112 protein-coding genes and 1 riboswitch (2 of these 113 only partly in view) are annotated in these 111,697 nt (G+C 69.1%); of the genes, 73 read left to right on the top strand and 39 right to left on the bottom strand.

Annotated elements, in window-relative coordinates; all coding sequences use genetic code 11:
- Positions 1-77, top strand: partial view of a bifunctional nitrate reductase/sulfite reductase flavoprotein subunit alpha gene (locus U5771_RS11690; protein WP_322024109.1) — the 3' end only. Its footprint begins 4,111 nt before the window's first position; only the last 77 of its 4,188 coding nucleotides appear in the window; its start codon lies beyond the left edge, outside the window; the stop codon is at positions 75-77.
- Between the two features lie 175 nt (positions 78-252).
- On the opposite strand, the gene U5771_RS11685 is transcribed toward U5771_RS11690, so the two are convergent.
- The gene (locus U5771_RS11685) at positions 253-1,029 is read right to left on the bottom strand and encodes an SDR family oxidoreductase (RefSeq protein ID WP_322024108.1); all 777 of its coding nucleotides are present in this window, start codon (positions 1,027-1,029) and stop codon (positions 253-255) included.
- 4 nt (positions 1,030-1,033) lie between these two features.
- A complete protein-coding gene (locus U5771_RS11680; RefSeq protein ID WP_322024107.1) occupies positions 1,034-1,474 on the bottom strand; it encodes a heme-binding protein in 441 nt (146 codons plus the stop codon).
- Between the two features lie 97 nt (positions 1,475-1,571).
- Here U5771_RS11680 and U5771_RS11675 point away from each other — a divergent pair, with 97 nt between their 5' ends.
- The 3 genes from U5771_RS11675 (at position 1,572) to U5771_RS11665 (ending at position 6,854) form a co-directional block, all read left to right on the top strand.
- Positions 1,572-2,525: a LysR family transcriptional regulator gene (locus tag U5771_RS11675; RefSeq protein ID WP_322024127.1), complete on the top strand. Its 954-nt coding sequence runs from the start codon at positions 1,572-1,574 to the stop codon at positions 2,523-2,525.
- 457 nt (positions 2,526-2,982) lie between these two features.
- A complete protein-coding gene (mprF, locus tag U5771_RS11670) occupies positions 2,983-5,577 on the top strand; it encodes a bifunctional lysylphosphatidylglycerol flippase/synthetase MprF (RefSeq protein ID WP_322024106.1) in 2,595 nt (864 codons plus the stop codon).
- Entirely contained in the window at positions 5,574-6,854 is a 1,281-nt protein-coding gene (locus U5771_RS11665) for a virulence factor family protein (RefSeq protein WP_322024105.1), read from the top strand. Before mprF ends, U5771_RS11665 begins: the two co-directional genes overlap by 4 nt.
- 73 nt (positions 6,855-6,927) lie before the next feature.
- Here U5771_RS11665 and U5771_RS11660 read toward each other — a convergent pair whose 3' ends face one another.
- The 4 genes from U5771_RS11660 to U5771_RS11645 form a co-directional block, all read right to left on the bottom strand.
- Complete coding sequence (locus U5771_RS11660; protein ID WP_322024104.1) at positions 6,928-7,392, bottom strand: DUF934 domain-containing protein; 465 nt, start codon at positions 7,390-7,392, stop codon at positions 6,928-6,930.
- On the bottom strand, positions 7,389-9,173 hold the full coding sequence (locus tag U5771_RS11655; RefSeq protein WP_322024103.1) for a nitrite/sulfite reductase: 1,785 nt from the start codon (positions 9,171-9,173) through the stop codon (positions 7,389-7,391). Before U5771_RS11655 ends, U5771_RS11660 begins: the two co-directional genes overlap by 4 nt.
- A gap of 198 nt (positions 9,174-9,371) precedes the next feature.
- Complete coding sequence (locus U5771_RS11650) at positions 9,372-9,773, bottom strand: hypothetical protein (protein WP_322024102.1); 402 nt, start codon at positions 9,771-9,773, stop codon at positions 9,372-9,374.
- 101 nt (positions 9,774-9,874) lie between these two features.
- On the bottom strand, positions 9,875-11,308 hold the full coding sequence (locus U5771_RS11645; RefSeq protein WP_322024101.1) for a PLP-dependent aminotransferase family protein: 1,434 nt from the start codon (positions 11,306-11,308) through the stop codon (positions 9,875-9,877).
- A 543-nt stretch (positions 11,309-11,851) separates the two neighbouring features.
- On the opposite strand from U5771_RS11645, the gene U5771_RS11640 reads away from it, so the two are divergent.
- Complete coding sequence (locus tag U5771_RS11640) at positions 11,852-12,976, top strand: extracellular solute-binding protein (RefSeq protein WP_322024100.1); 1,125 nt, start codon at positions 11,852-11,854, stop codon at positions 12,974-12,976.
- Positions 12,973-14,748, top strand: a complete 1,776-nt coding sequence (locus tag U5771_RS11635; protein ID WP_322024099.1) for a diguanylate cyclase domain-containing protein — start codon at positions 12,973-12,975, stop codon at positions 14,746-14,748. The genes U5771_RS11640 and U5771_RS11635 overlap by 4 nt, the downstream gene beginning before the upstream one ends.
- Before the next feature lie 100 nt (positions 14,749-14,848).
- Here the strand turns inward: U5771_RS11635 and U5771_RS11630 are convergent, their stop codons facing one another.
- The 3 genes from U5771_RS11630 to U5771_RS11620 form a co-directional block, all read right to left on the bottom strand.
- Positions 14,849-15,148, bottom strand: a complete 300-nt coding sequence (locus U5771_RS11630; RefSeq protein ID WP_322024098.1) for a DUF4148 domain-containing protein — start codon at positions 15,146-15,148, stop codon at positions 14,849-14,851.
- A 284-nt stretch (positions 15,149-15,432) separates the two neighbouring features.
- Positions 15,433-15,693: a hypothetical protein gene (locus U5771_RS11625; protein ID WP_006760082.1), complete on the bottom strand. Its 261-nt coding sequence runs from the start codon at positions 15,691-15,693 to the stop codon at positions 15,433-15,435.
- 497 nt (positions 15,694-16,190) lie between these two features.
- Positions 16,191-17,039 (bottom strand): sulfite exporter TauE/SafE family protein, encoded by an 849-nt coding sequence (locus tag U5771_RS11620; protein ID WP_322024097.1) that lies wholly within the window; start codon positions 17,037-17,039, stop codon positions 16,191-16,193.
- Positions 17,040-17,358: 319 nt separating this feature from the next.
- Here U5771_RS11620 and U5771_RS11615 point away from each other — a divergent pair, with 319 nt between their 5' ends.
- Complete coding sequence (locus U5771_RS11615; protein ID WP_322024096.1) at positions 17,359-18,255, top strand: LysR family transcriptional regulator; 897 nt, start codon at positions 17,359-17,361, stop codon at positions 18,253-18,255.
- Positions 18,256-18,402: 147 nt separating this feature from the next.
- Positions 18,403-19,035 carry a LysE family translocator gene (locus U5771_RS11610; RefSeq protein WP_322024095.1) on the top strand — a complete coding sequence of 211 codons (633 nt, stop codon included), beginning with the start codon at positions 18,403-18,405 and terminating at the stop codon, positions 19,033-19,035.
- 194 nt (positions 19,036-19,229) lie between these two features.
- On the opposite strand, the gene U5771_RS11605 is transcribed toward U5771_RS11610, so the two are convergent.
- Positions 19,230-20,915: a metallophosphoesterase family protein gene (locus U5771_RS11605; protein ID WP_322024094.1), complete on the bottom strand. Its 1,686-nt coding sequence runs from the start codon at positions 20,913-20,915 to the stop codon at positions 19,230-19,232.
- A gap of 307 nt (positions 20,916-21,222) precedes the next feature.
- On the opposite strand from U5771_RS11605, the gene U5771_RS11600 reads away from it, so the two are divergent.
- The 5 genes from U5771_RS11600 to U5771_RS11580 all read left to right on the top strand — a co-directional run bounded on the left by U5771_RS11600 (position 21,223) and on the right by U5771_RS11580 (position 24,548).
- Positions 21,223-21,522 (top strand): YXWGXW repeat-containing protein, encoded by a 300-nt coding sequence (locus U5771_RS11600; protein ID WP_322024093.1) that lies wholly within the window; start codon positions 21,223-21,225, stop codon positions 21,520-21,522.
- Between the two features lie 217 nt (positions 21,523-21,739).
- Positions 21,740-22,504 carry an RNA polymerase sigma factor gene (locus U5771_RS11595; protein WP_322024092.1) on the top strand — a complete coding sequence of 255 codons (765 nt, stop codon included), beginning with the start codon at positions 21,740-21,742 and terminating at the stop codon, positions 22,502-22,504.
- Complete coding sequence (locus tag U5771_RS11590) at positions 22,501-22,920, top strand: hypothetical protein (protein ID WP_322024091.1); 420 nt, start codon at positions 22,501-22,503, stop codon at positions 22,918-22,920. The genes U5771_RS11595 and U5771_RS11590 overlap by 4 nt, the downstream gene beginning before the upstream one ends.
- Entirely contained in the window at positions 22,917-23,420 is a 504-nt protein-coding gene (locus U5771_RS11585; RefSeq protein WP_322024090.1) for a periplasmic heavy metal sensor, read from the top strand. Before U5771_RS11590 ends, U5771_RS11585 begins: the two co-directional genes overlap by 4 nt.
- Before the next feature lie 282 nt (positions 23,421-23,702).
- On the top strand, positions 23,703-24,548 hold the full coding sequence (locus tag U5771_RS11580; RefSeq protein WP_322024089.1) for a GNAT family N-acetyltransferase: 846 nt from the start codon (positions 23,703-23,705) through the stop codon (positions 24,546-24,548).
- 235 nt (positions 24,549-24,783) lie between these two features.
- Here U5771_RS11580 and U5771_RS11575 read toward each other — a convergent pair whose 3' ends face one another.
- The gene (locus U5771_RS11575) at positions 24,784-25,563 is read right to left on the bottom strand and encodes a glutathione S-transferase family protein (RefSeq protein WP_322024088.1); all 780 of its coding nucleotides are present in this window, start codon (positions 25,561-25,563) and stop codon (positions 24,784-24,786) included.
- A 283-nt stretch (positions 25,564-25,846) separates the two neighbouring features.
- Here U5771_RS11575 and U5771_RS11570 point away from each other — a divergent pair, with 283 nt between their 5' ends.
- From U5771_RS11570 to U5771_RS11560, 3 genes are all read left to right on the top strand, one after another.
- Positions 25,847-27,241, top strand: a complete 1,395-nt coding sequence (locus tag U5771_RS11570; protein WP_322024087.1) for a DUF1800 domain-containing protein — start codon at positions 25,847-25,849, stop codon at positions 27,239-27,241.
- A gap of 2 nt (positions 27,242-27,243) precedes the next feature.
- Positions 27,244-28,407 (top strand): DUF1501 domain-containing protein, encoded by a 1,164-nt coding sequence (locus tag U5771_RS11565; protein ID WP_322024086.1) that lies wholly within the window; start codon positions 27,244-27,246, stop codon positions 28,405-28,407.
- A gap of 94 nt (positions 28,408-28,501) precedes the next feature.
- On the top strand, positions 28,502-28,720 hold the full coding sequence (locus U5771_RS11560; RefSeq protein ID WP_322024126.1) for a hypothetical protein: 219 nt from the start codon (positions 28,502-28,504) through the stop codon (positions 28,718-28,720).
- 21 nt (positions 28,721-28,741) lie between these two features.
- On the opposite strand, the gene U5771_RS11555 is transcribed toward U5771_RS11560, so the two are convergent.
- Complete coding sequence (locus U5771_RS11555; RefSeq protein WP_322024085.1) at positions 28,742-30,187, bottom strand: SDR family oxidoreductase; 1,446 nt, start codon at positions 30,185-30,187, stop codon at positions 28,742-28,744.
- 210 nt (positions 30,188-30,397) lie between these two features.
- Positions 30,398-31,573 carry a helix-turn-helix transcriptional regulator gene (locus U5771_RS11550; protein ID WP_322024084.1) on the bottom strand — a complete coding sequence of 392 codons (1,176 nt, stop codon included), beginning with the start codon at positions 31,571-31,573 and terminating at the stop codon, positions 30,398-30,400.
- A 251-nt stretch (positions 31,574-31,824) separates the two neighbouring features.
- On the opposite strand from U5771_RS11550, the gene U5771_RS11545 reads away from it, so the two are divergent.
- Complete coding sequence (locus U5771_RS11545; protein WP_322024083.1) at positions 31,825-32,205, top strand: DUF4377 domain-containing protein; 381 nt, start codon at positions 31,825-31,827, stop codon at positions 32,203-32,205.
- A 25-nt stretch (positions 32,206-32,230) separates the two neighbouring features.
- On the opposite strand, the gene U5771_RS11540 is transcribed toward U5771_RS11545, so the two are convergent.
- Entirely contained in the window at positions 32,231-33,619 is a 1,389-nt protein-coding gene (locus U5771_RS11540) for a DHA2 family efflux MFS transporter permease subunit (protein WP_322024082.1), read from the bottom strand.
- Positions 33,620-33,801: 182 nt separating this feature from the next.
- Here U5771_RS11540 and U5771_RS11535 point away from each other — a divergent pair, with 182 nt between their 5' ends.
- Positions 33,802-34,662, top strand: coding sequence for a LysR family transcriptional regulator (locus tag U5771_RS11535; RefSeq protein WP_322024081.1), 861 nt, complete (start codon positions 33,802-33,804; stop codon positions 34,660-34,662).
- A 136-nt stretch (positions 34,663-34,798) separates the two neighbouring features.
- On the opposite strand, the gene U5771_RS11530 is transcribed toward U5771_RS11535, so the two are convergent.
- Complete coding sequence (locus tag U5771_RS11530) at positions 34,799-35,149, bottom strand: VOC family protein (protein ID WP_059522625.1); 351 nt, start codon at positions 35,147-35,149, stop codon at positions 34,799-34,801.
- A 258-nt stretch (positions 35,150-35,407) separates the two neighbouring features.
- Between U5771_RS11530 and U5771_RS11525 the strand changes: the two genes are divergently transcribed.
- The 32 genes from U5771_RS11525 (at position 35,408) to infA (ending at position 67,701) form a co-directional block, all read left to right on the top strand.
- Positions 35,408-36,547, top strand: a complete 1,140-nt coding sequence (locus U5771_RS11525) for an LLM class flavin-dependent oxidoreductase (protein WP_322024080.1) — start codon at positions 35,408-35,410, stop codon at positions 36,545-36,547.
- A 180-nt stretch (positions 36,548-36,727) separates the two neighbouring features.
- Positions 36,728-37,921 (top strand): acyl-CoA dehydrogenase family protein, encoded by a 1,194-nt coding sequence (locus U5771_RS11520; protein ID WP_322024079.1) that lies wholly within the window; start codon positions 36,728-36,730, stop codon positions 37,919-37,921.
- Positions 37,922-37,931: 10 nt separating this feature from the next.
- A complete protein-coding gene (locus tag U5771_RS11515) occupies positions 37,932-39,692 on the top strand; it encodes an FAD-dependent oxidoreductase (RefSeq protein ID WP_322024078.1) in 1,761 nt (586 codons plus the stop codon).
- Entirely contained in the window at positions 39,689-40,207 is a 519-nt protein-coding gene (locus tag U5771_RS11510; RefSeq protein ID WP_322024077.1) for a flavin reductase family protein, read from the top strand. The genes U5771_RS11515 and U5771_RS11510 overlap by 4 nt, the downstream gene beginning before the upstream one ends.
- 39 nt (positions 40,208-40,246) lie before the next feature.
- On the top strand, positions 40,247-40,438 hold the full coding sequence (locus tag U5771_RS11505) for a hypothetical protein (RefSeq protein WP_322024076.1): 192 nt from the start codon (positions 40,247-40,249) through the stop codon (positions 40,436-40,438).
- Between the two features lie 10 nt (positions 40,439-40,448).
- The gene (locus U5771_RS11500; protein ID WP_322024075.1) at positions 40,449-41,537 is read left to right on the top strand and encodes a ferredoxin--NADP reductase; all 1,089 of its coding nucleotides are present in this window, start codon (positions 40,449-40,451) and stop codon (positions 41,535-41,537) included.
- A 46-nt stretch (positions 41,538-41,583) separates the two neighbouring features.
- Positions 41,584-43,170, top strand: coding sequence for a FadD3 family acyl-CoA ligase (locus U5771_RS11495; RefSeq protein ID WP_322024074.1), 1,587 nt, complete (start codon positions 41,584-41,586; stop codon positions 43,168-43,170).
- Between the two features lie 63 nt (positions 43,171-43,233).
- Positions 43,234-44,007, top strand: coding sequence for an SDR family NAD(P)-dependent oxidoreductase (locus tag U5771_RS11490; RefSeq protein ID WP_322024073.1), 774 nt, complete (start codon positions 43,234-43,236; stop codon positions 44,005-44,007).
- A gap of 789 nt (positions 44,008-44,796) precedes the next feature.
- A complete protein-coding gene (locus U5771_RS11485; RefSeq protein WP_322024072.1) occupies positions 44,797-45,474 on the top strand; it encodes a hypothetical protein in 678 nt (225 codons plus the stop codon).
- Positions 45,475-45,481: 7 nt separating this feature from the next.
- Positions 45,482-45,934: a hypothetical protein gene (locus U5771_RS11480; protein ID WP_322024071.1), complete on the top strand. Its 453-nt coding sequence runs from the start codon at positions 45,482-45,484 to the stop codon at positions 45,932-45,934.
- A 63-nt stretch (positions 45,935-45,997) separates the two neighbouring features.
- On the top strand, positions 45,998-46,234 hold the full coding sequence (locus U5771_RS11475) for a FitA-like ribbon-helix-helix domain-containing protein (RefSeq protein WP_014899176.1): 237 nt from the start codon (positions 45,998-46,000) through the stop codon (positions 46,232-46,234).
- Entirely contained in the window at positions 46,221-46,637 is a 417-nt protein-coding gene (locus U5771_RS11470; RefSeq protein ID WP_322024070.1) for a type II toxin-antitoxin system VapC family toxin, read from the top strand. Before U5771_RS11475 ends, U5771_RS11470 begins: the two co-directional genes overlap by 14 nt.
- A 210-nt stretch (positions 46,638-46,847) precedes the next feature.
- Positions 46,848-47,744 carry a VOC family protein gene (locus U5771_RS11465; RefSeq protein WP_322024069.1) on the top strand — a complete coding sequence of 299 codons (897 nt, stop codon included), beginning with the start codon at positions 46,848-46,850 and terminating at the stop codon, positions 47,742-47,744.
- Positions 47,745-47,753: 9 nt separating this feature from the next.
- The gene (locus U5771_RS11460) at positions 47,754-48,647 is read left to right on the top strand and encodes a CoA transferase subunit A (protein WP_322024068.1); all 894 of its coding nucleotides are present in this window, start codon (positions 47,754-47,756) and stop codon (positions 48,645-48,647) included.
- Between the two features lie 10 nt (positions 48,648-48,657).
- Positions 48,658-49,455 (top strand): ketoacid CoA transferase, encoded by a 798-nt coding sequence (locus tag U5771_RS11455; protein ID WP_322024067.1) that lies wholly within the window; start codon positions 48,658-48,660, stop codon positions 49,453-49,455.
- Between the two features lie 8 nt (positions 49,456-49,463).
- Positions 49,464-50,390 carry an enoyl-CoA hydratase gene (locus tag U5771_RS11450; RefSeq protein WP_322024066.1) on the top strand — a complete coding sequence of 309 codons (927 nt, stop codon included), beginning with the start codon at positions 49,464-49,466 and terminating at the stop codon, positions 50,388-50,390.
- Complete coding sequence (locus U5771_RS11445) at positions 50,387-51,514, top strand: nitronate monooxygenase (RefSeq protein ID WP_322024065.1); 1,128 nt, start codon at positions 50,387-50,389, stop codon at positions 51,512-51,514. Before U5771_RS11450 ends, U5771_RS11445 begins: the two co-directional genes overlap by 4 nt.
- 19 nt (positions 51,515-51,533) lie before the next feature.
- Entirely contained in the window at positions 51,534-52,349 is an 816-nt protein-coding gene (locus U5771_RS11440; protein WP_322024064.1) for an enoyl-CoA hydratase family protein, read from the top strand.
- A complete protein-coding gene (locus U5771_RS11435; protein WP_322024063.1) occupies positions 52,346-53,515 on the top strand; it encodes an acyl-CoA dehydrogenase family protein in 1,170 nt (389 codons plus the stop codon). The genes U5771_RS11440 and U5771_RS11435 overlap by 4 nt, the downstream gene beginning before the upstream one ends.
- A gap of 33 nt (positions 53,516-53,548) precedes the next feature.
- Positions 53,549-54,619, top strand: a complete 1,071-nt coding sequence (locus U5771_RS11430; RefSeq protein WP_322024062.1) for an acyl-CoA dehydrogenase family protein — start codon at positions 53,549-53,551, stop codon at positions 54,617-54,619.
- A complete protein-coding gene (locus tag U5771_RS11425) occupies positions 54,616-55,767 on the top strand; it encodes an acetyl-CoA C-acetyltransferase (RefSeq protein ID WP_322024061.1) in 1,152 nt (383 codons plus the stop codon). The genes U5771_RS11430 and U5771_RS11425 overlap by 4 nt, the downstream gene beginning before the upstream one ends.
- Before the next feature lie 41 nt (positions 55,768-55,808).
- Positions 55,809-56,696, top strand: a complete 888-nt coding sequence (locus U5771_RS11420) for an SDR family oxidoreductase (protein ID WP_322024060.1) — start codon at positions 55,809-55,811, stop codon at positions 56,694-56,696.
- 3 nt (positions 56,697-56,699) lie between these two features.
- A complete protein-coding gene (locus U5771_RS11415; RefSeq protein ID WP_322024059.1) occupies positions 56,700-57,938 on the top strand; it encodes an acyl-CoA dehydrogenase family protein in 1,239 nt (412 codons plus the stop codon).
- Positions 57,935-59,134, top strand: coding sequence for an acyl-CoA dehydrogenase family protein (locus U5771_RS11410; RefSeq protein WP_322024058.1), 1,200 nt, complete (start codon positions 57,935-57,937; stop codon positions 59,132-59,134). The genes U5771_RS11415 and U5771_RS11410 overlap by 4 nt, the downstream gene beginning before the upstream one ends.
- Entirely contained in the window at positions 59,131-59,931 is an 801-nt protein-coding gene (locus tag U5771_RS11405) for an SDR family oxidoreductase (protein WP_322024057.1), read from the top strand. Before U5771_RS11410 ends, U5771_RS11405 begins: the two co-directional genes overlap by 4 nt.
- Complete coding sequence (locus U5771_RS11400; RefSeq protein WP_322024125.1) at positions 59,931-60,416, top strand: MaoC family dehydratase; 486 nt, start codon at positions 59,931-59,933, stop codon at positions 60,414-60,416. The genes U5771_RS11405 and U5771_RS11400 overlap by 1 nt, the downstream gene beginning before the upstream one ends.
- Positions 60,417-60,428: 12 nt before the next feature.
- A complete protein-coding gene (locus U5771_RS11395; protein WP_322024056.1) occupies positions 60,429-61,634 on the top strand; it encodes an acetyl-CoA C-acyltransferase in 1,206 nt (401 codons plus the stop codon).
- A gap of 168 nt (positions 61,635-61,802) precedes the next feature.
- Positions 61,803-62,762, top strand: a complete 960-nt coding sequence (locus tag U5771_RS11390; protein WP_322024055.1) for a WD40/YVTN/BNR-like repeat-containing protein — start codon at positions 61,803-61,805, stop codon at positions 62,760-62,762.
- 99 nt (positions 62,763-62,861) lie between these two features.
- Positions 62,862-65,321, top strand: a complete 2,460-nt coding sequence (locus U5771_RS11385; protein WP_322024054.1) for an efflux RND transporter permease subunit — start codon at positions 62,862-62,864, stop codon at positions 65,319-65,321.
- Positions 65,322-65,398: 77 nt separating this feature from the next.
- Positions 65,399-66,478 carry a Rieske 2Fe-2S domain-containing protein gene (locus U5771_RS11380; RefSeq protein ID WP_322024053.1) on the top strand — a complete coding sequence of 360 codons (1,080 nt, stop codon included), beginning with the start codon at positions 65,399-65,401 and terminating at the stop codon, positions 66,476-66,478.
- Positions 66,479-66,769: 291 nt separating this feature from the next.
- Entirely contained in the window at positions 66,770-66,973 is a 204-nt protein-coding gene (locus U5771_RS11375; RefSeq protein ID WP_006751843.1) for a cold-shock protein, read from the top strand.
- 464 nt (positions 66,974-67,437) lie between these two features.
- Complete coding sequence (gene infA, locus U5771_RS11370) at positions 67,438-67,701, top strand: translation initiation factor IF-1 (protein ID WP_006483034.1); 264 nt, start codon at positions 67,438-67,440, stop codon at positions 67,699-67,701.
- A 54-nt stretch (positions 67,702-67,755) separates the two neighbouring features.
- Here infA and U5771_RS11365 read toward each other — a convergent pair whose 3' ends face one another.
- The 7 genes from U5771_RS11365 to U5771_RS11335 all read right to left on the bottom strand — a co-directional run bounded on the left by U5771_RS11365 (position 67,756) and on the right by U5771_RS11335 (position 75,612).
- A complete protein-coding gene (locus tag U5771_RS11365) occupies positions 67,756-68,679 on the bottom strand; it encodes an alpha/beta hydrolase (RefSeq protein WP_322024052.1) in 924 nt (307 codons plus the stop codon).
- Positions 68,680-68,852: 173 nt separating this feature from the next.
- Positions 68,853-69,884: a 4-hydroxy-2-oxovalerate aldolase gene (gene dmpG, locus U5771_RS11360; RefSeq protein ID WP_322024051.1), complete on the bottom strand. Its 1,032-nt coding sequence runs from the start codon at positions 69,882-69,884 to the stop codon at positions 68,853-68,855.
- Positions 69,885-69,900: 16 nt separating this feature from the next.
- On the bottom strand, positions 69,901-70,800 hold the full coding sequence (locus U5771_RS11355) for an acetaldehyde dehydrogenase (acetylating) (protein WP_322024050.1): 900 nt from the start codon (positions 70,798-70,800) through the stop codon (positions 69,901-69,903).
- Positions 70,801-70,813: 13 nt separating this feature from the next.
- Positions 70,814-71,596 carry a 2-oxopent-4-enoate hydratase gene (gene dmpE, locus U5771_RS11350; RefSeq protein WP_322024049.1) on the bottom strand — a complete coding sequence of 261 codons (783 nt, stop codon included), beginning with the start codon at positions 71,594-71,596 and terminating at the stop codon, positions 70,814-70,816.
- A gap of 98 nt (positions 71,597-71,694) precedes the next feature.
- Entirely contained in the window at positions 71,695-73,077 is a 1,383-nt protein-coding gene (locus U5771_RS11345; protein ID WP_322024048.1) for a DUF1329 domain-containing protein, read from the bottom strand.
- A gap of 40 nt (positions 73,078-73,117) precedes the next feature.
- Positions 73,118-74,683: a DUF1302 domain-containing protein gene (locus tag U5771_RS11340; RefSeq protein ID WP_322024047.1), complete on the bottom strand. Its 1,566-nt coding sequence runs from the start codon at positions 74,681-74,683 to the stop codon at positions 73,118-73,120.
- A 149-nt stretch (positions 74,684-74,832) separates the two neighbouring features.
- The gene (locus tag U5771_RS11335) at positions 74,833-75,612 is read right to left on the bottom strand and encodes an SDR family oxidoreductase (RefSeq protein WP_322024046.1); all 780 of its coding nucleotides are present in this window, start codon (positions 75,610-75,612) and stop codon (positions 74,833-74,835) included.
- Between the two features lie 138 nt (positions 75,613-75,750).
- Between U5771_RS11335 and U5771_RS11330 the strand changes: the two genes are divergently transcribed.
- From U5771_RS11330 to U5771_RS11305, 6 genes are all read left to right on the top strand, one after another.
- Entirely contained in the window at positions 75,751-76,596 is an 846-nt protein-coding gene (locus U5771_RS11330; RefSeq protein ID WP_322024045.1) for an alpha/beta fold hydrolase, read from the top strand.
- A 62-nt stretch (positions 76,597-76,658) separates the two neighbouring features.
- Positions 76,659-77,447: an SDR family NAD(P)-dependent oxidoreductase gene (locus U5771_RS11325; protein ID WP_322024044.1), complete on the top strand. Its 789-nt coding sequence runs from the start codon at positions 76,659-76,661 to the stop codon at positions 77,445-77,447.
- 38 nt (positions 77,448-77,485) lie between these two features.
- A complete protein-coding gene (locus U5771_RS11320) occupies positions 77,486-78,235 on the top strand; it encodes an electron transfer flavoprotein subunit beta/FixA family protein (protein WP_322024043.1) in 750 nt (249 codons plus the stop codon).
- Between the two features lie 16 nt (positions 78,236-78,251).
- Positions 78,252-79,202, top strand: a complete 951-nt coding sequence (locus tag U5771_RS11315; protein ID WP_322024042.1) for an electron transfer flavoprotein subunit alpha/FixB family protein — start codon at positions 78,252-78,254, stop codon at positions 79,200-79,202.
- Positions 79,203-79,205: 3 nt separating this feature from the next.
- Positions 79,206-79,733, top strand: coding sequence for a transferase hexapeptide repeat family protein (locus U5771_RS11310; RefSeq protein ID WP_322024041.1), 528 nt, complete (start codon positions 79,206-79,208; stop codon positions 79,731-79,733).
- A 95-nt stretch (positions 79,734-79,828) separates the two neighbouring features.
- A complete protein-coding gene (locus tag U5771_RS11305) occupies positions 79,829-80,077 on the top strand; it encodes a hypothetical protein (RefSeq protein ID WP_322024040.1) in 249 nt (82 codons plus the stop codon).
- A 388-nt stretch (positions 80,078-80,465) separates the two neighbouring features.
- On the opposite strand, the gene U5771_RS11300 is transcribed toward U5771_RS11305, so the two are convergent.
- A complete protein-coding gene (locus tag U5771_RS11300) occupies positions 80,466-81,629 on the bottom strand; it encodes an MFS transporter (RefSeq protein ID WP_322024039.1) in 1,164 nt (387 codons plus the stop codon).
- Positions 81,630-81,909: 280 nt separating this feature from the next.
- On the opposite strand from U5771_RS11300, the gene U5771_RS11295 reads away from it, so the two are divergent.
- From U5771_RS11295 to U5771_RS11285, 3 genes are read left to right on the top strand one after another with little or no spacing between them, the layout of a single operon-like run.
- Positions 81,910-82,554 carry a DUF1326 domain-containing protein gene (locus tag U5771_RS11295; RefSeq protein ID WP_322024124.1) on the top strand — a complete coding sequence of 215 codons (645 nt, stop codon included), beginning with the start codon at positions 81,910-81,912 and terminating at the stop codon, positions 82,552-82,554.
- Positions 82,551-83,342 (top strand): DUF2182 domain-containing protein, encoded by a 792-nt coding sequence (locus U5771_RS11290; RefSeq protein ID WP_322024038.1) that lies wholly within the window; start codon positions 82,551-82,553, stop codon positions 83,340-83,342. Before U5771_RS11295 ends, U5771_RS11290 begins: the two co-directional genes overlap by 4 nt.
- A 39-nt stretch (positions 83,343-83,381) precedes the next feature.
- Positions 83,382-83,735 (top strand): copper-binding protein, encoded by a 354-nt coding sequence (locus U5771_RS11285; RefSeq protein ID WP_322024037.1) that lies wholly within the window; start codon positions 83,382-83,384, stop codon positions 83,733-83,735.
- Positions 83,736-83,770: 35 nt separating this feature from the next.
- On the opposite strand, the gene U5771_RS11280 is transcribed toward U5771_RS11285, so the two are convergent.
- Positions 83,771-84,181: a VOC family protein gene (locus U5771_RS11280; protein WP_322024036.1), complete on the bottom strand. Its 411-nt coding sequence runs from the start codon at positions 84,179-84,181 to the stop codon at positions 83,771-83,773.
- Positions 84,182-84,244: 63 nt separating this feature from the next.
- On the bottom strand, positions 84,245-84,706 hold the full coding sequence (locus U5771_RS11275) for an Lrp/AsnC family transcriptional regulator (protein ID WP_322024035.1): 462 nt from the start codon (positions 84,704-84,706) through the stop codon (positions 84,245-84,247).
- Positions 84,707-84,820: 114 nt separating this feature from the next.
- Between U5771_RS11275 and U5771_RS11270 the strand changes: the two genes are divergently transcribed.
- The gene (locus U5771_RS11270; protein ID WP_322024034.1) at positions 84,821-85,459 is read left to right on the top strand and encodes a LysE/ArgO family amino acid transporter; all 639 of its coding nucleotides are present in this window, start codon (positions 84,821-84,823) and stop codon (positions 85,457-85,459) included.
- 118 nt (positions 85,460-85,577) lie between these two features.
- Here U5771_RS11270 and U5771_RS11265 read toward each other — a convergent pair whose 3' ends face one another.
- Both U5771_RS11265 and U5771_RS11260 read right to left on the bottom strand, forming a co-directional pair.
- Positions 85,578-87,506 carry a TonB-dependent receptor domain-containing protein gene (locus U5771_RS11265; RefSeq protein ID WP_322024033.1) on the bottom strand — a complete coding sequence of 643 codons (1,929 nt, stop codon included), beginning with the start codon at positions 87,504-87,506 and terminating at the stop codon, positions 85,578-85,580.
- A gap of 312 nt (positions 87,507-87,818) precedes the next feature.
- Positions 87,819-88,012, bottom strand: a riboswitch (cobalamin riboswitch).
- Positions 88,013-88,120: 108 nt separating this feature from the next.
- Positions 88,121-89,164, bottom strand: a complete 1,044-nt coding sequence (locus U5771_RS11260) for a helix-turn-helix domain-containing protein (protein WP_322024032.1) — start codon at positions 89,162-89,164, stop codon at positions 88,121-88,123.
- Positions 89,165-89,333: 169 nt separating this feature from the next.
- On the opposite strand from U5771_RS11260, the gene U5771_RS11255 reads away from it, so the two are divergent.
- The 5 genes from U5771_RS11255 to U5771_RS11235 are packed head-to-tail and all read left to right on the top strand — an operon-like array spanning position 89,334 to position 93,094.
- Positions 89,334-89,678: a hypothetical protein gene (locus U5771_RS11255; RefSeq protein WP_322024031.1), complete on the top strand. Its 345-nt coding sequence runs from the start codon at positions 89,334-89,336 to the stop codon at positions 89,676-89,678.
- The gene (locus U5771_RS11250) at positions 89,668-90,300 is read left to right on the top strand and encodes a Dabb family protein (protein WP_322024030.1); all 633 of its coding nucleotides are present in this window, start codon (positions 89,668-89,670) and stop codon (positions 90,298-90,300) included. The genes U5771_RS11255 and U5771_RS11250 overlap by 11 nt, the downstream gene beginning before the upstream one ends.
- Before the next feature lie 56 nt (positions 90,301-90,356).
- Entirely contained in the window at positions 90,357-91,349 is a 993-nt protein-coding gene (locus U5771_RS11245) for an NADP-dependent oxidoreductase (RefSeq protein ID WP_322024029.1), read from the top strand.
- A gap of 43 nt (positions 91,350-91,392) precedes the next feature.
- Positions 91,393-92,268 carry an SDR family NAD(P)-dependent oxidoreductase gene (locus U5771_RS11240; RefSeq protein WP_322024028.1) on the top strand — a complete coding sequence of 292 codons (876 nt, stop codon included), beginning with the start codon at positions 91,393-91,395 and terminating at the stop codon, positions 92,266-92,268.
- Between the two features lies 1 nt (position 92,269).
- Positions 92,270-93,094 (top strand): SDR family NAD(P)-dependent oxidoreductase, encoded by an 825-nt coding sequence (locus U5771_RS11235; protein WP_322024027.1) that lies wholly within the window; start codon positions 92,270-92,272, stop codon positions 93,092-93,094.
- 54 nt (positions 93,095-93,148) lie between these two features.
- Here U5771_RS11235 and U5771_RS11230 read toward each other — a convergent pair whose 3' ends face one another.
- The 4 genes from U5771_RS11230 to U5771_RS11215 all read right to left on the bottom strand — a co-directional run bounded on the left by U5771_RS11230 (position 93,149) and on the right by U5771_RS11215 (position 95,716).
- Positions 93,149-93,397, bottom strand: a complete 249-nt coding sequence (locus tag U5771_RS11230; RefSeq protein ID WP_322024026.1) for a hypothetical protein — start codon at positions 93,395-93,397, stop codon at positions 93,149-93,151.
- Positions 93,398-93,527: 130 nt separating this feature from the next.
- Positions 93,528-94,502 (bottom strand): threo-3-hydroxy-L-aspartate ammonia-lyase, encoded by a 975-nt coding sequence (locus U5771_RS11225; protein WP_322024025.1) that lies wholly within the window; start codon positions 94,500-94,502, stop codon positions 93,528-93,530.
- A 57-nt stretch (positions 94,503-94,559) separates the two neighbouring features.
- Positions 94,560-95,198, bottom strand: coding sequence for a transcriptional regulator (locus tag U5771_RS11220; RefSeq protein ID WP_322024024.1), 639 nt, complete (start codon positions 95,196-95,198; stop codon positions 94,560-94,562).
- Positions 95,195-95,716 carry a YbaK/prolyl-tRNA synthetase associated domain-containing protein gene (locus U5771_RS11215; protein WP_322024023.1) on the bottom strand — a complete coding sequence of 174 codons (522 nt, stop codon included), beginning with the start codon at positions 95,714-95,716 and terminating at the stop codon, positions 95,195-95,197. Before U5771_RS11215 ends, U5771_RS11220 begins: the two co-directional genes overlap by 4 nt.
- A 410-nt stretch (positions 95,717-96,126) precedes the next feature.
- Between U5771_RS11215 and U5771_RS11210 the strand changes: the two genes are divergently transcribed.
- A complete protein-coding gene (locus U5771_RS11210) occupies positions 96,127-97,710 on the top strand; it encodes an isocitrate lyase (RefSeq protein WP_322024022.1) in 1,584 nt (527 codons plus the stop codon).
- 75 nt (positions 97,711-97,785) lie between these two features.
- On the opposite strand, the gene U5771_RS11205 is transcribed toward U5771_RS11210, so the two are convergent.
- Positions 97,786-98,502 carry an EthD domain-containing protein gene (locus U5771_RS11205; protein ID WP_322024021.1) on the bottom strand — a complete coding sequence of 239 codons (717 nt, stop codon included), beginning with the start codon at positions 98,500-98,502 and terminating at the stop codon, positions 97,786-97,788.
- Positions 98,503-98,552: 50 nt separating this feature from the next.
- Positions 98,553-99,074, bottom strand: coding sequence for a nuclear transport factor 2 family protein (locus U5771_RS11200; protein WP_322024020.1), 522 nt, complete (start codon positions 99,072-99,074; stop codon positions 98,553-98,555).
- A 209-nt stretch (positions 99,075-99,283) separates the two neighbouring features.
- Here U5771_RS11200 and U5771_RS11195 point away from each other — a divergent pair, with 209 nt between their 5' ends.
- The 5 genes from U5771_RS11195 (at position 99,284) to U5771_RS11175 (ending at position 104,731) form a co-directional block, all read left to right on the top strand.
- The gene (locus tag U5771_RS11195; protein WP_322024019.1) at positions 99,284-99,784 is read left to right on the top strand and encodes a nuclear transport factor 2 family protein; all 501 of its coding nucleotides are present in this window, start codon (positions 99,284-99,286) and stop codon (positions 99,782-99,784) included.
- Between the two features lie 51 nt (positions 99,785-99,835).
- Positions 99,836-100,702 (top strand): SDR family NAD(P)-dependent oxidoreductase, encoded by an 867-nt coding sequence (locus U5771_RS11190; protein ID WP_322024018.1) that lies wholly within the window; start codon positions 99,836-99,838, stop codon positions 100,700-100,702.
- A 9-nt stretch (positions 100,703-100,711) separates the two neighbouring features.
- Positions 100,712-101,467, top strand: coding sequence for an SDR family NAD(P)-dependent oxidoreductase (locus U5771_RS11185; protein ID WP_322024017.1), 756 nt, complete (start codon positions 100,712-100,714; stop codon positions 101,465-101,467).
- A 97-nt stretch (positions 101,468-101,564) separates the two neighbouring features.
- Complete coding sequence (locus U5771_RS11180; protein WP_322024016.1) at positions 101,565-102,341, top strand: glucose 1-dehydrogenase; 777 nt, start codon at positions 101,565-101,567, stop codon at positions 102,339-102,341.
- A 524-nt stretch (positions 102,342-102,865) separates the two neighbouring features.
- On the top strand, positions 102,866-104,731 hold the full coding sequence (locus tag U5771_RS11175; RefSeq protein ID WP_322024015.1) for a phosphoenolpyruvate carboxykinase (GTP): 1,866 nt from the start codon (positions 102,866-102,868) through the stop codon (positions 104,729-104,731).
- Between the two features lie 117 nt (positions 104,732-104,848).
- Here U5771_RS11175 and U5771_RS11170 read toward each other — a convergent pair whose 3' ends face one another.
- The 5 genes from U5771_RS11170 to U5771_RS11150 form a co-directional block, all read right to left on the bottom strand.
- On the bottom strand, positions 104,849-105,754 hold the full coding sequence (locus U5771_RS11170; protein ID WP_322024014.1) for an NAD-dependent epimerase/dehydratase family protein: 906 nt from the start codon (positions 105,752-105,754) through the stop codon (positions 104,849-104,851).
- A 109-nt stretch (positions 105,755-105,863) separates the two neighbouring features.
- Entirely contained in the window at positions 105,864-106,700 is an 837-nt protein-coding gene (locus U5771_RS11165; protein WP_415859401.1) for an SDR family NAD(P)-dependent oxidoreductase, read from the bottom strand.
- A gap of 36 nt (positions 106,701-106,736) precedes the next feature.
- Entirely contained in the window at positions 106,737-107,495 is a 759-nt protein-coding gene (locus U5771_RS11160; protein ID WP_322024013.1) for an SDR family oxidoreductase, read from the bottom strand.
- A 40-nt stretch (positions 107,496-107,535) separates the two neighbouring features.
- Positions 107,536-108,393, bottom strand: coding sequence for an SDR family NAD(P)-dependent oxidoreductase (locus tag U5771_RS11155; RefSeq protein ID WP_322024012.1), 858 nt, complete (start codon positions 108,391-108,393; stop codon positions 107,536-107,538).
- Between the two features lie 3 nt (positions 108,394-108,396).
- Positions 108,397-108,813, bottom strand: coding sequence for a nuclear transport factor 2 family protein (locus U5771_RS11150; protein ID WP_322024011.1), 417 nt, complete (start codon positions 108,811-108,813; stop codon positions 108,397-108,399).
- 471 nt (positions 108,814-109,284) lie between these two features.
- On the opposite strand from U5771_RS11150, the gene U5771_RS11145 reads away from it, so the two are divergent.
- Positions 109,285-109,494: a hypothetical protein gene (locus U5771_RS11145; protein WP_047903855.1), complete on the top strand. Its 210-nt coding sequence runs from the start codon at positions 109,285-109,287 to the stop codon at positions 109,492-109,494.
- A gap of 331 nt (positions 109,495-109,825) precedes the next feature.
- Positions 109,826-111,322 carry an FAD-dependent oxidoreductase gene (locus tag U5771_RS11140; RefSeq protein WP_322024010.1) on the top strand — a complete coding sequence of 499 codons (1,497 nt, stop codon included), beginning with the start codon at positions 109,826-109,828 and terminating at the stop codon, positions 111,320-111,322.
- Positions 111,323-111,427: 105 nt separating this feature from the next.
- On the opposite strand, the gene U5771_RS11135 is transcribed toward U5771_RS11140, so the two are convergent.
- Positions 111,428-111,697 carry the 3' end of an acid phosphatase gene (locus U5771_RS11135; RefSeq protein WP_322024009.1) on the bottom strand. 1,395 nt of this gene lie beyond the right edge of the window, so only the last 270 of its 1,665 coding nucleotides appear in the window; the start codon falls outside the window, past its right edge; it ends in the stop codon at positions 111,428-111,430.

The following is a 111,697-nucleotide window of genomic DNA, read 5'->3' as shown; positions in this document are numbered from 1 at the left end:
GGATGTCGGACGAAGCCGCGAACGACTACGTCGCGAAGCTCTCGAAGGCGCGGCGCTACATGCGGGACGTGTACTGACCGCGGGCGGCGCGGCTTGACGCGGCCCGCCGGCCCGCGGGCCCGACTTCGGCGACGGGTTGGCCTGCGACGGTTTGCGCCGTCGGGCGGGCCGTCGACGGAGAACGCCGCGCGCGACAGGCGGGGTGGCGGGCGTGGCGTTCCTGAGTGACCCGCCGGCCGCCGCCGGCCTGCGTTACTGCTGCCGTTCCCACGCGCGCGCCTGCTCGGCGCGCACGAACGCTTCCGACGACTGCGGCAGCAGGTTGCGGAACGCGCCGCCATCGTTTTCGATCACGTCGACCATCCTCGCGATCATTTCCTCCGGATCGTGCTGCTCGAGCGGGAAGGTCAGCCGCTCGGGCGTCACGGTATGGACGGCCGGATCGCGCCAGCGTTGCGGCGTTTCCATCATCCGGTCGTTGAAGCCGGTGCTGTACGGGCCCGGGTTCACGACCGCGACGCGGATGCCGTGCGGCGCCAGTTCCGCATGCATCGCCTCGGCGACCGATTCGACTGCGTGCTTCGACGCGCAATAGGCGCCCGTGAACGGCCCGGTGATCAGCCCCGCGATCGACGACACGAACACGATCTTGCCGTGCCCGCGCGCGAGCATGCCGCGGGCGATCTGCTGCGTGAGTTCGAGCGGCCCGAACACGTTGACGTCGAACAGCTCGCGCACGATCTCGACCGGCAGGTCGACCAGCGCGCCGGCCTCGCCGACGCCCGCGTTGTTCAGGAGCACGTCAACGTCGAGCTCGGCCGCGCGGGAGCGGTCGTAAGCCGACGTGACGTCGAGCTTCACCGCGCGCAATGCCGTGCCGCGCTGCTTGGCGGCGTCCGTCAGCGCGTCGATCTCGGCGGTCGTGCGGACGCCGGCCGTGACCGCGTGACCGTGTTGCGCGAGCCGCAGCGCGACTTCGCGGCCGAAGCCGGTGCCCGCGCCGGTGATGAGAATGCGTTTCTGTGCCATGTACTTACCTTGAGGTGGGAAAGGTTGCGTGAAAGCGATCGCGGCAGTGCCGGGCGATCGCGTCGTCCTGCTCGACGCTGCCGCCCGACACGCCGATCGCGCCGACGCAGCGCCCGCTGCCGTCGACGAGCGGCTCGCCGCCGCCGAACGTGACGAGCCCGCCGTGGCTGTGCTCGATCCCGCGCAGCGGGCCGTCGCCGGACATCTCGCCGAGCGCGCCGGTCGAGGCGCGGAAGCGGATCGCCGTCAGCGCCTTGCGTTGCGCGAGGTCGATCGCGCCGAGAAAGCAGTCGTCGGTGCGGAGGAACGCGAGCAGGTTCGCGCCGGCGTCGACGATCGCGACCGATACGCCGGCGACCTGCAGCGACGCGGCCTGCGCGAGCGCGGTGTCGAGCGTCTGCCGGACGGCGGCGAGCGGCAGTGCGGGGCTGTGGTGCGGATCCATTCGATACTCCGGTGGGGGACGACCGGGCTAGTGTAGGCAGTTCCCGTATATGGGAGAATCGGCATTCCGCTCGAAGGAGTTTCAAGTTTTTTTAATGATGAGCAGACGCGATCCGATGGCCGGGCTGCACGTGTTCATGAGCGTCGCGACGGCCGGCAACTTCACGCGCGCGGCCGCCGCGCTGGGCCTGACGCCCGCCGCCGTCAGCCTGGCGATCGGCCAGCTCGAGGGCGAGCTGAACGTGAAACTGTTCAACCGCAGCACGCGCGGCGTGAGCCTGACCGAAGCCGGCCAGCATTACCGGCAGCAGACGGAGCCCGCGTACCGGCAGGTCGTGCAGGCGCGCGACGCGCTGAAGGAGGTGCGCGGCGAGCCGGGCGGGCTGTTGCGCGTCACGGCGCTGCCGCTCGCGCGCTCGCTCGTGATCGCGCCGATCCTGGCCGCGTTCCGTGCGCGCTATCCGAAGGTCCGGCTCGAGATCCGCTACGAGAACGAACTGGTCGATATCGCGAAGGAGGGCTTCGACGCGGGGATTCGTCTTGCCGACCGGCTGCAGCCCGGCATGATCGGCGTGCGGATCGCGCCCGCGCTGACCTGCGCGCTGGTCGCGTCGCCCGGCTATCTGGCGCGGCACGGCACGCCCGCGTCGATCGCCGAGCTGGAGCGCCATGCGTGCATCCGTTTCCGGTTCTCGGAGAGCGGGCGCCTGCACAAGTGGCTGCTGCACGACGGGCGTCGCGACGTCGATCTCGATCCCGAAGGCGTGTTCGTGACGAACGATGCGGACGGGGTGATCGATGCCGCGCGCGAGGGCGTCGGCATCGCGTTCGCGTTCATGCGCGAGCGCATCGAGGCGGACCTGCGCGGCGGCACGCTCGTCGAGGTGCTGCCGGGCGCGTGCCGGACGCTGCCGCCGATGTGGCTCTATTACGTGAATCGCAAGCACGTGCCGGCGAAGCTGCGCGCGTTCATCGACGTGCTGCGGGAGCGGGCCGACGCAGACTCGCGCGACACGGCGATCGGGCTGGCGGCGCACGAGCGGGCGAAGTGACGGGGGCGATGATGGAGCGATGAAGGGCGCGACGAAGGGCGCGACGAAGGGCGCGTGATGCGGACGCATGAGGCGGGCACGATATCCGTCCCCATTCCCCCGAATCCCGCGCCCGGTCGCGGTTTTGCCCTCGTTCGCTCGGCCGGGCCGGGAGAATTTCTCCCAAATGCGTCACAAGTCATTCAACCGATGAAAAAACCCCGCCGGTTCCCGGTATCATGCGCACCTCGCGCGCGATTGTGCTGCCGAATTGATACGACGTTTATGCACGCGGCACCACAAAACCGCACAGAGCGAGCCCGAAAGATTTTGTAATATAAGTTCCGTATACTCGTAAGTTCTGATCCAGGCGCCGCCTGCCTTCGTCCCAGGCCGACCGCCCACGCAGAACAACCAGATTCGTCGCCGCCAGGCCACCTTGCGCCGCGACACGCTATGCACCACCACTGAACCATCTATGTCTTCCCGCCACCCAGGTCCGCCCGGCCGTGCCGCGGCGGCGATCGCCCGTGTCTCGGCGTTGATCCGCAACGAGCGCGTGCTGTCGCCGCTGCTCGCGCTCGGCATCGGCCTGCTGCTGATCGTGGTGTTCCAGCACCTGTCCGAATCCGTCGACTACCGGTCGGTGATCCGCCAGCTGCGCCACATGTCCGCGGGCGAGTGGGGCGCGTCGCTGGCCGCGACGGCCCTCAGCTATCTCGCGCTCGTCGCCCGCGATGCGGTCGGCCTGCGTTACGTCGCCGCGAAGGTGCCGCGCGCCGCGCTGTGGATCGGCGCGATCGCCGGCTCCGCGCTCGGCAATGCGACCGGCTTCGGCGCGCTGACGGGCGGCGCGGTGCGCGCGCGCGTGTACGGCGTGTCGGGCGTCACGCCCGCGCAGATCGGCCGGATGACCGTATTCACCAGCGGCACGCTCGCGCTCGCGCTGGTGCTGATGACGGCGGTCGGCATGGTCTGCGTGCCGCAGACGCTCGCGGCGATGCTGCATGTCGCGCCCGGCGTGCTCACGTGGAGCGGCGCAGCGCTGCTCGTCGTGCTGGCCGCCATGGTCGCGATGTGCGGCCATAGCGCGCGTCCGGTCGCCACGCGCTTCAAATGGCTCGCGTTCGATGTGCCGGCACGGCGCGACCTCGTCGCGCAGGTCGTCTACGCGGTGCTCGACGTCGTGGCCGCGGGCCTGACGCTGTGGGTGCTGCTGCCGGCGGCGCCGGTCGGCTTCCCGACCTTCATCACCGTGTACGCGGCCGCGCTGCTGCTCGGGATGATCGGCCATACGCCGGGCGGGATCGGCGTGTTCGAAGCCGCGATGGTCTTCACGCTGGGCCGCGAAGTGCCCGCGCACGCGATGGTCGCCGCGCTGATCGCCTATCGCGCGATCTACTTCGGCGTGCCGCTCGTGCTGTCGGCCGGCCTGCTGGCCGGGTTCGAGGGCCGCGCGCTGCGCCGCCGGCTCGTGACGCGGCAGGCCGCGCGCGTGTCGCAACTGGCGCCGGTGTTCCTGAGCCTCGTGACCTTCGCGGTCGGCGGGATGCTGGTGATCTCGAGCGCGACGCCCGCGTTCTGGCACCGGATCGCGATCCTGCGCAACATCGTGCCGCTGTGGGTGCTCGAAGGCTCGCAGGTGATCTGCAGCGTGCTGGGCGTCGCGTTGCTGTTCGTCGCGCGCGGGCTGCTGCGCCGGCTGGACGGGGCGTGGTGGATGACCTTCGCGCTGACGCTCGCGAGCCTCGCGCTGTCGCTGGCGAAGGGTCTCGCGTTCGTCGAGGCCGGCGTGCTCGGCACGCTGCTGGTGCTGCTGCTCGTCAGCCGCCGGCGCTTCAACCGGCATTCGTCGCTGCTCGCCGAACGCTTCACGGTGAGCTGGTTCGTGTCGGTGACGATGGTGCTCGTGCTCGCCGTGTGGGTGCTGTGCTTCGCGTTCCGCGACGTGCCGTACACCCGCGATCTGTGGTCGCATTTCGCGTTCGACGAGCGCGCGCCGCGTGCGCTGCGCGCGACGCTCGCGGCCGGCGTGTTCGTCGCGATGTTCGCGCTGTGGCAATTGCTGCGTCCGGCGCCCGGGCGTTTCGTGAAGCCCGCCGAGCAGGACCTGCTCGACGCCGAGCAGATCATCCGCGCGCAGGAATGCAGCGATGCGGGCCTCGCGCTGATGGGCGACAAGTCGTTCCTGTTTTCCGAATCGCGTCGCGCGTTCCTGATGTACGCGAAAAACGGCCGCACGTGGGCCGCGCTGCACGACCCGGTCGGGCCGCGTGAGGAATGGCCGGCGCTGATCAGCAAGTTCATCGCGCTGGCGCACGCGCACAGCGGCCGCGCGGCGTTCTACCAGGTGCGCGCGAACGCGCTGCCGCTGTATCTCGACGCCGGGCTCACGCTGATGAAGCTCGGCGAGGAAGCCCATATCGCGCTCGACCGGTTCGACCTGAAGGGTTCGAACCGGTCGCACCTGCGCTACGCGCTGCGCCGCGGCGACAAGGACGCGCTGACGGTCGAGGTGATCGCGCCGCCCGACGTGCCGGCCGCGCTGCCGTCGCTGCGCGACATCTCCGACGGCTGGCTCGACAGCCGCGACGCGCGCGAGAAGAGCTTTTCGGTGGCCGCGTTCCACGACGGCTATCTCGCGACGCAGTCGGTGATGCTGGTGCGCCAGGCCGACAAGCCGATCGCCTTCGTCACGTTCATGACGACCGACCTCAATACCGAGGCGACGGTCGGCGTGATGCGTCATCTGCCGGACGCGTCGCCGTATGCGATGGAGTATCTGTTTACGCAGCTCGCGCTGCATCTGAAGGAAGCGGGGTTCCGCAAGCTGAGCCTGGGCATCGCGCCGTTCTCGGGGATGGGGGCGGCGAAGATGCCGTCGCCGTGGCACCGGTTCGGGCTGATGGTCTGGCGCTTCGGCGGCCGCTTCTACAACTTCCGTGGCTTGCGTGCATTCAAGAGCAAGTTCGAGCCGCACTGGGAGCCGCGTTATCTCGCGGCCTCGGGCTCGGTCGGCGTGTTCGTCACGCTCGCGGATCTGTCCCTGCTGGCTGGAGGTCGGCGTTCATGACGTTGAAGAAGGGTATCGCGCAGGCGGCAGTCGCCTGCGCGGGAATGATGCTGGCCGGCGCCGCGTTGGCGGCGCAGCCGGCGGCGGCGAAACCGGAAACCGTGTCGGGCGGCCGCTACGGCCCCGTGATCGTGACGAAGCCGAGCGGCCCGCTGCGCGGCTTCGTCGTGCTGTTCTCGCGTGAGCGAGGCTGGGGCGCGGCCGATCAGCAGGCGGCCGACGCGCTCGCGAAAGCGGGCGCGATGACGGTCGGCGTGGATTCGGAGCGCTATGCGGCGAACCTCGCCGCGAAGCAGGAAACCTGTCACCACCTCGACGGCGACGCCGAGGCGGTCAGCCACCAGCTCGAACGCCTCGCGCAATCGGCGCGCTATTACACGCCGATCGTCGCGGGCGTGGGCCAGGGCGGCGCGATCGCGAAGCAGATCCTGTCGATGGCGCCGGAGAACACGATCGCCGGCGTCGTGTCGGTCGGTCCGGCCGCGAAGCTCGATGCGCGCTTCAAGCCATGCCCGCCCGATCCGACGATCGTGCGCCGCGCGATGCCGGGTTTCGTCGAAACGGCCGCGGCCGGCGATACCGCGAAGCTCGTGTCGCTCGTCACGTCGCACCTGCACGACACCAGCAGCAGCGACGAGCTGGACGTGTCGGATCTGCCGCTCGTCGAGCTGCCGGCCAAGGGCGGCAGCGACCGCCTCGCGATCGTGATCTCGGGCGACGGCGGCTGGCGCGATCTCGACAAGACGATCGCCGAGGCGCTGCAGCGCGACGGCGTGGCGGTGGTGGGCATCGACAGCCTGCGCTACTTCTGGAGCGAGAAGCCGCCTGCCCAGGTGAGCCGCGACCTGGCGCGCGTGATGCGCACCTACATGGCGCGCTGGCATGCGAACCGCGTGGCGCTGGTCGGCTACTCGTTCGGCGCGGACGTGATGCCGTTCGCGTACAACCGGCTGCCGGCCGACCTGCGCGACAAGGTCGCGGTGATGTCGCTGCTCGGCTTCGCGCCGGCGGCGGATTTCCAGATCCGCGTGACGGGCTGGCTCGGGATGCCGGCGAGCGACAAGGCGATGAAGGTCGCGCCGGAAATCGCGAAGGTGCCGCCGCGGCTCGTGCAGTGCTTTTACGGCGCGGAAGAGAAGGACACGATGTGTCCGGCGCTCGCGAACACCGGTGCCGACGTGATCAAGACCGGGGGCGACCACCACTTCGGCCACGATTACATCGCGCTCGAGAAGAAGATCCTCGGCGCATTCGGCAAGCCGGTGGCGGCGCGCTGAACGCCGGCGCCCGCTTCGCGGCGGGCGCGGCGCTTGCGGTATCTCGGACGGGCGGCCTGCGGGCCGCCCTGTTTCATTTCCCGGCCGGCGTCTCGACGGGCGCCGCCGCGTCCTGCCGCGGCGCCGCCGTTCTCGCATCGCGCTGATAGAAGCCCGGAAACCGGTCGAGCTGCCGGCGCGCGGCGGCCAGATCGGCATCGGCGCCGAGCACCGCGCTCGAAAACCCGGTGCGCTCCATCAACAGCAGCTGGTCGATCAGCACCTCGCCGGTCGCGCGCAGGTCGCCGGCGAAGCCGAAGCGCTTGCGCAGCAGATAGGCCTGGCTGTACGCGCGGCCGTCGGTGAACGACGGGAAATGCAGATCGATGCGCGCGGTCTGCGCGATGCGCTCGGCGAGCGGCGGCAGTTCCTCGTCGTTGCCGATCGTCAGGGTGGCGAGCGTCGCGGTGTCGGGAGCGTTCGTCGCGTCGGCGTGTTCGGCCGGCGTCAGCAGCCGGATGCGTGCGTTCGCGCTCGAGGTTTCGTCGGTCGGTTTCATGCGTGCTCCGCCTGGTGACGTGCGTCGTTCGCCGCGGCCTTGAAGGGCTCGGCACCGATGCGATGCACCGTGTCGATGAATCGTTCGCTGCGGCCGTCGGCGTCGCGCCGCGCGTCGAGATACACGTTGACGAGCGCGTCCACGACATCGACGATCTCGTCCGCCGAGAACGACGGGCCGATCACCTTGCCCGGCCGCGCGGGGCCGCTCGCGCTCGAGCCGTCCGAGCCGCCGAGCGTCACCTGGTACCACTCCGCGCCGTCCTTGTCGACGCCGAGGATGCCGATGTGCCCGCTGTGATGGTGGCCGCACGAGTTGATGCAGCCGCTGATGTGCAGGTCGATGTCGCCGACGTCGTGCAGCATGTCGAGATCCTGGAACCGCTCGGCGATCGCGTCGGCGATCGGGATCGAGCGCGCGTTCGCGAGCGCGCAGAAGTCGCCGCCCGGGCACGCGATCATGTCGGTCAGGAGTCCGACGTTTGCACTGGCGAGGCCGATCGCGCGCGCGTGTTCCCACAGCAGGAACAGGTCGTCGACGTGCACCCACGGCAGCACCACGTTCTGCGCGTGCGTGACGCGCGCCTCGCCGGCCGAGAAGCGGTCGGCCAGTGCAGCCAGCGCGTCGAGCTGCTCGGGCGAGGCGTCGCCGGGCGCCTGCAGGCGGCGCTTGAACGACAGCGTGACGATGCGCAGCGCCGGATCGCGGTGCGCGGCGACGTTGCGCGCGAGCCAGCGCGCGAAGGCCGGATGGCGGCTGGCGTGGGCGGCCATGCGGGCTTCGACGTCCAGCAGGTCGAGCGTGCGCGGCGTGACGCGCGGCGGCACGAACGATGCCGCGATGCGGTCGAACTCGGCCTGCGGAATCGTGTGCGGGCCGCCGTCATGCTCGACGATCTGGCGGAACTCTTCCTCGACGTCGTCGATGTAGCGCTGCCCCTCGCTCTTCACGAGGATCTTGATGCGCGCCTTGTACTTGTTGTCGCGGCGTCCGTAGCGGTTGTAGACGCGGACGATCGCCTCGATGTAGTTCATCACGTGCTGCCACGGCAGGAACGCGCGCAGCAGCGTCGCGATCACGGGCGTGCGGCCCATGCCGCCGCCGGCGCTCACGCGAAAGCCGAGCTCGCCCGCGTCGTTGCGCACGAGCTTCAGCCCGACGTCGTGCCAGTCGGTCGCCGCACGATCCTCGGCCGCGCCGGTGATCGCGATCTTGAACTTGCGCGGCAGGAACGCGAATTCCGGATGCAGCGTCGTCCACTGGCGCATCACCTCGGCGAACGGCCGCGGATCGGCGATCTCGTCCGGCGCGACGCCCGCGCGCTCGTCGCACGAGATGTTGCGGATGCAATTGCCGCTGGTCTGGATCCCGTGCATGTCGACGGTCGCGAGCAGGTCCATCACGTCGGCCGCCTTCGCGAGCGGAATCCAGTTGAACTGCACGTTGGTGCGGGTCGTGAAGTGCGCGTTGCGGGTCGGCAGGCGCAGCGTGCCGAGCAGCGCCTGCGCGTCGCAGGCGGCGCGATAGGTGGCGTCGTCGGGCACGTCGTAGTCGCGTGCGATCCGGGCGAGCACACGCAGCTGCGCGCTCGACAGTTCGCCGTACGGCACGGCCACGCGCAGCATCGGCGCATGGCGCTGCACGTACCAGCCGTTCTGCAGGCGCAACGGCCGGAATGCGTCTTCGCTCAGCGTGCCGTGCTGCCAGCGTTCGAGCTGGTCGCGGAACTGGGCGGCGCGGCTGTGCACGAGCGCCCGGTCGAAATCGGTATATCGGTACATGACGTGATACGCGAGAGGAGCGGCGGCGCAGGGGGCGCGCCGCTCGGGAGGGGACGTTGCGACGGGTGTCGGGCAACAGGGGACAGCGTAGGGAACGCGGGGCGGCGGGACAAGCAGCAGATCGGGACGAAAAGGGCGCAGCAGATCGCCGGCGCGCCGGCGAATGTCGGGCATGCGTGGCGCATGCCCGCGCCGGGTTCAGGCTTGCGCTTGCGGGTCGACGATCAACGCCGGATCGAGCGCGCGGATGCGCTGGTCGATGAAGTAGCCGCCGCCTTCCTGGTAGCGCAGATACAGACGGCCGCACGGCATGCAGCGGCTGACGGTGCAGCGGTTGTACGGGAAATGGCGCGGCGCGATCGGCGCGTCGTCCGACGCATAGCGCGTGCCGGCAGGATGATATTCGTCGTAGGTCGGCTCGGGGTCGTCGGGCGGCGCGAGCGTCGCCACTTCGGTCAGTTGCGTGTTCTGCAGCGACAGCGGCAGGGTCGTCCAGCCGGCGAGCGATGTTTTCGTGCACGTGCACGGTTGCGTGATGTGTGCCGCTTCGGCCGCCAGTTTCAGCAACGCGTCGTGATCGAGGTAGGGCAGTTGGCTCATGCGAAATCGTGAAGGAGCGGCGGGATCAGCAATGTAACCCGCGCGCGGCTTCGCTGCATGGACGTGCTGCAGGCGGCGCGCAGCTTGCTCGCAATGCCCGATCAGCCGGCCTTGCGTACCGCCGGCTCGGCGACCAGTTCGCCGAGCACGCGGATCGCGCGTTCGATGTCGCGGCTCCACGGATGGCCGAAGTTTACGCGCACGCAGCGCTCGAAGCCGTGCGCGGCCGAGAACAGCGGCCCCGGCGCGAAGCTGATGCCGCGCGCGATCGCCTGGCGGTGCAGCTCCATCGCGTCGATCGCATCGGGAAACGACAGCCACAGGAAATACCCGCCGTCGGGCCGCACCCACTCGACGCCGGGCGGCAGCCAGCGCCGCAGCGCGTCGTCCATGCGGGCGAGCTGCGCCTGCAGTGCGCCGCGCAGCTTGCGCAGGTGACGGTCGTAGCCGCCGTGCTCCAGATAGTTCGCGATGCCGGCCTGCGCCGGAATGCTCGCCGACAGCGTGGTCATCAGCTTGAGCCGCTGCACCTTCTCCGCGAACCGGCCGGCGGCGGCCCATCCGATCCGGTAGCCGGGCGCGAGCGTCTTCGAGAACGAACTGCAGTGCATCACGAGGCCGTGCCGGTCGAACGCACGCGCGGGCAGCGGGTAGTCGGGGCCGAAATGCAGCTCGCCGTACACGTCGTCCTCGATCAGCGGCACCTCGCGCGCGGCAAGCATCTCCACGAGCGCGCGTTTCTTGTCGAGCGACAGCGTGACGCCGGTCGGGTTCTGGAAGTTGGTCATGAACCAGCACGCGCGGATGTCGTGCCGGTCGAGCGCGTTCGCGAGCGCGTCGAGATCGAGGCCCGTGCGCGGATCGACGGGAATCTCGACCGCGCGCAGGTCGAGCCGCTCGATCGCCTGAAGCGCCGCATAGAAGCCGGGCGATTCGACCGCGACGACGTCGCCGGGCCGCGTGACGGCCATCAGGCACAGGTTCAGCGCTTCCAGCGCGCCGTTCGTGACGACGATCTCGTCGACGGGCTGCGCGACGCCGGTTGCCAGATAGCGCCGCGCGATCTGCTGGCGCAGCGCCTCGCTGCCGGGCGGCAGGTCGACGACCGTGCTCCACGGGCTGACGAGCCGCGTCGCCTGCGCGAGCGATTTCGCGAGGCGCGGCAGCGGAAACAGCTGCGGCGCGGGAAAGGCGGAGCCGAGCGGCACGATGCCGGGCTGCGTCGCGGCGTCGAGCACCGAGAACACGAGATCGTTGATGTCGACCTTGCGCGTTGCGCCGGCGCGGCTCGCGCGGCGTTTCGCGGGCGGGTTCGCCGCCGGGCCGGCGCCGGGCGCGACGTAATAGCCGGAGCGTTCGCGCGCGCGGATCAGCCCCCACTGTTCGAGCAGGTAGTACGCGCGAAACACCGTCGACTGGCTCACGCCATGCTGCGCGATGATCTGGCGCAGCGACGGCAGGCGCGTGCCGACCGCGAGGTTGCCGTTGCGGATTTCGTCGGCGATCGTATGGGCGAGGGTTTCGTAGCGTTTCATCGGCGCGGCGGAGCATGCTTGGCGCCTGCGCGCGGGGCCGGTGCGGCGCCGCGCCGGCGGGCGCGCGTCATTGTCCGACGACCGGCCCGAAAAGGAAAGCGCGACGGCCGCGGCCGGTCGCGCTTTCGTGGCGATGTCGATGCGTGCGCATCTGTCGCGCGTGATCGCGGCGTTCGCGCAGGCGTGGCGCGAATGCACATGCGACGACGCGACGCACATGCAGGCGGATGGGGGTGACACCACGCGATGGATGACCCGCATCGCCGATTGCACTGAACGCACCGAACGCGTGCGCGATGCATGCGGGGTGCCGCCATGGTCGCGACCGGAACCGGCAGCCGTCGCGTCATGCCTTTCGACTGATCATTGTTCGTTCGCTCGACCGGGTTCGCGCAAGCGCGACGACAGGCGATCGAACGCGTGCACGTATTACGCACGCCGAATGAGCGGATACGACGCGCGTGCGGCTAGTTCCAATTGCGCGGCGATATTTTTTATGGTCTTGTTGCAGGATCACGCATCGACTCGAAAAAGGACAGTCGAATGCATTCGGGGAATTCGGGCGAGGACCGATTGATCAGGGGAATCGGCGCGCATCGGCGTGCGCGCCGTGCCGTGTGCCGCTGGTTTGTCATGTTGACGCTGGGCTTGTCGGGCCTGCCTGCGTGCGCCGCTTCTCCCGAGACCGTCAGCGACAACGTGCTGCGCATCCTTGCATGGCCCGGCTATGCGGACAACGATGTCGTCAGTGCATTCGAGACCCGATTCCATGTACGCGTCGAAGTGACGTTCGTCGATTCCGACGAAGCGTTGTGGGCGCGGATGCACAGCGCGTCGCCGCCGCCCTACGACGTGCTCGCGGCCAACACGGCCGAGATTCAGCGCTATGCGCGCGACGACCTGCTCACGCCGATCAACCTGTCGCAGATCCCGAACCGCCGGCGGCAACTGCCGAATTTCCAGCAGATCGCGACGATCGGCGGGCTCGTGCACAACGGTTCGACCTATGCGATTCCGTTCACGTATTCGTCGATGGGGCTGATCTACGATCGCCGGCAGGTGCCGGCCGCGCCACACTCGATGCGGGAACTCTGGAATCCGCGTTACCGCGGCAAGGTGCTCGACTTCAACAGCGCGCAGCATAATTTTTCGTTCACCGCGCTCGCGCTCGGCTATCCCGACCCGTTTCGCCTGTCGCCCGCACAAACGCTTGCCGTCGCGCACAAGCTGGTCGACCTGCGACGCAACCTGCTCACGTATTACACGCTTCCGGAAGAGGCGACCGCGCTGTTCGTCCAGCATCACGCGGCGCTGATGTTCGGCAACTACGGCACGCAGCAGGTCGAGCAGCTGCGTCGCGCCGGGGCGGATGTCGGCTACGTGATTCCGGACGAAGGCGCGCTCGCGTGGCTCGACTGCTGGGGCGTCACGCGCGGCACGGAGCATCGCCAGCTCGCGTTCGCGTGGATCAACTACATGCTCGAACCGGCGATCGGCGCGCTGCTGACCGAACGCCAGGGGCTCGCGAATACGCTCGAACCGCCAGCCGGTCTCGAGGCCGGCCATCAGCACCTCGTCTGGATCCAGCCGGTCGAGGACATCGCGCGGCGCGAGTCGCTGTGGAGCCGCATCGTATCGGGCGACCGGCCGGAGCGGTTCGAAAAATGATCAGGCTCGGGCTCACGTCGAAGCTGTCGGCGCTGTTCGCGTGCATCGGCGTGATCGCGTCCGGCACGACCGGCTACTACACCTATCGCTCGAACCGGACGATGCTCGTGCAGGAGGCGCAGCACAGCCTGCTGATGTCGACCCAGTTGCTCGGTCAGCGCTTCACGACCGCGTTGTCCGACGTGGCCGACGATGCGCTCGTGCTCGCGCAATTGCCGTCGGCGGCGCGCGTCGCGGTCGGCGACGGCACCGATCGCGCGTCGCGCACGCGGCTCGAGCAGGTCTATTACAGCTTCATGAAGAACCACCCCGAGTATCTGCAGGTCCGGCTGATCGCGCGCGGCGATTTCGGGCTCGAGCGGATTCGCGTCGATCGCGACGCGCGCGGCATCGTCGTGCTGCCGGAGAGTGCATTCCAGGAAAAAGGGCAGTTTTCCTACGTATTCGATACGCTTGCGACGGCACCCGGACATATTTACCTGTCGCCGATCGTGATCAATCACGAGACCGGCTCGCATTCGGCCGAAGGGCTGCCGATCCTGCGCGTGGGCACGCCGGTCGTCGACCAGGACGACCAGGTCGTCGGCGCGCTGGTCGTCGACGTCGAGCTGTCGCGCATGTTCGACCGGCTCGAACGCGATCTGCCGCAGGACTACGCGGTGTATCTCTCGAACGAATGGGGCGATTTCCTCGTGCACCCCGATCCGTCGCAGATCTTCGGCTTCGATCGCGGGCGGCGCGTGCTGATGCAGGACAGCTTTCCCGACACGCGGCTGCTGTTCGTCGGGACCCGCACGAACGTGACGCTCAACGGTCTCGCGCAGCCCGACGACGTCCCGGGCCAGATGGTCGCGTTCGTGCGCATGCCGTTCGGCAACAACGAGGGCAACCGCTTCGTCGTGCTCGGCATGGCGCGTCCGCTCACGGACGTGCTGGCGCCGGCCGGGGCTCTCGGGGAGCGGATCGTCCGGATGGTGCTCCTGATGAGCGTGGCGGCGGTGATTCTCGCGATCCTGTTCGCGCGCGCGATCACACGGCCGTTGCAGATGCTCGCGCGCGCGGCGACCCACGTGTTCGACGATCCGGCCGCCGAACGGTTGCCCGTCGCGCGGGCCGACGAAATCGGCGTGCTGGCGCGCTGTTTCGACAGCATGCGCGTCGAGATCCGCACGCAGGTCGCGATGCTGCGCGCGAAGCAGCTGGAACTGACGCATCTCGCCGGTCACGATCCGCTGACCGGCCTGCCGAACCGCCTGTTGTTCATGGAACATCTCGGCGCCGCGATCCGGCATGCGGCCGCGGTGCGCGAGGGGCTGGCGGTGATGTTCGTCGATCTCGATCGCTTCAAGCAGATCAACGACCAGCACGGGCACGCGGCCGGCGATCGTACGCTCGTCGCGGTGGCGAAACGACTGAGTCACGTGCTGCGCGGCGGCGACATGGCCGCGCGGCTCGGCGGCGACGAATTCATCGTGCTGATTTCGGACGTGCGATCGCCGGCGGTGATCGGCGATATCGCGTCGCGGATCCAGATCGTGATGGCCGAGGAGCTCGAGTTCGGCGACCGGCACCTGGCCGTGGGCGCGAGCATCGGCGTCAGCGAATATCCTGCCGATGGCGCGTCGGCCGAGGAACTGCTGGTCAAGGCCGATGCGGCGATGTACGCAGCGAAGGCGTCCGCGCAGTGCGCGTGCGTGCGTTACCAGGAACTGCTGGGTGGCGGCCTCGCCGAGGATGCCGACGGCCGCGTGGTGGCAGGGGGCAGCCGCTGACGGCAGGCCGCTCCAGGGCGGGGCGGAAACGCGACGAGCCCGTCACGGGACGGGCTCGCTGGATCCGGGCTCGCTGCGCGCGATGCGCGCAGTGGCGGGCTTAGTGGCCGAAGTAGACCGAGTCGCGCGCGTTCCGCACCTTGACTGCCGGTGCGCCGCCCTGGACGGCCGGGGCCGGCTGTGCGCCGTAGCCGCTGGCGTCGGCGGCGTGCACGCGCGCTTGCGCGGCCTGGATGTCGGCCGGGTAGTACGGGCTCGACTGGCTCGGCTTGTAGCCGGCGTTCTCGAGCTGGACGAGTTCGTTGCGCACTTGCGCGCGGGTCACGGTGCTTTGGGCGAAGGCGCCGAACGAGGCGGACAGGGCGACAGCGGCGACGACTGCGGAAACGAGCGATTTCATGATGACCTCCGATGTTCTATTGAGTTCGCCGGCGACACCATGTCGTAAGCGATTGATTACATCGTAGGCGTCGGTAGACCTAGGGTAAACGTGGATTCCGGCGAAAGATCATTGCAACCGGGGTAATAATTTCACGAGACATTCGATCCGTCCCCATTCTGCGTTGCGCGAATTGCAGACCGGTGGCGGGCGGGAGCGGCGACGCGCCGCGCACGGGCGAACGCGCGGCGGCGTGGCGCCGGCAGGCGGGGCGGGTTGGGGGTGTTGGGGGGGGCGTTGCCGGATCAGACGCCGTCGGCGTCGTCGATCTCCTTGCGCTCGCGGCGTTCCTCATTGCCGCGGCGCGCCCGCAGGCGCTGGCGCGACAGGACCGCGATCACCTGCTGGGTGGGCGCGCCGGACGGCAGCTCGTTGCGGATGCGATCGGGCACCATCGGCAGGCCCGCGCGCTGCCGGCGCAGTGCCTTCGCGATTGCCCGGCGGCATTCGTCCCCGTGGCAATCCCATTCATCGCGGATTCTCTGGCAATAACGGCATTGTTCCATCGAGACAGTCTAACGTGTCTTGGGGATCGCGGCTGACGAGGGAACGGACGGAGACCGGACTGGCGGGCGCAATGCGGCCGATGTCCCCGGTCGTGAATCGCGTGCCGTTCATGTCGGACTGCGAATCGATCGGGCGGCCCGACCGGCGGGAAAATACAATTCGCCGTATCTTTACCTACGGATCGCTTGCGCCGGAGCAAGCCGGCTCACGTGAGCGACCAGATCCCCCAGACGGCAATCAGTAAACCGAGGCCGAATCCACAGCCCGGCAACACGCATGTTTCCATTTGACGCCTCTGAAATCGCGCCGTCGCCACCGTCGCGGCGGCGGGCGGGTGGCAATATCGGTCCGAACCGCGCGTTGCCGTTTTCACGGAGCCGGTCGCGGGTCGTCGAGGCCGCGAATACTACGCGGGTCAGCTTTCAGAACGCATGCGCGATTTCGTGCCGGCGCGGCGACATCCATCGGCGCGATGGCGGGCGGCGCGCGGCCGCCGTCATTTCGTGCCTGCGTGCCCGGTGTCGACCTGGGCGGCGGACGGTGCCGCGTGGCGGAAGATGCCTGACTTCCAGATCATCTGGGACGCGGCGGCGAGCACGAACAGCAGGACGACCATCCGGAATACGCGCGGCGACATCTTGTCCCGCAACGGGCGAACGAGCCACATGCCGGCGATGGCGGGCAGGCTGGCCGCCGCCGAAATCGCGAGGTCGGCGGCGCTCGCGTGCGCGGCGCCGCTGAACGTCGTGATCAGCGTGACGATCGACACCACGAGGATGATCGCGATCTGCTTCGTGAACACGCGGCCGGTCGCGCCGGACGAAATCAGGTAGGTGGCGAGCAGCGGCCCCGGCACCGACGCGATGCTTTCCATCAGCGCCGCGCCGAACCCGAGCGTGAACCCGACCGGCTTCCGCCATGCCTCCGGCAGATTCAGCTTCGGTGCGCTCAGCATCAGGGTTGCCGCGACGATCAGCAGCGCGCCCGACGCGGCCTGTGCGTGGCCCGCGTTCAGCGACAGGAGAATCGCGACGCCGACGACGTTGCCGAACACGGTGCCCGCGATCGGTGCGGCGATCTTGCGCGCGGTCGCCAGTAGCTCGCCGCCTTCCAGCGCCTGCGGGATGTTGCCGAGGATGATCGGCATCGACAGCAGCAGCACCGCGTGCCGGATCGGCAGGAACTGGCTGAGGATCGGCATCGCCACCAGCGGAACGCCGATGCCCGTGACCCCCTTGACCATCCCGCCGAGCAGCAGTGCGACGGCGATGCCGATCAGGTCGAGCAGCGCGAGCCCGTGCAGGCTGGAAACCAGCACACCTTCAGTCAGATCGAGATGAATCATCGGGAGCAGGTCGAGACATGAGCGGCAACGGGGCGGTCGGCGGCACCCGGGGCCGGTGCGTGCGACGGCGCACGCCGTTGTTTGGTTGTGGGTCGAAGCGGTCGTCCGGTTGCATCGCCCGCCGTCGGTAATCGACAGGCAGGCGGTGCGTGCCCGGCGACGGCGTTCGACACGGTTCGAGGCTGAATCTTACCCGAGCGAGGCATCGGGCACGGTCACGGGATTGCGCGCCATCGGAGATCGTCGCCGTGGTTCAATATCATTCATGATATGTCGCTCTATCATGTGAAAAATACATGGACCGAAACAAGGAGGCGAGATGACGCTTGCGCAATTGCAGGCCCTGGCTGCCGTAGTCGAACTCGGCTCGCTGACGGCCGCGGCCGACCGGCTCAGTCGCAGTCAATCCGCGATCAGCCACGCGTTGACCGAACTGGAGGACATCACCGAGGTCAAGCTGCTGTTGCGCGACCGCCAGCCGGTCGTCCTGACCGCTGCCGGCGCGCGCCTGTGGCCGTACGTGCAGAACGTCGTCCGGGAAGCGCAGACTTTGCGCCAGCAGTTCGGCCTGTCGCGCGGCAAGCTCGAAGGGCGGCTGGTGGTCGCGTCGCTGCCGAGCGTCTCGCTCGCGTTCGTCGTACCCGCGCTCGAGGCGTTGAAGGCCGCGCATGAGGGCGTGACGGCGGTGCTGCTCGAAGGCACGGACGCGGAAGTCGAAGGGTGGCTCGACGACGGCACCGCCGACATCGGCGTGGTCGCCGGCACGAAGACCTTCGCGCACAACCTGCCGTTGCTCGACGAGGATTTCATCGCGGTCGCGGCGGACGGCATGTTCGACGGCCGCAAGAGCGTGTCGGCGAAACTGTTGTCGACGATGCCGTTCATTTTCTCGAAGGCGGGGTGCGGGCCGGTCATCGCGGATTACTTCGCGCGCAACGGTGCGTCGCTGCGTGCCGCATTCAACGTGGTCGAAATGCGGACCATTCTGTCGATGGCGGAGGCGGGAATGGGCGTGTCGATCGTCCCGCGCATCACGCTCACCTACACACGGTTCGGCGGCCGGGTGCTGGAGCTGTCGCCGAAGCTGCACCGTTCCGTGCGTCTGTCGTGGAACGCGACGGGCAACGCGGTCGCCGATGCATTCGTGAAGGAGGTCGATGCACAGCGCGTGAAGGCGGGAAAGGCGATTCGGGCGCGGGCGAAGAATGGAAAGTAGCGGGGCGGTGGGGCAATGAGACGATGAGGCGATGACGTGATGAAGCGCGCTCATGGGTAACTTGCAGTTTATTCATGCCGACGGCCATCGACTTGCAATACATTCTCGGACACTCGCCCCGAGTTCATCGCGCTGAAGGAGACCACCGTGCCGGCCTTGCCCACCCTGATTGCTTTCGGACTCGTGTCGCTCGGCATGGTCCTGACGCCCGGCCCGAACATGATCTACCTGATCTCCCGCTCGATCTGCCAGGGCCGCCGCGCGGGGCTGGTGTCGCTCGGCGGCGTCGCGCTGGGGTTCGTGTTCTACATGTTCTGCGCGGCATTCGGCATTACCGCGCTGGTGCTGACGGTGCCGTACGCGTATGACGTGCTGCGTTTCTCCGGCGCGCTGTACCTGTCGTATCTCGCGTGGCAGGCGCTCAAGCCGGGCGGGCGCTCGGCGTTTCAGGTCCGGCAGTTGCCGCACGACAGCGGCGCGCGGCTCTTCACGATGGGCTTCGTCACCAACCTCGCGAACCCGAAGATCGCGGTGATGTACCTGTCGCTGCTGCCGCAGTTCATTACGCCGGGGCACGGCAGCGTGCTCGCGCAATCGCTGGCGCTGGGATGCGTGCAGATCGCGGTCAGCGTCAGCGTCAACGCGCTGATCGCGAGCATGGCCGGCTCGATCGCGGGGTTTCTTGCCGAGCGACCGGTCTGGGCGCGGGTGCAGCGCTGGTTGATGGGGACCGTGCTGGCCGGACTGGCCGTGCGTATCGCGCTGGAATCGCGCAGCTAGCGGCAACGCGGCTTGCGGTGGAAGCCGACGTGGCGATGCGCATGCAACGTGCGGCGGATGAACCGGCGCGGCCAATCTGCGTGAAGCGGACCATCACGTATTCGTCGCATCCGTAAGCGGATGGCGCGCGATGTCCCGCGCCAACCCGCTCCGGCGGCCCGTCGCGCAACCACGCGCCGCGGGCCGCCGCCGCATCAGCGCTCGCCGCGCTTCTTGCTCAGCTCGATCGTCTCGAACAGCTCGTACTGCGCGGTCGGGTGCTGATCCGCGCCCGGCGCGTGGTAGTAGCGCATCGTGATCGTCGTGTGGCCGCCCGGCTTGCCCGGATCGTGGTCGAACACCGCGATCCCGTAGCCCGTGCCCGTATCGCGGCGCGCCGACCAGATCGCATCCTCCAGCGCATCGGCCGGCTTGCGCACGAACGTGTTCGCCGCCGTGCCCGGCACCGGCCGGTTCGGCTTCGTGAACACCTTGGCCTGCGCAAAGCCGGTCGCGGGGTTCTCGCCGTATACGTCGAGCGGCGCACTGGTGCCGCCGCCGCCGAGGATCAGGTGGATCGTGCCGTGGCTCGTGTCGAACGTCGTGCGGTCCGGATCGGTCGACCCGACCGGACGCGGCTGCAGCGTCTCGACGACTTCGCCGGTCGACGCATCGACGCCCGCGCGGTGATTGCAGCCGCGTACCGGGTAGCTGCGCTCGTAGTCGTGATCGTGACCGCACAGCACGAGGTCGACACCGTAACGGTCGAACAACGGCAGCCATGCCTCGCGGATGCCCTTGTCCGAGCCGTTGCCCGTCTTCGACGAACTCAGCGCGTCCTGGTGCATCTGCACGACGATCCAGTCGATCTCGTCGTCGTGCGACGCGTGACGCAGCGTGTGCTCGAGCCAGCGCGTCTGCACGCCGTCGCTGTAGCCGCGCACGTAGAACGACGTGCCCGGTTCGATCGGCGCATGGCCGGTGCTCGCGGCCGGCACCAGCGGATTCGGGCCGCCGACGAAGGCGGCCGCATCCTGGTACACGACGTCGTCGGCGTCGAGCGAGATGAACAGCACCGAGCTCACGCGGAAGCTGTACCAGCGGCCCGGAAAGCGCGTGCCGTTCTCGGGCAGCATATAGCGCGCGAGATACGAGTCGAGCCCCTGCGGGCCGTTGTTGAATTCGATCTCGTGATTGCCGGGGCACGGCATCCACGGGCGGTTCGCGGCCGACGTCTGGTTGTTGTTGCCGAAGTCGCGCCACACCTCCGGCTGATGCGCGGGGTTCAGGTTTGCGTAGCAGAGGTCGCCGTTCAGCAGGTGGAACAGCGGCTGGAACTGCTCGACCGCCTGCACCGCGAAGCGGCTTTGCGGCGACGACAGCACCCAGGCGCCGTTCGGCGTCGCGAGGTCGCCGTAGCTCGTGAAGCGGAACGGCGCGCGCCCGCGCGGCGCGGTCGTGAAGGTCGCGGCAAACGGCTGTGCGGCGTTGCTGTCGTTGTCGGCCGTCAGTTCGTAGCGATAGCGCGTGTTCGGCTTCAGGCCGTGCACGCGCGCGTGGTACGTGAACACGGTTTCGCCGTTCAGGCCGTCGGTGTAGAGGCGCTGCACGCCGTGCACGGTGCGTGCCGGTTCGCCGTCGGCGACGATGCGCGCGCGCGGATTGACGGCCGGCGCGAGCGACGCCCACGAGATCGCGACTTCGGACGTCGGGTCGCTGCCCCACGTCAGGTGCACCTGTTCGGGGGTTCCGTCCGGGTTCGACGCGGCGGCACGGGCGGCCGCGAGTCCGCCCGCGGCGGTGGCGAGGCCGGAGACGCCGGCCAGTTTCAGGAAGCCGCGACGCGATACGGAAGCGGCCGGCTCGTTCGACTCGGCGGGGAAGTTGTCCTGGTTCGACATGGTCGTATTTTCGTTGGGTGACACGCGAAATGCGGAACCGCCCGGCCGTGCGCGAGCGCGTCCGGGGCGTGGGCCGGAAACGAGCGGGATCCCGGTGACACGCATTGTCGAAGCGCAGTTTTGCCGGGTTGTGACAGACGGTCGTCAACGCACGGCCGCTCCGCATCGATCGACGCGTGCAGGGTCGCCGGCGCGGCAGAAATTTATTTGCGTGCGCCGCGACGGAATTTTGCCGCATGCGTCGTTTAACGAACGAACGGCCACTTCCGGCCATGAACGGTCGATACACGATGCTTCGGAGTCTTGCATGAAACTTTCCATTTCATTACGGTTTGCCGCGGGATGCGTGGCCGCGCTGGCGACGTCCGCCGCATTCGCGCAGGCCGTCATCGTCGCGCCGGTCGCGCCGCCGCCGCCGCGCGTCGAAGTGATGCCGGTGCCGCGCGCGGGCTACGTATGGGATCAGGGCCACTGGCACTGGCGGCAGGGCCGCTACGTGTGGATTCCCGGGCACTGGCAGGGGGTGCGGGCCGGTTATCACTGGGTGCCCGGGCACTGGGCCGCGCGTGGCCCGAACTGGCGCTGGGTGCCGGGTCACTGGGCTTGACGCGCAAGGTGCCGCGTGACGCGCAGCGCCCGTGCGGCGGGACTTCCACACAACTTCATCGGTCGAACCATGCCTTTTAGAACCCTTTTGATCGTGGCAGCCGCGGCCGTCGTGCTGGCCGGCTGCGTCGTGGTGCCGGCGCGCCCGGTGTATTACCGGCCCGCGCCGGTCGTCGTATATTGATCGCGCCGGCCGGCGGGCGATCGACCGGATCGAGATGCCGCTCGAACCGGATGCAGACGAAACCGACCGGGCCGAGCCCGGGCGCGGCGCACCACGCGGTGCCGACGCGCCGGCGTGGCGCCGTGCGGCGCCGGCCCGACGCATGCAAGGAGAGCACGACGATGAGCTTCAGCCGGACGGCGGGCACACCCGCCGGCAGCATGCGGCGTTCGCGCGGCACGTTGCGGAGCAGCCTGCGTTGAGCGACGCCGATCCGGACGCGGAACTCGTCGCGCGGGTCGGCGCGCGCGACGCGTCGGCCGTGCGCGTGCTCGTCGCCCGCAAGCTGCCGCGCCTGCTCGCGCTCGCGACGCGCATGCTCGGCGACCGGACCGAGGCCGAAGACGTTGCGCAGGAAACCTTCCTGCGGATCTGGCATCACGCGCCGCGCTGGCGGGACGGCGAAGCGCGCTTCGACACGTGGCTGCATCGCGTGGTGCTGAACCTGTGCTACGACCGCTTGCGCGGGCGGCGCGAGGAGCCGGTCGACACGTTGCCGGACGTGCCGGACATGCAACCCGAGCCGGCCGCGCACGCGGAGTTGCGCTCCCGCGATGCGCGCGTGCGCGAGGCACTCGCCGCGTTGCCGCCGAGGCAGCGGGAAGCGCTCGTGCTCCAGTACTATCAGGACATGTCGAACGTTGAAGCGGCCAACCTGATGGGCATCACCGTCGATGCGCTGGAAAGCCTGCTCGCGCGCGCGCGGCGCAACCTGCGCGCGCAACTGGCCGGCGACCCACCTAGCGAGGACAAGCGATGACACCCGAACGATTCCGTACCATCGTCGCCGCGTACGGCTCGGATGCGCGGCGCTGGCCGCAAGACGAACGCGCGGCGGCCGAAGCGTGGGCGCAAGCGCATCCGCGCGACGCGCTGGAGGCGCTCGACGATGCCGCCGAGCTCGATGCATGGCTGATGCAGGACACGGTCGCACCGCCCGCGCCGGCGCTGGTCGAACGCATCGTCGCGTCGACGCCCGCGCCGCAACGTGCGCGGCGCCCGGGAACGGTGTGGTGGTCGGGCGCGGCGGTCGCGGGCGTCGGGCTGGCCGGCGCGCTGGCGGGCGCAGTGGCCGTGTCGATGCTGATGCTCGGCAGCGCGCCGATCGCGCAACACGAACCGGGCTACCTGACGACGACGTTCGGCGGCCCGAGCATCGACGGAGGCGACGAATGAGCGAACGCGGCTGGAAATTCATGCTCGTCGGGTCGGTCGTGTTGAACGTGTTCATGCTCGGCGCGATCGGCGGCGGCGCGTATCAGTGGTTCTCGACCCATCGTGACCTGCATGGCGCCGGGATGCCCGGACAGCGTACGGCGTTGCGGTTCGCCGCGGACCAATTGTCCGATACGCGTCGGCAGGAATTCGCGGCGGCGCTGAAGGCGGCCCGCAAGGACGGCCGGGATTTCGCTCGTGAAGGGCGTGACGGGCGCATCACGGTGCTGGATCTGCTGGCGGCGCCGCAGCTCGATCGCGCGGCGATCGATGCGGCGCTCGATCGGACGCGGGCGGCAGACAGTGCATTGCGCGGGCAGGTCGAGCGCAGTGTCGTCGAGTTCGCGGCGACGCTGACGCCGGACGAGCGCGCGAAGTTCGTCGACGGGTTGCGGCGTAGCGGGAACTGGCGATTGCCGGCGAGATGGCAGAAGCAGCAAGGGGTGACGGCGAGCCGGTAAGCAGCGGCGCGTGTGGACGCGTCACGCTCGCCCATCCGCTGGCCGCCCGTTCGGATGGCCGAAGGCGGCCGGCAGCGTGACCCGGTCGTCCGGGGCGGCTTCGCGGCGATCGCTGCGTGACCGTCCGCTTCGACCGGCAACGTGTCTTCCAGCGACCGCACGGAATGACCGTCCACGCCGAGATCCGCCGCCGGGATTATGATGGCCCGATCGGCAGCACCTTCCCGATGTATTCACCGCAACGCGAGGCGGCAATCTCGAGCGCCGCGGCAGGGGCGAACCATGGATCGAAGCGAAGACTTTATCGTGCGCACCATGTCGGCCAGTGAGGTGGCCATGTCGGTCGACTGGGCGGCCGCGGAAGGGTGGAACCCCGGCCGCCATGACCCGCAGTGTTTCCGGGCAGCCGACCCGGCCGGTTTTTTCGTCGGCGTCTGGCGCGGCGAGCCGGTCGCGTGCCTCGCCGCCGTCGCTTATGACGCACACTTCGGCTTCATCGGTCTCTACATCGTGAAACCCGGGTTTCGCGGCCAGGGCTTCGGCTTGCGCATCTGGCAGCACGGCATGCGTTACCTTGGGGATCGCAACGTCGGCCTGGACGGTGTCGTTGCCCAGCAGGCGAACTACAGGAAGTCCGGGTTCCGGCTCGCGTATCGCAACATCCGCTATCAGGGGCGCGTGAGCGGCATCGGGTGCGCGCATGTGGCCGCAGCGGGCGATGTCCCGTTCGAGCAGTTGCTTGCCTACGATCGCCAGTGTTTTCCGGCGGCGCGCGAGCGTTTCGTCTCCGCGTGGATCGCGCAGCCGGATGCCGTTGCGCTCGCTACGATCGACGCCGGCCGTGTCGCCGGATACGGGGTCGTGCGCCGCTGCCACGCGGGCTGCAAGATCGGCCCGCTCTTCGCCGATGATGCCGACGTCGCCACGGGGCTCTTTCGTGCGCTGGCGTCGCGCATGCCCGGCGAGGCGATCGTGCTCGACGTGCCGGAAACGAATCCCGCAGCCGTGGCACTGGCGGAACGTCATGGCATGTCGAGCGTATTCGAGACCGCGCGGATGTATACGAAAGAAGCGCCCGGGATTGCGATCGACCGCGTGTTCGGAGTGACGTCGTTCGAGCTCGGGTGAGCGTCACGAACCTGCTCGGAAGAGTGCCATCCGGCAGCGTGCGGCGGAGGAAATCGCCGTGCGCGAAAATCCTGTCGCGATTCCCCATTCCCCATTCCCCATTCCGCATTCCGCATTCCCCATTCCGCATTCCCCATTCCGCATTCGACATGGCTGCGACCGAGCCTGCCGTCGCAACGGAATCCGGTCACGCATCGAATGCGTGGCGCTCGTCATCGGGCGCGAATTGCCTGCGTCAGGAAACGGCACGCACCCGATCGCGTTCTTCCCCATACAAGCGCATCGCGAACCTTCCTGCCGCCGTATCCCGCAGCCGCAGGGCTTCGTCGCGCATCGCCGCGGGCACGTCATCGAGCGAAGGGTAAGCCGCACGATACTCCGCGGGAAAAAGCACCGGCGCGGCCAGCGCCGCAAATGCCAGATCCGCCGCCGTGAAGCGGTCGTCGACGAGAAAGCGCCGGCCATCGCCCAGCCGGGCGTCGACTTCCTTGAAGATCGCACGCACGCGCTCGATGGAGCGAGCTGCACTGTCCGGCGTGATCCTGAGCGCTGCGCGAATGAGCGTCACGACACCCGGCATGATGACCGGCAGCGACACGGCCTCGAACCGCGGCACGCCGCGCGACATGATGCGCAGCAGCAGCCTGCGGTCCGGCAGCAATTGCGCATAGGCCCAACGTCTCGCATGCGGACCCAGCACTTCGTCGAACCGCGTCTCCAGCGCTTCGACTTCCTGCCGCAGCGCGGCATCGCGCGGATACAGCACATCGCCGCCGCACACGGCGTCGAGATGCATCAGGATAGCGGTGGAATCGATGAAGCGCGCACCGTCATGAACCAGCAACGGCACGCTGCTGCCGCCGTTGCGTTTCGTCGCCAGCCGATGCAGCAGCGGGGCATGCGGTGTTTCCCGGTACGGCAGCGACAGCCGGTCGAGCGCCCACCGCGCTTTTTCGCTGTAGTGGCTGTGCGGCATCGTGATCAACACGGCAACACGAACGCTGTCGTGGGTCATTGAAAGAGCCCTCATGCGTCACTGCATCGCGCGCGCAACCGATCCCGCGTGCCTTGAGCATTGTGGCAAGTGCGGGAGGCGCCATCAATGCTCCTTTTGCCTACCGGCCGATGGTTCGGAACGATCTGACGATTGGGCGCGGCAAGCGCGTGTCCGCCGCTGCTTGAAAGCCGACGGCAAGCGTCGACCTCTCCGCGCCGGAACCGAAATATTTCGCCGATTCCGCGACGGATTTCCCGCCGGCCCCCGTTAAACACGGGTACGCATCGCGAGAACCCCCGTCATGGACCATCCGAACGACATCTCACCGGCCGCCATCGCGCTGAACCGCTTCGGTCTCGGCGCGCGGGCCGACCAAGCGCCGCCTGTCGATCCGAAGGCCGCGCTGGTCGCCCAGTTCGACCGCTTCGACCCGCGGCCGGCCGCGTGGGCCGGCGAGCCGGACGCGGTCACGCTCGCCACGCGCTTCGCGACGACCCGCGACGCGAAGACGAGCGACGACGCGGCGGCCCGGCGCGCAACCGCGCAATCGATCCGCCGCGATGGCTACGCCGCGTATCGCAGCGCGGTCGCCGCACGGCTGAACAGCGCGCTCGCCACGCCCGCGCCGTTCGTCGAGCGTCTCGTGCATTTCTGGGCGAACCATTTCGCGGTGTCGGTCGACAAGGGGCAGGTCGCCGCATACGCAGGCGCATTCGAGCGCGATGCGATCCGCCCGCACGTGCTCGGCCGCTTCGAGGACATGCTCGTCGCCGTCGAGCAGCATCCGGCGATGCAGCTGTTTCTCGACCAGGCGCGCTCGATCGGCCCCGACAGCCCGGCCGCGCTGCGCGCCGAAGCCCGCAATCCCGCGGCGCGGCGCGGCCTCAACGAGAACCTCGCGCGCGAGATCATGGAGCTGCATACGCTCGGCGTACGCACGGGCTATACGCAAGCGGACGTGACGGAATTCGCGCGTGCGCTGACCGGCTGGAGCATCGCCGGCGGACGCGGGCCGCAGCCCGGCGATGCGGCGCCCGGCGCGTTCGTGTTTCGTCCGAAGCTGCACGAACCGGGCGCGCGCACGGTGATGGGCCGCACGTACGACCAGCCGGGTGAAGCGCAGGCGCGTGCGATCCTGGGCGAGCTGGCGCGTTCGCCGGCGACGGGCCGGCATATCGCGTTCCAGCTCGCCCGCCATTTCGTCGCCGACAATCCGCCGCCCGCGCTCACCGACCGGCTCGCCCGCGCATTCGATGCGAGCGGCGGCGATTTGCCGACCGTCTATCGCGCGCTGGTCGACGCGCCCGACGCATGGTCGCCGGTCAATCGCAAGTTCAAGACGCCGTGGGAGTGGGCCGTGTCGTCGCTGCGCGGGCTCGGCTGGCGCGACACCGGCGACCTGAAGGCCGCGCCGCTGCTCGCGCAGCTCGGCCAGCCGGTGTGGCGGCCGGGATCGCCGGCCGGCTACGACGACGTCGCCGCGAGCTGGGCCGCCCCCGACGCGCTGGTGCGCCGCGTCGAGATCGCGCAGCGGCTCGCCGCGCGCACAGGCGACCGGCTCGATCCACGCACGCTCGGCAATACGCTGCTGGCCGGCTCGCTGAGCGCGCCGACGGCGACCGCGCTGTCGCGTGCCGAGAGCGCGACCACGTCGCTCGCGCTGCTGCTCGTGTCGCCCGATTTCCAACGGAGATGACCATGGCTCGATCCTTTACCCGTCGACATTTCCTGAGCATCGCCGCCGCCGGTGCGGGGGCGATCCTCGTCGCGCCGCGCATCGTGTTCGCGAACGTCGAAACCGACCGGCGCTTCGTGTTCGTGATCCAGCGCGGCGCGGCCGACGGGCTGAACATCGTCGTCCCGTATGCGGAACCGGCCTATGCGTCGCTGCGCGGCCCGCTGGCGATCGACGCAGCGGCGGCGACCCGCGTCGACGGCACGTTCGCGCTGCATCCGTCGCTCGTGCAGATCGGGCAGATGGTTCGCGACAAACAGGCGCTGTTCGTCCACGCGATCGCATCGCCGTATCGCGACCGCTCGCATTTCGACGGCCAGAACGTGCTCGAGACGGGCGGCCGCGCGCCGTACCAGGTGAAGGACGGCTGGCTGAACCGGCTCGCCGCGATGTTGCCGGCGACGCGCGACCGCGCGATCGCGTTCGCGCCGACGGTGCCGCTCGCGTTGCGCGGCGGCGTGCAGGCCGCGTCGTATGCGGCGTCGGGTTTGCCGGCCGCACCGGACGACCTGCTCGCGCGCGTGTCGGCGCTGTACGAGGCCGACGCGCAGCTCGGGCCGCTGTGGCAATCGGCGATGGCCGCGCGCGGCCTCGCCGGCGACGCGCAGGCGCGCCAGGATCCGGCGGGCGTCGGCAAGCTCGCGGCGACGTTTCTCGCGCGCGACGACGGCCCGCGAATCGCGATGATCGAGACGGGCGGCTGGGACACGCACAGCGCGCAGAACGCGCGGCTCGCGAATCAGTTGAAGGCGCTCGACGCGATGCTCGCCGCATTGCGCGACGGTCTCGGGCCCGTGTGGCAGCAGACCACGGTGCTCGTCGCGACCGAGTTCGGCCGCACCGCCGCCGCGAACGGCACCGGCGGCACCGATCACGGGCAGGCGTCGGTCGCGATGCTGGCGGGCGGGGCGGTCGCGGGCGGACGCGTGATCGCCGACTGGCCCGGCTTGCGGCCGGGCGACCTGTACGAAGGGCGCGACCTGAAGCCGACCGCATCGCTCGACGCGCTGATCGCGGGCGCGGCCGCCGAAAGCCTGCGGCTCGATCCCGGCCGTACCGCGTCCACGCTGTTCGCGGAAAGCGGCGCGACGCGGCCGATGACGGGCCTCATTCGCGGAATCGCGTGACGTGCGGCATGCACGTCATGCACGGCATGTGCGGCATGTGCGGCATGTGCGTATTCGCACCGTCCAACCGATGACACAACAGGGAGAATCGATGATGAAGATCCGATCCGTAGCGCTTGCCGTCGTGGTGACCACGAGCGCGGCGCTGATGTCCGCATGCGTGGTGGAACCGGCGCGGCCGCCGCAGCCCGCGCCCGTCGCCGAAGTGATGCCGCCGCCGCCCGCGCCTGGCTATCGCTGGGCGAAGGGCCATTACCGCTGGGCCGGCAACCACTGGGCGTGGGTGCCCGGGCATTGGGCGGCCGTTTATTGAAGCGGTCGAACGGCGCACCGCTCACCAACCGATCCGGTGCTTCGCCTCGGTTTCACTGTGTCGCCAGTCGTCGTCCGCGTGCAGATACTGGCTCGTCGTCGTCAACGACACGTGTCCGAGGTTGTCGCGCACGAGCCGGAGGTCGACACGGCCGTCGGCCATGTGCGAGCCGGCGCTATGGCGCAGCCAGTGGGCCGATGCCTGTTCGAGCACGCTCGCCTGTTGTTCGCCTGCTTCCCCTTGCGCACGCAACCGGTCGGCCGCGAACCGGAACACCTGCTTCACGATCCGGTGCAGCGCCGCGCGCGTGAGCGGCTTGCGCGCGTGACCGACCGGCAGCACCAGCGGCGTGGGCTCGCCGTCGGCCGGCAGCGCGGGCAGGCCATGCGCGTGCCGGTAGCGCGCGAGCTCGGCCATCATCTCGGCGGTGGCCGGCACGAGCCGCTGCCGGCCGCCTTTGCCGGTCACGTCGAGCCACCAGCGATCGCGTCCGTTCGCGTCGCGCCGTGCGAAGAATTGCCCCATCGTCGTCTCGGCTGCTTCAGTGATACGCAGCCCGCCGAGGTACAGCAGCGTGAACACCCAGCGCGCGCGATCCGCGTGGAAGGCAGCGCGCGCATCGTCGCGCGGCATCGCGGCGATCGCCTCCTTGACCGCCTGCCACAGCGGCGGCCCGAGATGGCGCGTGACGCGCGGCGCGGGCCGTCGTTGCCGCTGCCGCGACAGCGCGAGCGGGTTGCCGGCCAGATAGCCGGCCTGCACGAGCCACGAGAACATCACGTTCAGGATCACCATCGCCTGCCGCTGGCTGGCCGCCGACAGCGGCCCGTAGAACGGCCGCCAGCGCGGGTCGCCGCGCGGATGCTTGCGGCCGCCGTTGGCGCACCACACGTCGGCCGGCGCGGGCGCGAGCAGGAACTGCCGGTAGACGACGAGATCCTCGTGCGTGAGCGACGAAAGCGGCTTGCCGCACGCGACCACGGCCCACAGCAGCAGGCGTTCGGCTTCCTTGCGGTAGTTCTGGAACGTGGTGGGCGTATCGACGAAGCGCGCGAGCCAGGCGCGCACGGCGTCGAGATCATGGGTCGCGGCGATCTGCGGGTGCGCGCTGGTCGAGCGGTTCGTGCCCGCGCGTCCGTCGAGCGCGGCCGGCACGGTCAGCGCATCGATCGGCTGCGGCCGCAGCGCGGCGTCGGACGGAACGGGTGAGGTCATGCGAACAGGGGGCGCGGCTCGCCGGTGGCCAGGCGGGCGCACGCGGCGCGACGAAGCGTACGAGGAAGCGCCGATGGTAATACACGATCGGCACGCGGTGAAGCCGCCGTCGACCGCGATCGCCTGACCGGTGACGAAGCGCGCGGCCGGCGAGCACAGCCACGTCACCGTTTCCGCGATGTCGCGCGGTTCGCCCCGGCGCGCGATGTCGTGCACGGCGTATTCGGCGGCGGCGACCACGGTGTCGAGCAACGCGACCTGCGCACCGGCTTGCGCGAAAGAAACACAGTGCGGCCTGTCGTCCGCTGCCGGTGGCCGCGCCGGTCACGACGGCGGCTTTTCCTGCGAAGCCTTCCGTGCCCGTCTCCTGCGGCGTTGAAGAGATCGACAGGTTCGGGCGCCCATGCCCGGGCTTCGACGTTGAAACGGATCAGGCGGATTCGACGGCGGCGCGCGAACGCATCACCCCAGCGACAACACGCTGTTCAGCAAGGTCCGCACGAGCGTGGCCTGCCGCGTAACGCCCGTCTTCGAGAAAATGGCACGCAGATGCGAGCGCGCGGTGTTCTTGCTGATCTCGAGTTCGTCGGCCGCTTCCTCGAGCGTCGACCCGTTGACGAGCGCGAGCGCCAGCGCGGTCTCGGCCGGCGTGAGATCGAACAGCTTGCGCACGATGTCGTGCGACGCCTGCGACTTGCGCTCCGCATCGCGGATGAAGATCGCGCACGCGGGCTGGCGCGGATTGTCCTCCGACCATTCGCTGAGCGGGACCGCGCGGATCAGCACGCCGAGCGGCGGCTTGCCGGACGGGCGCGGCACCGCGATCGCCTGCGCGACCGAAGGCGCGCCGCCCGCGCGCTCCGCGAGCACCTGCCGGATCAGCTTCTGCAGCTTGCGGTCCTCCAGCGGATACGACGCCTCGAGCGCACCGCCGCGCACGCGCAGGCCGTCGCATTCGGCGAAGATCTCGTCCGCGACGGAATTGGTCTTCATGATCGTGCCGCGCTCGTCGAGGATCGCGGTCGCGACGAGCATGCGGTCGATCGTGCTCGCGTACAGCGTGCGCTCCGATTCGACCATCCCGAATTTCGCATGCAGCCGCACCGCGCGCTTCAGGTGCGGCAGCAGCGCGTTGCAGACAGCCTTGTCGGTCACCGAGAACGCGCGGCCGTGATGCGAGCGGCACACGCGGAACCGGCATTCGATCCCGTCGGGCGTGCGCAGGTCGGCGCCCATCAGGTAGCCGACGTCGAACGGCTCGAGAAACTCGCGATACATCGCGCTGCTGCGCCAGACGCCGACGCCGAGCAGTTCGTCGACGGTGACGACGCGATCGCTCGGCAGGTTCACGAACGGATCGAGCGCGTAATAGTAATTGTTGTACGACGCGACACCCGGCAGCGGCGTGCCGTGTTCGGACGCATTGATCATCAGCCCCGCGTGACCGCTGGCGGGCCAGCGCAGGATCATCGTCACGTAGTTCGCGTCCAGGTGCACGCGGATCCGTTCGAGCGCGCCGCCCCATGGCACGTCTTCCAGCGGACCTTCGTAGATTTTCGCGAGCAGCGCGTCGTACTGCTCGAGCGTCAGTGTCGATTGGGCAAGGCCCGGGGGAAGGGCCGGGGGCGCCGTGGTCATCGGGTTGTCTCCTGTTGCCGCCGCCGGGTCGCGGTGCGCCGGGCGTGCGGGTGCGTGCGTGGGCGTGTCCGGACCGCCGGCGGCGGCGCGCAACTGCGTGCACCGGAATACGGTAACGCGTTGGCGCACGTGTGACATCCCACGAATGAGGGGGGGACGCGTGCTGTAAGCGATTTGTGAACTTTCCGGGCGCACCGTTCGTCTAATCGGCCCGCCAACGCTTCCTGCCAACGCTTCCAGAGGAACATCAGATGATTCGCAAGACCCAGACGCTGCTCGGCGCGGCCGTGATTGCCGGCAGCACGCTGCTCGCCGGATGCCAGACCGACGCGGTCGCGACGGATGCGCGCGCGGCTCGCCCGGCCGATGGCCGGCCCGTGACCCGGACCGTTTATGTCGCGCCGCAGGCGGCGCGCTGCACGGGCGTCGCGCCGATGGATTGCCTGCAGGTGCGCAGCAACCCGGCCGAGCCGTGGGGCCTGTGGTACGCGGGCATCGAGGGCTTTGCGTACCAGCCCGGCTATCAATACGTGCTGGAAGTCGACGAATATCGCGTCGCGCAGCCGCCGGCCGACGGTTCGTCGATCCGCTGGGTGCTCAAGCGGGTCGTCGAGCGCCGCCAGGTGAATTGACGGCCGCGCCCGCCGGCGGCGCCGCTTACGCGGACGGCCGCGGCGCGACCGGCCGCGGCGGCGCGGCGGAATCGATCCGCCGGAACACGACGGACGACAGCAGCGTGACCGAGCCCATGCAGGCGAACGACAGCATGAAGCCGTTCGCCATCGAGCCCCAATGCGCGGCGAACAGGTTCACGAGCCCGCCGCCGATCGACACGCCGAGCCCCATCGCCAGCATCTGCATCATCGTGAACAGGCTGTTGCCGCTGCCGGCGTCGGCGTGCGACAGCCCCTTCAGCGTCACGGCGTTCATCGCGGCGAACTGCATCGAGTTCGCCGCGCCGAACACGATCAGCAACGCAATCTCCAGCGCCGGCGCGGGCCGTGCCGAGACCAGCGCGAACCCCGCGATCGCGCAGCCGACGATCCCCGTGTTCACGACCAGGAACGTCGCATAGCCGAAGCGTTTCGCGAGCGGCGCGATCCAGCGCTTCGCGATCACGCCGGCGATCGCGGCCGGCAGCATCATCATCCCCGACTGCAGCGGCGTATAGCCGAGCTGCACCTGCATCAGCAGCGGCAGCATGAACGGCACGGCGCTCGTGCCGATCCGGCACAGCAGGTTGCCGAGCAGCCCCGAGCCGAAGTTCGGCTCGCGGAACAGCCCGAGCCGGAACAGCGGCTGCGCGCGGCGGCGCGCATGGGGCAGGTAGGCGAGCGCACTCGCCACGCCCAGCACGGCGAGCCCGAGCGCCCAGCCGGCGCGGTGCGCGGGCATCGGCGGATCGATCGCGAGCGACAGCGCGATCATCGCGACCGACAGCAGTGCGCAGCCGACGAAGTCGAACGGCGGCGGCCGTGTGGCCTGGTCGTGCGGCAGAAAGCGCTGCACCGCGAGGAAGCCGACCACGCCGACCGGCACGTTGACGATGAACACCCAGTGCCAGGAAATCGCCTGCGTGAGCCAGCCGCCGAGCGTCGGCCCGACGATCGGGCCGAGCTGCGCGGCGATCGACACGAACGCGATCGCCGCGACGTACTGCTCGCCCGGCACGCGGCGCAACACCGCGAGCCGCCCGATCGGCAGCAGCATCGAGCCGCCGATGCCCTGCACGGCGCGTGCGACGACGAGCTGGCCGAGCGTGTGCGACGCGGCGCAGCCGATCGATGCGAGCGAGAACACCAGGATCGCGAGCGAGAACACGCGGCGCGTGCCGAACCGGTCGGCGAGCCAGCCGGACGCCGGCGTGAGCATCGCCATCGTCAGCGTGTAGACCACGACGACCGGCTGCATCGCGAGCGGCGACGCATGCAGGCTTTGCGCGATCGACGGCAGCGCGGTGTTGACGATGGTCGTGTCGAGCGACTGCATGAAGAACGCGGCGGCGACGATCCACAGCAGCGCGGAGTGTGAGGGTTCGCGGGACATGACGAAATGGGAAGTGCGGCGACCGGCGCGGCGGCGACATGACGGGCGGCGCGGCCCGGCGGCGGCCGGCTCGCGCCGGCGCAGGGCCGGTCTACAAGCGTGCGATGGTACCGATTCCGGTGGTCATCGGGAAGCTGCCTGAAGGCATTGACTGTCATCGGAATTGCCAATGACAATGCGGGATGCTCAATCCCGTCTGGCTCAAGACGTTCGCGACCGTCACGAACTGCCGCAGCTTCACCGAAGCGGGGCGGCAGCTCGGGCTCAATCAGTCGAGCGTCAGCGAACACATCCGTCGTCTCGAAGAGAGCGTCGGCCGGCGGCTGTTCGTGCGCGACACCCATTCGATCGCGATGACGGCCGACGGCGAGGCGCTGCTCGTGCATGCGAACGTGATCCTGCAGGCGCTGAACCGTGCGGAATCCCAGTTCCGCAAGCCACGGCTGCAGGGCCGCGTGCGGCTCGGCGCGTCGGACGATCTCGCGCTGGTCGCGTTGCCGGACGTGCTCGCGGCGTTCCGCGCCGCGCACCCGGACGTCGCGCTGGAAATCACGACCGGCATGACGAGCCGGCTCTACGAACTGATGGATGCGGGCGCGCTCGACCTGATGGTCGGCAAGCGGCGGCTCGGCGAGCGGCGCGGCACGCCGCTGTTGCGCGCGCGGCTCGAATGGGTCGCGCGGCCGGGCACCGTGGTCGACCTGGAGCGACCGCTGCCGCTCGTGCTGGTCGCCGAGCCGAGCGTCACGCGCGCGGTCGTGCTGAACGCGCTCGCGGAAAAGGGGATCGGCTGGGAAATCGTCTGTTCGAGCAGCAGCCAGCCGGGCTGCATCGCGGCCGCGCGGGCCGGGCTCGGACTCACCGCGACGTCGCAGTACCTGTCGGCACGCGGTCTGGCAACGCCGCTGAACGGCGACCGGCTGCCGGCGCTGCCCGACGTCGAATTCATCGCGCTCGCCGCGAAGCGGCTCAGCCAGCCGGCCGGCACGCTGCTCGAGCTGCTGGAAACCAGCGACCTGCGCGCGCCCGGCGCGGCCGCGTAACGGATGTCGTGCATGTCGTGCATGCAGCGCGTGTAGCGCACGTCGCTACCTGACACCGGCTCTGCGCGCGGCATCCGGCCGGGTTCGCGCCGGCCGGGCCGTGCGCCGCGCGTCGCGGCGTCGCCGCGTCGCCGCGTCATGCCGCGCGTTTCTGCGACAGCACCAGCAGCGCGCCGTTCTTGTCCTCCAGCACCGCGCGGTACTCGTGCGGCCCGGCCTGCACCGGCACGCGCACCGATGCGCCGGCCTTCACGACCCGCGCCATCGCCGCGTAAAGGTCGTCGTCTTCATCCACCCGCAGCGTGAGCGCCGCGCGTTCGACGATCTGCTCGTCGCCGGCGACCAGCGCGATCGTCAGCGGGCCGCCGTCGAGCGCGCAATAGCGGTCGCCGTCGCGGAACTTCACGTTCAGGCCCAGCCCGTCGACGAACAGCGGCAAGGCCGTGTCGATGTCGTCGACCGGGTACAGCAGCATCGATACCTTCATTCCCTCTCTCCGTTGTCGTGATGTGTCGGCGCGCGATGCGCCGTCGTTCGATGCTAGCGCGCGGTGCCGGCCGCGACGCAGTCCGATCGGATGACGGTGAAACCCCTCTGTCCCCGCCTGCATGCCGTTACTCCAAACAGACGATGCCCGGGCGGGCCCGCGCGCCGACACTCCCATCCGTGGACCGTCGCTATTCGTCCGTATCGTGCGGGCGGCTGCACGACCCCGACTCGTCCAACATACATGGAGACGCACGCAATGAAGTTTTCCCTCATCTACGAAGCCCAGACCACCGACGCATCGCGCGAGGGCGACCATCGGGTGTTCAAGGAGACGGTCGAGCAGGCGCTGCTGGCCGAGCAGGTCGGTTTCGACACGATCTGGTGCGTGGAGCACACGTCGCTGACCAACTACGCGCACATGAGCGCGCCGGAAACCTTCCTTGCGTACCTGGCCGGCCGCACGACGCGCATCGGCCTCGGTCACGGCGTCGTGTGCCTGCCGCCGGCGATGAACCATCCGATCAAGGTCGCGGAACGCGTCGCGCTGCTCGACATCCTGTCGGGCGGCCGCGTGCATTTCGGCGTCGGCAAGGGCGGCAGCCAGCAGGAAGCGGGCGCGTTCGGCTACGACCTCAACGAACTGCAGCCGATGATCGACGAGTCGATGTACCTGGTGCCGAAGATGTTCGTGCAGGACGAGATCGAGCACGACGGCCAGTACATCAAGATTCCGAAGCGTCCGATCCACCCGAAGCCGTTCCAGGATCCGCATCCGCCGATGTACCTCGCCTGCACGAACACCGACGCGCTGCTGCGCGCCGGCCAGCGCGGGATGGGCGCGCTGGTGCTCGGCTTCGGCGGCCCCGACGAAGTCGCGAAGAAGAACGCGGTCTATCGCGAAGCGTGGGCGAACCGCAAGCCGGAAGACCAGGTCGGCTTCCGCCCGACCCAGCACCTCGCGGCACTGTGCCCGACGGTCGTGATGGCCGACGGCCAGAAGGCCCGCAAGATCGGCATCCGCGGCCAGCGCTACTTCATGGAATCGCTCGCGTACTGGTACACGGGCGGCGAACGTCCGGACCCGGCGAAGTGGGGCGACGACCTCGTGCAGGCCGATACCGGCGAGATGGTGATCCGTTCGCGCTTCGCGTCGGAGGAAGTCGTCGTGAACTTCGCCGATCCGGCGCTCGCGATGATGAACCCGAACCATGCGTACGGCACGGTGGACGACTGCATCGGCTACGTGGGCCGCCTGCAGGAAGCGGGCGTCGACGAAGTGCTGTTCCTGTGCCAGATGGGCACGGTGCCGCACGACGCGCAGATGGAGACGATCCGCAACATCGGCGAGCACGTGATCCCGTTCTTCAACAAGGAGCAGGAGCGCGCCTGCGCGTAACGCGGGCTGGGCCGCGCCGGGCCGTGTTACGCGCCCGTCGTCCCTTCGGACGATGCGGCGCGGCCGCGCGAGCCCGACCATCGGCAGCAGGAACCCTCGCTCGCGGCGCCAGCCGCGACGGACAACTTTAAGAGAGATCGGGGTGGCGAGGTCGCCCGCTCCGCATCACAGGAGACATTCGTGCATCGCGACAACGATTCGAACGCACTGGCCGCCACCCTGATCGCCCGGGCCGAGGCGCTGGCGCCGACGCTTGCCGGCCGCGCCGCGCAGGCGGAAGCGCAGGGCCGCATCCCGGCCGAGACGATCGCCGACATGCAGGTCGCCGGCTTCTTCAAGGTGCTGCAGCCGAAGCGCTACGGCGGCTACGAGCGCGATCCGCAGACCTTCTTCGACATCCAGATGGCGCTCGCGCGCGGCTGCATGTCGACGGCATGGGTGTACGGCGTCGTGGGCGTGCACAACTGGCAGCTCGCGCTGTTCGACGAACGCGCGCAGCAGGACGTGTGGGGCAAGGATCCGGCGGCGCTGATCGCGTCGACCTACATGCCGGTCGGCCGCGTGACGCCGGTCGAAGGCGGCTTCCGCCTGTCCGGCCACTGGAAGTTCTCGAGCGGCAGCGAATTGTGCGAATGGGTGTTCCTCGGCGCGCTGGTGCCGCCGGCCGAGGCCGGGCAGCCGCCGGAATACCGCACGTTCCTGCTGCCGAAATCCGACTACCGGATCCAGCAGGACTGGGACGTGCTCGGCCTGCGCGCGACCGGCAGCCACGACATCGTCGTCGACGACGTGTTCGTGCCCGCGTATCGCACGCACAAGGCGATCGACGGGATGATGGGCACGAGCCCGGGCCTGGCCGTTAACGACGCGCCGCTGTTCAAGCTGCCGTTCGCGCAGATCTTCGTGCGCGCGGTGTGCACGTCGTGCATCGGCGCGCTGCAGGGCGCGCTCGACGATTTCACCGGCTATGCGGCCACGCGCGTGTCGGCCAACAGCGGCGCGAAGACGACCGACGATCCGGGCGCGCAGAACGCCTGCGCGAACGCGGCTGTCGCGATCGACGAGATGAAGGTGCTGCTCAAGCGCAATTTCGCGGAACTGATGGCGTCGGTGACGGGTGGCCCGGCCGTGTCGATCGAGCGCCGCGTGCATTTCCGCTACCAGTCCGCGCAGGTCGCCGAGCGCTGCGCGCAGGCCGCGAACGCGCTGCTGCGCTATGCGGGCGGCAACGGCATCTACCACCGCAATCCGCTGGTGCGCCGCTTCCTCGACCTGCACGCGGCCCGCGCGCACTACGCGAACAACGTGGACCGCTTCGGCCAGAACCTCGGTGCCGTGATGCTCGGCCGCGAGAACACGGACTACTTCATCTGACGAGGCCGCGATGAACGACACGCAAGCGCAGCAATACGTGTTCGACGTCGTGGTCGTCGGTTCGGGCGCGGGCGCGCTGCTCGCGGCGTGCCGCGCGGCCGACCGCGGGCTGTCCGTCGTCGTGATCGAGAAGACGGCGCTGTACGGCGGCACGTCGGCGGTCTCGGGCGGCGGCATCTGGATCCCGTGCAACCACCATATCGCGGCACTCGGCGCGACCGATACGCGCGAGGCCGCGCGCCGCTATCTCGACGCGTGCACGGCCGGCGCATCGTCGCGCGAGCGGCTCGACGCGTATCTCGACCAGGCGCCCGAGATGCTGCGTTACCTCGAAGCGAAGACGCCGGTGCGCTACCAGGCGCTGCCGAAGTACGCGGACTATTTCCAGAAGCTGCCGGGCGCGATGCCGGGCTATCGCGCGCTCGATCCGCTGCCGTTCGACGGCGGGCTGCTCGGCGACGAACTCGAGCGGCTGCGTTCGCCGTCGCCCGGCACGCTGATCGGCGGCCGCGTGGCCGTGACGTCGAAGGAGGCGCACACGCTGTTCTCGCGCGGGCCGGGCTTCATGCGGCTCGCGATCGCGCAGTTCGGCCGCTACTGGCTCGATCTCGGCGTGCGCCGCCGCACGCGGCGCGACCGGCGGCTGACGCTCGGCAACGCATTGATCGGCGGGCTGCGCCGCGCGCTGCTCGACCGCAACGTGCCGGTGTGGCTCGACACGCCGATGCGCGACCTGCTCGACGTCGACGGCCGCGTGACGGGCGTGCGTGTGCAGCGCTTCGGGCAGCCGGTGACGATCGTCGCGCGGCGCGGCGTGATCCTCGGCGCGGGCGGCTTCGAGCGCAACCAGCCGATGCGCGAGCGCTACCTGCCGCAGCCGACGCAAGCGCAGTGGAGCGCGACGCCGCCGGCCAATACCGGCGACGCGATCGCCGAAGGCCACCGGCTCGGCGGCGCGCTCGCGCTGATGGAACACGTGTGGGGCGCGCCGACGGTCGGCGTCGCGGGCGAGGAGAAGCAGCGCGCGCTGTTCGTCGAACGCAACCTGCCGGGCTGCGTGATCGTCAACGGCCTCGGCAAGCGCTTCGTCAACGAAGCCGCGCCGTATTCGGAATTCGTGCCGGCGATGTATCGCGACCATGCGCGCAGCGGCGCGTGCGTGCCGGCGTGGATGGTGTTCGACGCGCGCTTTCGCCGCAAGTATCCGTGCGGGCCGATCATGCCGGCGTCGATGATGCCTGATTCACGCATTCCGGACGCGTTTCGCGACGTGCTCGTGAAGGCCGACACGATCGACGCGCTCGCCGCGCGGATCGGCGTCGATGCGGCCGGGCTGCACGACACGCTGCGCGACATGGCGCGTTACGCGGTAACCGGTATCGACGAAGCGTTCGGCAAGGGCGACAACCTGTTCGACACGTACTACGGCGATCCGAAGAACCAGCCGAATCCGTGCCTCGGGCCGGTCGACGAGGCGCCGTTCTACGCGGTGCGGATCGACGCGGGCGACATCGGCACGAAGGGCGGGCTCGTCACCGACGCGTATGCGCGCGTGCTGCGCGCCGACGGTGCGCCGGTCGACGGCCTGTACGCGATCGGCAACACCAGTGCATCGGTGATGGGCACGAGCTACCCCGGCGCGGGCTCGACGCTCGGTCCCGCGATGACCTTCGGGTTCATCGCCGCCGACCACCTGGCCGCGCAAGCGGCCGACGCCGGCGGCCGGTCAGCCCGGCCGTCCACGACTGAACTTGACGGAGTCCAAAGATGAGCGATCTCACTACCCATCCGCTGCGCACCGACATGCTGCTCGCGATGCGCCGCCTCGCGCGCTCCGTCACGGTCATCAGCAGCGCGCACGACGGCCGGCGCTACTCGATGTCCGCGACGGCGGTCGATTCGCTGTCGACCGATCCGCCGTCGCTGCTGATCTGCATCAACCGCAATGCGTCGCTGTATCCGCCGCTCGACGCGGGCGCGCCGTTCTGCGTGAACGTGCTGTCGGCACGGCATGAAGGCATCGCGATCGACTGCAGCGGCCGCCTGAAGGGCGAGGCGCGCTTCACGACCGGCGAGTGGCACACGTCGCCGCTGGGTGTGCCGTATCTGCACGATTCGCAGGCGAGCCTCGTGTGCGAGCAGGACGGCCGCTTCGAATACGGCACGCATACGGTGTTCATCGGGCGCATTCGCGAAGTGCTGATGAGTGGCGACGTCGATCCGCTCGTCTATCTCGACGGTGCGTATACGACGCCGGGTGCGCCCGCGAGCCGAGCGGCCGCGTGACGGCGGCGCGTGTTTTATCGCATCGGATTGAGACGACCCATGACACGCAGACTGAACCGCAAGATCGAGAACGATGCGGGCGCAACGATCATGCGCGAGCTCGCGCAGTTGGTCGGTGCCGCGGCGGCGCAGGTGCTGAACGCATTCGCGTGCATCGCGCCGGCGCTCGCGTCGAACCACGCGCCTTGCCGCGCGGCCGAACCCGGCCGGAACGCGACCGGCGCGGCATGAGGAGCGGGCGATGAGCGATTCCCCGAGCGATTCCCCGAGCGATTCCCCGAGCGATTCCCCGAGCGATTCCCGCTTCCACCGGCTGACCGTGGCCGACGTGATCGCCGAAAGCGACGACGCCTGCTCGTTCGTGTTCGACGTGCCCGCCGCGTTGCGCGATGCATTCGCGTACCGGCCCGGGCAGTTCCTGACGCTGAACGTGCCGTGCGCGGACGCGACCGTCGCGCGCTGCTACTCGCTGTCGAGCGCACCGGGCATCGACGCGGCGCCGAAGATCACCGTCAAGCGCGTGCGCGACGGCCGCGCGTCGAACTGGCTGTGCGACCGCGTCCGCGCGGGCGATGCGCTCGACGTGCTGCCGCCGGCCGGCGTCTTCACGCCGCGCACGCTCGACGGCGACCTGCTGCTGTTCGCGGGCGGCAGCGGCATCACGCCGGTGCTGTCGATCCTGAAATCGGCGCTCGTGCACGGCCGCGGGATGCTGACGCTGATCTATGCGAACCGCGACGAGCGGTCGGTGATCTTCCGCGACGAACTGCAGCAGCTCGCGCACCGCCATCCGGGCCGCCTGCGCGTGATCCACTGGCTCGACAGCGTGCAGGGCGTGCCGCAGCAGCGGCATCTCGAGGAACTCGCGCGGCCGTTCAGCCAGCAGGAGACGTTCATCTGCGGGCCGGCGATGTTCATGGAGAACGCACTCGCCGCGATGCTCGGCCTCGGGCTGCCGCGTGCGCGCGTGCATGTCGAGCGCTTCGTGTCGCTGCCCGATGCACCTGCGCAGGCGGATCCGGCCGCGGCGACCGCCGCCTCGGGCGATGGCGACGGCGCGGCGATCGAGACGGTGCTCGACGGCGCGGCGTTCGCGTTCGACAGCGCGCCCGGCGAAACGCTGCTCGACGCGATGCTGCGCGCCGGCCTGCCCGCACCGAATTCCTGCCGGATGGGGCAGTGCGGCGCATGCATGTGCCGAATCGAACGCGGCGAGGTGGCGCTCGACAGCAACCACGTGCTCGACGACGAAGAGATCGCGGCCGGCTGGACGCTTGCCTGCTGCGCGCGGCCCGCGAGCGACGCGCTGCGCGTGGTGTTCCCCGATTGAGCCGCGGCGTGTCGATGGCGCGCACGGCAACCCTGTTTCGACGCATATGACGATGGACAACGAAATCCTCACCACGCCCGCGCTGATCGCGCGGGCTGCCGCGCGCCACGGCGCGCATCCGGCGATCGAGTCGGAGCACGGCCGGCTGACCTATGCGGAACTCGACGCCGCGCGTCTCGAAGCGGCGCGCGCGCTGCTCGCGAGCGGCATCGACGCCGGCGACCGGATCGCCGTATGGGCGCCGAACCTGCCGCAATGGATCGTCGCGGCGCTGGCGATCCACACCGTCGGCGCGATCCTCGTGCCGGTCAACACGCGGATGAAGGGCATGGAGGTGGGCGGCATCCTGCACGACGGCGGCGCGCGGCTGCTGTTCTGCTGCGGCACCTTCCTCGGCGAATCCTATCCGGCGATGCTCGCGCCGCATCGGCCCGCGACGCTCGAACGGGTCGTCGTGTTCGACGGCGACCCGCCGTCCGGCCCACGCGACGAAACCTGGAACGCGTTCCTCGCGCGCGGCGCGGCGGTGCCGCGCGCCGCCGTGCGCGAGCGGGAGGCGCAGGTGACGCCGGATACCGTGATGGACCTGATGTTCACGTCCGGCACGACGGGCCGCCCGAAGGGCGTGATGACCGCGCACGGTCAGAACCTGCGGGCCGCGCAGGCGTGGGCGAAGATCGCCGGCGTGCGCCAGGACGACCGCTACCTGATCGTCAATCCGTTCTTCCATACGTTCGGCTACAAGGCGGGCTGGCTCGCCGCGCTGTCGAGCGGCGCGACCGTGCTGCCGCATCTCGTGTTCCAGCCGGCCGACGTGTTGCGGCGCGTCGCCGACGAACGCGTGTCGGTGTTGCCCGGCCCGCCGACGCTGTACTACGCGCTGCTCGATGCGCCCGATCGCGCGACGCGCGACCTGTCGTCACTGCGGATCGCGGTGACGGGCGCGGCCGCGATCGCGCCGAGCCTGATCGAGCGGATGCGCGCGGAACTCGGCTTCGAGACCGTGCTGACCGGCTATGGGCTGACCGAATCGTGCGGGTTCGCGACGCTGTGCCGTCATGGCGACGACGCGGAGACGGTCGCCTGTACGTCGGGCCGGCCGATGCCGGACGTCGAACTGCGCATCGCTGCGCCGGACGGCGCGGCGCTCGGGCCGGACGAGACCGGCGAGATCTGGGTGCGCGGCTACAACGTGATGCGCGGCTACTTCAACCAGCCGGACGCGACACGCGAAACCGTCGACGCGGATGGCTGGCTGCATACCGGCGACCTCGGCTGCGTCGATGCCAACGGCAACCTGAAGATCACCGACCGGATCAAGGACATGTTCATCGTCGGCGGCTTCAACTGCTATCCGGCGGAGATCGAGCGGCTGCTGGCCGCGCATCCGGCGATCGCGCAGGTCGCGCTGGTCGGCGTGCCCGATACGCGGCTCGGCGAAGTCGGGCATGCGTACGTCGTGTTGCGTCCCGGCGCGCATGCCGACGCCGACGCACTGAACGACTGGGCGCGCAGCAACATGGCGAATTACAAGGTGCCGCGGCATTTCACGTTCGTCGAGCAACTGCCGACGAGCGCGGCCGGCAAGGTGCTGAAGTACCGGCTGCGCGCGGGCACCGAGGCGGCGGCTTGAACGCGACGCTGCGTGAGATGTCGGCAACGGAATGCACGACGGGATGCACGACGGGATGAACGCATGAACGACAACGGATTTCCGCAGGGCGCGGTGCTCGTGTTCGGCGGCAGCGGCGGAATCGGGCAGGGCGTCGCGCTCGAATTCGCGCGCGCCGGCGTGCCGGTCGCGCTCGCTTACCGCAGCAAGGCCGACGTGGCCGAGCGCGTCGCGCGCGAGTTGCGCGACGCAGGCGTCGCGGCCACCACGCACGGCGTGGACGTGACCGATCCCGCGCGGATCGATGCGGCGCTCGCGGCCGCGATCGGCGCGCACGGCCGCGTGCACACGATCGTGTGGGCGGCCGGCCCGTTCGTGAACCAGCGTCACATCGGCGACATGACGCACGACGACTGGCGTCGCGCGATCGAGGTCGAGACGGTCGGCTTCTTCAATGCGGCGAAGGCCGCGCTGCCGCATTTCCGCACATCGGGCGGCGGGTCGTTCGTCACGCTCGGTTCGGCCGGGCATCTGCGCTGGCCGGATCGCGATGGATTGTCGGTCGCGCCGAAGGCGGCGAACGAGGCGCTGGTGAAGGGGCTCGCGCGCGAGGAAGGCCGTCACGAGATCCGCGCGAATTCGATCCTGGTCGGCGTGATCGAGGCCGGGATGTTTCCGGTGCTGCTCGAACAGGGGCAGTTCGACCAGGCGTGGATCGACGACACGCAGAAGATGCTCGCGCTCAAGCGCTGGGGGAAGGCGCACGATATCGGGCGCGCGGCGGTGTTTCTCGCGTCGGACCGCGCGAATTACATCACGGGGCAGCAGTTGAACGTGTCCGGCGGGTACGGGTTGTAGCGGATGCACCGGGCCCGCGCGGACGAGCGGGCTCGGCAGGCGAACGCTTCAGCTGCGCTCGGTGCCGACTCGCCGAATCGATCCCGGCACTGCACGTCGCGGGCGCCCGGGATCGTCTGCCCGCATTGCATGCGTCCAGGTGCATGAACGGCCAGCTCACCGACGACTGGTTGTGCACGCATCGTCCTCGGTATTCACCCTGACCTGCGTCGCACGCGTCTCGCATCCGGACCACGTGCGACTCGCGCGAGGTCACGTCGATGAAACATTTTCTTCCACGCATGGCGTGACACGCGCTGGCCGGCCGTTGCGATTTCGCGTGTGCCGACGGCCGCGCGTGCTTGCCCGACACGCGTCGCGGCGCCCGCTGCGCTGCTCCCGCTGCCTCGGGCACGGTGCTGACGTGCCGAAAACAGATGCGTTCCTGAAACATTTCCGCTGATTCTCCCCACGCATGACCCCGGACGTTTGACCGCGACGCTTGTCCCGTGCCGTTGCGCGCCGCATGGCACACGCCTTGCGGTTATGCCGGGGCCGCTCGACACAACCGCGACGGATGGCAACGACGAATCGCGGGAGCGGCACGCAACGACATCGAAATATCGGGGATCGGATCGAGCCGCGGGATGGCGGCCCGCCGTGCCGGACGCACTGCGTCGTATCGGCGGCACGAACGGGCATCGCAGGTTCGATCCGTCAAACAGCAGGCTTGCTTGCAAGATGTCGTGCCGGGGGACCCGCCGCGCGTGGCGACATGCGCTGCACGTGGCGGGTCGGCGCGCCCGGCACATGTCGGGGGGGACGCCCGTGAAAATGACAGTGAACCAATGGGCAGCGCTGGCGATGGTGGTCGCGGCCGGCGCGCACGCGCAGGAAATCTACCTGCAGGGCGGCACGCAGGGCGTCGGCATCGGTGCGGCCGTGAGCTTCAATTCGGTGCTGGGCGCGCACGCGGACTTCAATGCGATCAACCTGACGCATGACTTCACGGTGGCCGGCAATCGCTATCAGGATGACATCAAGCTGCGGCAGGGCGGTCTCTATGCGGACATCTTTCCGTGGCGCGGCAGCGGCTTTCGCGCGACGATCGGATTGCGCTTCAACGACGACGAGATCCGCGGCGTGTCGGTGCCCACCGACGGGACCTACGTGTTCGCCGGCAAGCGTTATCCGGCGCTGCCGGGGATGTACGCGGTCGCGGAGGCACGCTATCCGACCGTGATGCCGTATGTCGGGATCGGCTACGGGCACCGGCCGGCGTCGAAAGGGCTGGGTTTCGTCGCCGACCTGGGCGTCGCGTACGGCATCCCGCGCTGCTCGTACACGCTGTCGCCGGAACTCGCCGCCGCGGCCGGACCGCAGAAGAGCCAGGTTCTGGCTGCCAGCGGCCTCGACGAATTGAACCGGGTGATGTCGCGGTATCGCTGGTATCCGGTCCTGCAGATCGGGATCTCGTACCGGTTCTGAGCCGGACGTGCAGCACGGCACGGCCGCGCTCCGGCCGTTCGATGCTTTCGTGCCGTGGCCGTATCCGCTGACCTTCCTGTTGCTCGACTGCCGGAACGTCCGGCCGAACCGGCTCGAATCGATGGTCCTGGCGCTCACCTGGACCGCGCCGGCCCAGGCGTTCGTCGCCGTTATTACCGGCACGATGTTGCCGATCGCGTCCGTGATCCTGGTCGCGGTGCTGGCGAGGGGCGTGCGGCGGCGTCGGATTCGACGCCGCGCCGCGCCGGACAACGCGCGCCTGCGCAGACCGCCCGCCGGTGAATGGCCATTCGGCCGTCTTTTTTCGTCGACCCGGCCGGATTACCTTGGACAACAGCAGTTCGACGCGTCGGGCCGACGGCGGAACGTGGGTGGCTTCATGCCGTCCGCTGCCGCAGGCCAACGCCGACCCCCGGCTTCCGTCCGATCACGACGATGATAGCAATGCTTGCAATTCACCGCCTTGGCGCTATCATTGATAGCAATCTGGATGGAGGGACTCATGGCAAATCTTCTGGTGCGTAACGTGGATGACAGTATCGTTCAGAGCCTTCGAGAGCAGGCCGCGGCGAACGGCAGGAGTGCCGAGGCCGAACATCGGGCCATTCTGGCCGATGCACTCGGCCGGCCGAAGCGAAGGACATTTGCGCAAGTGCTGATGAGCATGCCGGACGTCGGTGAAGACGCGGATTTTCAACGTGTTCAGGATTCCGGCGAGGTCAGGCGTGTTTTTGATTGATACGAACGTCATCAGCGAGATCAGGAAGGGCAAGCGAACCAACCGCGGCGTGCGCGGGTTCTTCATGCAGGCCGAGGCCGACGCGAGCCCGCTTTACCTGTCGATCGTGACGGTGGCCGAACTTCGGCGCGGCGTCGATCTGATCCGTCATCGCGGCGATCATCCGCAGGCGTCGGCGCTCGAGGCATGGATGGCGACGATTCTGTCCGGCTATGCGTCGAACATCCTGCCGGTCGATCTCGAAACCAGCCAGATGTGGGGCCATTTGCGTGTGCCCGACCCGACGCACGCACTCGACAAGCTGATCGCGGCTACCGCGCTGATCAACGATCTCACGGTCGTGACGCGCAATGTCGACGATTTCGCTCGCACCGGCGTCCGGCTGTTGAATCCGTTCGATTGATTCCGGTTGCCGCCGCTCGGCAACCTGCTACCGCTTCCCGCCTTCTCCGTCGCGCATGGCCCGCTTCGCCGGGCTGTCGCGTGCGTCCGCTTCCCCCCGAATCCCCGCCGAATCCCCGCCGGCTCTCGTCCCAACAGACGATGTGACGCCATCCCCGACCGGCCAGAATCCTTTCACGAACAACGGATTCTGAACCTGGAGGAGGCCGACATGATCGATGTCCGTGCGCTCGGCTACGTCGTCGTCGAGGCGACCCGCGTCGATGCGTGGCGCCGCTACGCGGAAGACGTGCTGGGCATGCAGGCGCTCGACGCGCCCGACGGCGCGCTGTACCTGAAGATGGACGAGCGCGATTTCCGCTACGTGATCGTCCCCGGCGCGACCGACCGCTATTTCGCGTCGGGCTGGGAACTGCCCGACGGCGCCGCGTTCGACGCCGCGCTCGCGGCACTGCAGCAGGCGGGCGTCGAAGCCGTGCGCGCCACGCGCGACGAAGCCGCACTGCGCCGCGTGCAGGCGATGGCGTGGTGCACCGACCCGTCCGGCAACCGCCACGAGCTGTACTGGGGCGCACGCTGCGACTTCCGCCGCTTCGTGTCGCCGCTGGGCGTCGCGCGCTTCGTCACCGGCGACATGGGGCTCGGCCACGCGGTGCTGCCCGCGCCGCGGTTCGACGCGACCGACGCGTTCGTGCGCGGCGTGCTCGGCTTCGAGCTGTCCGACATCTACCGCGTGAAGTTCACGCCGGACCCCGCCGAACCCGAGAAGCGCATTCACTTCATGCACTGCCGCAACGTGCGCCATCACAGCCTCGCGCTGTTCGAGATGGCGGTGCCGTCGGGCTGCGTGCACGTGATGGCCGAAGTCGACTCGATGGACGAAGTCGGCCGCGCGCTCGATCGGGTCGCCGCGCACGACGTGAAGCTGTCGGCGACGCTCGGCCGGCACTGCAACGACCAGATGATCTCCTTCTACATGAAGACCCCCGGCGGCTTCGATCTCGAATACGGCTTCGGCGGCCTCACGGTCGACTGGTCGAAGCACGCGGTGTTCGAGGCCACGAAGGTGAGCCAGTGGGGCCACGATTTCAGCATCGGATACCGGTAAGCCAGCACGATGACGATGAAACCTCTCGACAAGACGATGTCCGCGCGCGACGTGGTCGCGCAACTCGCCGACGGCATGACGATCGGCATCGGCGGATGGGGGCCGCGGCGCAAGCCGATGGCGCTGGTGCGCGAGATCGCGCGCTCGAACCTGAAGGACCTGACGGTGGTCGCCTACGGCGGCGCCGATGTCGGCCTGCTGTGTGCCGCGGGCAAGGTGCGCAAGGTGGTGTTCGGCTTCGTGTCGCTGGACGTGATCCCGCTCGAACCGCATTTCCGCCGCGCCCGCGAACAGGGTCGCGTCGACGTGCTGGAACTCGACGAAGGGATGCTGCAGCTCGGCCTGCGCGCGGCTGCCGCACGCCTGCCGTTCCTGCCGACGCGCGCCGGGCTCGGCACCGCGCTGCTCGATCACGCGCCTGAACTGCGCACGGTGCGCTCGCCGTACGACGACGGCGAGACGCTGCTCGCGATGCCGGCGATCGAACTCGACGTCGCGCTGCTGCACGTGAACGCGGCCGACCGGATGGGCAACACGCGCATCGACGGTCCCGATCCGTTCTTCGACGCGTGGATGGCGCGCGCGGCGCAGCGTTGCTACGTGTCGGCGGAAGCGGTCGACGCGTCGCTCGCGAGCGACGACCTCGACGCCGCGCGCCGCAACCCGTTCGAGCGCTCGCTCGTCACCGGCGTCGTGCACGCGCCGGGCGGCGCGCACCCGACGTCGTGCGGGCCGGCCTACGGCTGGGACCTGCCGCACCTGCGCGCGTACTGCGCGAGCGCGGAAGACGATGCGAAGACGGCGGCGTACCTGCGCGACGTGGTCGGCCAGGACGAACGCCAGTACCTCGAAGGCGTCGGCGGCCTGTCGCATGTGTCGACGCTGCCGTTGCCGATTCTGTAAAGGAGCGCCTGTGAGCGAATCTCTCGACCATTCCCTCGCGGAACTGATGATCGTCGCGTCCGCGCGACTCTGGCGCGACGACGGCGAAGTGCTGGCGACCGGCATCGGCACGGGCCCGCGGCTCGCGGCCGGCCTCGCGCGGCTCGCGTACAACAACGGGCTGATGCTGACCGACGGCGAAGCGTATCTCGTCGAGGAGCCGGTGCCGCTTGGGGCCCGTCCCGACGGCTATCGCGTGAAGGCGAGCGGCTGGATGACCTACGAACGCGTGTTCGACTGCCTGTGGCACGGCCGCCGCCATGCGCTGGTGATGCCGACGCAGATCGACCGCTTCGGCCAGGCGAACATCTCGTGGCTCGGCGACGACTACGCGCGTCCGAAGACCCAGCTGCTCGGCGCGCGCGGCTTCCCCGGCAACTCGACGAACCACGCGAACTCGTTCTTCGTCAGCGGCCACGGCAAGCGCACGTTCGTCGAAGGCGAAGTCGACATGGTCTGCACGGTCGGCTACAACCCGGCGCGACGGCTGCCCGGGATGAAGACCTTCGTCGACCTGCGCAGCATCGTCACCGATCTGTGCGTGATGGATTTCGGCGGGCCCGATCACGCGATCCGCGTGCGCTCGCTGCATCCGGGCGTGAGCTTCGACGAGGTGCAGGACGCGACCGGCTTCCCGCTGATCGCGCATCCGGAACTCGGCACGACGGCCGCGCCGAGCGCGGACGACCTGCGCATCGTGCGTGCGCTCGACCCTCACAACCTGCGCGCGACGATCGTGCGCAACAATCCGGCGCCGCGCCGCGGATGAGGTCCGACATGGAAGCGACCCAGATGACGTTCGGCGACGGTGTCGTCGACTACGCGGTCGAGGACGGTATCGCGACGATCACGATGAACCGTCCCGAGTACCACAACGCGCAGAACTCGAAGATGACGTATGCGCTCGATGCGGCGTTCCGGCGCGCGGCGCACGACGACGCGGTGAAGGCGATCGTGCTCGCGGGCGCCGGCAAGCATTTCTCGGCGGGCCACGATATCGGCACGCCGGGCCGCGACATCCACGAGTCGTTCGACCGTGCGTCGCTGTGGTACGACCACGTCGACAAGGAAGGCGGCGAATTCCTCTATGCGCGCGAGCAGGAGGTCTACCTCGGGATGTGCCGGCGCTGGCGCGACCTGCCGAAGCCGACCATCGCGATGGTGCACGGCGCGTGCATCGCGGGCGGGCTGATGCTCGCGTGGGTATGCGACCTGATCGTCGCGTCCGAGGACGCGTTCTTCGCGGATCCGGTGGTGCGGATGGGGATTCCGGGTGTCGAGTATTTCGCGCATGCGTACGAGCTGAACCCGCGCATCGCGAAGGAATTCCTGTTCCTCGGCGAGCGGATGCCGGCCGAGCGTGCGTACCAGATGGGGATGGTCAACCGCGTGGTGCCGCGCGAGCGGCTGCGCGACGCGACCTACGCGATCGCCGCGAAGATCGCGACGATGCCGCGCCTCGGCCTCACGCTGACCAAGCAGGCGCTGAACCACGTCGAGGAACTGCAGGGCAAGCGCGCGGCGATGGACGCGGCATTCGCGTGGCATCACTTCGCGCATGCGCACAACGAGCTCGTCAGCGGCGACCGCCTCGGCGGCTACGACGCACGCAGGATGGCCAGCTCGCAGCGCAAGCCCGAGCCGGCGGACGGCGCAGGGCAGGCCGACGCCGCACCGGCCGCCGTCAACGGAGCCGCCGCATGAACACGACGCTTCAAAGCCCGCTTCACAGCCCGCTTCACGACCCGCTGCATACCCCGTTGTGCGATCTGCTCGGCTGCCGCTACCCGATCGTGCAGACCGCGATGGGCTGGGTGGCCGACGCGCGGCTCGTCGCGGCGACCGCCAACGCGGGCGGCTTCGGCTTCCTGGCCGGCGCGACGCTCGAGCCCGAGCAGGTCGAGGCCGAGATCCTGAAAGTGAAGTCGCTGACCGACCGGCCGTTCGGCATCAACTTCCACATGTTCCAGAAGAACGCCGCACAGGTGGTCGATCTCGCGATCGCGCACCGGCTGCGCGCGGTCAGCTACGGCCGCGGGCCGGACGCGAAGACGATCCGCCGCTTCAAGGACGCCGGCATCGTGTGCATGCCGACCGTCGGCGCGCCGAAGCATGCGGCGAAGGCGGTCGAACTCGGCGCGGACATCGTGACGGTGCAGGGTGCGGAAGGCGGCGGCCACACGGGCTCGGTGCCGACCACGCTGCTGCTGCCGAAGGTGCTCGACGCGGTGCGGGTGCCGGTCGTCGCGGCCGGCGGGTTCTTCGACGGGCGCGGGCTGGCGGCCGCGCTCGCGTACGGCGCGGCGGGCATCGCGATGGGCACGCGCTTCCTGATGAGCGCCGAATCGCCGGTGCCGCGCGCGACGCTGGAGCAGTACGTCGCGGTCGGCGATCCGGCACGGATCCGGGTGTCGGATGCGCTCGACGGGCTGCCGCAACGCATGATCGACAACCCGTATCTGCTGAAGCTCGAACGCTTCGGCCCGCTGCGCCGCACGCTGTTCGCGCTGAAGACGGCGGAAGCGTGGCGCCGCCAGAACGGACTGAGCACGGGCGACATGCTCGGCCTCGCGCTCAAGGCGTTGCGCTCGCACGACTACACGGCGAGCCAGACGCTGATGGCGGCGAACGCGCCGTTCCTGATCCAGCGCGCGATCGTCGAGGGGCGGCCGGACGAAGGCGTGCTGCCGAGCGGCCAGGCGGCCGCGATGATCGGCGCGATCGAATCGTGCGACGCGCTGATCGCGCGGATCGTCGCGGAAGCCGGCGAGCGGCTGGATGCGCTGGCCGCCATGCGCGGCGCGGGCGCGGCCCGGCAGGCGGCTTGAAAAACATCACAGGGAGGCAATGGAGATGACAGCATCCAATCAACCGGGCGGCGCGACGCCGTTCCGGATCGAGCGCGCCGACGGCATCGCCGAACTGGTGATCGCCCATCCGCCCGTGAACGCGCTCGATGCGCAGGGCTGGCATGCGCTCGCGCGGGCGCTCGATGCGCTCGGCGAGGACGACGACGTGCGCGTGATCGTCGTGCGCGGCGAAGGCCGCGGCTTCTGCGCGGGCGTCGACATCAAGGAGCTGGCCGCGCATCCGGAGCGGATCGTGACGGTCAACGCGGGCAACTACGAGACGTTCCGCGCGGTGCACCGCAATCCGAAGCCGGTGATCGCGGCCGTGCACGGCTTCGTGCTCGGCGGCGGGATCGGCATCTGCGGCGCGGCGGACATCGTCGTCGCGGCCGATTGCGCACGCTTCGGGGTGCCGGAGATCGACCGCGGCGCGATGGGCGGCGGCGCGCACCTGCAGCGGCTGTTCGGCGTGCAGAAGGTCCGCACGATGTACTTCACCGGCGAGATGATCGACGCGGCCGAAGCGTACCGGCTCGGCGCGGTCGAGCAGGTCGTCGCACGCGACGCGCTGCGCGACGCGGCGCTCGCGATCGCCCGCAGGATCGCGGAGAAGAGCCCGGCGATGGTGCGGCTCGCGAAGGAGGCGCTGAACGGCGTCGAGGACGGCGATCTCGAGGACAAGTACCGCTGGGAGCAGGGCTTCACGCTGCAGGCGTACATGACGAACGACTCGACGGAAGCGCGTGCCGCGTTCGTCGAGAAGCGCGACGCGCGGTTCGACGCGCAGCCAACCGCCGAGGAGGCGCGCGCATGAACCTGACCTATACGCCGCAACAGCAGGCATTCCGCGCGGAAATCCGCGCCTGGCTCGCCGCGCACGTGCCGCGCGAGCGGCTGCCGAGCTTCGATACCGAGGCAGGCTTCGCCGCGCACCGCGAATGGGAGCGCACGCTGCACTCGGGCCGCTGGAGCATGGTCACGTGGCCGCGCGAGCTGGGCGGGCGCGGCTGCGACCTGATCGAGTGGCTGATCTTCGAGGAAGAGTACTGGCGCGCCGACGCACCGATGCGCGTGAACCAGAACGGCATCTTCCTGCTCGGCCCGACGCTGATGGATTTCGGCACGGACGCGCAGAAGGCGCGCTTCCTGCCGGCGATGGCGGCCGGCGAGCACGTGTGGGCGCAGGGCTGGTCGGAGCCGAACGCGGGCTCGGACATGGCCGCGATCCGCACGACGGCGATCCGCATCGGCGACGAGTACGTGCTCAACGGCCAGAAGATCTGGTCGACCCGCGCGGTCTGGGCCGACTGGCTGTTCGGGCTGTTCCGCAGCGATCCCGAATCGTCGCGCCACCATGGGCTCACGTTCCTGATGGTGCCGCTGTCGACGCCGGGCATCACGGTGCGGCCGATCCGCCAGCTGAACGGGCAGACCGGCTTCGCGGAAATCTTCTTCGACGACGTGCGGGTGCCGGTCGAGAACCGCCTCGCGGCCGAAGGCGCGGGCTGGCAGGTCGCGATGGCGACGGCCGGCTTCGAGCGCGGGCTGATGCTGCGTTCGCCCGCGCGTTTCCAGCGCACGGCGCAGGCGCTGCGCGACCTGTATCTCGCGCACCGCGACAGCGCGGACCGCGACCCGACGCTGCGCGAACGCGTGGTGTCCGCGTGGATGGACGCGCAGGCGTACGCGCTGTCGACCTATGCGACGGCGAGCCGGCTGCTGAAGGGCGGCCACATCGGCGCGGAGTCGAGCACCAACAAGGTGTTCTGGTCGGAGCTCGACCTGCGGATGCACCAGACCGCGCTCGACATTCTCGGCGCGCACGGCGAGGTCGTCCCGCAGACGGCCGCGCAGCACGCGACGCTCGGCCACTGGCTCGACGGCTTCCTGTTCGCGCAGGCCGGCCCGATCTACGCGGGCACCAACGAGATCCAGCGCAACATCGTCGCCGAACGGATGCTCGGCATGCCGCGCGCGTAAGCGCAGGCGACCTCCTCACTGAACGGACATCGTATGGATTTCGTATTCGATGAAGACCAGGAAGCGCTCGCGGACAGCGTGAAGCGCCTGCTGATGACCGAGATGACCCCGGAGCTGATCCGCGAGCTGTGGGCCACGCCGACCGGCCGCTCCGACGCGCTGTGGTCGCTGTTCGCATCGCAGGGGCTGACCGCCGTGTCGGTGCCCGAAGCGCACGGCGGCCTCGGCCTGGGCGAAGCGGAATGGGCGCTGCTCGCGCAGACCTACGGCTACTTCGGCAGCCCCGAGCCGCTGCTCGACACGGCGCTCGTGTCGGCCGGCGTGCTCGCGCGACTGCCCGCGAGCGACTGGCGCGACGCGCTGCTGCGCGACATCGCCGAAGGGCGCGCGCGCGTCGCGCTCGTGCATCCCGTGAACCCGTATGCGGCCGACGTGCACGTCGCGCAGGCGCTGCTGTGCGAGCACCGCGGCGAGCTGCATCGCGTCGATCCCGCGCGCTGCGCATGGCGCGCGGTCGACAGTGTCGACCCGTCGCGGCGCCTGTTCACGCTCGACTGGGAACCGTCGGCGGCCACGCGCATCGCGAGCGCCGACGAAGCCGCGCCGCTGCTGAACCGCGCGCTCGACCACGGCGCGTTCGCGGTCGCCGCGCAGCTGCTCGGCCTCACGCAGCGCGTGCTCGACGTCGCGATCGACTACAGCGCGCAGCGCAAGCAGTTCGGTCGTGCGATCGGTTCGTACCAGGCGCTCAAGCACCTGCTCGCCGACGTCGCGATCCGCTACGAGTTCGCGCGGCCGGTGGTCGCGCGCGCAGCGCAAGCGATCGCCGACGATCACCCGCAGCGCGCGGTGCTGGTGTCGCACGCGAAGCTCGCGGCGACCGCCGCCGCGCAGCTGGCCGCGCGTCACACGATGCAGGTGCACGGCGCGATCGGCTACACGTGGGAGCTCGACCTGCAGATCTTCATGAAACGGATCTGGGCGCTCTCCGGCAGCTGGGGCGACACCGCCTTCCACAAGGCCCGCGTGGCCGACGCGATCCTCGGCGACGCGTTGCCGATCGGCCCCGCGCAGACCTTCGACTTCGAGGAAACCAATCCATGAAACAAGCCTATATCGTCGACGCGCTGCGCACGCCGACCGGCCGCCGCAAGGGCGGGCTCGCGCACGTGCATGCGGCCGACCTCGGCGGCTTCGTGCTGAAGACGCTCGTCGAACGCAATGCGATTCCGGCCGACGAATATGACGACGTGGTGTTCGGCTGCGTCGACACGATCGGCCCGCTCGCCGGCAACATCGCGCGCACCTGCTGGCTCGCGGCCGGGTTGCCGCTGCAGGTGCCGGGCGTGACGGTCGATCGCCAGTGCGGCTCGTCCCAGCAGGCCGTGCATTTCGCCGCGCAGGCCGTGATGAGCGGCGTGCAGGACGTGGTGGTCGCGGGCGGCGTGCAGACGATGACGCAGATCCCGATCTCGTCCGCGATGACGAGCGCGGCGCCGCTGGGCTTCAACGACCCGTTCTCGGGCAGCACCGGCTGGCGCGCGCGCTTCGGCGACGCGCCGGTATCGCAGTTTGTCGCCGCGCAACGGATCGCCGATCACTGGAACCTGTCGCGCGACGCGATGGAGCGCTACGCGCTGGAAAGCCATCGCCGCGCGGTGGCGGCGATCGAGGCCGGCCATTTCAAGCGGGAAATCGTGCCGCTCGAAGGCGTGCTCCACGACGAGACGCCGCGCCCGGACACGTCGCTGGAAAAGATGGCGACGCTCGAACCGCTGATGCCGGGCGGTTCGCTGACGGCCGCCGTCGCGAGCCAGACCTGCGATGCGGCCGCGGCGCTCCTGATCGTGTCGGAGGACGCGCTCAAGCGCTACGGTCTCAGGCCGCGCGCGCGGATCCATCACCTGAGCGTGCTCGGCGACGATCCGCTGTGGATGCTCACCGCGCCGATCCCGGCAACCAAGGCGGCATTGAAGAAGAGCGGGCTCGACTGGTCGCGGATCGACGTCGTCGAGATGAACGAGGCGTTCGCGTCGGTCGCGCAGGCGTGGCTCGCCGACACGCGCTTCCCGCACGAAAAGACCAACCCGAACGGCGGCGGCATCGCGCTCGGCCATCCGCTCGGCGCGACCGGTGCGCGGCTGATGACGACGCTGCTGCACGAACTGGAGCGCACCGGCGGCCGTTACGGGCTGCAGACGATGTGCGAAGGCGGCGGTCTCGCGAACGTCACGATCATCGAGCGCCTGTGAGCGCGTCACTTTCACGATCTCTCGATCCACGAGGCACAAGCATGGGAATCTGTAACGGACGCACCGTCATCATCACCGGCGCGGGCGGCGGGCTCGGGCGCGAATACGCGCTCGCGTTCGCGGCCGACGGCGCGGCGGTCGTCGTCAACGACATCCGTCACGAGGCCGCGCAGGCCGTGTGCGACGAGATCGCCGAACGAGGCGCAAGCGGCGGCCGCGCGCTCGCCAATTCGGACGACATCACGCAGCTCGACACCGCGCAGCGGATCGTCGATGCGGCGCGCGAAGCGTTCGGCGACGTGCACGTGCTGGTCAACAACGCGGGCATCTGCCGCGACAAGATGTTCACCAGCATGACCGAAACCGACTGGGACGACGTGATGCGCGTGCACCTGCGCGGCCACTTCTGCCTGTCGAGCGTGCTGGCGCGCGTGTGGCGCGATGCGGCGAAAGCGGGCCGCGCGGTCGACGCGCGCATCGTCAACACGAGTTCGGGCGCCGGGCTGCAAGGCTCGATCGGCCAGTCGAACTACGGCGCGGCGAAGGCCGGCATCGCGGCGCTCACGCTGATGCAGGCGGTCGAGCTGCAGCGCTACGGCGTGCGCGTGAACGCGCTCGCGCCGGCCGCGCGCACATCGATGACCGAAGGCGTGTTCGCCGACATGATGAAGAAGCCCGAGGACGGCGGCTTCGACTATTTCGATCCGGCCAACGTCGCGCCGCTCGTGGTGTGGCTCGGCAGCGCGCTGTCGGCCGACGTGACGGGCCAGGTGTTCGAGGTTGCCGGCGGGATGATTGCGGTCGCCGAAGGCTGGCGCACGGGCCCGAGCGTCGATCGCGGCGCGCGCTGGGTGCCGGCCGAGGTCGGCCCGGCGGTCGCGCGGTTGCTCGCCGACGCACGTCCCGCGCAGCGCGTGTACGGGAGCTGAGCCATGGATCTGGCGCTCACCGACGAACAGGCGATGATCCGCGACGCGGCGGCGGACGTGCTCGCCGAGCGCAGCGCGTCCGCCGACGTGCGCCGCGCGCTCGAGCAATCGGCCGGCCGCGACGACGCGCTGTGGGCCGCGCTGGCGGGCGAGCTCGGCTGGAACGCGCTGTCGCTGCCGGAGGCGGCGGGCGGGATGGGGCTCGGCGCGGTCGAGCAGACGCTGCTGATGGAGCAGCTCGGCCGGCGCGTCGCGTGCGTGCCGTATTTTTCGACCGCGTGCCTGGCGGCGACCGCGCTGGCCGGCTGCGATGCGCCCGCTGCGACCGGCTGGCTCGCGAAGATTGCCGAAGGCGCGTGCAGCGCGACGCTGGCCGTGCCGTTCGCGTTGCCGGCAGGTTCATGGCAGTTGCCGGTCGTCGCGGAAGAAGCGGCGGGCGGCTACGCGCTGTCCGGCACGATCGAACAGGTGATCGACGCCGCGCGTGCCGACCTGCTGCTGATCCCGGCGCGGATCGCGACCGAAGGGCAGGCGATCGGGCTGTTCGCGATCGACGTCGCGACGGCGGCCGGCCTGAGCGTCGCGCCGCTCGACACGCTCGACGCGACGCGGCCGATCGCGCGCGTCGTCCTGGACGAAACCCGCGTGAACCGCGACGCGTTGTTCGCCGGCGGCACCGTTGCCGTGCAACTGCTCGAACGCACCGCATGGTTCGCGGCGCTTGCGCTGGCCGCCGAACAACTCGGCGGCGCCCAGCAGTGCCTCGACCTGACGCTCGACTACACCGGCCAGCGTGTGCAGTTCGGCCGTGCGATCGCGTCGTTCCAGGCGGTCAAGCACCGCTGCGCACAGATGATGGTGCTGATCGAATCCGCGCGCTCGGCCGTGCTCGGCGCCGCGCACGCGTGGGACGCGCAAGCCGGCAGCGGCGCATCCGGCGCCGCGCTGCGCGCCGACGTCGCGGCCGCGAAGGCCGCCGCGAACGACGCGGCGGCGTTCTGTGCACAGGAAGCGATCCAGCTGCACGGCGGCGTCGGCTTCACGTGGGAATACGACCCGCATCTCTATTTCAAGCGCGCGCAGGCGTCGGGCGCGCAGTTCGGCAGCACGCCGCAACTGCTCGAATGGCTCGCCCGCCATGCGATCGACGGTGGGGCATCGCAGCGCGACGCGGCGGGCGTCGCGTCGGTTCCGGCGACGGCAACCCGTCCGTCCGCCGCGCGCACAGGAGCCCTCCAATGAACAGCGACACGCGCGAACAGCAATTGCGGCACGAAGTCGCCGACTGGGTGCGGTCGCACCTGACCGGCGAATTCGCGTGCCTGAAATACCGCGGCGGCCCCGGCGACGAGGAAGCGTTTCCCGAACTGCGCAAGGCGTGGGAACGGGCGCTGGCGCAGGGCGGCTGGACCGGCCTCGGCTGGCCGGCCGACGCGGGCGGCCGCGGCTTCACGGTCGCCGAGCAGGTGATCTTCCACGAGGAATACGCGCGCGCCGGTGGCCCTGGGCGGATGGGGCATATCGGCGAAGGGCTGCTCGGGCCGACGCTCGTCGCGTGCGGCACCGACGACCAGCGCGCGCGCTTCCTGCCGGGGATTCTCGCCGGCACGCAGTTCTGGTGCCAGGGTTACTCGGAGCAGGGGGCTGGTTCCGATCTCGCGAACGTGCGCACGCGCGCCGAGCAGGACGGCGAAGGCACGTGGCGCGTGCATGGCCAGAAAGTGTGGACGTCGCTCGCGCACGACTCGGACTGGATCTTCGTGCTCGCACGCACCGATCCGGCGTCGAAGGGCAACAAGGGGCTGTCGTTCCTGCTGATGCCGCTCGACCAGCCGGGCATCGAGATTCGTCCGATCAGGCAGCTGAACGGCGGCGCCGAATTCAACGAAGTGTTCTTCGACGGCGCGCGCGCGGCGGCACGCGACCTGGTCGGCGCGCCGGGCGACGGCTGGCGGATCGCGATGACGCTGCTCGGTTTCGAGCGCGGGATGTCGACGCTCGGCCAGCAGATGCAGTTCGTCCGCGAACTCGAATGGGTGATCGACGCCGCGCGCGAAGCGGGCGCCGATCGCGATCCGGTGCTGCGCCAGCGGATCGGCCGCGCATGGGCCGGGCTGCGCGTGATGCGCTACAACGCGCTGCGGATGCTGTCGGGCGCGGACGACGCGAACGGCGCCACCGCACCGCTGCGCCGCGAGGCGCTGATCTACAAGTACTACTGGTCGAACTGGCATCGCGACCTCGGCCAGCTCGCGATGGATGCGCTCGGGCCCCGCGCGAACGTGATCGATCCGGCCGACGAAAAGCTCACCCATCTGCAGCGCGTATTCCTGTTCTCCCGTGCGGACACGATCTACGCCGGCACCAACGAAATCCAGCTCAACATCATGGCCGAGCGCGGGCTCGGCATGCCCAGGGAACCGCGAGGAAACGCATGACCGAACCCCAGATCCAGAAAGCGCCGGCCTACGTACCGGGCCACCAGCTGCTCGCCGGCAAGTCGGTGCTGATCACGGCCGCCGCCGGCGCCGGCATTGGCTTCGCGGCGGCGCGCCGCTGCGCGGAGGAAGGCTGCCGTGCGCTGTTCATCTCCGACATCCACGAGACGCGCCTCGAACAGGCCGTGGCGACGCTGCGCGCCGAAACCGGGCTGCAGCAGGTGTACGGCCGCCTGTGCAACGTCGCGGTCGAGGACGACGTGCAGGCGCTCGTTGCTCAGGCCCGGGACCAGCTCGACGGCGTCGACGTATTGATCAACAACGCCGGGCTCGGCGGCGCGAAACGCATCGTCGAAATGGACGATGCCGAATGGTCGCGGGTGATCGACATTAGTCTTACCGGGACGTTCCGGATGACGCGCGCGATGCTGCCGCACATGCAGGCCCGCGGCCGCGGCGCGATCGTCAACAACGCATCGGTGCTCGGCTGGCGTGCGCAGGCGGAACAGGCGCACTACGCGGCGGCGAAAGCGGGCGTGATGGCGCTCACGCGCTGCGCGGCGCTCGAGGCGTCGCCGTACGGCGTGCGCATCAACGCGGTCGCGCCGAGCATCGCGATGCACGATTTTCTGAAGAAGTCGGCCCCGGCCGACCTGCTGAATCAACTGGCGTCGCGCGAAGCCTTCGGGCGCGCCGCCGAAGTCTGGGAGGTCGCGAACGTGATGGTGTTCCTTGCAAGCGATTACGCGTCGTACATGACGGGCGAAGTGCTGTCGGTGAGCAGCCAGCACGCATGATGGACACGACCCTCGACTCCGTGCGCGCGACGCCCCGCGTGTTCGCGCATCCCGGCGAACTCGCGGCGGCCGTGGGCGACACGCTCGGCGCGAGCGCATGGCTCGCGATCGACCAGCTCCGCATCGACGGTTTCGCCGACGCGACGGGCGACCACCAGTGGGTGCACGTCGACCCGGTGCGCGCGAAGGACGGCCCGTTCGGCGCGTGCATCGCGCACGGCTATCTGACGCTGTCGCTCGTCAATCATTTCCTGCCGCAGATCGTGCGCATCGACGGCGCGCGGCTCGGCGTCAACTACGGCTGCGACAGGATCCGCTTCCCGGCGCCGGTGAAGGTCGGCGCTCGCGTGCGCGGGGTCGGCGAGCTGCTGCGCGTCGAGCCGCTCGACGGCGGCGTGCAGGCGTGGATCCGCGTGACCGTCGAGATCGAAGGCGAGGCGAAGCCCGGTTGCGTCGCCGACGCGATCAGCCGCTATTACTTCTAGAGAGTCAGAGACATGGAAGACGCAGTCATCGTTTCCGTCGCACGCACGCCGATCGGCAAGGCGTTTCGCGGCATGTTCAACGACACCGAGGCGCCCGCGCTGGGCGGCCACGTCGTGCGCACGGCGCTCGAACGCGCGGGCGTCGCGCCGGCCGATGTCGACGACGTGCTGATCGGCTGCGCCGCGCAGCAGGGCACGCAGGGCTACAACATCGGCCGCCTGTCGGCCGCGGCCGCCGGGCTGCCGGCGTCGGTGCCCGGCATGGCGATCGACCGGATGTGCTCGTCGGGCCTGATGTCGATCGCGAGTGCCGCGCGCGGCATCGGCGCGGGCGACGCGCGGATCGTCGTCGCGGGCGGCGTCGAATCGATCTCGCTCACGCAGAACAAGCACAAGAACGGCTACCGCGCGCGTTCGCAGGCCGTGCTCGACCACCAGCCGGCCGCGTACATGGCGATGATGGAAACGGCCGAGATCGTGTCGCGCCGTTACGGCATCTCGCGTGCCGCGCAGGACGAATTCGCGCTGCAGAGCCACCAGCGCACGGCCGACGCGCAGGCAGCGGGCCGCTTCGACGCGGAAATCGCGCCGCTCGACGTGCGGCGCGCGCTGTTCGACAAGGAAGGCAACCCGACCGGTCACGAGGACGTGCGCGCGGCGCGCGACGAAGGCGTGCGCGCCGATACGACGGCCGAACGGCTCGCGGGGCTGAAGCCGTCGTGGAGCGGCGGCAAGGTCGTCGAGCAGGGCGAGTTCGTGACGGCCGGCAACGCGTCGCAGCTGTCGGACGGCGCGGCGGCGGTCGTCGTGATGTCGCGTGCAGAAGCAGAGCGCCGCGGGTTGACGCCGCTCGGTACGTTCCGCGGGCTGGCCGTGGCCGGCTGCGAGCCGGACGAGATGGGCATCGGCCCGGTGTTCGCGATTCCGAAGCTGCTCGGGCGGTTCGGGATGACCGTGCGCGACGTCGGGCTGTGGGAGCTGAACGAGGCGTTCGCGTGCCAGGCGCTGTATTGCCGCGACACGCTCGGCATCCCCGACGAGCGGCTGAACGTCGACGGCGGCGCGATCGCGCTCGGCCACCCGTTCGGGATGTCGGGCGCGCGGATGACGATGCACGCGCTGCTCGAAGGCGCGCGCCGCGGCGTGCGGCATGCGGTCGTGACGATGTGCATCGGCGGCGGGATGGGCGCCGCGGCGCTGTTCGAAGTCGGCGCGTAGCGGCCTTCGACGCTGTCGCACCGGCAGTCGGACCGGAACCCCCGGTTCGGCCGCCATCCATGCGGGACCATTCGAGGCCGCGGCGACGACCGACAGCCCGGAGACTTGCAGCGGCAGGGCGAGCGCGTCGGCGCGGGCCCGGGCCGACGCAAAGACAGGAGACAACCGATGAAACGTACTTTGCCAGGACTCGCGATGTCGGCGCTCGTGCTCGGCGCCGCGCTGTTCGCGTTTTCGCCGCGCCCGCTGCCGGCGTTCCCGGTCACCGCGATCCATGCGGACCGCCTGCAGATCAACGGGCTCGCCCGCGCCGGCACGCGCATCGTCGCGGTCGGCGAGCGCGGCGTGATCCTGCTGAGCGACGATGCGGGCCGCCGCTGGCGGCCGGCGTCGGTCACGCCCGACCAGGGCTCGACGCTCACGCAGGTGAGCTTCGTCACGCCGACGCTCGGCCTCGCGGTCGGCCACGACGGCCGGATCCTGCGCAGCGACGACGCGGGCGTGCACTGGCGCGAGGTCCACGGCGACCACGCGCATGCCGATCCGCTGCTGTCCGTGTGGGGCAGCGCGAACGGCCCGCTGTTCGCGGCCGGCAGTTTCGGCCAGCTGCTGCGCTCGGACGATGCCGGGCTCACGTGGCAGCCGCTGAAGACGCCGGCGGGCGATCGCCACCTGAACGCGATCGTCGGCGACGGCCACGGCACCCTGCTGATCGCGGGCGAGAGCGGCACGCTGCTGCGCTCGACCGACAACGGCGCGACCTGGGACAAGCTGCCGTCGCCGTACGCAGGCTCGCTGTTCGGCGCGCTGATGCTCGCGAACGGCGACTGGGTCGCGTACGGCATGCGCGGCAACGTGCTGCGCAGCACCGATCGCGGGGCGACCTGGACGCACGTCGACAGCCACGTGCCGGTGTCGTACTTCGGCGCGACCCAGCTCGCCGACGGCGAACTCGTGCTGGTCGGCCAGGGCGGTGCGATCGTCGCGTCGCGCGACGGCGGCCTGAGCTTCGACGTGCGCAAGCTCGGCGGCGTGCAGAGCCTCGCGGCCGTGCTCGAGATGGGCCGCGGCGCGCTGCTGCTCGGCGGCGAGGCCGGCGTCGCGCCGCTTGCCGCGTCGCCGTCCTGATGCGCGGCGGCGGTTGCCGCCGCCCGCATCCGCTCGCCTCGCTGCGTGGACCCGCATCGTCCGCATCGCCTGTCCCGTCCGTTCCGACCCGAGAAATCCATGAACGACCTGTCACGCCCCACCGAAGCCGTTCCCGTGTCGCGCCTCGCCGCGTTCGTCGAGCGCTGCGCCGACACGATCATCCGGCAGCGCCGGCTGCTGATGCTGCTGTGCGTCGCGGTGACGCTCGCGCTCGGCCCGTCCGCGACGCGCCTGAAGCTCGATCCGGGCTTCAACAAGATGATTCCGATGCAGCACCCGTACATGCAGGTGTTCGAGCGTTACGCGGGCGCGTTTCCCGGCGCGAACACGATCCTCGTCAGCCTGCGCTGGAAGGGCGACGGCGACATCTACAACCCGACGTTCATGGACGCGCTGCGCCATGCGACCGACGACGTGTTCTTCATTCCCGGCGTGAACCGCTCGCGCGTGTTCTCGCTGTTCACGCCGAACGTCCACTACACCGAGGTGACCGAAGCCGGCTTTCGCGGCGACGTGGTCGTGCCCGGCCAGTTCTCGAGCGCGAACCCGGACGATCTCGCCAAGGTGCGCCGCAACGTCGCGCGTTCCGGACAGATCGGCCGGCTGGTCGGCAACGACCTGAAGTCGGCGCTGATCCGCGCGGAGCTGCGCGAGACCGATCCGGCCACCGGCAAGCGGCTCGACTACAGCGCGGTCGCGCGCCAGCTCGAGGAGGTCCGCGCGCGCTACGCGAAGCAGGGCATCGACGTGAACATCATCGGCTTCGCGAAGCTGGTGGGCGACGTCGAGGCCGGGATCGCCGGCGTGATGGCGTTCTTCGCGCTGGCGTTCCTCGTGACGGCCGCGCTGCTGTTCGCCTATACGCGCTCGCTGAAGACCACCGTGCTCGCGCTTGTCGTCGCGCTGCTGCCGGTCGTCTGGCTGCTCGGCGCGCTGCCGCTGCTCGGGCTCGGCATCGACCCGATGTCGATCCTCGTGCCGTTCCTGATCTTCTCGATCGGCGTGTCGCACGCGGTGCAGATGACCAATGCGTGGAAGCAGGCGCTGGTGCGCGGCGCGTCGCCGGTCGAGGCCGCGCGCGACGCGTTCCGCAAGCTGTTCGTGCCGGGCACGGTCGCGCTGCTGACCAACGCGCTCGGCTTCATGGTGATCATGCGGATCAGGATCGACATCGTGCGCGAGCTCGGCATCACCGCGTGCCTCGGCGTGCTGCTGATGATCGTCACCAACAAGGTGTTCCTGCCGATCCTGTTGTCGTACACGCGCCTCGAACGCGGCACGCTGGCGCGTGCGCAGCGCACGGCGGCGGCCGGCGGCAGCGGGAAGTGGTCGCGCTTCGCGGTGTTCGCGCGGCCGGCGCCGGCGCTCGGCGTGTTCGCCGTGGCGCTCGCGCTGCTCGCGTACGGCACGCTCGAATCGCGCAAGCTGGAGATCGGCGACATCGGCACCGGCGCGCCGGAGCTGCGCGCGAACTCGCGCTACAACATCGACAACGCGGCGATCACGCACCAGTACAACATCGGCGTCGACGTGCTGTCGGTGATCGTCGAGACGACCGGCTTCGACGATGCGTGCCTGCATTACCCGGTGATGAGCGCGATCGAGAAGTTCGAGATGACCATGCGCGGCGTGGCCGGCGTGCAGTCGGTGACGAGCGTGTCGTCGCAGGGCAAGGTGTTCATCGCCGCGTTCAACGAAGGCAATCCGCGCTGGGCCGCGCTGCCGCGCTCCAGCGACGGGCTCACGCAGGGCGCCAATGCGTTCGATCCCGACAACGGGATGAACACCGCGAACTGCAAGGCGATCCAGGTGCTGATCTACACCAGGAACCACGAAGGCACGACCATCGCGCACATCGTCGACGAGATCAAGCGCTACGCGGCCGAGAATCCGACGCCGAACGTCGCGTTCCGGCTCGCCGGCGGCAACGTCGGCGTGATGGCCGCGACCAACGAGGCGGTCGGCGACGCGGAGATCGCGATGCTGCTGTCGATCTTCGGCGCGATCGCGCTGCTCTGCGCGGTCACGTTCCGCTCGTGGCGCGCGGTGCTGTGCATCATCGTGCCGCTCACGCTGGTGTCGATCCTGTGCAACGCGGTGATGGCGCGGCTCGGCATCGGGCTGAAGGTCGCGACGCTGCCGGTGATCACGCTCGGCGTCGGGGTCGGCGTCGACTACGGGATCTACCTGTACGAACGGCTGCAGCACGACATCCGTCACGGCGCGACGCTGCCGGACGCGTTCGCCGACGCGATGCGCCAGCGCGGCACCGCGGCGCTGTTCACGGCCGTCACGATGTTCATCGGCGTCGGCACGTGGGCGTTCTCCGCACTGAAGTTCCAGGTCGACATGGGCGTGCTGCTCGCGTTCATGTTCCTCGTGAACCTGTTCGGTGCGGTGTTCCTGCTGCCCGCGCTGGCCGCCTGGCTCGGCGTCGAGCGCGCCGAGCGCCGCGTGCCGCAGCAGCCGCAGGCGGCCGCGCCCACACCCGCGCTCAAGGCGGCGCGCGCGCTCGAACCCGGCAATCCGGTGCGCTGAGCGGCCCGAACCCCGAACCCCCATTACCCCGGTGCGCGGCGGGCCGCCGCGCGTTCCCCAAAGAGGAGTCAACCCACATGTCCGCACGCCCTTACAAGATCGAAGCCCAGCCGCTCGCGCAGCGCTATGCGCGCGGCTGGCACTGCCTCGGGCTCGCCCGCGACTACAAGGACGGCAAGCCGCACACGCTGAACATCTTCGGCCGCAAGCTCGCCGCGTTCGCCGATTCGGCCGGCCGGATCAACGTCGTCGACGCGTACTGCCCGCACATGGGCGCCGACCTGAGCCTCGGCACGGTCGACGGCGACAATCTCGTCTGCCCGTTCCACGGCTGGGCCTGGAACGGCGAAGGGCAGTGCGCGTCGATCCCGTACTGCAAGCGGATCCCGCCGAAGGCGCGCATCGGCGCATGGCCGACCTGCGAGGAGAACAACCTGCTGTTCGTGTGGAACGACCCGGAAGGCAATGCGCCGCCGCCGGAAGTCGCGATTCCGCGTCTCGACGTGTGCTTCGCCGACGAATGGTCGGATTGGGTGGTCGACAAGATGGTGATCCAGGCGAACTGCCGCGAGCTGGTCGACAACATCTCGGACGTCGCGCACTTCGCGACCGTGCACCACGCGCCGATCGACTATTTCGCGAACCTGTTCGAGGATCACAAGGCGACGCAGCTGATGGTCGGCCGCAGCGAGAAGCTCGGCGGCGACAGCCTGACCGCGCTGTCGACCTATTTCGGGCCGGCCGTGCACATCACGCAGATGACGGGGCAGAGCGGCGGGCAGCCGATCCATTCGGTGCTGCTGAACTGCCACGTGCCGATCGACATGAACAGCTTCGAGCTGCGCTACGGCGTGATCGTGAAGAAGGTGGCCGGCCTGAGCGACGAACAGAACCTGGAGATCGCGAACGCGTACGTGAAGGAAGCGCAGCGCGCGTTCTACGAGGACGTCGACATCTGGCACAGCAAGACGCGGATCGACAACCCGCTGCTGTGCGAAGGCGACGGGCCGCTGTACCAGATGCGCGACTGGTATTCGCAGTTCTACCTGGACGCGGCCGACGTGCGGCCGTCGAGCGTCGCGCGCAAGACGTTCGAGATGAAGATCCGCGACGGCGAGGCGCCGCCGGCGCTGCATCACGTGTTCGAACCGCGGTAACGGGAGGCCGGGAGGCGATGCGCGGCGAAAAAAGGGGGCGTATCGTTTTGCCTCCCGATCGCCGCTCACGCCCGCCAGGCAAGGCGCGCGGGCAGCCGCGCGCCTGCGTCGCACCGAAAGAGCTTGACGGATCGGCCTGCACCGCGTAGTGTCCGAGACCGAAGTGTTCAAGAAGTTCGATTGCTCATCATTGGCCGCACACCGTGCGGCAGTCGTTGGTCTCTCCCTCTTTTGATTCTTTCTGTGCCCGCCACGGGCGCATGTTCAATCATTCGTATTAAGGAAGTATTTGTGGATACCGGTACCGTCAAGTGGTTCAACGAAACCAAGGGCTTTGGTTTCATCTCCCCGGACAACGGCGGCGACGATCTGTTCGCCCATTTCTCGGAAATTCGCGGCACGGGCTTCAAGACCCTGGCCGAAGGCCAGAAGGTCAGCTACGAAGTGAAGCGTGGCCCGAAGGGTCTGCAAGCGTCGAACATCACGCCGCAGTAAGCCGCGTCGGCACCGGCCGCTCGTACGCGGCCGCTGCCGGACGGATTTCGCGCGGATGCCGGCCCGAGCCGGTGTCCTGCGCGTTCCGACGCACACGACCGATGCATCGAGGTAATACACGATGCATCGGTCGTGTGCTTCCCTCATCCATCGCCGGTCCGTACGACCTGCGATCCAACGCCCTCGCGAAGCGCTCGCCGCGTCGCCAGCGGCCCATGCTGCAACCTGAGTAGACCGTCGCCATGCCGCACGCGGCGCGGTCCCGACTTTGCGCGGTGCCGATCGCACCGCCGCCACCGACCGCCCGACCGCCGCACTGTGCCGGGCTCCGATTGCAAGACGGGCCAGTCGCCCGTCTGAACGAGTTGATCCCCGGCATCCTGCCGGCCGCCGTCCCGTTGTGGGGCACGGCGCCGGCGAGCTCGCCGCGGCCGCGGTCATTCACCTTGTCTGGAGGAATTGGTTTGGCAAAAGAAGAACTGCTGGAACTGGACGGAATCGTCGACGAAGTGCTGCCGGACAGCAAATACCGTGTCACGCTGGAAAACGGCGTCGTGGTCGGCGCATACGCGTCGGGCCGCATGCGCAAGAACCACATCCGCATTCTCGCGGGTGACCGTGTGACGCTGGAACTGTCGGTGTACGACCTGACGAAGGGGCGCATCAACTTCCGTCACAAGGACGCGAATTCGCCGCGTCCGCCGCGCAGCGGGCAACCGCGTCGTTAAGCAGTAGCGATCGGGCAGCGCAACGCCGTACCGATCGAAACCCGTCCGGCCCCGTCACGCGGCCGGGCACACCGGATGGACGGCGCGGGTCGCGCCGTTCGTCGGTCGCCGGCGGCGGGGCAGTGCCGCGGCGGCCAACCTGATCTTCTCCGGTCGCGGCGTGCGCAACACGCAAGCGGTCGCGTCTCGCAGGAAATCTTCCACGATCGTCGCGAAATATGGCGGACATTCCCGCATCGGGTAGTGCCCGCCATTCGGAAGCGTCAGCGGCCGTGCGTTCGGATGCCACGCGAGGAATGTGGCGCGCATCGCCGTTTCGTCGAGCCCCGGATCCTTGTCGCCGACGATCACCAGATAGCGGGCGCCGAGCCCGCGCACGGCGTCGACGAAATTCGTCCCGGTGAGCATGTCGAGATACGCGAGCCGGCAAGCGGGCGCCACGCGCTCGCGGTTCTGCCGCAGCTTCAACTCGGCCCGGCGTGCCGACAACCCACCCGTCACGAACCGCACGAGCCGGCGCAAGGCGTCGTCGTTCACAGTCGTGCTCGCAAAGAAGGCGCGCGCGTCGTCGCTCAGGCGATTGCCGGCCGCCGATACCGGGCACACGGCGATCGCGCTCTTGATGCGCGACGGCGAGTCGGCGGCGATGCGCTGCGTCGCCATGCCGGTCATCGAATGGCCGATCACATGAAAGCGCTGCCAGCCGAGCCGGTCCGCGAGCGCGAGACAATCGACGGCGATCTCATCGACGGTGCATGCACCGCTCAGGTGGATCGATTTTCCGTAGCCGCGCAGGTCGACGAATACGGATGTGAAGGCCGCTTCGTCCAGATACGGCAGCAGGGCCGTGTAGTTCGTATGGTCGCCGAGCCAGTCGTGCAGGACCATCACGCACTCGGGGCCGGTGCCGTGCTGGAGGTAGCCCAGAATGGCGGGGCCGGTGTTCGGGCGGGAGGCGAGGGTGTCGATACGGTTCATTTCAAGTCGTTTCCTTTTGGTCCGGGAACCAAAACGAAACGCCCTCCCGGCGGACCGGGAGGGCGTCTTGAACGTGGCTCGATCGTATCGGGCCGATCGGCGAAAGTCAACGTGCCGCGTGCGATCCCACCGCTGAAGTTTGCTGCTTCCGGACGAAGACCGATTGCGATCGATCAGGCCGCCACCGCCCGTGCCCGCGCCATCGTCAGCGCCGCGTCCTCGATCATGTCCTCCTGCCCGCCGACGAGCCGCTGCCGCCCGAGTTCAACGAGGATATCGCGCGCCGGAATCCCGTACTTCGCTTCCGCACGCTTCGCGAACAGCAGGAACGACGAGTAGACGCCCGCATAACCGAGCGTCAGCGCATCGCGGTCGAGGCGAATCGGCGCGTCCATGATCGGCACGACGAGATCCTCCGCCACGTCCGAAATCGCGAACACGTCGACGCCGGTCTCGATCCCCATCCGGTCGCACACCGCGACGAACACTTCCATCGGCGTATTGCCCGCACCCGCGCCGAGGCCGGCCGCGGCCGCGTCGATCCGGTTCGCGCCGGCGGCGACCGCCGCAACCGAGTTCGCGACGCCCATCGCGAGATTGTGGTGCCCGTGGAAGCCGAGTTCGGTCTCGGGCTTCAGCGCGGCGCGGACCTGGCCGATCCGCGCGGTCACGTCGTCGGGCAGCATGTGGCCGGCCGAGTCGGTGATGTAGATGCAGTTCGCGCCGTACGACTCCATCAGCTTCGCCTGCACGACGAGCTGCTCGGGCGCCGACATGTGCGCCATCATCAGGAAGCCGACCGTATCGAGCCCGAGGGTGCGCGCGAGGCCGATATGCTGTTCCGACACGTCCGCCTCGGTGCAGTGCGTCGCGACGCGGATCGTGCCGACGCCGAGCTCATGCGCCATGCGCAGGTGCTCGACGGTGCCGATGCCGGGCAGCAGCAGCGCCGACACCTTCGCCTGCTTCAGTTCCGGAATCACGGCGCTCAGGTACGCCTCGTCCGTGTGCGCGGGAAAGCCGTAGTTGACCGACGCGCCGCCGAGCCCGTCGCCGTGCGTGACCTCGATCAGCGGCACGCCGGCCGCATCGAGCCCGCGCGCGATGTCGCGCATCTGGTCGAGCGTGATCTGGTGACGTTTCGGGTGCATCCCGTCGCGCAGCGACATGTCGTGGACGGTGATCTTCTTGCCTGCAAGTGACATCGTGTGACTCCTCGACTCAAGCGGTGGCGGCCGTCGCGGCCAGCATCTGTTCGGCGAAACGCTCGGCCGTGGCGGCCGCGGCGGCCGTCATGATGTCGAGGTTGCCCGCGTACTTCGGCAGGTAGTCGCCGAGCCCCTCGACTTCCATGAACACCGACACGCGATTGCCGTCGAACACCGGACCGTTCTTCAGCGTGTAGCCGGGCACGTAGCGCTGCACTTCCTTGACCATCGCATGCACCGATGCCGTGATCGCGTCGACGTCGGGCGGGCCGTCGGTCAGGCAGTGGATCGTGTCGCGCATGATCAGCGGCGGCTCGGCCGGATTGATCACGATGATCGCCTTGCCCTTGCGGGCGCCGCCGACCTGTTCGATCGCGCCGGACGTCGTGCGCGTGAATTCGTCGATGTTCTTGCGCGTGCCGGGGCCGACCGAACGCGACGATACCGTTGCGACGATCTCGCCGTACGCGACCGGTTGCACGCGCGACACGGCATACACCATCGGGATCGTCGCCTGGCCGCCGCAGGTCACCATGTTCACGTTCATCTGCGCGCTGTCGAGGTGCGCGTCGAGATTCACCGGCGGCACGCAGTACGGCCCGATCGCGGCGGGCGTCAGGTCGATCATCTTCACGCCGAGCGCGGTGAGCTTGTCGGCGTTGTCGCGATGGACGTAGGCGGAGGTCGCGTCGAACGCGATGCGGATGTCGTCGGCGGCGACGTGCGGCAGCAGCCCGTCGACGCCCTGGTCGGTGGTCTTCAGGCCGAATTCGCGGGCCCGTGCGAGGCCGTCGGACGCCGGGTCGACGCCGACCATCCACACGGGCTCGAGCACCGTCGAGCGGCGCAGCTTGTACAGCAGGTCGGTGCCGATGTTGCCGGGCCCGATCAGTGCGCATTTGATTTTCTTCATCAGGTTCGTTCCTTTAGATAAAGCGGACGTCGCAACCGCCGATGCCGGAGATGTGCATCGACAAGGCGTCGCCGGCCGTGACCGGAATCAGTTTCGCGAGGGAGCCGGACAGCACGATCTCGCCGGCGAGCAGCGGCACGTCGTATGCGGCGAGGGTGTTCGCGAGCCATGCGACCGCGTCGGCGGGATGGCCGAGCGCCGCATCGCCGCGGCCCTGGGCGACGGGCTCGCCGTTCTTCTCGATCGTCATCTCGCACGCGGCGAGATCGAGCGTGCGCGGGTCGACGCGCGCATCGCCGAGCACGTACACGCCGCACGACGCGTTGTCGGCGACGGTGTCCTCGATGCGGATCGCCCAGTCGCGGATGCGCGAATCGACGATCTCGAAGCAGGGCGCGACGGCGGCCGTCGCGGCGATCACGTCGGTGCGGTCGATACCGGGGCCGCGCAGGTCGCGCGCCAGGATGAACGCGATCTCGCCTTCGGCGCGCGGCGCGATCAGCGACGCGGCGGCGATCGCCTCGCCGGCCGCGTAGTGCATGCCGGACAGCAGGATGCCGAAATCGGGCTGGCGCACGTTCAGCATGTCCTGCACGGCCTGGCTCGTCACGCCGATCTTCTTGCCGACCACCGCTTCGCCGCGCTCGATGCGGCGTTCGATGAAGCGTTGCTGGATGCGGTACGCATCGTCGAGGGAAAGCCGGCGCGGCCGCGCCGACAGCGGCGCGACCGGCGCGCGGGCGTGCCACGCGGCATACAGCTCGTCGCCGAGCGTCGCATGCAAGCGGTTGGACATGGTAGGGCCCTCGATTGGAAAAGGCCGCCGTCTCGGGCGGCGTCGCGCGCCGGAGCGAAGCTCCGGCGCATAGGTCGCGGACGTGCCGCGCCGGTTGCTTAGTTACCCGAACTGCGGATCGCGTCCGGCGAGAAATAGGCCTCGCTGAACTGCGGGCTGCTGTCGAGCTTCGGCATCGGCCCTTCGTTGGTCAGGCGGTCGGCCATGTACGCGCCGGAGATCAGGTCGTGGTAGAACACGACGCTCGGGTAGAACGTCTTCGCGTCATACGCGTACAGCGTCGTCGCGACGTTGGTGCGCCACAGCTGGCCGCGTGCGTCGTAGTTGTCGGCGAGCAGCGTCATCCACGAATCCTCGTCGATGTACAGCACGCGCTTCGCATACTGGTGGCGGTAGCCGCTCTTCAGCGTCGCCTGCAGCACCCACACGCGATGCAGCTCGTAGCGGAGGTAGGACGGATTCTCGTGGCCCTTGGTCAGCAGGTCCGCATACTTGACCGAGCTGTCCATCGCCTTGTAGTTGTCGTACGGCACGTACACTTCGCGCTTGCCGACGATCTTCCAGTCGTAGCGGTCGCCGGGGCCGTTGTACAGGCGGTCGTCGTCGACGGTGCGGAAGCCGCCCGGGCCCTGCGGCTGGTCATAGCCGTATTCCGGCGCCTGGCGCACGCGCCGCGTGCCGGGGTTGTACATCCACGTGCGCGACGAGTTGTCGGCGCCGGCCTTGTCCCAGTTGGTGAAGCCGACGATCAGCGAGCCGCGGTCCGACAGCGGCAACTCCGTCGCGTTGCGATAGAACGTGCGGTTGTTCAGGTCGCTCTTCACGTCGTACTTGCCGACGTTGCGCGGCGAATAGATGTCGTAGCGCACCTTGCCCCACGCGATGTTGCCGTCGGAATAGACCACCGCCTGGTCGTAGGTTGCCTGCTCGGCGCCGATCGCCGACGACATGCGCTGGTTCCACAGCAGCTCGGCGGCGGTCTTCGGGATCGGGTAGGGCACCTGCGGCGGCGCGTTGGTCAGCCCGTTCGCATCGGACGTCATCGTCGAATCGGGCGAGTACGTGCGGATGTCCTTGTAGACGGAATCCGCATAGCGGAAGTCGCGGTGGCTCGGATAGACGTTGATCTTGAACGTGGCCGGGTAGCGCTTGAACATCGCCTTCTGGCCGTCGGTCAGGTGCTCGGCGTACTGCGCCATGTTTTCCGCGGTGATCGTCGCGACCGGCTTCTCGCTCGCGAACGGATCGGGGTAGCGGCTGCCGCGCTTGTACTGCACGTCGGGCGGCGTGCCGAGCCACTTGCCCGACCACTCGGGCACGCTGTTGTCCTTGCTCGCGGCGCGCACCGCGCCCATTGGCGTGAGCGTGCCGTCGAGCGCCTTCAGGTCGTCCGGCGTGACCTTCGGGAACGACGCCGTCGCGACGACCGCGCACGCGGTCATCACCGACGCGCGCAGGAGGGGGAGATGAATGCGTTTCATATCAATCCTCTTGTTGCTGAGTGACGAGCGGCCGGGCCGCTCAGAAGTGGTAGGTCGCCGTGGCCAGCACGTAGTCGCGATCCGCCAGCGGATGCGTGGCCGGGTTGGGCGAACCGAGGAACTTGGCGTAGACGAGCGACAGCTGCAGGTTGCTCAGGCGCGTGAACGTCACGCCGGCCGTCACGCGGTGATCGCCCTGGCCCGTCAGCGAGCCGAGCGCGCCGGCGAGCGGCGACGTGCCGGCCAGGTCGTGCGTGTAGGTCAGCGGCACGTCGAGATCCCAGCCGTTGAACACGTTCTTGTAGCTGAGCGTCCACGCGATCTCCAGCGCGAGCGCGTTGCGCGAATTGGCGAGCGTCGTCGAGCCGTCGAGCTCGGAGATGCTGCCCGCGTGCACGTACGTCAGTTCGCCGATCAGCGACTGCGAGTTCGCGAGGAAGCTCGGGCCGATCGAATAGATGCCGGACAGGTTGGTCTGCAGCACGTTCGCGCGCGTCGACTGCGGGCCGGTCGGCGTGTTGACGAGCACGGCGGCGCCCTGGCGATACGACACTTCGCCCGCGACGTTCACCGGGCCGACCTGCGTCGAGAAGCTCGCGCCGGTCAGCTTGATGTTGCTGAAATACTTCTGCTGGTACTGGAGCGTCGGGAAGTAGGTCGTGACGACGCTCGGGTTCATGTCGTTGTAATGCAGGTGATACAGGCCGAGCTCGGTGTCGCCCAGCACGCGGACGCGTGCGCCGATACCCCACTGGTTGTGCGCGCTCGGCTTGTCGTCGGCCCCGCGCGGAATGATCATCCCGCCCGGGCCGATGATGAACTGCGCGCCCGGACCGACCACGTCCGAATAGCTCCAGTACGTGCCCGGCGCGGTCAGGCGGTTCTGCTGGAACGAGAACTGGTAGTAGCCGAGCAGGCTGAAGTTCGGCGTGATCTGCCATTGCGTCGAGATCTGCGGCACCGGCAGCAGGATGTCCTTCACCTGGGCGCCCGCGACATAGGACTTGGTGGCATCGGCCGGGCCTTGCGCGCCCGCGATGTTCGGGAAGAACAGGCTTTCGCCCCACGCGACCACCTGGTCGCCGACCTTGACGTTCAGGCTCGTCGCGCCGATCTTGAAGGTGTTGTAGGCGTAGGCGGCGAGCAGCGTCGTGTGGCCGCCCGACCAGTAGCGCGCGTCGCTCGTGAAGTTGTTGTACTGGCCCGACTGGTTCACGGTGCCCGGCGCGTCGTTGTAGTTCGGGCGGTGATAGGCCTGGTCGTAGAACGTACTCGCGCGGACGAACACGCCCCAGTCGTCGTGCTTCAGGTTCACTTCGCCGAGCAGGCTGACCTGGTTCTCGATCAGCTTGTTCTTCGCGAAGTTGCGGTCGCCGTCGTCGCCGTTGATGTTCGCGGGCGTCAGCAGATTGCCGCTCGGCGCACGCGTGCGCATGCCGAGGCCGTAACTCAGCGTGAACGTGTAGTCCAGCGTCGTGTCGGCGCCAAGCTCGATCGTGCTGCCGGCGTGCGCGGCGGGAACGGCGCACGTCAGCAGCGCGGCGGCCAGCGTCGACAGCGTGGCGGTGGCCCGCTTGTCGGTACGGCGCGAAATCCGTTGATGCATGGTGTCTCCTCTGGGGGTATCGACGACGGTCGACTGTGGTTGTCGTGAGAGGCAGAGTAGGGAGATCGCGGTAGCAGGGAATCGTCAAAATGAACTAGATGACTTCCCTAGGACTGGAAACGATCGGGTCGCGCCGCGCGCGTGACGCGTCAGCCTGCTTCCGTGTGTGCCGCCGACAAGAACGCGGGCCGTTCGCCGCCGCCGTCGAGCCGCAGGTTCGCGCCCGACGTGTACGACGCGCCGGGCGACGCGAGGAACAGGCACGCCGACGCGACGTCGTCGGGCGTCGCGAGCCGTCCGGCCGGAATCGTCGCGCGGATCGCGTCGAGCGCGGCGTCGTCGCCGTAGTGGCCTTCGGTCGCGGATTCCGTCTGCACCAGGCTCGGGCTGATCGCGCACACGCGCACGCGCGGCGCCCACTCGACCGCGAGCGACGTGACCGCGTTGACGAGGCCGGCCTTCGCCGCGCCGTAGGCCGCGGTGCCGGGCGACGGCCGCGACGCGCTGACGCTCGCGATGAACAGCATCACGCCGCCGTGCGGCTGCGGCTGCATGATCGCGTTCACGCGCTGCGCGAGCTGCAGCGGCGCGATCAGGTTCAGCCGCACGATCGATTCGGTGAAGCGCGGCGACGCGTCGGCCGCGAGCACGAACGGCGAGCCGCCCGCGTTGTTGACCAGCACGTCGAGACCGCCGGTGGCGTCGCGGATCGTCGCGAGCATCGCGTCGACCTGCTCGATGTCGCGCAGGTCGGCCGCGATGAAGCTGGCCATGCGGCCGCCGGCCGAAGGCGGCGTGTCGGGCGCGCTGCGCCCGCACACGAACACGCGTGCGCCCGCCGCGAGAAAGCTCTCGGCGATGCGCCGCCCGATGCCCTTGGTGCCGCCCGTCACGAGCACCGTCTTGCCGCTGTAGTCGAATCCGTTCATCGTCTGCCTCCGTTTCGGTGGCCCGATGATAGGAACAAGTGCGCGCGGCTTCGTAGTCTGAAAGGATGATGCCGGCCGGCGCCGGCGGCGCAATCATCGTGGCAGGCATCCATCGACCGACGAAGGAGACATCCCGCGATGACGACCCCAACGACGCCGCCGGCCGGCATCTTCACCGACGTACCGGGCGGCCTGCGCCTGCATCATTTCGAGGCGGGCGAAGGCCGGCCGGTGGTGTTCATCCACGGCAGCGGCCCGGGCGCCAGCGGTTTCAGCAACTTCAAGCACAACGTCCCCGCGTTCGCGGCGGCCGGCCATCGCGCGATCGTCGTCGACCTGCCGGGCTACGGGCAGTCGTCGAAGCCGTCCGACGTCGCCTACACGCTCGATTTCTTCGTCGGCGCGCTGCACGCGCAGCTGTCCGCGCTCGGCGTCGGGCCGGCCGTGCTGCTCGGCAACTCGCTCGGCGGCGCGATCGCGCTGAAATACGCGCTCGATTACCCCGACGCGGTCGACGGGCTGATCATGATGGCGCCGGGCGGCGTCGAGGATCGCGACACCTATTTCCGGATGGAAGGGATCCAGCGGATGGTGAAGCTGTTCACCAATCGCCAGATGAATGACGACACCATGCGCGAGCTGCTGACGCTGCTGGTGCACGATCCCGCGATCGTCACCGACGCACTCGTCGCCGAGCGGATGAAGGTATGCGTCGAGCAGCCGACCGAAGTGCTGTCGACGATGAGCGTGCCGAACCTGACGGGCGCGCTCGGCGACCTGCGCTGCCCGGTGCTCGGTTTCTGGGGCACGGACGACCGCTTCAATCCGGTCGGCGGCGCGCTGACGTTCCTCGAACGCTGCCGCGACGCGCGCTTCGTGCTGCTGAACCGCTGCGGCCACTGGGTCATGGTGGAGCACGCGGCCTATTTCAACCGCGAATGCCTTGATTTCCTGGCGGCGCCTGCCGCGACCGCCGTACGATAACGCCGGATCCCCTTGACGACCGGCCCCTTCGCGGCCGGTCCGCCCGATTACACGGAGACACCATGAAACTCATCGAAGAGCTGTTCGACCTGCGCGGCAAGGTGGCCGCGATCACCGGCGGCGCGCGCGGCATCGGCGCGGAAACGGCCCGCACGCTGGCCGCGGCCGGCGCGAGCGTCGCGATCCTCGACGTGCTGTCGCAGCCGGCGGAGGAACTCGTCGAAGCGATCCGCGCGCAAGGCGGCCAGGCCGCATGCTGGTCGCTCGATGTGACGCACGAGGCCGACGTCGCGCGCGTGTTCGGCGAGATCGTCGCGCGCTTCGGGCGCCTCGACGTGCTCGTGAACAACGCGGGCATCGAAGGGCACAACGTGCCGACCCATGAACTCACGCTCGCGCAATGGCAGCGCGTGCAGGACGTGAACGTCAACGGCGTGTTCCTGTGCACGCGCGCCGCGATTCCGCACATCGAGGCGGCCGGCGGTGGCTCGATCGTGAACCTGTCGTCGATGTACGGGATCGTCGGCGGCCCCGACGTGCCCGCGTATCACGCGTCGAAGGCCGCGGTGCGGATGATGGCGAAGGTCGACGCAATGCTCTACGCGGCGAAGAACATCCGCGCGAACTCGGTGCATCCGGGCTACATCCGCACGCCGATGCTCGAGGACGCGTTCCGCCAGATGGGCCAGGATCCGGACCGCGCGTTCGAATACATGCAGACGCACGTGCCGATGGCGAAGATCGGCAGCCCGCGCGACATCGCCGCCGGCATCCTGTATCTCGTGTCGCCGGCCGGGCGCTACGTGACGGGCGCGGAGCTGGTGATCGACGGCGGATACACCGCGCGCTGACGCGCCGCGGCGGTCGAAACGAAACAGGAGACAGGCAGTTGAAAGCGCTCGTGGCAGTGAAGCGCGTGGTCGACGCGAACGTGAAGGTCGGCGTGAAGTCCGACCGCACCGGCGTCGACATCGCGAACGTGAAGATGTCGATGAACCCGTTCGACGAAATCGCGGTGGAAGAAGCGGTGCGCCTGAAGGAAGCGGGCGTGGCGACCGAAGTGATCGCGGTGTCGGTCGGTGTGACGCAAGCGCAGGAAACGCTGCGCACGGCGCTGGCGATCGGCGCGGATCGCGCGATCCTGGTCGAGTCGAACGACAGCGTCGAGCCGCTGGCCGTCGCGAAGATCCTGAAGGCGCTGGTCGACAAGGAGCAGCCGCAGCTGGTGATCCTCGGCAAGCAGGCGATCGACGACGATTCGAACCAGACGGGCCAGATGCTCGCCGCGCTGGCCGGGTTGCCGCAGGCGACGTTCGCGTCGAAGGTCACGATCGCCGACGGCCGTGCGACGGTCGCGCGTGAAGTCGACGGCGGCGCGGAAACGCTGTCGCTTCGACTGCCCGCGGTCATCACCACCGATCTGCGCCTGAACGAGCCGCGTTACGTGACGCTGCCGAACATCATGAAGGCGAAGAAGAAGCCGCTGGAAACCGTCAGGCCCGGCGATCTCGGCGTGGACGTGGCGCCGCGCCTGAAGGTGCTCAGCGTGAACGAGCCGCCCAGGCGCGCGGCCGGCGTGAAGGTGCCGGACGTGCAGACGCTGGTCGACAAGCTCAAGACCGAAGCCAAGGTGCTGTAACAGGGAGCGCACGGACATGACGATTCTGGTAATTGCCGAGCACGATGCTGCGTCGGCGGGCGGCGCTTCGCCGCTCAAGGCCGCGACGTTGAATGCGGTGGCGGCGGCGCAAGCCATTGGCGGCGACATTCACGTGCTGGTCGCGGGCCACGACGCGCAAGCGGCAGCCAATGCGGCAGCGAAGATCGCGGGGGTGTCGAAGGTGCTGCTGGCCGACGCGCCGCAGCTGGCGGCCGGCCTCGCCGAGAACGTCGAAGCGACGGTGCTGACCATCGCGTCGAACTACTCGCACATCCTCGCGGCGGCGACCGTCTGCGGCAAGAACATCGCGCCGCGCATCGCCGCGAAGCTGGACGTCGCGCAGATCTCGGACATCACGGCGGTCGTTTCAGCCGATACGTTCGAGCGCCCGATCTATGCAGGCAACGCGATCGCGACGGTGCAGTCGGGCGATCCGGTCAAGGTCATCACGGTGCGTGCGACGGGTTTCGATCCGGTTGCGGCGGACGGCGGCAACGCGTCGATCGACCGGATCGACGCGGCGGCGGACGCAGGGATATCGCAGTTCATCAGCCGGGAGGTGACGAAACTCGAGCGCCCCGAACTCACCAGCGCAAGCATCGTCGTGTCGGGCGGCCGCGGTCTCGGCAGCGGCGAGAACTTCGCGTCGGTGCTGGCGCCGCTGGCCGACAAGTTGCAGGCCGCACTCGGCGCTTCGCGCGCCGCAGTCGACGCCGGCTACGTGCCGAACGACTACCAGGTCGGCCAGACCGGCAAGATCGTCGCGCCGCAGTTGTACATCGCGGTCGGCATCTCGGGCGCGATCCAGCATCTGGCCGGGATGAAGGATTCGAAGGTGATCGTCGCGATCAACAAGGATCCGGACGCGCCGATCTTCAGCGTGGCCGACTACGGCCTCGTCGGCGACCTGTTCACGCTCGTGCCCGAAGCGGCCGCGGTGCTCTGAGCGATGCCGCTGTTCGAATTCAACGGCATGCGCCCGCGCGTCGATCCGTCCGCGTACGTGCATCCGGGCGCGGTCCTGATCGGCGACGTGACGATCGGCGCGGCCTGCTACATCGGCCTGCATGCGAGCCTGCGCGGCGACTTCGGCGCGATCGTCGTCGGCGACGGCAGCAACGTGCAGGACGGCTGCGTGCTGCACGTCGGCATCGGCGAGACCTGCCGGCTCGGCGTGAACAGCCACGTCGGCCATGGCGCGATCGTGCACGGCGCGACGCTCGAGCCGGACACGATGATCGGGATGAACGCGGTCGTGATGGACGGCGCGACGATCGGCGCGACCACGATCGTCGCCGCCTGCGCGTTCGTGAAGGCCGGTTACGACGTGCCGCGCGGCGTGCTGCTCGCGGGCGTGCCGGGGCACGTGGTGCGGCGGCTGAGCGATGCGGAGATCAGCGCGAAGGCGAACGGCACGCGGCTCTATCAGCAGCTCGCGGCGGATTGCCTGAAGACGCTCCGGCAGATCGACGCGTAAGCCGCCATCCGGGCGGGCAGGGCTGCGACGGATAGCCGGCAGGGTTGCCGTTGCCGTAAGATCGGCCTCGGATTTCCCATCGGCTTGCGCGTCATATGAAAAAGAACATACGGTTGCGGCTCGCAATCATTACGTCGGCGTTTGCCGTCTACAACGTCTATATGCATTTCCAGCAGCTTGTCAGCGGCTGCATGTGGGTCAGGGGGCATCAGCGCTGCAGCTTCGAGAACAGCGGAAATTTCGAGGGGTTGATGGATCTCGACCTGATGATCACCTGTTGCTGGGTTGCCTCGGCCGTGATGTGCTGGGTTGCCGTCGTGCAGTCGGCAAGAAAACCGGAATAGCGCCGGCGTCCGCCGCCGTCATTCGGTTTTAATCTGAAAACAGGCTTGCCGAGATCGCTTTTCGTAATCTCGAGACATTCGAGCCGTCGAACCGGCGAGCCCTTCAGGACATGATATTTCCCGTACGACGACTGCGTGACGGCCGAGTCACCCCAAACGACCGTGTCGATGATCGGAACATCGGCGGGATTCGATGCACATCCCGAAACAAGCAGGCCGGAATTCAGGGTGGCGGGAACGATTCTTGTCATTATTTGCAAACCCCGACTCGGGAGAGACGGTCGATGCTGGCACCGGTCCTCGAACGTATTCGGCGCCGATCGTCGCGCCGGAAATCGGCCTGACGGCACCGGATAGTCAGCGGGGCAACGCGCTCACCGGATCAGGCCTATTGCGTACGCACCGGCGCCGGCCGGTCGTGCAGGAACGCGAGCGACAGCGCCGCGAGCCCGCAGCTCGCGATCAGCATCAGCAGCGCCCCCTTGCCGGCGTGCACCATCACCCAGCCGCCGACCGACGGAAAGCCGAACGTGCCGATGAAATACGACGCGACGAACCACGTGAGCACGCCGTGCCGGTGCGTATCCGCGCAGTCGTTGAGCGCCTGCGCCTGGATGACCGGATACACGAGCCCGTAGCCGGCGCCGAGCAGCACGGCCGCGACCGACTGGAACGACGCGTGCGCGGACGCGCCGAACATCGCAAGCGCCCCGAGCAGCATCATCACGAGCAACCCCTTGGTCGCGGCTTCGGGGCGCGCCATCCTGACCCATCGTCCGAGCAGCCAGCGCGCGGCCACCACCGTCATCGTGTAAAGGCTGAAGAATGCGGCGGGCCGCGCCTGCGGCCCTTGCACGAACGACATCTGGAACGTCATCAGGCCGGAGAACACGCAGGTGCCGAGCGCGATCATCACGATCGGCACGGCCGCGCGCGTGCGCGAGATGGCGGGGAGATCGCGCACCCAGCGGCCGCCGGCCGCGGCGGCGGCCGGGCGCGGACACTGGCGGCCGAAGGCCTCCAGCAGCAGCGACCCGAGCGCGCACAGGGCGCCGACCGCATAAAGCGTGTCGCCGATCGACCAGTGGAGCAGGCGCATCGCATACGCGGCGAACGCCGGGGATGCGCCGATCCCCGTCATCTGGAAGGTCGCCGACCGGAAGAACCACACGTTTCGCGCGGCGCCGCTGGTGCGCTCGGCGAGCGCCATCGGCGCAGCCAGGTGAAACGCGCCCCAGCCGAAGCCGACCAGGAAGCCGGACGGCAGGTCGGCCGCCGGCGCGCGCCCGAGGAGCGCGAAGCCGACGATGCCGGCGCCGATGCACAGCGACGCCAGCGCGGCGATCCGCGCGGCGCCGATCTGCTGCGAGAACCAGCCGACCGCCGACAGGCCGGCGAAGGTGCCGACGGTCGCGGCGGCCAGGGCCGCGCCGGTATCGAGATCGCTGCCGCCGATCGCGCGAAAGCGCATCGACAGCAGGAAGGTGGCGCCGTAGCCGCCTGCGGTGAGCAGGGTGCCGACGAGAAAGAGCAACGCACTTTGAACGCGCATGACAGCCATCCGGGGCGGCGGCGACGGTCGGGGGAATCGTCGATTGCGAGACAGTATGGACCCGGACCGATGCGCGATGCCCGCATTTGCGATGACGCGGCCATGCTGCCGGCTTTTGTCGGACCTGGCTCGAACGCGATCGACCGGATGCACCGACCGAACGCACGGTTTCGCGCCGCGCTGGCGGCTTTTTTTTCGCGCTTTCGCACGCCTTTGCTTTCCCCGGTGCGGTGCACTAGATTCGAAACACGATGTGCCAGCGAACGCGCGAGGTGAAGCCATGACGCCGTGGGAGATTCAGGGAACCGAGCTGATCAATTGCAATTGCTCATACGGTTGCCCTTGCCAGTTCAATTCGTTGCCGACGCATGGCAATTGCGAAGCGATGGGTGCGATTTCGATCGACAGCGGCCACTACGGCGACGTGGTGCTCGACGGCGTCCGGATCGCGGTCGTGTTCCAGTGGCCGGGTCCGATTCACGAAGGCCATGGCCGGTGCCAGCCGATCGTCGACGAGCGCGCGAGCCCCGCGCAGTGCGAGGCCGTGCTGAAGATCATGACCGGTCAGGATACCGATCCATTCGCGACCATGTTCGCCGTGTTCGCGTCGACGCTCGAGCAGGCCTACGATCCGATCTTCGCGAAGATCGATTTCGACGTCGATGTCGATGCGCGACGCGGCCGGATCAGCGTCGAGGGCGTGTTCGACGTCGTCGGCGAACCGATCCTCAATCCGGTGACGGGCGCCGAACATCGCGTGCGGATCGACCTGCCCAACGGCTTCGAATACGAGCTGGCGGAGATCGGTTCAGGCACCGGCCGGTCGCGCGGGCACATCGAGCTGGATCTCGAGCGGAGCTACGCGCAGTTCGCGCGGCTGCACCTGAACAACCACGGGCTGATCCGGCATCGCGTCGCGGCATGATCACCGTCGACGAGTTGCTCGGGCGCGAGCGCGTCGTCACGCTGTTCGGCATGGTCGCGCTCGTCGGCGCGTGCTGGGCCTACCTGTGGACGGGGGCCGGCACCGGCATGTCGGCGCTGGACATGACGGCGGTCGCGCTGTTCCCGCATCGGCTGGCCGACGACATGGGCGTCATGGCGCCGTCGCTGGCGACCGTGATCCTGATGTGGTGGGTGATGATGATCGCGATGATGACGCCCGGCGCGGCGCCGCTCGTGCTGCTGTATCGGCGCGTGCTGCGGCATCGCGAGCAGGACCGTGCCGGGTCGGCATTCACGTCGATGAGCCTGCTGGCCGGCTATCTGGCCGCATGGTTCGCGTTCTCGGTCGGCGCGGCCGTGCTGCAGATGCTGCTGCAACCTGCCGGCCTGATCTCCGGGATGATGCTGTGGTCGAAGAGCGCCGTGCTGTCCGCGATCGTCCTCGCGCTGGCCGGCGTCTATCAATTCTCGCCGCTGAAACGGGCGTGTCTGCGGCAATGCCGGTCGCCGGTCCGCTTTCTCTCGACGTACTGGCGCCCGGGAGTCACGGGCAGTTTCCTGCTCGGCGTCCGGCACGGCGCGTATTGCGTGGGCTGTTGCTGGCTGCTGATGACGCTGCTGTTCGTCGGCGGCGTGATGAACGTCGTGTGGATCGTCGCGTTGTCGCTGTTCGTGCTGATCGAAAAGGTGCTGCCGGGCGGCGAGCGCATCGGCCGCGCGCTGGGTGTCGTGCTGATCGCGTGGGCGGTCGCGACGTTGCTGGTGTAACGCGCGCATGGGTCATCGGCTACACCCGGGAGACGTTCGATGAAGCGCCGGTGCATCACCATCGCCATCGCCGCACTCGGCGCGATGGCCGTCGTTGCGACGCCGGTGCGCGCGGCCGGCGGCATGTCCGACATGAACATGGGCGACATGAAGATGTCGGCGCCGGATGCGGCGCTGACCGAAGCGGAAGTCAAGCAGATCGATGCAGAGCACGGGATGGTGACGCTGAAGCACGGCGCGCTCGAGAACGTCGGGATGGCGCCGATGACGATGGCGTTCAAGGCCGGCGACGCGGCGATGATCGCGTCGCTGCACGTGGGCGACAAGGTCAAGGTTCGGGTCGAGCGCGTGAACGGTGCGCTGACGATCGTGACGCTCGTGCAACGCCGGTAACGGCCGCGCAAGCGACCGCTGTCCGGTCGCCAGTGCTAACCCGGCCCATCACCGGAATCGCGGTCGGTTTCCGCGAAATTCAACTCGACGCCGTTGCCGGCCGGGTCGGTCAAAAACAGCTGGAGCTGCCTCGTGAGCGGCACGTACGTGCGCGAGTACCGGACCTGCGCGTCGGCCAGACGCCGCTCCATGTCGGCGGCGTTCTCGCATGAAAACGCCACATGGTCGAACGTATTGACGACGTGCGCCGGCCGCACGTCGCCGGGCCGCGCTTCCGACAGATGGAGGATCGCCTGTGCCCCCGCGTAGAGCCAGTAGCCGCTGCTCTGGAACGGCGGCCGATAGCCCGGTTCGAGGCCCACGACGTCCACGTAGAAATCGCGCAGCGTATCGAGCATCGCCCGATCCGCGCGCAGGTTGTAATGATTGAGTCCGATCACTGACATGGCAGGTTGTCCGGTTCGTGCAAGGTGCGCATGGCACAGCATCGCGCAGCGCGGGGCATCCTGTCACCCCCGAACGCCCTTGAGCGCCGCGGCCGGACGAGCGAGCCCGCGCGCCGGCAGCGGCGTCGACATCACGATCGACGTGCGCGTTTCGCCATACAGGTTGATGCGCTCGATCAGTTGCTCGAGGTGCGCCATGCTGACGGCGACGAACCGCATCACGTAGGAATCCGCCCCGGTCACGTGATGGCACTCGACCACTTCGGGAATCGTCTCCAGCAGCTTCAGGAATTTCGCTTTCGCGGGCTGCGGCACCGTGATGCCGATCAGCGCGCTCACCGGGTAGCCGGCCGCGGCCGGATTGACCCGCGCCGTATAGCCGTCGATCACGCCGGCCGATTCGAGGCGCTTCACGCGTTCCGTGACCGCCGGCACCGACAGGTGAACCTGGCGCGCCAGCTCCGTGTAGCTGATGCGGCCGTTGGCCTGCAGCAGCGCGAGTACCTTCCAGTCGAGTTCGTCCATTGCGGCGGAGTTTTTAAGGTGAAGCGCTCATTTTTCCTTAAAAACCGCCTTCAGCGGCGACCGGACTTTCCCTACGATGCGAATCATGTCATTGCATGTCGCAAGGAGCCGGCCATGCTGTTCATCAAGTCCGTCGTGATGGGATTGTCGATCGCGGTGCCGGTCGGCCCGATCGGCATGCTCTGCATCCAGCGCAGCCTGAGCCGCGGCTTTCACGCGGGGTTCGCGACGGGCATCGGCGCCGCGTGCGCCGATGCGATCTACGGGCTGCTCGGCGCGCTGGGCGTCGCCGGCATCGTGACCGCGTTCCCGGTGCTGACCGTCGCGCTGAAAATCGGCGGCGGCGTGTTCCTCGTGTGGCTGGCCGCGTCCATCGTGCGGCAGGCGCCGGCCGCGTCGGCCACGGTGCGCGACGTGCCGCGCACGACCGTGCTGCGCGATTTTCTGACGACCTTCGGCCTCACGCTGTCGAACCCGATGACGATCCTGTCGTTTGTCGGGATCTTCGCGGCGCTCGGCCCGCTGGCGGGCACGCATGAAGGCGCGATGGGGCCGACCGTGGCGCTGATGGTCGCCGGCGTGTTCGTGGGTTCCGCGACGTGGTGGCTGTGCCTGAGCAGCGCGACCGCCGCGTTGCGCACGAAGATGTCGCTGACGTTCATGCACGGGCTGTCGCGCGTATCGGCCGTCGTGATCGCGGGGTTCGGCGCGATCCAGTTGATCGCGGGCGTGCGGGGCGTCGCAGGGGCCTGACGCGTATCGCGGTGCGAGCGAACGCGCCCGCGCGCTCGCGGCCGGCGACATCCGGTACCCGCGCACCCGTTCGCATCGACACCCGCGAACATGGGCGCCGATGCACCGGCCACCCCGCTCAGAACGTATAGCTGACCTTGCCGAACGCGGTGCGGCCGAGCGTGTTGTAGCCGTATGCGGTCATGTACTGGCGGTCGAACAGGTTCGACAGCGTCGCCGACACCGTCAGGTGCGCATTGATCCTGTACGACGCGCGCAGGTTCACGCTCAGGTACGACGGCAGGTACGTCGTGTTGGCCGGGTCGTCGAACGTCGTGCCGCCGTAGCTCAGCGTCGCGCCCGTGCTCAGTGCGTGCAGATGGAATTCGTCCCACGTGTGGTCGACGTTCACGCTGACGGTCTGGCGCGGCCGGCGGTTGAGCCAGCTGTCGTTGGTCTCGTCCTGCGGATTCAGGATCCCGATCGCGACGCTCACCGGCGTCGAGGGGCCGATCGTGCCCTTGTACGACAGGTCGATGCCGCGGATATGCGCACGGCCGATGTTCATCGGCGAGAACGTCGCGGGGTTGTACGCGATCAGGTTGTTGACGCGCGTGTCGTAGATCGCGGCGCTGAACGTGCCGTACGCGGTGTTCGCGTCGAGCGCGGCCTCGACCGAATCGCTGCGTTCCGGATTCAGGTTCGGGTTGCCGTAACCGGGGTAGTACAGGTCGTTGAACGACGGCAGGCGGAACGCGTTGCCGTACGACACGCGCGCCGTATAGACCGGCGTGATCGCCCACGACAGCGCCGCGTTGCCGGTGTTCACGGCCTTCCCGGCGATGATCTCGTGACGGCCCGCGACGAACAGCGTCACGCTGCCGAGCGTCGCCGACTGATGCAGCGAGAACGCGGAATCGTTGCGCGTCGGCACGCCGTCCGGCACGTCGACCGGCAGGAACGCCTGTTCGCGCGTGAAGTCGTACGCGACCTTCGTCTCGCCCGACAGCGGCAGGCCGAACAGGTGGAAGCCGTGCTCTTGATGGGTCAGCGACGTCGACGAGCTGATGCGCTGCGAGTTGATCTGGTCGGTCGGAATCGTCGGGTCGCTCGCGTACAGGAACTGACGATCGTTCGCATAACCGAACGACTGGTCGAACTGCGTGTCGGGCGTGAGATCGAGATGGAACGCGATGCCCGTGGTCAGCTGATGATCGAGCTCGCGGTTCGCAAAGCCGGCGTTGTCATAGGACAGGTCGGAGCGGTGGTACAGCGCGAACGTCGAGATCGACCAGTTGTCGCGCGCATAGCCGAGGCGCGCGTCGAGATCCTGCGCGTGATACGGATTGCGGCCGTCTTCGTGGCCGTACGCGAACGGCCGCGTCGCGTCGATGCCGGCCGTGTTGTAGTCGTGCAGGCCGAGCGTGTAGGTGAGGCCGCCGAGCGCGGCCAGCGGCCCGGTCGACGGCACGGTGCCCGACGTGCGCAGTTGCGTGTCGAAGGTCTTGTTCGAGCCGCCGCCGAACGACACGGTGGTCTGGTTCGGCTGGCCGGCGGCGCGGCGCGTGAACAGCTGCACGACGCCGCCCATCGCGTTCGCGCCGAACGACGCGGCAGCCGGCCCCGAAATCACCTCGACGCGCTCGAACGCGTCGGTCGGCAGGTCGGCCCACGGCGCGATGCCGGTGGTCGGCGAGCCGATCCGGATGCCGTCGATGAACACCGCGACCTGGCTGGCCGACGAGCCGCGGATGCTGACCGACGCGGACGAGCCCGGGCCGCCGTTCTGCGAGACGGTCACGCCCGGCAGCGTCGCGAGCGCCTGCGTGATGCTCGGGTCGCTCGGCGACAGCCGGTCGAGATCGGCGCGCGTGAGCACCTGCGTCGTTGCATAGCGCTGGTCGAACGACTCGGGCAGGTGCCGCGTGTCGGTCACGCTGATCGTCGGGAGGTCGGCGCCGTCGGCGGGTTGGGGCGGCTGCGCGGGCGCCGTGTCGCCGGCGGCGTGGGCGATCGGGGAGAGCAGCGCCGTGGTGGCGGACGTGGCGAGAAGGTGGCGAAGATTCATGGGGCAGCGAGCGTGATGGTGTTGCAGGTACGGCGAGCGTAAGCGGGTGGCGGTGCGTACCGCCTGGTTAGGGTGGGTCTATCGCGAGGCCGGGCGGCGTGGGCGGTAGTCGCGCGGGGCGGACGACACGGCACGGCACACGCGTGCGGACACGCCGCGCGGATTGGCCGCGCAACGGCACGACGCTTCCGGCGTGGAAGCGGAGGCGGAAAGATCGGACATCTGAAGGGTCCTGAGGTCGGGCCGTCCATGCAACGGGGCGACCGCCAAAGACGGTGCTGGCGCATCGGGACACCCCGCCCGGTGCGGCTGCTTGGACCTCGGGTCGATGGCAGGTCTCCTGGCTCGCGGGTCGCTATTCGCACCGGCCTTCCCGGTTTCCCAGTGGCGTGGGGTGGTGCGGATTCGCCGCTCACAGTTGCGGGGGCAGCCGCAGATTCGAGGCGCTGCCTCTCCTGCGTTCCCTTTTGATCCCGTCTCCGGGAACCATCAGCGCGCAAGCGTAATGGCGAGCGCGCCGGCGCGTCAATTATCGAAGCGCGAAGGGATGCGAAAAAACGTCAGTGTTCGCCGCATGCTTTCCGAAACCTTTCTGGTGAAGCATTCGAACCGCTTTACGTCTGATGAAACGGGCCGTTGGCAGCACGGCAATCGCGCCGGAACCGGCTCGGCGCAATGCCCGTCCATCGCACGAACGCCCGCCTGAACGCTTCCTCGCCGGCGAACCCGAGATGCGTGGCAATCCGGGCGACCGGCCAGTCCGATTCGCGCAGGCAGCGCCGTGCGACCTCCGCGAGGCACTGCTCGCGCAACGCGTGATAGCCGCTGCCTTCGGCGGCCAGCCGCCGCCGCAACGTGGCCTCGCTGACGCCGAGCCATGCCGCGAGCTCGGCGAGCGGGGGCAGCGCCTGCTCGCGCGCGAGCGCCGCGTCGAGAAAGCCGCGCACCTGCTGCGCCCATGACACGACGGCCGGCGCCGCATCGATCAGACGAAACGGAAAATCGACGAGAAACGCGGCCAGCTCGCCCGGCTGGCGGATCACGCGGGCATCGAGCCGCGCCGCATCGAACCCGAAGCCATAGGTCTTGCGGCCGACGTCGACCGGCGCGTTGAATAGCCCGAGCAGCGGCATCGCGTCGTCGCGGCGCGGATGGCCGAGCCACACTTCGTCCGGCCGCAGCGGCTGCCCGATCAGCCAGCCGAACAACTGCAGATAGCAGAACAGCCCCGTCAGGTCGACGAGGCACGCGGCCGGGCTGCGCGTGCGGCGCAGCGAATCCATCCGGAACGTCGCGCGTCCGTCGCGTACCGCGAGCGACAGCGCGCCGGCGCGCGGCGTCAGCATTTCGCAGAACTCGGCGGCGCAACGGATCGCGTCGGCGAGCGTCGCGCAACTGAGCAGGCAGCGGCACATCAGGTCGACTTCCTGCTTGCGCATCGGCGGATGGCCGTTGCCGCGCGCGACCTGCGCCTCGAGCCGTTCGATCGCGTCGCGGTACAGCGCGACGAAGCCGCCGGGTGTCGTGGCCGCAGCGGCAACGGCGGGCGTCGCGGGCCGTTCCGCCGGCGGTGCGCCGCTGCGCGTCAGTTCGTCGAGCAGGCGGGCGCCGAGGCCCGGCAGCACGCGGCCGCGTGCCGGCAATGCGCGCTGTTTCATGTGTCTCCCGATTTGATCGTCACGACAGGGGCCGGTGAGCGGGCCGGTAGGGGTTCGCCGGCCGTCGCCACGCAAGAATGCTATCCACGCCGGCCGCTTCCGGCCTCGCCGGAACGGCGTAGGCGGCCGGCAGTGCATTCCGCCACGAACCACCCGAGACGACCCGCGAATGATCCAGATCGTAGACGAAATCACCCTCGCGCCCGAGCGCATTCCCGACGTGCTGGCGCTGCTGCGCGACCGCTATTTGCCGGGCCATGCGGCGCGCGGACTGACGGCGGCCGGCCGCTGGGTGTCTCCGCCCGTCGCGGTCCCGGGGCAGCCGAGCACGCTGTGGCTGACGTGGCAGGTCGCCGATGCGCCGTCGTACTACCGGATGCGCGCGCTGACCGACGGCGACGTGGTCGCGTTCTGGATGGCCGTCGACGCGCTGTGCGACGCCCGCCGCCGCCACGTGATGACGGACCCGGATCGGCCGATGCCTGCACTGACGGAGGCCGACCATGCGGCATGACACGGCGCAGGTATGTGTGTCGACGACCGACGATGCGGGCGCGATCGAGCGTGCCTTGCACGACGCCGCGCAGGCGCTGCCCGGCGCGACCCGCGTGGCGCTCGCGCGCAATCACGAAGGGGGCTGGGGCGCGGGCGATTACACGCTCGACGTGCTGCGCGACGAACGGGCGACCGGTCACGCGCCGGACTTCACCGCGCTGGCCCACGTGCCGGGCGTCGTGCGGATCGACGGTGCCGCATGCCGTGCGATCGGCGGCGGCCTGCGCGAACCGGCGCTGCGCGACGGCATATGGCGCACGCTGATGCTGCGCGTGCGGCCGGGGGCCGACGAAGCACAGGTGCTCGACCTCGAGCGCGAGCTGCTGCGGATGCCGGCATTCATGCCCGGCATCCGCAACTGGCGGCTGAGCCGGATCGTGACGCCGGGCGCGTGGACCCACGTCTGGCAACAGGAATTCGCGCACGTCGGCGATCTGCTCGGTGAATACCTGCTGCATCCGTATCACTGGGGCTGGGTCGACCGCCGCTTCGACGCCGAAAGCCCCGACTGGACGGTCGATGCGATCTCGCACGCGTTCTGTCCGCTCGCATCGAGCCTGCTGGCCGACACGGCGGCGTGACGCGCGGCGCGCAACCGACCCGCCGCCATTCAAACGACAACCCTGGAGACACCCTCATGCGAGCCTTGCTGATCGACCGCGTCGGTCATTCCGATGCGCTGCGACTGGCTGACGTTCCCGCCCCGCAGCCGGGCCCCGGCGACGTGCTGATCCGCGTTGCATACGCGGGCGTCAATCCCGCCGACTGGAAATGCCGCGAAGGCTATCTCGGCGCGTTCATGCAGATCAGGTTTCCGTTCGTGATTGGCTTCGACGCGGCCGGCGTGGTCGAAGCGGTCGGTGACGGCGTCGAAGGGTTCGCGCCGGGGATGCGCGTGTTCGCGCAGACCGACGTCGGCGCGGGGCGCTGGGGCGCGTATGCGGAATACGTCGCGGTGCGGCACGACTCGGTCGTGCGGTTGCCCGACACGGTCGGCTTCGCGGAAGCGGCCGCCACGCCGACGCCCGCGCTGGCCGCGTGGGCCGGCCTGTTCGACGACGGCGGGCTGCGTGCGGGGCAAACGGTGCTCGTGCACGGCGGTGCGGGCGCGGTCGGCACGTTCGCGATCCAGCTCGCCGCGCAGGCGGGCGCGCGCGTCGCGGCCACCTGCTCGGCGCGCAACCGCGCGAGCGTCGAAGCGCTCGGCGCGGCGGCGAGCATCGACTATCGCGCACCGGACATCGCGGCGGCCGTACGGGCATGGGCGCCCGCCGGCGTCGATCTCGTGCTCGATGCGGTCGGCGGCGACACGCTGCCCGCCGCACTCGACCTGCTGGCACCGGGCGGCACGCTCGTGAACATCATGACGCTCGCGGCCGGCGATGCGGAGCGGCTGGCCGCGACGGGCGCTGAAGCTGCACGGCGCGGCCTGCGCACCGCGATGACGTACAGCCGGATGCCGAGCGGCGCCACGCTCGCTGCGATCGCCGAACGGCTCGGCCGGCGCGCGCTGCGCGTGCCGCGCTTCGACAGTTTCCCGCTCGAACAGGCGGCGCGCGCACTCGACCTCGTTCAAACGGGCGACGCGAAAACCAAGTTCGTGCTGCACGTTGCGGATATCGCGGGCTGACGCCGAACGGTCCGCATCCAACATCACCTTCACCGGAGACATCATGACCGACACCCGAACCGCGACGCTCGCGGGCAAATGCGCGCTCGTGACCGGCGCGAGCCGCGGCATCGGCCGCGCGATCGCGCAGCGCCTGGCAGCCGAGGGCGCGACCGTCGTCGTGACGGCGCGCAGCCTCACGCAATCGGCGACGACCGCCGGCACGCTCGCCGAAACGGTCGCGCTGATCGAACAGGCCGGCGGCCGCGCGCTCGCGCTCGCGGCCGACCTGTCGAACCCGGCCGAGCGCGACGCGCTCGTCGCTCGCGCGGCCCAGGCGGCCGGCGGCCTCGACATCCTCGTGAACAACGCGGGCGTGGCCGACTACGCATGCGTCGACGCGATGCCGATGGCGATGTTCGACACGACGATCGAGCACTATCTGCGCATTCCGTTCGCGCTGGCCCAGGCGGCGATTCCGCTGATGCGCGCGCGCGGCGCCGGCTGGATCGTGAACGTCGGCTCGGTCACCGCGCTCGCGCCGCTGCGGCCGTTCGACGAGTTCTCGCGCGCGGGCGGCGCGACCGTCTACGCGGCGGTCAAGGCCGCGCTGTCGCGCTTTACGCAAGGGCTCGCGGCCGAACTCGAAGCGGACGGCATCGCGGTGAACCTGGTCGCGCCGAGCACCGCGATCCGCACGCCGGGCGCGGCCCGCTATATCCCCGAAGGCTATCCGACCGAGGACGTCGCGTATCTGGCGGAAACCGCGCTCGCGCTGTGCAGCCGGCCGGCAAGCGAGCGCACGGGCCTCGTCACGCACAGCCTGCATTTCCCGCTGTCGCAGGGGCTCGCGGTGCACGCGCTCGACGGCCGCACGCCGTTGCCGCCGCCCGTGATTCCCGCGTATGCGCATCCCCACATCGACCCGACAGGACGTTGACATGACGCATTCGATTCGCTTCGACGGCGGTACCGCCGTGATCACCGGCGCGGCCAGCGGCATCGGCAGCGGGCTCGCGCGCCATGCCGCGGCACTCGGCATGCGCGTGGTGCTGGCCGACCTCGACCCGGCGACGCTCGACGCGTTCGCCGCGACGCTCGACACCGACGTGCTGTGCGTGCCGACCGACGTCAGCCGCCCGGAAGCCGTCGACGCGCTGGCCGACGCCGCATGGCAGCGCTTCGGCGGCGTCGACCTGCTGTTCAACAACGCGGGCGTGATGGCGACCGGCTTCAGCTGGGAAATCACGCCTGAACGGTTCGAGCGCAGTTTCGCGATCAACGTGCACGGCGTGATGAACGGGATCCGCAGCTTCGTGCCGCGGATGCTCGAGCGCAACCTGCCGGCGCGCATCGTCAATACCGCGTCGGTCGGCGGGTTCCTGCCGAGCCCGTTGATGTCGCCTTACTCGGCGACGAAATTCGCGGTGGTCGCGCTGACGGAATCGCTGTACGGCGAACTGAAGATGCTCGGCGCGCCGGTCGGCGTGTCGCTGCTCGCGCCGGGCCCGGTGCGGACGGGCATCTTCAACGACCCGTTCGGCGCCGCGCACGACCGGCCCGAGGTGCAGGGCTTCGTCGATACGATGCGCGCGATGCTGAACGCGCACGGGCTCACGCCCGACGCATTCGCCGCGCGGGTGTTCGACGGCATTCGCGACGGACGCTACTGGCTGATACCGCAGCCGGAGACGATCGACGGCGCGCTGCAGCGGCGCACCGCGGACATCCTCGCCGGGCGCGATCCGTCGCTGCCGTCGTTGTGATGCCGTGATGCCGTGATGCGGGCCGGCCGACCGACGCGGCCGGCTCACTCGGCATTACATATGCGTGCCGGAGTGGGTGCGGCCGCTCGGGTCGCCGCCGCGATCGGGCGGCGTATTGTTCTGATCGATCTTCGCGAGCACGAAGCCGGCATGCGGCAGCGCGGCGGGCGAACGGTGGGGGGCCTGCGCGACCGGGTCGTGCGGCGACGTGGCGGGAAAACCGGATGACGTCACGCCCGGTTGAGCGAACGCCGGGAGGGATGCTGCCGCGAGGGCGGCGGCGACGATCGCGTGCGTGTTCATGGTGACTCCTTCTTCACGACTGGCTGCGGGACAACGTAATCAGTCTAGGGCGCGAAACTTAACGCGACGTGAAGGAGCGGCGGCACGCGGATGACAGGATGTTCATGCGGTCATCCGCGTGCCGCGACGGTCATGCCGATGCGGCGACCAGCGTGCAGAAGTTCTCGAGATCGACGTTGCCGCCGCTGATCACGATGCCGACGCGCTTGCCGTTCAGTTCGTCCTTCATCCGGCGCGCGGCCGCGAATGACAGGCAGCCGGTCGGCTCGACGACAATCTTCATACGGGTCGCGAAGAATCGCATGCAGTCGACCAGCTCGGCGTCCGTCGCGGTCAGGATGTCGTCGACGTCGCGCCGCAGGATCGGGAACGTCAGGTTGCCGAGGTGCTGCGTCTGCGCGCCGTCGGCGATCGTGCGCGGCGTGTCGATATGGACGATCGACCCGGACCGGAACGATTGCTGGCCGTCGTTGCCGGCTTCCGGCTCGACGCCGTACAGCTTCGCGTGCGGCGACAGCGCGCGTGTCGCGAGCGCCGTGCCCGACAGCAGGCCGCCGCCGCCGAGCGGCGTGAACACCGCGTCGAGCGGCCCGACTTCGTCGATCAGTTCCTTCGCCGCCGTGCCCTGGCCCGCGATCACGTCCACGTGGTCGTACGGCGGAACCAGCGTGAGCCCGTGCTTTTCCGCGAGTTCGCGGCCGATCTGCTCGCGGTCCTCGGTATAGCGGTCGTAGGTCACGACGTTGCCGCCGTAGCCGCGCGTCGCGGCCATCTTCGCGGCCGGCGCGTCCTGCGGCATCACGATCGTCGCCGGGATGCCGAGGATGCGCGCCGACAGCGCGATCGCCTGCGCATGGTTGCCGGACGAGAACGCGACGACGCCGTGGCGGCGCTGCGTCGCGTCGAAGCGCGACAGCGCGTTGAACGCGCCGCGGAACTTGAACGCGCCCATGCGCTGCAGGTTTTCGCACTTGAAGAACACCTGCGCGCCGAGCGCTTCGTCGATCGTCCGCGACGTCATCACGGGCGTGCGGTGCGCGTGGCCGTCGAGCCGTGCCGCGGCGGCCGCGACGTCGTCGTAGGTGGGGAGGGTCGGAGTGTTCATGAGTCGCTCGTCGGAAGAGTCATTCAACAGGTAAGCGGGGCGCGCCACGGGCACGCCTCATTTCGCATCGTTGTATACGGTGGCGCGCGACACGCCGAGGTGCTGCGCCACGATTTCCATCGCGCGGCGCACCTCGAGGAAGCCGTCCGCCTTCAGCGTCTGCATCAGCTCGCGGCGCTGGTCGGTCTTCAGCTCGCGCGGCGTGGTCGCGAGGCGCGTCGCGAACGCATCGATGCGTTGCCGGATCGCGTCCGCGCCGGCCGGGTCGAGCGTTTCGGCGACCGGCGCGCCTTCGGTGCTGCAGAAGTGGTTCAGCATCCCCTGGAAACCGCGGAACAGCGTGACGTCCGCGTTCAGGCACAGCGCGGCGACATAGCGGCCGCTCGAATCCTTGATGCCGATCGACGTGCTTTTCGCGGTGCGGCCGTCGGCGAAGCGGTTCGCGTAGTTCGCGAGCACCTGCGGGAAGTCGTCGTCCTCGATGCGGGCGAGCCCGAGTTCGGTCGCCGGATCGCCGATCGCACGGCCCGACAGGTTGTTGTGGATCGCGAGGATCGCATGCTCCGGTGTGCGCAGGTCGTGCACGACAACCTCGGTGAACGGCGCGAACATCGCACCGAGCCCTTCGGCGATGCGCAGCACCTGCTCGATCAGCGACGCCTGTTCCTGCTGCGGCCTGGGGCGGGGCGTGGTCATGCGTCGGCCTGCAGCGCGGGCGCGTCGGTCGTTTCCGGTCGCGTGATGTCGGCCAGCAGCGGGCGGGCGATCCGCACGTAGTCGGACGCGTCGAGCACGACCGAGCGGTCGAGGCGGCCCGCGTTGAACGCGATTTCGTCGTTGAGTTCGATCAGCGCAGGGTCGACGACGAGCGTCACGTTCGCGTCGAACACGAACGGCGGCACGGCGCCCATCACGCAGCGCGTGACCGTGGCGGCGAGTTCGGGCGGCGCGAGCGTCGCCTTGCGGCGGCCGACCGCGTCGGCGACCTTGCGGAAATCGATCTTCAGGTGGCCGGGGATCACTGCGAGCGCGGTGGCGTCGCCGCCGTCCTTGAACGTGCAGAGCATCGCCTTCGCACCCTGTTCGGGACGCGTGCCGCGAAGCGCGGCGATCAGGTCGGATTTGCCTTCGGCCGGGTGATCCAGCACGCGGAACCGCGCGCCGGAGGTGTTCAGCAGCGCGCACAGCGCGTCGAAAACGGGGTAGTCGCTCATGGGTTCCGGGCAGGGGGCGCGCAGCGCGGTGCGCGGGGACAGCGCCTGTCGATTCGCCGTCGATGGATTGTCCAAGTATAGACGTTTTGTCATAAGCATGGCAAAAGCCGGAAGCATGGATCGCCGTGCCTGTCCTCCCACCAACTGCCGAAAGGGCGTTTCATATCGCAAAATGCGCGTCGAATTCCTGCCGCGTCGCCTTCCCGCCGCTTGAAAACCTTTTTTGCATCGCAAAACGGGCTGCTTATCTCATTGAAAAACAAGAGAAATTTCTATCTTATGTCTTATATAAGAGTGGGTCGACGACGCGTCGCGCGGCGTTACTATTGAGTCCATGCAGTTCGCTTCGTCACACGGAGCGGGCACGCTGAACCCTTTACTCAAATGCGCTTCGTTCCCAGGAGATTGACATGTCCCAATATCAAGACGACATCAAGGCAGTGGCTGGCTTGAAGGAAAACCACGGCAGCGCGTGGAATGCCATCAGCCCCGAGTATGCGGCCCGCATGCGTGCCCAGAACAAGTTCAAGACGGGCCTGGACATCGCGAAGTACACCGCGAAGATCATGCGCGCCGACATGGCCGCGTACGATGCCGATCCGGCCAAGTACACGCAGTCGCTGGGTTGCTGGCACGGCTTCATCGGCCAGCAGAAGATGATCTCCATCAAGAAGCACTTCAACAGCACCGAACGCCGTTACCTGTACCTGTCGGGCTGGATGGTCGCCGCGCTGCGCTCGGAGTTCGGCCCGCTGCCGGACCAGTCGATGCACGAGAAGACCTCGGTCAGCGCGCTGATCCGCGAGCTGTACACGTTCCTGCGCCAGGCCGACGCCCGTGAGCTCGGCGGCCTGTTCCGCGAGCTGGATGCCGCCAGGGACGCCGCTGCCAAGGCCGCGATCCAGGACAAGATCGACAACCACGTGACGCACGTCGTGCCGATCATCGCCGACATCGACGCCGGTTTCGGCAACGCGGAAGCGACCTACCTGCTGGCCAAGCAGTTCATCGAAGCGGGCGCGTGCTGCATCCAGATCGAGAACCAGGTGTCCGACGAGAAGCAGTGCGGCCACCAGGACGGCAAGGTCACCGTGCCGCACGAGGACTTCCTCGCGAAGATCCGCGCGATCCGCTACGCGTTCCTGGAACTGGGCGTGGACGACGGCATCATCGTCGCCCGTACCGACTCGCTCGGCGCCGGCCTGACCAAGCAGATCGCCGTGACGAACACGCCGGGCGACCTGGGCGACCAGTACAACGCGTTCCTCGACTGCGAGGAACTGTCGGCCGACCAGCTGGGCAACGGTGACGTCATCATCAAGCGCGACGGCAAGCTGCTGCGTCCGAAGCGCCTGCCGAGCAACCTGTTCCAGTTCCGCGCCGGCACGGGCGAGGCACGTTGCGTGCTCGATTGCATCACGTCGCTGCAGAACGGCGCCGACCTGCTGTGGATCGAAACCGAAAAGCCGCACATCGCGCAGATCGGCGGCATGGTCGGCGAAATCCGCAAGGTCATCCCGAACGCGAAGCTGGTGTACAACAACAGCCCGTCGTTCAACTGGACGCTCAACTTCCGTCAGCAGGCGTACGACGCGATGAAGGCAGCGGGCAAGGACGTGTCGGCATACGACCGTGCGCAACTGATGAGCGTCGAGTACGACGAGACGGAACTGGCCAGGCTCGCCGACGAGAAGATCCGCACGTTCCAGGCCGATGCATCGCGTGAAGCCGGCATCTTCCACCACCTGATCACGCTGCCGACGTACCACACGGCCGCGCTGTCGACCGACAACCTCGCGAAGGAATACTTCGGCGACCAGGGCATGCTCGGCTACGTGGCCGGCGTGCAGCGCAAGGAAATCCGCCAGGGCATCGCGTGCGTCAAGCACCAGAACATGTCCGGCTCGGATATCGGCGACGACCACAAGGAATACTTCAGCGGCGAAGCAGCGCTGAAGGCGGCGGGCAAGGACAACACGATGAACCAGTTCTGAGCCTCGTCGCAATCGAAGCAGAACGCCAACCCGTCATGGGTTGGCGTTTTTTTTTATCCGCGCGATCGCCGCGCGTTATCCACGCACCGCCTTCACGACGTACTGGCTCGTCGGCACCACGTCGATCTTGTCGAAATCGATGAAGCGACCGCAACTGTCCATCATCTCGGCCACGTTGCGCTGGAATTTCTCCTCGTCGCCGACCGCATCGAAGAACGCGTACGGATCGGTCATCGCCGCGGCCGGGAAGCATTCCTCGACGATCGCGTCGTAGCCGGGCGCCGCATGCGTGAGCGCGCGCACGACCACGTTCTGCACGTACAGGAAATTGTCCTGCGTATCGATCGCGACGCGCGTGTGATGGCCGTGCCACACGTCGAGCCACGCTTCGTGCGTGAGACGAGGCGGACGCTTCAGGAACGCGAGCTGCGAGAAGCCGCTCGTGCGCTCGCCGGGCGGCGCCGGAAAGCGCGTGTTCGGAATCGGCTGCGACTCGGTGACGAGATACGCGGCCATGTGCGGGACGACCGCACGCACCGCGTCGTCGAACGGCTGGCGGAACATCGGGTTCGCGCTGTCGATCCACACCGCGACGATCCCGTCGATGCCCGGGTGCGTGTTGGTCTGCTTCAGGCCGGCGGCCGGCGCGACATCGGCGTCGGCGACGTTCACCTGCACGCCGTGCGCGCCGAGCGACAGCAGCCGGTCGGCGAGCTGCGCGCGCACGCCGCGGCTCCACGGCTCGGGCGCGGCCTGCGCGTCGCGCCACAACACGTAAATGACTTTCTCCATTGCTCCGGCTCCAGGGGGAATGACGGGATCGGCGGCGCTGCCGCCGGGTTTCAGGAAGCGTTGATGGTGGAATCGCCCGACGTGGCCGTATCGTGCGCGCCCGCTGCGAAGCGGTTCGCGGTCAGCGTGAACGACGGCGGAATCGGCGACGTGACGGTTTCGAACAGGCGCTCGTGACGCGTCGCGTGAATGCGCCACACGCCGTCGCGCTTCACGTACTGGTCGTCGTAGAACGCGGTGCCGTGCAGCAGGTAGTTGTCCTCGAGATTGATCGCGTGATCCTCGAGAAACCACACGCCGCATGCGTGATCGGCGGACACCAGCGTGAGCTCGGGGTGATGGCCGTGATGCATCGTCAGGAAGGTCGGCTTGCCGATCAGCGCGCGCAGGCTCGACACGAACGCGTCGCGGCCGTCGTACGCGTAGCGGCCGCCGTACAGGCGTGCCTCGCAGTCCTCGGTCAGGCATTGCGCGAGCAGCGACCAGTCGTGCGTGTCGACCGCGCGGAAATACCGGTACTTCAGCTGGCGGATCTGCTCGTATGCGTGGAGCGTGCGGGTCGTCTCGTCCATCGCCGTCTCTCGTGGTGGTGTCGTCCGATGGTAGGAACGAAGCCGCCTGCGTCACATCGTCTGTTCGGACGAACGCCGCGACGGTAGCGCTCGCGTCCGCCGATCCGGACCATCGGCTTCATCCAAACAGAGGATGGCCGGCATCTCGTGCGCCTGTAACGTGGCGTCGACGCGGCTTCGCTCCGCGCACACGAGACCAAGGAGACGGCATGACCCCGATCGAACGAATGGAAGTGCGCGTGCGCAGGCTCGAGGACGCCGACGCGATCCGCCGCCTGAAGGCGCGCTACTTCACGTGCTGCGACCGGAAGGATCCGCAAGGGATGCGCGACTGCTTCGCGCCCGGCACCGTGCACATCGACTACGGCCGGATCGGCACGTTCGACCACCGCGACGCGCTGGTCGACGTGTTCGAGCGGCTCGGCTGCCACCCGCACATCGTCGAGATGCACCATGGCGTGAATCCCGACATCACCGTGCTCGACGACACGCATGCGCGCGGCACCTGGGGCCTGCATTACCAGATGCTCGACACCGACGCGCGCACGCTCACGCAGCTCGGCGCGACCTACGACGACGAATACCGGAAGGTCGACGGCGAATGGAAGATCGCGGCCACGCGCTGCGTCGTCACGTCGACGCTGTCCGCGCGTTACGGCGCCGATGCGCCGGGCGTGCTGTTCGCCGGCGCGCAGCCGCCGGCCGCGTGACGACGCGCATGACCCACGCCGGTTGAGAAAATTCCCCAGGAGACATCGAACATGACACAGAACCACGAGGCGCCGGTCGCCGTCGTGACGGGCGCGTCGCGCGGTGCGGGCAAGGGCATCGCGCGCGCGCTCGGCGCGGCCGGCATGACCGTCTACGTGACGGGCCGCTCGCAGCACGAAGGCGACGCGCCGCTGCCCGGCACGATCCACGAGACCGCGCGCGAGATCGACGCGCTCGGCGGCCGCGGGATCGCGGTCGCGTGCGACCACGCGGACGACGCACAGGTGAAGGCGCTGTTCGAGCGGGTCGAACGCGACAGCGGGCGGCTCGACATCCTCGTCAACAACGCGACCTATTTGCACGACCAACTGATCCTGCCGGGGCCGTTCTGGGAGAAGTCGCTCGACCTCGTGAACATCCTCGACGTCGGGCTGCGCTCGGCCTATGTCGCGAGCTGGCACGCGGCGCCGCTGATGGCGAAGCGCCGCAGCGGGCTGATCGCGTTCACGTCGTCGTTCGGCGCGAGCTGCTACATGCACGGCGCCGCGTACGGCGCGCAGAAGTCCGGCGTCGACAAGTTCGCGAAGGACATGGCCGTCGACCTGAAGCCGTTCGACGTCGCGGCCGTGTCGATCTGGATGGGCCCGCTGCGCACCGAGCGCACGACGCGCGTGTGGGACGAACATCCGGACCTGTACAAGGAATTCTCGCTCGTCGCCGAAAGCCCGGAATTCACCGGTCGCGTGATTCATGCGATCCATGCGGACCCGCGGCGCATGGCGCTGTCCGGGCAGGTGCTGGTCGGCGCGGAAGCCGCGCTGCAGTACGGCATCGCGGATCTCGACGGCAAGCAGCCGCCGTCGTACCGCGACCTGCTCGGCGGGCCCGTGCAGGCTCATCCGGCGATCGTCGCTTAAGGAGCGCGCATGGGCATCCTCGAGGGGAAGGTCGCGCTCGTGACGGGCGCGGGGCAGGGCGTCGGGCAAGGCGTCGCGCACGCACTCGCGGCCGAAGGCGCGCAGGTGGCCGTGGTCGGCCGCACGCGCGACAAGCTGGTCGCGACCTGCGACGCGATCCGCGCGCGCGGCGGTGTCGCGGAGCCGTTCGTGTGCGACGTGATGGACGCCGCGCAGATCGCGCAGTGCGTCGATGCGGTCGTCGAGCGGTTTCACGGCGTGCAGATCCTGATCAACAACGCGCAGGTCGTGCCGCTCGGCCGCCTGCTCGACGTGACCGACGCGGATTTTCTCGCGGGCCTGGAGTCCGGGCCGATCGCGACGCTGAGGATGATGCGTGCGTGCCATCCGCACCTGAAGGGCGACGGCGTGATCGTCAATTTCGCGTCGTCGGCCGCGGTGCGCTGGGACACGTCCGGTTATGGCGCCTATGCGGCGACCAAGGAAGCGATTCGCGCGCTCACGCGTGCGGCGGCCTGCGAATGGGGCGCCGAGGGCATCCGCGTGAACGCGGTCGCGCCGCATGCGTTGTCGCCGGGGCTGAAGGGCTGGGTCGACGCGAACCCGGACGAAGCGGCCGCGTTCTTCCGCACGATCCCGCTCGGCCGCGTCGGCGACTGCGAGCAGGACATCGGGCGCGCGATCGTGTTTCTCGCGAGCCGCGATGCCGCGTACCTGACGGGCGCGACGCTGCCGCTCGACGGCGGGCAGGCGTACTGGGGCTGACGGCGGGCGCGGCGTCAATCAAGGGTCGGCACGGAAGCGCATGTCAGCACGTTCGGGCAGGCAAACCGGAATCGGAAAGCATCGAAGAGAGAACGACATGGGTCGACTGGAAGGGAAGGTAGCGATCGTCACGGGCGGCGCGCGCGGGATGGGCGAGGCGACATGCAGGCTGTTCGTCGAGGAGGGCGCGCGCGTCGTGATCGGCGACGTGCTCGACGCGGAAGGCGAGGCGCTCGCGCGCGAGCTCGGCGACGCGGCGCGCTTCATGCGGCTCGACGTGGCCGACGAGGCGAACTGGGCGCGCGTCGCGGACGCGACCGTCGAGCAGTTCGGCCGCATCGACGTGCTCGTCAACAACGCGGCCGTGCTGATGTTCGGCGCGATCACCGAGTTGTCGAAACGCGATTTCGAGCGTGCGGTGTCGATCAATCTGGTCGGCACGTTCGTCGGCATCCACACGGTCGCGCCGCGCATGATCGCGCAGAAGCGCGGGTCGATCGTCAACATTTCGTCGGTGGACGGGCTGCGCGGCGTGAACGCGCTGGCCGCCTACGTCTCGAGCAAATGGGGCGTGCGCGGGCTGACGAAGGTGGCGGCGCTCGAACTCGGCCACCAGGGCGTGCGCGTGAATTCGATCCATCCGGGCGGCGTGAACACGGCGATGTCGAACCCGACCGGCGCGCCGCTCGACGAGGTCAACAAGCACTACACGCACGTGCCGCTGCAGCGCGTCGGCCTGCCCGACGAAATCGCGCGCGCGACGCTGTTTCTCGCGAGCGACGAGGCGTCGTACTGCAACGGCGCCGAACTGTCCGTCGACGGCGGCATGGCGGCGGGCGCGTATTACCCCGGATTGCCGGGCGCGCCGTTTTGAGCGGTAGCGCACACAACGCCTTCGCGACGGATGTTTGTGTCCGCAACCTAATTCAGGGTTTGCCTGAGTAGCGAAAACGTGAATTCGGGCCGCGGCCGTTCGGGTGCCTCGCATGCGAACGTGTCGCGCCGATTTTGCGTTTTTGCGAAACCCTTGCCGGACGGACGTTCCAGCCGTTTCGTCCCCAAAGCGCACGCGTCGACGCAGCCAAAAGGGCCTGCCGGCAAGCGGCATGCCCGTGCGTCGTCACACTTGTTTCTTGTTGCAACGCAACGCCCGTCCAATAACGGCGATGGTATGCTGGCCGGCATGGAGTTGTACGGCAGGTTGCTTGCATGGCGAAACTCGCGTTCGCACGCTCATACGAGACATCACATTCTCTCGCCCGCATCGCGGCATCGACACGCGCTCCGCTCGCGCGTCCCGCCTTGCGCGTCGCCGCATCCTGCGCTCCGATCGCATTCCCCATCTCGCGGGCTCGCCCCGCATCCCCCATCTCTGCCCAATAATCTGGAGACATTCCCATGTCGCAAAACTCTTTGGCCGAAGCGACGCACGGCCCGCTGATCGCTCCCCCGGCCTTCGTCAAACATCGCAAGCTGATCGACTGGGTGTCGCGCATCGCGGCGCTCACGGAGCCCGACCGCGTCGTCTGGTGCGACGGCTCGCAGGAAGAAAATGACGCGCTGTGCCAGGCGATGGTCGACCAGGGCACGCTCACGCGCCTGAATCCGGCGAAGCGCGCGAACTCGTATCTCGCACAGTCCGATCCGTCCGACGTCGCGCGCGTCGAGGATCGCACCTTCATCTGCACCGAATCGCCCGACGACGTCGGCCCGACCAACAACTGGATCGCGCCGCAGGAAATGCGCGAGACGCTGAACGGCCTGTTCCGCGGCTCGATGCGCGGCCGCACGCTGTACGTCGTGCCGTTCTCGATGGGCCCGCTCGGCTCGCCGATCGCGCACGTCGGCGTCGAGCTGTCGGACAGCCCGTACGTGGCCGTGAACATGCGGATCATGACGCGCATGGGCCGCGAGGTTTATGACGTGCTCGGCGAGGACGGCGAATTCGTGCCGTGCGTGCACAGCGTCGGCCATCCGCTCGAAGCGGGCCAGAATGACGTGCCGTGGCCGTGCAACCCGGTCAAGTACATCGTGCATTTCCCCGCCACGCGCGAGATCTGGAGCTTCGGCTCGGGCTACGGCGGCAACGCGCTGCTCGGCAAGAAGTGCTTCGCGCTGCGCATCGCGTCGACGATGGGCCGCGACCAGGGCTGGCTTGCCGAACACATGCTGATCCTCGGCGTGACGTCGCCGGCCGGCAAGAAGTATCACGTCGCGGCCGCGTTCCCGTCCGCGTGCGGCAAGACCAACTTCGCGATGCTGATCCCGCCGCAGGGTTTCGACGGGTGGAAGGTCACGACGATCGGCGACGATATCGCGTGGCTGAAACCGGGCCGCGACGGCCGCCTGTATGCGATCAACCCGGAAGCCGGCTTCTTCGGCGTCGCGCCGGGCACCGGCGTGAAGACCAACCCGAATGCGATCGCGACGCTGAAGGAGAACGTGATCTTCACGAACGTCGCGCTGACGGAAGACGGCGACGTGTGGTGGGAAGGGCTGACCGACACGCCGCCCGCGAAGCTGACCGACTGGCAGGGCAACCCGTGGACACCCGAGACGGCCAAGGAAACGGGCCGCAAGGCCGCGCACCCGAACTCGCGCTTCACGGCGCCGGCGTCGCAATGCCCGTCGATCGACGCGGACTGGGAGAACCCGGCCGGCGTGCCGATCGACGCGTTCATCTTCGGCGGCCGCCGCTCGACGACCGTGCCGCTCGTGACCGAAGCGCGCGACTGGGTCGAAGGCGTGTACATGGCGTCGACGATGGGCTCGGAGACGACCGCCGCGGCGGTCGGCCAGCAGGGCGTCGTGCGCCGCGACCCGTTCGCGATGCTGCCGTTCTGCGGCTACAACATGAGCGATTATTTCGCGCACTGGCTGAAGCTCGGCCAGCAGCTCGAAGGCGCGGGCGCGACGCTGCCGAAGATCTACTGCGTGAACTGGTTCCGCAAGGACGCGAACGGCAAGTTCGTGTGGCCGGGCTTCGGCGAGAACATGCGCGTGCTGAAGTGGATGCTCGATCGGCTCGAAGGCAACGGCGGCGGCGGCGAACATGCGTTCGGCGTGTCGCCGGCCTATGACGACCTGCACTGGGACGGGCTCGACTTCACGCGCGAGCAGTTCGATGCGGTGACGTCGATGAACGCGGACGAATGGCGCGAGGAGCTGAAGCTGCATGCGGCGCTGTTCGACACGCTGAAGCTGCGTCTGCCGGCCGAGCTGACCGACACGATGAAGAAGATCGAACAGCGCATCGGCGGCTGACGATCCGAAATGACGTAACGAAGTAACGACGTAGCGGCATGGACGTCCCGCCGCCGGCAGGCATCGCCGGCGGCGGGACGTCGTCATTTCAGCGCTGCGTGTGCGTAGGCCGCGCGCCTAGGCGCCGCACTGCGCGACCACTTCGTTCACCGCGCGCTGCACGTCGCCGCGCCGGTAGCGCAACAGCGCGATATCGGCCGGATCGGGTTCGTACGACACGATGTTGCCGCGCCCCGTATAGATCGCGATGTCCGGCAGCAGCGGATGCGCCTGGTCGAGCGACGGCACCGGCTGCGGATTGCCGACCGCGCGGAAGAACGCCGCGAAATAGTCGGCGAAGCTCAGGTTCTCGTCGCCGACGAGATAGGCCTTGCCGGATTCGCCGCGTTGCAGCGCGCCCCAGATCGCTTCCGACAGCGATTGCGTCGAGATGAAGTTGCTGCCGCCGGCCGGCCCGTACACCGGCAGCCCGGCGAGCTTGCCCTGCGCATAGCCCGTGTAGGCGGCGAACATCTCGTTGCGCAGCCCCGGCACCGCCCCGACGACGAACGGCGCATTGACGCTGCACACCGCGAACGACGGCGACGCGAGCGCGCGCACGCGTTCGTCGGCGAGATGGCGCGAGCGCACGTACGGCACCGTGTCGACGAGCGCCGGCGCGACCTGCGGATAGAAGCTGCCGACCAGCACCGCGCGCTTCACGCCCGCCTCGCGCGCGAGCGCGAAGAAGCGCGGCACCGCGTCGACGTTCGCGCGTTCCCAGTGCGCGGCTTCGTCGGTGCCGGGCGGCAGGTGGCGAATGTCGTTGCCGGCCGCGAACACGACCGCCTCGAACGGCGCGAGATCGTCGCGCGTGAAGGTGCCGGCCACGTAGTCGCGCAGCAGCACGTCGAACCGCGCGAGCGCGCTGTCCGGCGCGGGCGGCTTGCGCGCGGCGAGCGTCACGTCGTTGCCCTGCGCGTGCAGATGCAACGCGGCGTGGCCGCCGATGAGGCCGGTACCGCCGATGATCAGGATTTTCATGGTGTTCTCCGGTTGCGGCGCGGGTGCGCCGCTTGAATTGAACCGACGATTGAACGGATGAAGCCGTGCAGCCGTGCGGCCGCGATCCGAAACGCCGCTCCGAAATTGCTCAGAAATTGAAACCGTTGCCGCTGACGACCGGCAGGTTGGTCCAGAAGCCGTTCGGGTCGCGATACCAGCCGGCCGCCGCGAGTGCGCCGCCGTCCACGTGCAGCGTCGTGCCGGTGACCCACGCGGCGAGCGGGCTCGCGAGGAACAGCGCGGCGCCCGCGATGTCGCCGGCCGCACCGAAGCGCCCGAGCGGAATCCAGCGCGGAATATGCGCGCGATGCTCGGCCGCGACCATCGCGCCGACCGGCACCTGCGGCGTCTCGGTGGTCTCCGGCGCGATCTGGTTTACGCGGATGCCGGCCGGCCCGAGTTCGAGCGCGAGGCTTTTCGTGAAGCCGGTCAGCGCGGCCTTGAACGACGCATAGACGGTGCAGTTCGGAATCGCGCGAAAGCCCTCGATCGACGACACGCCGACGATGCTGCTGCCCGCGCCGCGCTTGCGCAGCAACGGCAGCATCGCGCGCGTGACGACGAACACCTGGCGCAGGTTCACGTCGAACAGCCGCGCGATGTCGTCGTCGGTATGGTCGTCGAACGGCTTCGCGATCTGCAGGAAATCGCCGACGTTGTTGACGAGCACGTCGAGGCCGCCGAAGCGCGCGTCGATCGTCCGCGCGAACGCATTGACCTCGTCGCGGCGCGTGACGTCCACTGTGTCGACCAGCGCGTCGACGCCCGCGGCTTCGAGCGCCTGGCGCACGTCCTGCGCGCGTGCGGGGTCGAGCTCGGCCACCGCGACGCGCGCGCCCGCCGCGCCGAACGCTTCCGCGCACGCGCGGCCGATGCCCGCGCCGCCGCCGGTGACCAGCACGGTCTTGCCGGTGAATGAAATCATCAGGAACTCCTTCGAACGGGTAAGCCGCGCGCCGCGTCACAGCGACGCAACGAGTTGCGCGTTGTCGATCCGCAGCTCCGCGCCGTTCACGAAGCGCGATTCGTCGGACGCGAGGAACAGCACGAGATTCGCGACGTCCTGCGGGTCGCACATGCGGGCCATCGGATCGTTGCCGATCCCGAGTTCGGCCGGATCGAGGCCGGGCATCAGCGCCTGCGTCATCGGCGTCCAGATCCCGTCCGGATGGATCGAGTTGCAGCGGATCCGGTAGCCGCTGCGCTTGCAGTGCACGGCGACGCTGCGCGCGAGCGCCGTCACCGCGCCCTTCGAACCGGTGTACGCGCACATCATCGGCAGGCCGCCGAGCGCGGCGACCGACGACATCATCACGATCGAGCCTGGCGTGTCGTTGTGCTTCATCGCGCCGATCGCGTACTTGCAGCCGAGGAAGTAGCCGTCGGCGTTGACGCGCAGCACGCGCCGCCAGGTATCGAGGCTCGTGTCCTCGATCGAGCCGACCGGGCAGATCGCCGCGTTGTTGACGAGCACATCGAGGCGGCCGAAGCGGTCGAGTGTCGACGCGATCGCGTGTCGCCAGCCGTCTTCGTCGGCGATGTCCTGATGCACGAACAGCGCGGTGTCGCCGATCTCGCGCGCGAGCGCGCGGCCCGTGTCCTCGTCGATGTCGGTGAGCACGACGCGCGCGCCCTCGGCGGCCAGCAGCAGCGCATCCGCGCGGCCGACGCCGCTCGCCGCGCCGGTGATCAGCGCGACCTTGTTTGCGACTCGATTCATGTCCGGTCGTTTTCCGTGTTGGTTGAAGGAAGGCGTGCGCTCATGCGGCGCCCGGCGCGCGGCCGGCCTTGACCGCGTCGAGCGCGGCCGCGCCGTAGAGCTGCGCGATCGTGTCGTCGACGCGCGGGTTGGTGCGCAGCTCGTGGCCGCCGTCGACCGCGAAGCTCTGGCCGGTGACCCAGCCCGACTCGGGGCCCGCGAGATAGCGCACCGCATGCGCGATGGCTTCCGGTTCGCCGAGCGTGCCGAGCGGAATCTGTTCGAGGAAGCTGTCGACCAGCGCACGGTTGTCGAACATCGGCTCGGTGGCCTCGGAGCGCGTGAGGCCCGGCCGCACCGCGTTCACGCGGATCTTCGCGCCGGCCAGCTCCTCGGCCGCGCCGCGCACCAGCGCCTCGAGCGCGGCCTTCGCGGCGCAGTACGCGGTCAGCCAGCGGAAATTGATCCGGGCGGCCGTCGACGAGATGCAGACGATCGTGCCGCCGCCGCTGTCGGCGAGCCGCGGCGCGGCGTGGCGGATCGCGGCGAACGCGCTGTGCAGGTTCAGGTCGAGTTCCGCGCGGAAGCTGTCGGCGTCGTGCATGAGCAGCGGGCGGAACCCGGCGCCGCCGACGGTCGGCACGACGATGTCGAGTCGGCCGTCGAGCGCCCACGCAGTGTCCAGCGCGGCCTGCAGGTCGGCATCGTCGCAGGCGTCGCCGGCGTGGATCGCGACGCGGCTGCCGGGCACTGCGTCGGTCAGGTGCCGCTGCGTGCGTTCGAGCGCGTCGCGGCGGCGGCCCATCAGCACGACGGCCGCGCCGTCGGCGGCGAGCGCGTGCGCGCAGGCCGCGCCGATGCCGCCGGCGCCGCCCGTGACGAGTGCGGTGCGGCCGGCGAGGGGAAGGGACGCGCGCATCGTTCAGCCCTCCAGCGGCAGGTCTTGCGACCAGTCGACGTGCAGCGAGCGCGCGGCGAAGCGCCACGTGGCGCCGTCGAACACGCAGCGGTCGCGATAGCGCAGCCCCCAGTCGAGCTTGCGCTTCACGCCGTCGCGCACGTAGACGTGGCACGCGACGCCGTAGGTCTCGACATCGGCTTCGCCGCCGTCGAGTGCGACGAGCTGGTTGTGCACGTGATGCTGGGTCGTCTCGTAGCGCTCGATCACGCGCATCCCGGCGACGATCGCGTCGCGGTCGTCGAAGCGGAAACCGGGGCCGTCGAGCTGCGCGTCGGCGGTGAAGAGGGCGGCGAGGCGCGGCCAGTCGCGCCGGTCGACGGCTTGCGCATAGCGGCAGGCGAGCTCGTACAGCGCGTGGCGGGGATTCGAATCGGTCATACGCAACTCCCGTGAATGAACGGAAAGACTTGGCCGCGCCATCGGTGTTGGCCGCGCCATCGGTGCGGACGCGGCGGCATTGCGACGTCGACGCGCAGGTTCGCACCGAACCGCTCGATCCTCATCATCCATACGGAGCAGGGCAAGGATCGGGGAAAACACCGGGGCCGACGGCGGCGCAGCGCCCGATGCTGCGATGCAGCGGCGGATGCGCGGTATTCGTCCGATGGTGAGGCGGCCAGTCGCGACAAGCCAGGACAGGTGGTTTTCGGGTCCATCGGACGCGCCGGCCGCGCGGCGATGCTGCAACGCGGCGAGCCGCATGGAGCCCGCTTCGCGTTTGCCCCTAGTCGAAATGGACGATGGCCGGCGGGCCGGCGCTGGCTACCGTGCAGTCATCCGGTGCCGTTGCCTGCGGCCAGTGCGCCGGACACGAACCGCGACAGCGGCCAACCGGAGGGGACGACGATCATGAGACTGACGACTCGCAAGCTGTGCGTATTGGCGATGGGCACGTTCGCGGCCATGGCAATGGCGCGATATGGTGCCGATCAAGTCCCGTCGCCGCCGTATGCGGCCGGCATCCTGCAATGCCGCTCGGTCGACCCGAACGGCCTGCCGACCGGTTGCGTGCCGATCGATCCTTCGCATTTCGGTTTCGCCGCGTTGCGCGGCATGTGACGCCGGCGCGGCCGTGTGCCGCGTCAATTCGATGCCGCCCCGGCGCCGGCGCGATGCGGCGGCGTCCGGATGGACGGGCCGGGTGGCGCGCCGCGATACACGCGCTGTGTACCGCCCGGCGCGTATATCGCGGCGCGCCATCCGGTTTCCTGTTGTCGTTCGACTTCCCCGCCCGCGACGCCAGGCGCGGCTCGCATGCGCACCCTCGAGCGCTCGCATCGATGACGCGCCGATGTCCGTGTCGAACTGCCTGCCCGGCGGTGCCGTGCCCCGACCGCCGCCCTTCACCGATTCAGTTCACCGATTCCCTTCAAGCAGACCCATTGCCCCCATGTCACCCGACTATTCCCTGATCCGCCCCCTGAACGTCCGCGACGTGCCTCGCTGGGACGCCGACCACGACGTCGTGATCGTCGGCTTCGGCGCGGCCGGCGCGTGCGCGGCGATCGAAGCCGCGAGCGCCGGCGCCGACACGCTGATCGTCGAGCGCGCGTCGAGCTACGGCGGCACGAGCGCGCTGTCCGGCGGCGAGATCTACCTCGGCGGCAGCGGCGGCACGCCCGCGCAGCGGCAGGCCGGCTTCAGCGACGCTACCGAGGACCTGTACCGCTACCTGATGCTCGCCGGCGGCCGCGACGCGGACGAGGCGAAGGTGCGCCTCTACGCGAACGAGAGCCTCGCGCATCACGACTGGCTCGTCGCGCAGGGCCTCACGTACAAGAACACCTTCATCGCCGAGCGGATCGTCGAACCGGAAACCGACGATTGCCTGATCTGGTCGGGCAGCGAGGAGGCCTGGCCGTTCAGTGAAGCCGCGAAGCCGTGCCCGCGCGGCCACACGCCGCAATGGCCGGGCTGGGGCGGCGGGCAGATGCTGATGCGCGTGCTGGCCGAGCGCGTGCAGGCGCTCGGCGTGTCGACGCGCTACGACACGCGCGCACTGGCGCTGATCGTCGACGACGCCGGCGCGGTGCGCGGCGTCGTGCTGCGTGCATACGGCGAGACGGCGTTCGTGCGGGCGCGCCGCGCGGTGATCCTGTGCGCGGGCGGCTTCGCGATGAATCGCGACATGGTGCGCCGCCACGCACCGCAGTTCCTGCGCTCGGACGAACCGATCGGCAGCCCCGGCGACGACGGCTCGGGCATCCTGCTCGGCCAGAGCGCGGGCGGCGCCGCGATCCACATGGATCAGGGCTTCGTCAGCCTGCCGTTCTACGCGCCCGAAGCGCTGATCCGCGGGATCTTCGTGAACGCGCGCGGCCAGCGCTTCATCAACGAGGACGGCTATCACGGCCGCACCGGCCATCACGCGTTCCACCAGGCCGACGACCGCATCTACCTGCTGGTCGACCAGGCGACCTACCAGGCGCCGCCCGCGATCGCGCGGATCGGCATCGCGGCGGCAGGCGAGACCTGGGAGGAAGTCGAGCGCGACCTGCGGATGCCGGCCGGCACGCTGACGGCGACCGTCGACGTCTACAACCGCCACGCGGCCGAAGGCGTCGATCCGCTGTTCCACAAGGCGAAGAAGTGGTTGCAGCCGCTGATCGAGCCGCCGTTCGTCGCGCTCGATTGCCGGATCGACTACGCGTTCTATCCGCATTTCACGCTGGGCGGGCTCGATACGCTGCCGACCGGGCAGGTGCTCGACGCGGCGCGCGTGCCGGTGGCGGGCCTCTACGCGGCCGGCCGCACGTCTTGCGGGCTGCCGCGCTGGGGCGCCGGGTACAGCTCGGGGCTGTCGCTGGCCGACGCGACGTTCTTCGGCCGGCAGGCCGGCCGTCACGCCGCGCGTTCGGCGAGCGAGACGCTGCGCAGCGCCGCGTAGCGTAGCGTCGACTGAGTCGAACCGAAAGGAACGACGCCCCGGGCAACCGTGTTGCACCGGGGCGTCGTCGTTTCAGGCGGACGTCGGTGGCGCGTCGACCGGCCGTCAGCCGAGATCGAGTGCGTTCGTCAGGTCGCCCGGCGGCGGCGCGCCGCGCGACGCGAACGCCTTGTCGCGCGCGGCGACGCCGTCGAGCGGCGCCAGCCCGTGCACGCGGCTGATGAAGCGCAGGATCGAGTTCGTGTCGTACATCGTGTGGTCGACGTAACCCTTCTTCGCGAACGGCGAGATCACGAGCGCCGGAATCCGCGAACCGGGGCCCCAGCGATCGCCGACCGGCGGCGCGACGTGATCCCACCAGCCGCCGTTTTCGTC

Origin of the sequence: Burkholderia sp. BCC1977 (assembly GCF_905339595.1) — a bacterium.
In the GTDB taxonomy this organism is placed as follows: Bacteria; Pseudomonadota; Gammaproteobacteria; order Burkholderiales; family Burkholderiaceae; genus Burkholderia.
Note: the sequence above shows the minus strand (reverse complement) of the source record. Positions and strands in the feature narration are given on the sequence as shown.

Excerpts from the sequence above, each read along its gene's own strand:
- U5771_RS11460 (WP_322024068.1), top strand. The coding sequence starts at position 47,754 with ATGACGATGAAACCTCTCGACAAGACGATGTCCGCGCGCGACGTGGTC.
- U5771_RS11450 (WP_322024066.1), top strand. The coding sequence starts at position 49,464 with ATGGAAGCGACCCAGATGACGTTCGGCGACGGTGTCGTCGACTACGCG.
- U5771_RS11410 (WP_322024058.1), top strand. The coding sequence starts at position 57,935 with ATGAACAGCGACACGCGCGAACAGCAATTGCGGCACGAAGTCGCCGAC.
- U5771_RS11650 (WP_322024102.1), bottom strand. The coding sequence starts at position 9,773 with ATGAGCCAACTGCCCTACCTCGATCACGACGCGTTGCTGAAACTGGCG.
- U5771_RS11290 (WP_322024038.1), top strand. The coding sequence starts at position 82,551 with ATGATCACCGTCGACGAGTTGCTCGGGCGCGAGCGCGTCGTCACGCTG.
- U5771_RS11630 (WP_322024098.1), bottom strand. The coding sequence starts at position 15,148 with ATGAAATCGCTCGTTTCCGCAGTCGTCGCCGCTGTCGCCCTGTCCGCC.
- U5771_RS11325 (WP_322024044.1), top strand. The coding sequence starts at position 76,659 with ATGAAACTCATCGAAGAGCTGTTCGACCTGCGCGGCAAGGTGGCCGCG.
- U5771_RS11485 (WP_322024072.1), top strand. The coding sequence starts at position 44,797 with ATGTCGGGGGGGACGCCCGTGAAAATGACAGTGAACCAATGGGCAGCG.
- U5771_RS11345 (WP_322024048.1), bottom strand. The coding sequence starts at position 73,077 with ATGAAACGCATTCATCTCCCCCTCCTGCGCGCGTCGGTGATGACCGCG.
- U5771_RS11330 (WP_322024045.1), top strand. The coding sequence starts at position 75,751 with ATGACGACCCCAACGACGCCGCCGGCCGGCATCTTCACCGACGTACCG.
- U5771_RS11175 (WP_322024015.1), top strand. The coding sequence starts at position 102,866 with ATGTCGCAAAACTCTTTGGCCGAAGCGACGCACGGCCCGCTGATCGCT.
- U5771_RS11510 (WP_322024077.1), top strand. The coding sequence starts at position 39,689 with ATGAGCGATCTCACTACCCATCCGCTGCGCACCGACATGCTGCTCGCG.
- U5771_RS11635 (WP_322024099.1), top strand. The coding sequence starts at position 12,973 with ATGATCAGGCTCGGGCTCACGTCGAAGCTGTCGGCGCTGTTCGCGTGC.
- U5771_RS11655 (WP_322024103.1), bottom strand. The coding sequence starts at position 9,173 with ATGTACCGATATACCGATTTCGACCGGGCGCTCGTGCACAGCCGCGCC.
- U5771_RS11550 (WP_322024084.1), bottom strand. The coding sequence starts at position 31,573 with ATGACCACGGCGCCCCCGGCCCTTCCCCCGGGCCTTGCCCAATCGACA.
- U5771_RS11540 (WP_322024082.1), bottom strand. The coding sequence starts at position 33,619 with ATGTCCCGCGAACCCTCACACTCCGCGCTGCTGTGGATCGTCGCCGCC.
- U5771_RS11280 (WP_322024036.1), bottom strand. The coding sequence starts at position 84,181 with ATGTCAGTGATCGGACTCAATCATTACAACCTGCGCGCGGATCGGGCG.
- U5771_RS11285 (WP_322024037.1), top strand. The coding sequence starts at position 83,382 with ATGAAGCGCCGGTGCATCACCATCGCCATCGCCGCACTCGGCGCGATG.
- U5771_RS11490 (WP_322024073.1), top strand. The coding sequence starts at position 43,234 with ATGAACGACAACGGATTTCCGCAGGGCGCGGTGCTCGTGTTCGGCGGC.
- U5771_RS11180 (WP_322024016.1), top strand. The coding sequence starts at position 101,565 with ATGGGTCGACTGGAAGGGAAGGTAGCGATCGTCACGGGCGGCGCGCGC.
- U5771_RS11405 (WP_322024057.1), top strand. The coding sequence starts at position 59,131 with ATGACCGAACCCCAGATCCAGAAAGCGCCGGCCTACGTACCGGGCCAC.
- U5771_RS11165 (WP_415859401.1), bottom strand. The coding sequence starts at position 106,700 with ATGATTTCATTCACCGGCAAGACCGTGCTGGTCACCGGCGGCGGCGCG.
- U5771_RS11500 (WP_322024075.1), top strand. The coding sequence starts at position 40,449 with ATGAGCGATTCCCCGAGCGATTCCCCGAGCGATTCCCCGAGCGATTCC.
- U5771_RS11425 (WP_322024061.1), top strand. The coding sequence starts at position 54,616 with ATGAAACAAGCCTATATCGTCGACGCGCTGCGCACGCCGACCGGCCGC.
- U5771_RS11530 (WP_059522625.1), bottom strand. The coding sequence starts at position 35,149 with ATGAAGGTATCGATGCTGCTGTACCCGGTCGACGACATCGACACGGCC.
- U5771_RS11380 (WP_322024053.1), top strand. The coding sequence starts at position 65,399 with ATGTCCGCACGCCCTTACAAGATCGAAGCCCAGCCGCTCGCGCAGCGC.
- U5771_RS11275 (WP_322024035.1), bottom strand. The coding sequence starts at position 84,706 with ATGGACGAACTCGACTGGAAGGTACTCGCGCTGCTGCAGGCCAACGGC.
- U5771_RS11505 (WP_322024076.1), top strand. The coding sequence starts at position 40,247 with ATGACACGCAGACTGAACCGCAAGATCGAGAACGATGCGGGCGCAACG.
- U5771_RS11535 (WP_322024081.1), top strand. The coding sequence starts at position 33,802 with ATGCTCAATCCCGTCTGGCTCAAGACGTTCGCGACCGTCACGAACTGC.
- U5771_RS11250 (WP_322024030.1), top strand. The coding sequence starts at position 89,668 with ATGCGGCATGACACGGCGCAGGTATGTGTGTCGACGACCGACGATGCG.
- U5771_RS11465 (WP_322024069.1), top strand. The coding sequence starts at position 46,848 with ATGATCGATGTCCGTGCGCTCGGCTACGTCGTCGTCGAGGCGACCCGC.
- U5771_RS11185 (WP_322024017.1), top strand. The coding sequence starts at position 100,712 with ATGGGCATCCTCGAGGGGAAGGTCGCGCTCGTGACGGGCGCGGGGCAG.
- U5771_RS11315 (WP_322024042.1), top strand. The coding sequence starts at position 78,252 with ATGACGATTCTGGTAATTGCCGAGCACGATGCTGCGTCGGCGGGCGGC.
- U5771_RS11210 (WP_322024022.1), top strand. The coding sequence starts at position 96,127 with ATGTCCCAATATCAAGACGACATCAAGGCAGTGGCTGGCTTGAAGGAA.
- U5771_RS11495 (WP_322024074.1), top strand. The coding sequence starts at position 41,584 with ATGACGATGGACAACGAAATCCTCACCACGCCCGCGCTGATCGCGCGG.
- U5771_RS11205 (WP_322024021.1), bottom strand. The coding sequence starts at position 98,502 with ATGGAGAAAGTCATTTACGTGTTGTGGCGCGACGCGCAGGCCGCGCCC.
- mprF (WP_322024106.1), top strand. The coding sequence starts at position 2,983 with ATGTCTTCCCGCCACCCAGGTCCGCCCGGCCGTGCCGCGGCGGCGATC.
- U5771_RS11390 (WP_322024055.1), top strand. The coding sequence starts at position 61,803 with ATGAAACGTACTTTGCCAGGACTCGCGATGTCGGCGCTCGTGCTCGGC.
- dmpG (WP_322024051.1), bottom strand. The coding sequence starts at position 69,884 with ATGTCACTTGCAGGCAAGAAGATCACCGTCCACGACATGTCGCTGCGC.
- U5771_RS11615 (WP_322024096.1), top strand. The coding sequence starts at position 17,359 with ATGACGCTTGCGCAATTGCAGGCCCTGGCTGCCGTAGTCGAACTCGGC.
- U5771_RS11260 (WP_322024032.1), bottom strand. The coding sequence starts at position 89,164 with ATGAAACAGCGCGCATTGCCGGCACGCGGCCGCGTGCTGCCGGGCCTC.
- U5771_RS11685 (WP_322024108.1), bottom strand. The coding sequence starts at position 1,029 with ATGGCACAGAAACGCATTCTCATCACCGGCGCGGGCACCGGCTTCGGC.
- U5771_RS11580 (WP_322024089.1), top strand. The coding sequence starts at position 23,703 with ATGGATCGAAGCGAAGACTTTATCGTGCGCACCATGTCGGCCAGTGAG.
- U5771_RS11440 (WP_322024064.1), top strand. The coding sequence starts at position 51,534 with ATGGAGATGACAGCATCCAATCAACCGGGCGGCGCGACGCCGTTCCGG.
- U5771_RS11245 (WP_322024029.1), top strand. The coding sequence starts at position 90,357 with ATGCGAGCCTTGCTGATCGACCGCGTCGGTCATTCCGATGCGCTGCGA.
- U5771_RS11310 (WP_322024041.1), top strand. The coding sequence starts at position 79,206 with ATGCCGCTGTTCGAATTCAACGGCATGCGCCCGCGCGTCGATCCGTCC.
- U5771_RS11430 (WP_322024062.1), top strand. The coding sequence starts at position 53,549 with ATGGATTTCGTATTCGATGAAGACCAGGAAGCGCTCGCGGACAGCGTG.
- U5771_RS11240 (WP_322024028.1), top strand. The coding sequence starts at position 91,393 with ATGACCGACACCCGAACCGCGACGCTCGCGGGCAAATGCGCGCTCGTG.
- U5771_RS11515 (WP_322024078.1), top strand. The coding sequence starts at position 37,932 with ATGAACGACACGCAAGCGCAGCAATACGTGTTCGACGTCGTGGTCGTC.
- U5771_RS11445 (WP_322024065.1), top strand. The coding sequence starts at position 50,387 with ATGAACACGACGCTTCAAAGCCCGCTTCACAGCCCGCTTCACGACCCG.
- U5771_RS11575 (WP_322024088.1), bottom strand. The coding sequence starts at position 25,563 with ATGACCCACGACAGCGTTCGTGTTGCCGTGTTGATCACGATGCCGCAC.
- U5771_RS11600 (WP_322024093.1), top strand. The coding sequence starts at position 21,223 with ATGAAACTTTCCATTTCATTACGGTTTGCCGCGGGATGCGTGGCCGCG.
- U5771_RS11560 (WP_322024126.1), top strand. The coding sequence starts at position 28,502 with ATGAAGATCCGATCCGTAGCGCTTGCCGTCGTGGTGACCACGAGCGCG.
- U5771_RS11385 (WP_322024054.1), top strand. The coding sequence starts at position 62,862 with ATGAACGACCTGTCACGCCCCACCGAAGCCGTTCCCGTGTCGCGCCTC.
- U5771_RS11545 (WP_322024083.1), top strand. The coding sequence starts at position 31,825 with ATGATTCGCAAGACCCAGACGCTGCTCGGCGCGGCCGTGATTGCCGGC.
- U5771_RS11255 (WP_322024031.1), top strand. The coding sequence starts at position 89,334 with ATGATCCAGATCGTAGACGAAATCACCCTCGCGCCCGAGCGCATTCCC.
- U5771_RS11300 (WP_322024039.1), bottom strand. The coding sequence starts at position 81,629 with ATGCGCGTTCAAAGTGCGTTGCTCTTTCTCGTCGGCACCCTGCTCACC.
- U5771_RS11475 (WP_014899176.1), top strand. The coding sequence starts at position 45,998 with ATGGCAAATCTTCTGGTGCGTAACGTGGATGACAGTATCGTTCAGAGC.
- U5771_RS11355 (WP_322024050.1), bottom strand. The coding sequence starts at position 70,800 with ATGAAGAAAATCAAATGCGCACTGATCGGGCCCGGCAACATCGGCACC.
- U5771_RS11170 (WP_322024014.1), bottom strand. The coding sequence starts at position 105,754 with ATGAAAATCCTGATCATCGGCGGTACCGGCCTCATCGGCGGCCACGCC.
- U5771_RS11340 (WP_322024047.1), bottom strand. The coding sequence starts at position 74,683 with ATGCATCAACGGATTTCGCGCCGTACCGACAAGCGGGCCACCGCCACG.
- U5771_RS11620 (WP_322024097.1), bottom strand. The coding sequence starts at position 17,039 with ATGATTCATCTCGATCTGACTGAAGGTGTGCTGGTTTCCAGCCTGCAC.
- U5771_RS11230 (WP_322024026.1), bottom strand. The coding sequence starts at position 93,397 with ATGAACACGCACGCGATCGTCGCCGCCGCCCTCGCGGCAGCATCCCTC.
- U5771_RS11645 (WP_322024101.1), bottom strand. The coding sequence starts at position 11,308 with ATGAAACGCTACGAAACCCTCGCCCATACGATCGCCGACGAAATCCGC.
- U5771_RS11270 (WP_322024034.1), top strand. The coding sequence starts at position 84,821 with ATGCTGTTCATCAAGTCCGTCGTGATGGGATTGTCGATCGCGGTGCCG.
- U5771_RS11590 (WP_322024091.1), top strand. The coding sequence starts at position 22,501 with ATGACACCCGAACGATTCCGTACCATCGTCGCCGCGTACGGCTCGGAT.
- U5771_RS11365 (WP_322024052.1), bottom strand. The coding sequence starts at position 68,679 with ATGAACCGTATCGACACCCTCGCCTCCCGCCCGAACACCGGCCCCGCC.
- U5771_RS11335 (WP_322024046.1), bottom strand. The coding sequence starts at position 75,612 with ATGAACGGATTCGACTACAGCGGCAAGACGGTGCTCGTGACGGGCGGC.
- U5771_RS11415 (WP_322024059.1), top strand. The coding sequence starts at position 56,700 with ATGGATCTGGCGCTCACCGACGAACAGGCGATGATCCGCGACGCGGCG.
- U5771_RS11190 (WP_322024018.1), top strand. The coding sequence starts at position 99,836 with ATGACACAGAACCACGAGGCGCCGGTCGCCGTCGTGACGGGCGCGTCG.
- U5771_RS11525 (WP_322024080.1), top strand. The coding sequence starts at position 35,408 with ATGAAGTTTTCCCTCATCTACGAAGCCCAGACCACCGACGCATCGCGC.
- U5771_RS11680 (WP_322024107.1), bottom strand. The coding sequence starts at position 1,474 with ATGGATCCGCACCACAGCCCCGCACTGCCGCTCGCCGCCGTCCGGCAG.
- U5771_RS11625 (WP_006760082.1), bottom strand. The coding sequence starts at position 15,693 with ATGGAACAATGCCGTTATTGCCAGAGAATCCGCGATGAATGGGATTGC.
- U5771_RS11295 (WP_322024124.1), top strand. The coding sequence starts at position 81,910 with ATGACGCCGTGGGAGATTCAGGGAACCGAGCTGATCAATTGCAATTGC.
- U5771_RS11220 (WP_322024024.1), bottom strand. The coding sequence starts at position 95,198 with ATGACCACGCCCCGCCCCAGGCCGCAGCAGGAACAGGCGTCGCTGATC.
- U5771_RS11155 (WP_322024012.1), bottom strand. The coding sequence starts at position 108,393 with ATGCGCGCGTCCCTTCCCCTCGCCGGCCGCACCGCACTCGTCACGGGC.
- U5771_RS11215 (WP_322024023.1), bottom strand. The coding sequence starts at position 95,716 with ATGAGCGACTACCCCGTTTTCGACGCGCTGTGCGCGCTGCTGAACACC.
- U5771_RS11305 (WP_322024040.1), top strand. The coding sequence starts at position 79,829 with ATGAAAAAGAACATACGGTTGCGGCTCGCAATCATTACGTCGGCGTTT.
- U5771_RS11565 (WP_322024086.1), top strand. The coding sequence starts at position 27,244 with ATGGCTCGATCCTTTACCCGTCGACATTTCCTGAGCATCGCCGCCGCC.
- U5771_RS11145 (WP_047903855.1), top strand. The coding sequence starts at position 109,285 with ATGAGACTGACGACTCGCAAGCTGTGCGTATTGGCGATGGGCACGTTC.
- U5771_RS11400 (WP_322024125.1), top strand. The coding sequence starts at position 59,931 with ATGGACACGACCCTCGACTCCGTGCGCGCGACGCCCCGCGTGTTCGCG.
- U5771_RS11605 (WP_322024094.1), bottom strand. The coding sequence starts at position 20,915 with ATGTCGAACCAGGACAACTTCCCCGCCGAGTCGAACGAGCCGGCCGCT.
- U5771_RS11660 (WP_322024104.1), bottom strand. The coding sequence starts at position 7,392 with ATGAAACCGACCGACGAAACCTCGAGCGCGAACGCACGCATCCGGCTG.
- U5771_RS11640 (WP_322024100.1), top strand. The coding sequence starts at position 11,852 with ATGCATTCGGGGAATTCGGGCGAGGACCGATTGATCAGGGGAATCGGC.
- U5771_RS11570 (WP_322024087.1), top strand. The coding sequence starts at position 25,847 with ATGGACCATCCGAACGACATCTCACCGGCCGCCATCGCGCTGAACCGC.
- U5771_RS11665 (WP_322024105.1), top strand. The coding sequence starts at position 5,574 with ATGACGTTGAAGAAGGGTATCGCGCAGGCGGCAGTCGCCTGCGCGGGA.
- U5771_RS11150 (WP_322024011.1), bottom strand. The coding sequence starts at position 108,813 with ATGACCGATTCGAATCCCCGCCACGCGCTGTACGAGCTCGCCTGCCGC.
- U5771_RS11595 (WP_322024092.1), top strand. The coding sequence starts at position 21,740 with ATGCCGCTCGAACCGGATGCAGACGAAACCGACCGGGCCGAGCCCGGG.
- U5771_RS11585 (WP_322024090.1), top strand. The coding sequence starts at position 22,917 with ATGAGCGAACGCGGCTGGAAATTCATGCTCGTCGGGTCGGTCGTGTTG.
- U5771_RS11675 (WP_322024127.1), top strand. The coding sequence starts at position 1,572 with ATGAGCAGACGCGATCCGATGGCCGGGCTGCACGTGTTCATGAGCGTC.
- U5771_RS11235 (WP_322024027.1), top strand. The coding sequence starts at position 92,270 with ATGACGCATTCGATTCGCTTCGACGGCGGTACCGCCGTGATCACCGGC.
- U5771_RS11435 (WP_322024063.1), top strand. The coding sequence starts at position 52,346 with ATGAACCTGACCTATACGCCGCAACAGCAGGCATTCCGCGCGGAAATC.
- U5771_RS11195 (WP_322024019.1), top strand. The coding sequence starts at position 99,284 with ATGACCCCGATCGAACGAATGGAAGTGCGCGTGCGCAGGCTCGAGGAC.
- U5771_RS11200 (WP_322024020.1), bottom strand. The coding sequence starts at position 99,074 with ATGGACGAGACGACCCGCACGCTCCACGCATACGAGCAGATCCGCCAG.
- U5771_RS11225 (WP_322024025.1), bottom strand. The coding sequence starts at position 94,502 with ATGAACACTCCGACCCTCCCCACCTACGACGACGTCGCGGCCGCCGCG.
- U5771_RS11395 (WP_322024056.1), top strand. The coding sequence starts at position 60,429 with ATGGAAGACGCAGTCATCGTTTCCGTCGCACGCACGCCGATCGGCAAG.
- dmpE (WP_322024049.1), bottom strand. The coding sequence starts at position 71,596 with ATGTCCAACCGCTTGCATGCGACGCTCGGCGACGAGCTGTATGCCGCG.
- U5771_RS11265 (WP_322024033.1), bottom strand. The coding sequence starts at position 87,506 with ATGAATCTTCGCCACCTTCTCGCCACGTCCGCCACCACGGCGCTGCTC.
- U5771_RS11160 (WP_322024013.1), bottom strand. The coding sequence starts at position 107,495 with ATGAATCGAGTCGCAAACAAGGTCGCGCTGATCACCGGCGCGGCGAGC.
- U5771_RS11420 (WP_322024060.1), top strand. The coding sequence starts at position 55,809 with ATGGGAATCTGTAACGGACGCACCGTCATCATCACCGGCGCGGGCGGC.
- U5771_RS11140 (WP_322024010.1), top strand. The coding sequence starts at position 109,826 with ATGTCACCCGACTATTCCCTGATCCGCCCCCTGAACGTCCGCGACGTG.